The organism is Amycolatopsis thailandensis (genome assembly GCF_002234405.1).
In the GTDB taxonomy this organism is placed as follows: Bacteria; Actinomycetota; Actinomycetes; order Mycobacteriales; family Pseudonocardiaceae; genus Amycolatopsis; species Amycolatopsis thailandensis.
Genome location: NZ_NMQT01000123.1, coordinates 1 through 90,887 on the forward strand (window position 1 = coordinate 1; position 90,887 = coordinate 90,887).

Consider the following 90,887-nt stretch of genomic DNA (forward strand, 5'->3'; position numbering starts at 1 on the left):
GCACGGGTCAGGAGCAGTAGTGACGAAAGCCGATCTCGTCACCCTGCCCAGTCAGTTACCGATAGTACGCTTGGAAAGGTCCGCTTTTGTACGCTGAATGTACTCCAGCCACCTCTCGTACATTGACTCCGTACCGGCAGGCCTGTCATCGTCGACTGGCGTAAATCGGAGGAGTGCGCGACCACCCTCCGGGTATCCGAAATCAGCGGAGATCATCTCGACTGTTTCAAGCGGGTCCGCATAGGAGTCCTTGTGGTCATACACCCAGGCTAGAGCGAGAAAGAACCAGACGCGAGCCTCTTCTTTTTCTTCGCGAAGAGGCAGCGCGCTCAGCAAGTCGGGAACACGGTAATAGTCATCGGACAGGAGTAACGCGAGTTCCTCGAATGTGTCAGGGATAGCAGCAAAAGCTTCGTACGCCGCGAGAGCCACCTTGACTACATCGTCCGGAGTGAGCCACCCGTGCTCGAACCCATATGCCGCCTCGGCCGGGGTTAGCGCCACCTTATCAGTCACAAACGAGGCTGGAATGCGAAACTTGACTAGGTCACTATCACTCATGGCTTGATCGCTATCCCATTAATTGTTCCACCGCGAATGAACATCAGATGGCTCATGATACCATCTCGAACTATCCACTCGTATCTGCCCGGCTTACCATTGAGTTCTCCTGGCATCTGGATCAGAGTGGCATCTCCTCTGCCATCCTTGCTGCCGATCTTGAACACGGTACCCTTCTTGCTGATGTCGTCTACGACAAACGAGCCGGCCCTGTGCCAAGGCTCAGCCTTGAGAGCCGATCCGGTGGGGGTTGCTTTCTTGACCAATTCGGCCGCTTCGGCCGCCGTGGGGATGCCGCACGGCCCCGTATTGTGCACCAGCACAGCAGTCGTATTGGCCAGCACATAGTAGGCATGAATGCCATCAATGGACAGGTTGTAGGCCGTGCGGCTCTCCGTGCGAGGAGTCACGGAAACCACCGTCACCGGATTTCCGCTGACGGCGTGCAACTGATTGCCCGGTTTGAGTTTCCCGGCAGCGAGCCAACGACCTTGATCTTCCATCCAGAACGGATGACCGTCGGTCGCCTCGATGAGCCCCGTGGCGCTTCCAGCATCGCCGTCGAGATCGACAATGATCGATACGAGATGTTTCTGTCCGTCACCTACGATCACATCCGCGACGGCGCGGGGTTCGACGCCGCGGAGAGCCCGGAAAGTGTGCTGCCGTTCTTCCCGCGCAACCGCGGCTGGATCGTTTTCAGCCGCGGTTACGTTCGTGTGCCTTGGTCAGCACGCTCGACAGTCTCGAGGCCTCATCGTCGGAGCGGCTCAGGTTCGGAGCGACGACCTGGACGGACGTAAATCTCCCTCCACTACAGGCTTGTCCGTTGATGGCTTTGGGGTTCTCCCGAGTGGGAATCAGATTCACGGTGCGGGAACTGCCGGCAGGTTGCCCCTGAACCTCCAGCAGCGTAGAGAACAGCTCACAGGCACGATCCGGCGCGATCTCCTTGCCTGAGGCGATCAGGTCGCGAGCCGTTTCCAGTTTGCGAACCGTCTCCGGATCGTCGAGCAGTCCCGACCTCTTCACCTGCTCTATTGCTGCGGGCAACTGCCTTGCCCACGTTCCTGCTGACGTACAGATCACCTGGACACGACCCCCGGCAGACATCTCCCAATGACACGCGGGCAATCCGCCGACAGCCAAAGTCTTCGGCTCGGACACCTCTCCGGCAAGCATCGACAGCTCAGCCGGTGTGAGAAGTTCACACGAAGCGTCCGGAGCGGACGTCTTCGTAGCCGGGTCAGCGGACGACGGGGCCACACCCTCGGCGACCTTGCCTTGCGGCGCCGAACCAGACTTGTCCGACGAACACCCAACCAGCCACAGCATTGCCGACGCGACGACAAACACTGCGATTCGACCGGCTCTCAGACAGCCGAGGCACTCCACGTTTGGCATCTTGCGCTCATCTCCCCCATCCAAAGGAGCAGAGGCTACCAGGACTGCAGTTGCGAACAGGCCGAGAGCGTGTCGACGACAAACGAAGAGGATGATCGCGTGTCCGACGACCACCTGAGAGTGATGTGACGCCAACAAGGGGCGGAGTTGCCCGCCGCCGCGAACAAGAACTTGCCCAGACTCGACGACAGCCTAAAATCGTTCTTCATCAACGGAAAACCTTCTCCGGCGAGGTCGAAGCCTCGGCGCCGTCTTCGCCCCGCTGGCCGGTTCCACACTCCTGGAACACACCGACAGAATCCAGCTGGGAGTGAGCGTCACAGCAGCCGGGCTCATGCTCTTCTTGGCACAGCGAACTGTTGCCGGAGCGCTGCGCAATCGGCGAACCAGCCGACCTGCGGCCACACCAGCTTGTCCAGCCGTGGAAGCAAAGAACTCCGGACCTACTGAAGCCCCCACCGCAGCGGTTGCCACGAGAAACATAAAGGCTGCTAAGCCACCAACCGGCCCCGCAGAGCACACCGGAGAAAACGGAGACATAACCGAGCCCAGCCACGATCAACGCCAAAGCGAAATTGCCGCCGAAGGGCCAATATTCCCGCAGGTCGGCGGCGATGTCGATATTGTGGGCCGGGTCGGGCTCGAACCGACGGCCAAGGGATTATGAGTCCCCTGCTCTAACCAACTGAGCTACCGGCCCCAAGGGTGCCCTGACACCTCCGCGGGAGCCGTCCCAGCCCGAACAGCGGGTTTGCGAACGCACAGAAGTCCCAGTTCGCTCCAAGTTATCACAGCGCTCACCTGCCACGATCGCCTAGGCCAAACAGCTGGTTTCCGGCACGGAACAAAGGCCGCTCGTCTAGGTTTCAGAGACCAACGCCGAGCGGCGCCCGCTCGGGGCACGCTGACCATCGGGATGGACCTGGGTAGCACGTCCATCGGGCAGGGAGGCGCTCGTGGCGAGTTCGATCGCCATCGGGCTCGGTCTCGTGGCCGTCCTCGGCGCCGCGTTGTCACTGAGGGCGAGCGTCCGGGCACTGCGGCGGGCCGGCCTCCGTGTCGACACGATCCTCGCCGAAGAACTGGACGACCGGCCGCCGCCGAACCCCTAGCCGCTCACTGGTCCTCTTTGGACAGTCAGTTACCCAGGCCCGATCCGCCGCCCGGCGGGGTACTCGGCGGCTCCGAAGACGCCGGCGGAGTCGGCGCCGGCGTCGTAGTAGTCGGCCGTGGCGGCGCGCTCGTCGTCAACGGCGGCGTGAGCGACGTCTGCGTTGTCGTCGGCGGTGAAACCTGCCCGCCGTAAGCCGCGTAACTGAACCAGATCGCCCCTCCCACCTTCGGCGTGGTCTGGTTGAACATCGCCCGCACCTGGAACGTGGTCGCCGTGTACGAACCCTGCACCGTGTTCAGCATGTACGCGTTGAACTGCCCCGGCGTGTTCGCCGACACGACCACCACCACCGGGACCGCCCCCAGCGCGTGCTGCACGGTGCACATCCCGGCCCCGTCGGTCACGCACGACGCTTCCGCTGCCTGCACGCTCGGCGCCGGTGACGGGCCGACGGCGTCCGACGTCCCGGCGAACACCGTGCCCCCGGCTGCGGCGACGGCCAACCCGGCGACGGCGAGCGCGGCCTTCTCCCTCGTTCTCATGTTCGTCCTCCCTCAGTCCGGGCCCGATGGCCCAACAGCAGGGGTCGGCCGCCGCGAAGCGATCGTTACGTCACCCCGAGCCGCCGCAGCGCCGGTCGCCACCGGTTACCGCCGGTCGCCAGCCCCAGCGCCACCAGACCCGCGCAGTACTTGCTCACCGACTGCTCCCGGATCCGCAGTTTCGCCAGCGCCTCGGTGACGCTATTGCGTTCGGACGCCGACTTCACTTCGAGCAGTACCAGGTCGCTCCCGGCGGCGAGGCTCCGCGAGCCCGAACGCCAGACCAGCGACGTGTCGCAGGTGATCCGGGCGTCGGCGGTGACGAGGGTGGTCCGCCGGTAGTCGGTGACCAGCGCGGGAGCCAGTGGCCGGGGCGCGGGGCGGCCGTAGGCGGCGGTGAGGGCGTCGTCGAGGAACGCCAGCGCGGGCGCGGTCAGGCCGTGTGCCGCCTCGGCCGGATGCGGGCGGCGGACCTTGACGGTTTCGTCGCGCCGTCCGCTGACCTTGAGCTCGCAGTAGGTGTCGGCCGAGTCGGTGTAGGTGCGCGTGCGGATCTTGAACCGGCGCCGCCGGTCCTGCCGGTGTGCCCGGAAGATCGCCAGATCCGGCGTGTCGAAATAGGTCGACGAGTAGCCGAACGTCCGCTGCCCGCCGATCTCCAGACAGCGCGACGAGACCGCCTCGGCGACAGCCAGGAAATCGCCGGGCGCCAGGACGTACTTGCGGTCCGTCCGGCTCATCAGCCCGCTCGTGGCGACGACTTCGGCCAGCGAAAGCGAAGGGAGCCCTTTCGCCACGGCCGCGACGGTGGCCGTTCCGCGCCCGCTCATCGGTGCGCCGCCGGCGCGCCGTGGACGACCGGGGCGGCGTCCGGCCGGAACCGGACGTCGACGACGGTGACCTCGCGGACATAGTCCACTTCGGACACACTGTGCCGCACGACCGTTCCGCCGAGCCGTGCCCGCAGTTCCATCAGCATCGTCTGTTCGTCGGGATACACGGTGTCGAGCACGACCGTCCGCCGCTGCGGTCCACGAGTGCGCGAGGGGTGGTCGGCCACGTACATGACCGCGAGCAGCAGCACGTCGAAGACGGCGACGATCCGCCAGTCCGCGGACGGCAGCCCGTTGACCAGCCCCAGCACCAGCGCGACGAAGTAGTACGCGACCTCCTGCTGGCTGATCGAATCGGACCGCAGGCGGATGATCGACAGCACGCCGAACAGGCCGAGCCCCAGGGCGCTCGCGCTCGACACGGACAGCAGGACCGCGACCGAAACGCAGACACCCACGTTCAGCGCGAGGTACGCGCAGGCGAGATCACCGCGGTGGTGTCGACGGGCGTAGATGCCATAGGCGAGGATGATGGCGGCGACGAGGTCGACGGCCAGGTGAAGCAGTGTCGTGGTCATGGAAACCACTGTGCCGCCCGAAAAAGAGACCGTCGTGAGAGCCGGATGAGAACCGCCTCATCCGGACTCACCGAGCCGGTAACCCATCCCGCGCACGGTTTCGATCCGCTCCGCGCCGATCTTCCCGCGCAGGTAACGGATGTAGACGTCCACCACGTTCGAGCCGGGGTCGAAGTCGAAACCCCAGACCCCGCTGAGCAACTGCTCACGGGACAGCACCTGGCCGCGGTTGCGCAGCAAGGTCTCCAGCAGCGCGAACTCGCGGGCGGTGAGGTCTTTCTCCTCCCCCGCCACCGAAACCTTCCGTGTGCGCAGATCGAGTGAGAGCTCACCGGCCCGGAGCACCGCCGGTTCGGAATCGGGATTTCCCCGTAGCCGCAACCGGATCCGAGCCAAGAGTTCCTCGAAGGCGAACGGTTTGGCCAGGTAGTCGTCGGCGCCGCCGGACAGCCCGGCGACCCGGTCGACGACGCTGTCCCGCGCGGTCAGGATGATCACCGGTACCGTCCGGCCCGCCGCGCGCAGGGCACGCAACAGATCCGAGCCGTCGAGGTCCGGGAGCCCGAGGTCGAGGACGACCAGGTCGTGCGCGCCGGTCAGCGCCTCGGTCAGTCCTTCGGAGCCGGTCCGGACCCAGCGGGTCGCGAAACCCTGCGCCCGCAGGCCCTTCTCGACGAACGCGCCGATCCGGGCCGAGTCCTCCACCACCAGCACACTGGTCATCGGCCCGCACCTCCGGCGACAGGGATCTCCATGGTGAACCGTGCGCCTTCGCCGGGCACGGTGTCGAGCAGGACGCGGCCGCCGTGCGCCTCGGCGATCGCGGCGACGATCGCCAGGCCGAGTCCGGCGCCGTCGTCGCCGCTCGAATTACTGCCGCGTTTGAACCGCTCGAAGATCCGGCTCCGCGAATCGGCGGGAACGCCCTCCCCGGTGTCCCGGACCCACAGCCGCGCGGTCGTCGCGGTGACCTCCGAGCCGAGGGCGATCTCCTGACCAGGCGAAGTGTGCCGGACGGCGTTGGAGACCAGTTGCAGCAAGGCCTGCGTGAGCCGCTGTCCGTCGGCGCGAACGGTCGCCTCGGCCACGGCGTCCAGCCGCCAGACACGGTCGGCCAGCGGACGGGATTTGGCGAGGGTCTCGACGGTGAGATCGGCGAGGTCGGCGTCGCCGGATGAAAGGAAGTCGGGGCTGCCGGATTTCGCGAGTACCAGGAGGTCGTCCACGATCCGTTGCATCCGCCCGAGTTCGTCGAGGACCAGATGCCGGGTGGCCGCGTTCTCCTCGGGGTCCTCCCCCATCAGCTCGAGATGGCCTCGGACGATCGTGATCGGCGTGCGCAGCTCGTGCCCGGCGTCGTCGATGAAGTCACGTTGACCGGCGAAGGCGCTTTCGAGCCTGTCCAGCATCGTGTTGAAGGTGCGTCCGAGCGCGGCGACGTCGTCCGAGCCCCGGACCTCGATGCGGCGGGAAAGATCGGTCTCGCCGATCTGCTCGGCGGCGAGGCGGACTTCCCGTACCGGCGCGAGGATGCGGCCGGCGACCAGCCAGCCGATCAGCCCGGCCAGCACCAGCGCGGCGCCCGACATCGCGGCCATCACTCCGACGACGTCGTTGATCTCGCCCGCGGCGTGGTCGACGAACTCGACGATCACCAGGGCACCACGGCCCGGCGAACCCTCGATGGTCACCGGGACGACTCCGTATCGCGCGGAGCCGACCGCGGTGGTGACCGTGCCGTACGCCGGGCTCGTGGCCCGGGAGAGTTCGGCGGCGAACTTCGGGTCGGCGTCGAGCCGGACCGGCGGCTCGATGGCGCTCCGCCTCGACGCGGCGCCGTCGACGATCGAGAAGAACGTCTCGTACTTTTCGGGCAGATTCCGTTCCAGGTGGCGGCCGAGGATCGCCTCGACGGTCACTGGCTGCCCCGCGGGCCGGGCGTCCGGCGACGCCAGGAAGGCCCGGAGCTTGCCGGTCTCGTGCGCGATCTCGTTGTCGAGCCGCTGATCCAGCTGGTTGTGCAGGACGGTACGAGTGGCCAGCAGCGACCCGGCGAGCGCGAGCAGCACGACCAGCAGGACCCAGGCGAGGATCCGGGCGCGGGCGCTCATCGGCCCGGCTCAGTCGTCGAGATCGAAGTCGAAACGGTCGTCGTCATGGTCACTGTCATCATCGGGGTCGTCGTCGTGCCCGGCCAGCCGGGGCGGGACGACGGCGGGCGGGGCACCTGCCTCCCCCGGCCCGGTGGCGGCCTGCCCCGCCGGGGCGACGACGGCCGGGCCGAGGTCGGGTGGCGAGGCGGCGGTGGCCGCGATGACGGCGAACGTGCCGGTGGCCGCCACCAAGACGGCGGCGACCCCGGTCAGGACGATGATTCGGACTCGCATGCCCTCCAGGCTGCCCGGCGCGGGTGAGCCGCCGATGAGGACTCGATGAGAACTTTCTCATCGACGACCGACGGGGCACCGAACTCGCGTGCTCGGACACGGATCTCGCGTGCTTGGAGGCGGATCTCGCGTGCTCGGAAGCCGCACACGAGGCCTGGTCACTTGAAGGCGGCCGCGTTCCGGGCCGCCCACTCGGCGAAGGTCCGCCCCGGGCGTCCCAGCAGCCGTTCGACGTCGGGGCTGACCCGCCGTTCGTCCTCCGTCGGCCTGCCGAGGATGGCGAGCGTGGCCTCCACGACCACCGGCGGCATGAACTCCGACATCGCCGCCCGCGCCTCGTCTTCGCTCAGTTCGGCGAACCGCACGGGCTCTCCCAGCGCGTCGCCGAGGGCCGCCGCCTGCTGCCGGGGCGAAACGGGCTCGGGCCCGGTCAGCACGTAGGTCCGGCCGTGGTGGCCGGATCCCCGCAGTACGGCCGCGGCGACATCGGCGATGTCGGCCGGGTCGATGACGGGCAGCGCGACGTCGCCGAACGGCGCGGCGACGACACGATCGTCCCGGATCGCGGGCGCCCACTGGAAGGCGTTCGACGCGAAGCCTCCCGGCCGCAGCACTGTCCACTCCGGACTCGACGCCTTGACCGCCTCCTCGAAAACCGATGCGTGCCGCCCGCTTCCGACGCCCTGGGAGGACAACAACACGATCGCGGCTTCGCCCGCCGCCGCGACGACTTCCGCGACGTCACCGCCTGCCGCCATGAACTCTCCCGACGTCAGAAGGAAAACGCGGTCCGCTCCGGCGAAGACCTCCTTCAGTCCGTCGGCCTTGGCGAGGTCGGCCTGGACGGTCCACACTCCCGCGGGCACGTCCGCGGGTGAGATCCGGCGCGACACCGCCGTCACCTCTTCCCCTTCGGCGGCAAGGGTTTCCACCAGCCGGCGGCCGACATTCCCGGTTGCTCCGGTCACCACGATCATGGTCGCTCCTCGATGTGCTTTTTCGTTGATGCGACCGAAGCTACCTTCCCTGGGATAGTAGGTACCTAGAGGAAAGTATTGGGAAAACCGGCCTTTCGTGAGCGTGATCACAACTTCGAAGCCGTCCACGGCCACCTAGGGTCAGGCCCATGCCCGAAACCGCACTCGGCCCGCTGCGCGTCCTCGACTTCTCGCGGGTGCTCGCCGGCCCGTTCGCCACCATGCTGCTGGCCGACCTCGGCGCGACGGTGATCAAGGTCGAGCGGCCGGGCACCGGCGACGACACCCGCAGCTGGGGGCCGCCCTACGACGCGGCGGGCCAGGCGACGTACTTCCAGTCGGTGAACCGGAACAAGACGAGCGTGGCGCTGGACCTCGGCGATCCGGACGACCTCGCCCAGGCCCGCGCGCTCGCGCTGGAGGCCGACGTCGTGGTCGAGAACTTCCGGCCCGGCGTGATGGACCGTCTCGGTCTCGGTCCGGAGCCCCTGCTGGCGGCGAATCCCGGTCTGGTCTATTGCTCCGTCACGGGTTTCGGCTCCGGCGGCGGCGCCGCGCTGCCCGGCTACGACCTGCTCATCCAGGCCGTCGGCGGCCTGATGAGCATCACCGGCGACCCCTCGGGCGAGCCGCAGAAGGTCGGCGTCGCGCTCGTCGACGTGCTGGCCGGGCTGTTCGCGAGCGTCGGCATCCTCGCCGCGCTGCGGCACCGCGACCGCACCGGCGAGGGACAGCGCGTCGAGATCGACCTGCTTTCCAGCCTGCTCGCCGCGCTGGTCAACCAGGGCAGCGCGTACACCTCGGGCGGGACGGTCCCGGCACGGATGGGGAACCGGCACCCCAGCATCGCTCCGTACGAACTCGTCCCCTGCGCCGACCACGAGCTCGCGCTCGCGGTCGGCAACGACCGGCAGTTCGCGGCGTTGTGCCAGGTCATCGGCTTGCCGGAGCTCGCGGGCGACACGCGGTTCGCGACCAACCCGGCCCGGGTCGAGCATCGCGCCGAACTCCGCACGCTGCTCGAAGACCACTTCGGCCGACGGCCGGCCGCCGAGTGGGCGGCGGAATTGAGCGCGGCCGGAGTGCCCGCCGGGCAGGTCAACGACGTCGCGGGCGCGTTCGCCTTGGCGGACCGGCTCGGCCTGAACCCGACGGTCGACCTTCCCCGGCCCGACGGCACCTCCGTGCGGCTCACCCGTAACCCGATCGGGTTGTCGGCGACGCCGCCGCGCTACGAGACCGCGCCGCCGGACGCCCCCGGTCAGCTCGCCCTCCCGCTGCCCGGCTGGAGCTGACGGACGACCGTCAGCGGACTGTCAGCGCTTCGTCAACGCCGGTCGCGAAGCTCCTGCCATGACGAACAGGACAGTCCTCATCTCCGGTGCCAGCATCGCCGGCCCCGCCCTCGCCTTCTGGCTCTCCCGCCAGGGCTACGCGGTCACCGTCGTGGAACGGTCGCCGGAGCTGCGCACCGGTGGCCAGGCGGTCGACTTCAAGGGCGCCACCCACCGCACCGTGCTGGAGCGGATGGGCCTCCTCGACGAGATCCACCGACACCAGACCGGTGGCCTGGACCAGACCTTCATCGACGCGGAGGGGCGGCCGCTGGCCGTCATGCCCGGCGAGTTCACCGGCGGCGACGTCGAAATCCGGCGTGGCGACCTGGCCCGGATCATGTACGAACGGACCGCTCACGACTGCGAGTACGTCTTCGGCGACTCCATCACTTCACTGGCCGAGACCGCCGACGGCGTCGACGTCACCTTCGAACGCGGTGCCCCGAGGCGCTTCGACCTCGTCTTCGGCGCCGACGGCATCCACTCCACCGTGCGGCGGCTGGCGTTCGGCCCGGAAGCCGACTACGTGAAGCATCTCGGCCACTACTACGCCCTGGTCGAGACCGACGAGGCCGGCGACTTCGGCGACGCCGCGGTGCTCTACAACGAACCCGGCCGCCTGGCCGCCGCCGGTGGCCCGAAGGCGCCCGCGTTCTTCGTGTTCGCCTCCCCCGAACTCAGCTACGACCGGTACGACATCGAGCGGCAGAAGGAGATCCTGGCCGCCGCGTACGCCGGCGGCGGCTGGCGGGTGCCCGAACTGATGGCGGCGGTGAAGCGCTCCGACGACGTCTATCTGGACTCGATCAGCCGAGTCGCGATGGACAGTTACTCCACCGGACGCGTCGCGCTCCTCGGTGACGCGGCGTACGGCAACACCTTGGGCGGCTTCGGCACCGGGCTGGCCGTCGTGGCCGCGTATGTCATCGCGGGCGAGCTCGCCGCGGCGGACGGGGACCACGAACCGGCCTTCCGGCGCTACGACGAGAAGTTCCGCGGCTACGCCAAGATCGCCCGCAGCGCCAACGCGGGCCCGTTCCTCGCGCCGCCCACGAAGCTGCGAATCAAGCTGCGCAACCAGATGTTCAAGCGGCCGCTCATGCTGCGCGGGATGCTGTGGGTGACCGACAAGTTCGCCACCGACATCGCCCTCGACGACTACCCCGCGCTCGTCCCGCGGGCCTGAATCACAGGGGTGGCGCGGCGCCCGCTCCGTGCTCGTCTCCGGCGTCGTGCTCGGCGACCTGGAGTAGCAGCCCCGCCGCCACCCGCACGATCTCCTGTTCGGCGGGGGTCAGCACCTCGCCCATGGCCCGGGCCAGCCACCGGTTGCCGTCGCGCACATGTCCGCGCAAGGCCGCGTGACCGGCTTCGGTGAGCACGATCCGCTGAGCCCGCCGGTCGTGCTCGTCGGGACGCCGCGCGACCCGGCCTTCGGCTTCGAGCGCGTTGATCACCCTGGTCAGGGACTGCGGCTGGAGTCCCTCGATCGCGGCGAGCGCGCTGACGGTCAGGGGCCCGCCGTGACGCAGGTTCGCCAGCACGGACGCGGCCAGCCTGCTCAGGCTCCGGTCTTCGCCGGGTTGTTCCGCGCGGAGGCGGGACGACAACCGCGAAACGGCCCAGCGCACCGACTCCGCGGCCTGCGTTGCTTCAGTCACACTACAACGCTAACACTTGCCAATCACGCATCTCAACGTCGCATTGTCTTCAAAAATAAATGCGTAAGCTTCGTATATGACCCCAAGTCCGTGGCGAGTGTTCTGGGGCCTGCTGGAGCACGACCTGCTCATCACGCGGAAGCAGCTCGGCGGGGTGCTGGCGCAGGTCCTCATGCAGCCCCTGCTGATGCTGCTGGTGTTCGGGAAGGTCCTCGGCGCGCTCGGCTACACCCCACCCGGCTACGCGCGGCTGCTCCTGCCCGGACTCGTCGCGCTGAACGCGTTCTTCGCGGCCGTCCAGAACGCGTCCTTCCCACTGGCCATGGGGTTCGCCACCCGCACCATCGAGAACCGGTTGCGGGCGCCTGTGCCGCTCGCCTGGATCGTCGTCGAGCGGATCTTCGCGGCGGCGTCGCGCGGTCTCGTCACCGCCGTCCTCATGGTCCCGGTCGGCGCGCTCGTGCTCGGCGATTTGTCCTGGCGGGCGGCGGGCCTCCCGGCGGCGTTCGGGTACACCGTGCTCGGGGCGCTGGCGGGCGGCGCGGTGGGGACGACGATCGGCTCGCTCGTCGCGCCCGCCCGGATCGGGATCACCTTCTCGCTGGTGATGCCCCCACTGCTGTTCACCGGTTCCGCGCAGTTCCCCTTCCCCGAGCTCGCCGCCGTGCCCTGGTTCCGGGCGCTGTGCGCGCTGAACCCGATGACCTACGTCAGCGAAGGCCTGCGCGGGGCGCTGACCCCGCAAGTCGCCCACCTGCCCGCCTGGCTCTGCGCCGCTGGACTGGCCCTCGCGCTGCTGGTCTACACCCCGGCGAGCCTCTGGGCGTTCCGCCGCCGGGCGATCACCTGACCTCCGGGTGCGCGATCCGCCCGGCCGTGGTCGGCTGGTTCCGGTTTGCCTCGTGACGTTTCCGGGGAAGTCGTGTCTTACGTGTTGTCACCCGAGACAGGTGACAGGAGGGAGCTTCGGCATGGCGGCACTGCACAGGTGCGCTCGATGACGACGTCGGCGAGAGAAAACGCACCGGCCGCCGGCGAAACGGTGCTGGACGACGCCACGCTGGTGGCGCGCGCCCGCGACGGCGAGATCCGCGCGTACGAGCAGCTCGTCCTGCGGTTCCAGGGGCCGATGTACCGGCTGGCGCTACGGATGCTGGGGAACAAGGGGGACGCCGAGGACGTCGTCCAGGAGGTGTTCCTCGGTGCATGGCGGCGGCTCGACCAGTTGCAGGAGGACGCGGCGTTCGTCGGCTGGCTCTACCGGACGACGACCAACCGGTGCCTGAACGTGATCCGCGCCAGGAAACCGGTCGCCGACGTCGAGCTGGACCAGCGGGAGTCGGCGGGTTCGGCCGGACGGCCGGATCGCGAGGCCGAGACGAACGCCCAGCTGACGGCGCTCACCGGCGCGCTGGACCAGCTGACCGCCGAGCAACGGGCCTGCTGGCTGTTGCGCGAGGTCCACGGCCGCTCCTATGACGAGATCGCCGACGCGATCGGGGCGACCACCACCGCGGTGCGCGGACGCATCGCGCGAGCACGAGCACAGTTGGCGGAGGTGATGGCGCCATGGCGATGAACCACGCGACCCAGGACTACCTGCTGCCGTGCGGCCGTGATGTGGAACAGGTCTGGGAACGGCTCGACGAGGTCGACGCCGGCCGGGCGGACGCGCACGAACTCGACTGCCCGCACTGCCGGGCGACCCGCGAAAGCCTCTTGGTGCTGCGCGGACTGACCCAGGAACTGGCCGACGACGACACCGAACCGTCTCCGGATCTCACGAGCCGGATCATGTCCGCCGTCCGTGCCGAGGTGCGGCGCCGGGACCTGGTGCCGCTGGCCAGCCCCGAACCGGGCGAGGTGCGGGTGAGCGATCAGGCGGTCGCGGCAGTACTGCGGTTCGCCGCGGATTCGGTGGCGGGCGTCCGCGCGCGAGGGTGCCGTGTCCTCCGTTCGCCTGACATGACCGACGCGCTGGCCGTGGACGTGGAACTCAGCATCGCGATCGCGCATGATTTCGACCATGACTCGCTGGACGTGGTCCGCGAGCGGGTCACGGCGGCGGCGGGCGCCAGGGTGGGGCTCCGGCTGACCCGGCTCGACCTGACGGTGGAGGACATCTATGACGCGTGAGCAGGCCCCGGCCAGACAACTGGTCGAGACGGTGATCTCCCCGCCGGTGATCGCGGCGGTCGCCGCGCACGCCGCGGCGCGGGTCCCCGGCGTGGTACGCCTGGAACCCGGGCTGCGCGGGCTGGCGGGCTCGCTGACCCGCATCGCGCGGCAGCGGATCAAAGGCCTCGAACCGGCGCCGACCGAAGGGGTCCGCGCGTTCGTCGAGCACGATCCGCCCGATGTCCGGGTGGAGATCGACCTTTCGCTTTCCGGGCTGGACCAGGCCGCCGCGACGGCACAGGCGGTGCAGCGTGCCGTCGGCAAGGCCGTCGCCGAGGCGACCGGGCTCACCCCGTCGGCCGTCTCGGTGTCCATTTTAGACATCGAAATCCGTGGAGGACTGTTGTGACCGCACGTTCCGAACTGACCGCGTCGCTGCTGAGCACGCTCCGCGACATACCGGGGCTGCGCGCGGCGACGCCGTCCACCACGGCCGCCGCCTCGGCGGTGCCGTGGGACCTCGACGTGATGGCCGTCGACATCTCCGAGAACGTCGTGGAGATCCGCGTCGTCGCGCTGGAGGTGCCGATCCCGCCGTTGACGGAGGTCGCCGGGGCAGCCTTGCGCGCGGTGCTGACCGGAACCCCTTGGGAGGACGCGGACCTGCGGCTCGTGGTGACCGATGTGGACGCCGCCGCGCTGACACCCTGAACCACGACGATCGCGGTGGCCGCGTCCGAGGACACGGCCACCGCGATCGTGTTGTGGGGACCTAGTTCTTGTTGGTACCCGGGGTCAGCACCTTGTCGATGACGAAGACGGTGGCGTTCTTGGTGGGGATGTTGCCGCACAGGATCTTCGCGCCGTTGACGGTCATGTTCTCGCCGGAACCCTCGATCTTGAGCGGGCCGCCCGCGGTGTTCAGGCTTTCCAGCGACTTGGCCGCTTCCAGGCCCTTGGCGTCGAGACGCTTGTTGACGACGTGGTACTGCAGGATCGGGGCCAGCTGGTCCGGCTTGCCGGCCAGCTCGTTGAACTTGGCGTCGCCCAGTGCCTGGAAGGCCGGGTCCGCCGGGGCGAACACGGTGATGGCCTGCTGGCTGTTGAGCGTGTCCACCAGGTCGGTGGCCTTGACCGCGGCTACCAGCTTGGTCAGCAGCGGGTTGGTCGAGGCGGCGCTGGCGACCGGCTGCGGGCCCATCGAGTCCAGCGAACCGGGCGCACTGCCCTGCGGCAGCTGCGAACAGGCCGGGCCGAACACGTCGGCGTTGGTGGTGACGCCGTCACCGGAGGCGGCGCTGGACATCGGAGCCGACATCGACGAGGACGGGGCGGGCGCGGAGGCGCTGTTGGAGCTGCCGGACGAAGCGCTGTCGTTGCTGCTGCAGGCGGTCAGGGCCAGCGCGGCGACCGCGGTGAAACCGATTCCTGCGACGCGAAGCTTGCTCACGGAAAATCACTCCATTTGTTTTTCGGACTCTTACCGGGTATTCGGAACTACCGCGAAACCGGATTGCCACTCTTTCGGGTGACGCCGATCACCGCGCGGTGAAACTGATGACATGCCAGCCCGTCGCACCGTCCGGAACGGTTCCGGCACGGGCGTCGGTCTGGGTGTAGCCGGATTTGTCGACAGCCCGGACGGTGACCTGGTGGCTGCCGGCCGGAACGTCGAACTCGGTCCACCACATCCGCCAGGTGTTGATCCCCACCTCGCGGGAAAGCGTTGCGGGCTGCCAATTCCCGCGTGCGCCGAGCCGGACCTCGACCCGCTCGACGCCGGTGTGCTGCGCCCACGCCACGCCCGAGATCCGGACCTTGCCCGCGGGTACTGTTTCGAATCCTTTCGGACTGTCGATCCTGGACTGCGTTTTGATCGGGGCTTGTTCTCCCCAGCCACGGTCGAGCCAGTAGGCGCGGCGCGCTTTCCAGGTGGTGATCTCCAGATCTTTGACCCATTTCGTCGCCGAAACATAGCCGTAGAGTCCGGGGATCACCATTCGGGCGGGAAATCCGTGCTCGACCGGCAGCGGTTCCCCGTTCATCCCGATCGCCAGCATCGCGCCCCGCCCAGGATCGAGAGCGGCGACGACCGGGCTGCCGGCGGTCCAGCCGTCGACACTGGTGGAGAAGATCTGCTCGGCACCGGGGAGGACTTCGGCCTCCCGCAACAGATCTCCGAGGTCCACGCCGATGAAGTTCGCCGTGGACACGTAGGTCCCGCCGACCTCGTTGGACACGCAGGTCATGGTGATCGTGCGCTCGATCAGCGGACGGTTGCGGATGTCGTCGTAGCTGAACCGCTTTTCGTTGCGCACCATGCCGTGCAGCCTCAGGCTCCAATCCTCGACCCGGACCTGCGGCACCGACAACGCGGTGTCGACGCGGTAGAAGTCGCGGTTCGAGGTGAGGAACGTCGGCGTGCCCAGCTTGGCGAAGTCCGCGTCGGCGGGGATCGGCGGCGCGGGCGTGACGGGGACCAGCCGTCCGATGGCTTCACGAGAAGATTCCGCGTCCCTCGTCCCGGCGAGAAGCTGGCCGACCGCGCCAGCGGCCCCCGCAGCGACGACGGCGCCCGCGCCCGCCAGCAGCACCGACCGGCGTGACGGAGCCGCCCCGGAGGTCTCCTCGACGGCTTGCGACCTGGCCGTGGCCAGGCGATGCAGCCAGAAGAAGACGCCGACCCCGGCGATCAGGCTGGCCAGCGGTGCCAGCAACGCGACCGTGGAGAGGTCGGGACGCTGCGAGACGGCGAACCCGCCCAGCAGCCCGAACGCGGCGATCAGCACGATCCCCGGAACGGGTGAACGTCGAGAGGCGATCCCGGCCACCGCGGCGGCAAGCACCATCACCACGGCCATCCCGCCGAGCAGCACGAGTTTGTCGTAGACCCCGAACGTCCGGACCGCGAAATCCTTCAGTTCCACCGGGGTCAGGTCGATCGCGCCGTTGCCGACCGCCAGGTACGGCGAGGCGTTGGCACTGATGAACCCGGCCACCAGGTGGCCCGCCGCCAGGGCGGCGGCGAGGGCGACGACACCGATCAGCGCCGCCCCGAACAGCGGGAGACGTGGCCCCTGAGCGGCTCGCGAAGTCTTCATGCCAGGTATTCGCGGCCGACGGACGAGCAGACTGGTTTCCTTTTCCCGCAAGGGAAATCGCCGATTTCCACACAAGGCCTCGCCAAGTATTCGTGACGGAAGGCTTCGCGGACAGGTAACGAAACGGATACGGCCCCGACCCGGTCCGGAGGGCCACGATTAGCGCGCCTGCGGCACCTGCGGCTCAAGTACATGAAGGCCCCCTTCCTTGCGCTAGACGCAAGGAAGGGGGCCTTCATGTACTTCGACGAGCCAGTCGACCCTGCTCGCGCACCTGGCGGCCCCGGGTGTCGAGTCCTGCCGGAGCGCCTCAGCGGCTCGGCGGTGTTGCGAAAGCCACTTCCGCAACGTTGAAGGTTGCGAAAGCCACTTTCACAACATCCCAAATAGACGCGCCGGCAAGCGAACAGGACACCTACGCCCTTCCCCCTCGATACCCCAAGTCGCCACGCCCGACCATCCCCGGCACCATCCGCCTCACCTGTACCGCGTCGAACGCCAGGGCAGTGTGCCCCGTGCGCCACGCTCGAGACGGTGAGCGTCCCAAGCATGGCGCACGGGACACACTCACCCGCCTGCCACGCCACCTTCTGACAAATCCCCGGCTACCCAGACCGGCCACCCGCCCGGGTTGCCCTGCTCACCCCGGCTTGCATGGTCATACACTCTTATGCATATACTTCCATCATGTCCAAGGTACTCACCTCTCTGCCTGTCGGCGAACGCGTCGGGATCGCCTTCTCCGGCGGCCTCGACACCTCCGTAGCGGTCGCGTGGATGCGCGAGAAGGGTGCAGTGCCGTGCACCTACACCGCTGACATCGGCCAGTACGACGAACCCGACATCGAGTCGGTCCCGGGCCGGGCGAAGGCCTACGGCGCCGAGATCGCGCGGGCCGTCGACTGCAAGGCCGCGCTGGTCGAGGAAGGGCTCGCGGCGCTGGCCTGCGGCGCCTTCCACATCCGCAACGGCGGCCGCACCTACTTCAACACGACCCCGCTCGGCCGCGCGGTCACCGGCACGCTGCTGGTGCGCGCGATGCTCGAGGACGACGTCCAGATCTGGGGCGACGGCTCCACCTTCAAGGGCAACGACATCGAGCGGTTCTACCGCTACGGCCTGCTCGCGAACCCGTCCCTGCGGATCTACAAGCCGTGGCTGGACGCCGCGTTCGTCAGCGAGCTCGGTGGCCGCAAGGAGATGTCCGAGTGGCTGCAGGCCCACGGCCTGCCGTATCGGGACAGCACCGAGAAGGCCTACTCCACGGACGCGAACATCTGGGGCGCGACCCACGAGGCCAAGTCGCTCGAACACCTCGACACCGGGATCGAGATCGTCAACCCGATCATGGGCGTCCGGTTCTGGGACCCCGAGGTCGAGATCGCGCCGGAAGACGTCACGATCGGCTTCGAGCAGGGCCGCCCGGTGACGATCAACGGCAAGGAGTTCGCCACCGCGGTCGACCTGGTCCTGGAGGCCAACGCCATCGGCGGGCGGCACGGGCTCGGCATGTCCGACCAGATCGAGAACCGGATCATCGAGGCCAAGAGCCGCGGGATCTACGAGGCGCCGGGCATGGCGCTGCTGCACGCGGCGTACGAGCGGCTCGTCAACGCGATCCACAACGAGGACACCCTCGCCAGCTACCACAACGAGGGCCGCCGTCTCGGCAGGCTCATGTACGAAGGCCGCTGGCTGGACCCGCAGGCGATGATGCTGCGCGAGTCGCTGCAGCGGTGGGTCGGCGCGGCCGTCACCGGCGAGGTCACGCTGCGGCTGCGGCGCGGCGAGGACTACTCGATCATCGACACCTCCGGCCCGTTCTTCAGCTACCACCCGGACAAGCTGTCGATGGAGCGCACCGAGGACTCGGCGTTCGGCCCGGTGGACCGGATCGGCCAGCTCACCATGCGCAACCTCGACATCGCCGACTCGCGCGCCAAGCTCGAGCAGTACGCCGGGCTGGGCATGGTCGGCGGCGGGCACCCGACGCTGATCGGCGCCGCGCAGGCCGCGTCGACCGGGCTGATCGGGGCGATGGACGCGGGCGGCGCGCAGGTGATCGCCTCACGCGGCAAGGCTTCGGGCGACGACGAACTGCTCGACCACGCCGCGATCGAATACGGCACGGACTGAATCACCACGGCCCGAATCACCACGGACTGACCCGAACAAGCGGGACGCGAAAGCGCCGGGCGCGCGGCATCGAAGCCGTTCGCCCGGCGCTGTTTCCTTTGTCCGGCCGGATCACTTGCCGCCGAGCTTCGACCGCCGCTCCGAAAGTTCGTCGACCAGCCGGGTGATCTCGACCTGCCCGATCGCTTCGGCCAGGACCGAAACCGACGCGATGCTCTCGATCCGGTACTGGACCGGGATCCCGCCCGAGGCCCGCGACCGGGCTTCGGCGTCGGCCTTCTTCTCCGCCTCGACCGCCGAGAACACGCCACCGGCCTCGTTGTTGACGCAACTGATCGAGCCCGCGCCGTTCAGGGGCAGCGTCGCCGTGTTCCGGCAACTGCCCGCCGGGCGGCCGCCGATGGTCACGTTCGCGGTCATCGTGGCATTGACCTGGCCGGTGATCTTCCCGCCGCTGTTCGCCGACGCGGTGTTCGACACGTTCGCGGTCACCGTGCAGCCCGCGGCGCCGCAGGCGACCGTGGCAGCGCCGTCCAGGTCGAACCGCACACCGGTGTCGACGGCGCCGGACAGCTTCTTGGTGTTCGACATCAGGTCTTCGTAGACGGCGACGGTCTCTTCCGGTGACAAAGCGTCCACATCGGACTCGCCGAGGCTCGCGCCCGACGGCATCGGCGGCCGCGAGCCCGCGTCGGGGATCGTCGGAACCCGTGGGATGGAAGGCATCCCGCCGGGCATCTTCACGGAGTAGCGGAGGAGCCGGTGCGGCGCCTCCTTCGAGACATACAGGTCACCGGCGGGCGTGCTCGCCTTGAGCGCCGGGACGTCCCGGACGGTCTCGTTCTGGTCGCCGGGGATGTCGTCCGCCCGCTCCAGCGCCTCGCGAAGGCGGGCGGCGAGTTTCTCCGGGGACTCGAACTGCTGCAGCACCGGGCCGAACAGCGCGTCCTCGCCGGTGATCCAGCGGTCCTTGAGCCCCTCGGTCTCGGACGAATCCCCTCGCGCGCCGGGCAGCAGACCGTCGGGCGCCTTGAAGTAGACCTTGGCGCCGACGACCAGTATCTCGATCTTCTTGCCCTGGAAGGACATCGTCCCGGACGTCTCGCCGTACGCGGTGGTCTTGACGTCCGTCGTGATCATCCCGCCGACCGAAGAGGTGCTGTTCCGCACCGCCGGCGCCGAGGAAAGCCCGGCCAGCGCCTGTTCGAAGGGCTCGCGATCCCCTTTCGACGGCCACAGCAGCCACGTCGTCAGTCCCGCGAGGAGTACCACCGCGAGTCCGGCGATACCGCCGAACAGCAGCCACCGGGGTTTCCGGGCGGGCGGAGCCGGTACCGGTTGCCGGACCCAGCCCTGCGGCGGCGGCCACTGCGCGCCTCCGGGTGGGAATTCTTGCTCCACGTCGCCCTCCATAGCCGTATCCACCTGAGGGACATCACGCTAAGGAGGGATGATGAAAACTTGATGAAACGCGATCAGGTGAAGCGGTAGGGCGCGGGCGCCGGCGCGCTCAGCGCGTACCGGACGGCTTCGGCGCGGGAATGGAAACCCGCCTTCGCGAACAAGTTGTTGATGTGGGTCTTGACGGTAGCTTCGCTGATCACCAGCCGCTCCGCGATCTCCGGGTTCCGCAGGCCTTCGCCGATCAGGCCGAGGATCTCCTTCTCCCGTGAGGTGAACCCGAATCGGTCCGCCTCCTCCACCGCACGCGACCGGCGCGACGCGAGGGTGAGGAGCCTCCGCTGGACGTCCGGGGCGAGGACGACCTGTCCGTCGGCGGCGGTGCGCACGGCCTGCTCGATCTTCGCCCGGTCGGCTTCCTTCGTCAGGTAGCCGCTCGCGCCGGCTTCGAGCGCGGCGAGGATCGACTCGTCGTCGTCGAGGCTGGTCAGCACGACCACCTGGACCTCCGGTGCCGCGGTCTTGATCCGGCCGGTCGCTTCGACGCCGTTCAGCACCGGCATGTGGAGGTCCATCAGCACGACGTCCGGCGTGTGCCGGGAGACCGCGTCGACGGCCTCCGCGCCGTTGGTGGCCGTCGCGACGACGGTGATGCCGTCGGCGATGTCGAGCATCACCGCGAGGGCTTCCCGCACGGACGCCTGATCGTCGACCACCACGAGCGAGACGGTCACCTGGTACCTCCGGTCATCGGCGGGACAGCTTGGCCTGCAGATCGTCGAGGAACGGCGAGGTGGTGTGCGCCTTGCCGTCCTCGCCCTTCTTCCAGACGATACGGCTGTCGGTGCGCACCGCCCTGGCGAGCACCACGACCCCCTCGACGAGCATCCCGACGCCGATGGTCAGCATGACACTGTTCCCGCCGGAGGCGACTCCGGTGATCAGGCCGAGCAGCAGGTTCGCACCGACCTTGGCGGCCACGTTCAGGACCCACAGCGCGATCGTGAGCCAGGTGTAGCGCATGTGCGCGACGCCGTCCTGCTGGTAGATCCGGATGCTCGCGCCCCGCAGGACTCCGAACAGGACACTCACCGCGAGCGTGCCCGCCAGGAACGCCACCGCGGTCGCGGACTTCACGCTTTCATCCACATTGGACAGGCCGATCACGGTGAGGATCGCGGGCAGCAGCAGCATCCGCTTGGCTTCGGCGACGTCCCCGGCCATGCGGCGGATGAGGACGTATCCGACCACGGCGACGATCAGGACTATTTCGACAGGAGTGCTCATCGTTTCCCCCTCGGGCAGGTTTTCGAAGACACTCCGACGTTATGGCGGTGAGCGCGGGCCGTCGTGCGGCGGCGGCCGTATCTTCGGGTGGAGAACCCTCTCCACCCTCAGGAGCCCCGATGACCGGAAACGCGACGGTGCTCCGCCGCGAATGGGTCGCCGACAGGCTGATCCGGCCCGCCCTGATCACGGCGGCGATCGTCGTGACCGGGGTCGGGATCTTCACCCAGCACGTCCACGCCCGGCCTCTGACCACCGTGCTCTTCGTCCTCGTCACGCTCTTCGCCCCGGCGTCGTTCCTGCCGTGGGACCGGATCCCGGAGCGGGCGCGGCTCCTCTTCGCGAGCGGATACGCCGTGTCCGCCGCCGTGCTCCTCCCACTGGCCCCGAAGACCTTCGCGCCGATGTTCGCCTACCTCGCCGCCGCGGTCGCCGGGATCAAGCTCGCCTCGCGCACGCTGGCGGTCGCGGTGGCCGTCCTCGACGCCGTCTGCTGCGCGGTGGCGGTCGCGGTGGTCGGCGCGGTGACACCGGACACGGACGTGTGGCCGTGGTGGCTCGCGCTTTCGGTGGGCCTGCCGGTGCTGCTCGGCATCGCGCGCCGCGACCGGCGCGACGCGCTCTTCAACGCCGAACGCGCCGCCGCCGAAGCCCGGCGCGCGGCCGCGTCCGAGTCGCGGGAGGCCGCGCTGCTGGAGCGGACGAGGATCGCGCGGGAACTGCACGACGTGCTCGGACATTCGCTGACCGGGATCGCCCTGCAACTCGACCTGGCCGACGCCCTCGGCACGAAAGGCAGGGACGCGGAAGCCGGCGACGCCGTACGCCGCGCGCGGTCGCTGGCGGTGGACGGCATCGGGCGGATGCGGCAGGCGGTGCACGAACTGCGCGAGGACGCCTTGCCGCTGGAAAAGACCCTGGCCGCAATGTGCGCGAGCGAGACGGTGTCCTTCGAGGTGGACGGCACCGCGGGCCCGCTCGGCGGCGGTGTCGCGCACACCCTCGTCCGCGCGGCGCAGGAGGCGCTGACGAACGCGGCCAAATACGCCCCCGGCGCCGCACGCGCGGTGCGACTCGGGTTCTCGCCGGAGACGGTCACGCTCGTCGTCACGAACGGTCCCGCCGAGCGGCCTCAGACGGCGGACAGCGGCGGCGGGATGGGGCTGGTCGGGATGCGGGAACGGGCGGGCGCGCTGGGCGGGTCGGCACAGGCTGGTCCCGCTCCTGGTGGCGGCTGGAGGGTCGAGGTCCGGCTGCCCAGGACGGGCTGAGACCCCGGCCGCGCCGGGCGGACGCGGCCGGGGAGTCTTCTCCTCAGCCCTTGCGCGCGAACGAGATCCGGTGCAGTCCGCCGGGCGTTTCGTCGGCGAGATAGAGCTCGCCGTTCTGGTCGGTGCCGAGGGTGGTGGCGTCGAGCGGGAACTCGCCGATCCGGGCGCTTTCGTAGGTGCCGTCGGTCTTCTTGCGGACGGCCCAGGCCGTTCCCTGGCAGAAGTCGGTGGCGAGGTAGGTCCCGCTCGCCAGCGAGGCGTACTTCTTGCCGCGGTAGACGTGCCCGCCGATAACCGCGCAGCCCTCCGCGCCGGAGATGTAGTGGAAGACCGGATCGGTGTAGGTCACGCCGTCCTTGCAGCGCGTCTCGTCGAACACGACGGGGCCCTCCTTGCAGGACCAGCCGAAGTTCGCGCCGCCCTTGCCCTTGGCGAGATGGTCGACCTCCTCGAACCGGCCCTGGCCGACGTCGCCGATCCACAGCGAGCCGTCGGCCGGGTCGAAGGAGAACCGCCACGGGTTGCGCAGCCCGTACGCCCAGATCTCCGGCCGCGCGTTCGCGACGCCGGCGAACGGATTGCCCGGCGGGACGCAGTACCGCAGCGGACGGCACGCGCGGTTGACGTCGACGCGCAGGATCTTGCCCAGCAGCGTGTCCAGCCGCTGGCCGCTGGCCAGCGGGTCACCCCCGCCGCCACCGTCGCCGATCCCCCAATACAGGTAGCCGTCCGGACCGAACGCCAGCTGGCCGCCGTTGTGGTTGGGATACTCGGAATGCGGCTGGGTGATCAGCTCGGTGAGTTCACCGGTGTCCAGCCGGACCCGCGACAGCGTCACCGCGCTGTCGGACTTGCGGGTGTAGGCGACGTAGACCCGCCTGTCCTTGGCGACCGCCAGCCCGAGCAGCCCGCGTTCGACGTCCGCGCCGTTCACCTTGTCGCTGATGTCCAGGATCGGTTTGGCGGCGAGCCCGGTCTGGGGATGGTAGGCCCGGACGACGCCTCTCTTCTCGACGACGAGGATCCGGCCGCTCCCGTCGTTGAGCGCCGTGATCGCGGTGGGATTGACCAGCCCGGACGCGACCTTGGTCGCCGTGGCGGTCAGCTCGCCGAGCGGAACACCCCGTCCTGCCTGGGGTTCCGCGCTGCTCGCTGTCGGAAGCAGTGCTCCCGCCAAGGCGAGCCCGGCCACCAGGGACAACCCCCGGCGGAGGTGCCGTCGCGTCATGGGGACTCCAATCACCGTTGAATGGTCTGGTCCAATTCAGCTGGCCCAATTCAACAGTGAGCGGAGCAGTGGCGGTACCTCCATCCGCGAGCTTTTCGTCGGTTTCTTTCCGCCGGGATGCCGTCATCTACCCATCCGACATCCTTCTCCTGGCGTTCACTCTTCTTACGGGGCAATTCGGACATGAGCCATACCCCGGAGTAGCCACGTGTATGACTTCTGTATGCTCCGCTCTCGCTCGATGGGATTACTGATCCCCCATGTGGGCGAGCCGTTGCGGTCGGGGCCTGTGGTCGCACGCGGCACTGGCATTCGTGGTCCGTATTCGGATGGGAGACACATGCACGGCAGGTCAGTTCTGGTTCGCGGCGGGATCGCGGTCGCCACCGCGGCCGTCGCGATGACGATGGCCGCTCCGGCCGCCCTCGCCGAGGACGGCGCGGCACGTGGCCGGGTCGTCGACAAGGCCGGAGAGCGCGGCTACAGCGTCAACTTCGGGGACCCCAAGCACTACGTCCCGGAGCTGTTCGAGCTGAAGCTCTCCGACGGCAGCAAGCTCAAGATGTACTGCGTCCAGATCGAGGTCGACATGCGGACCGATCAGGACATGATCGAGCGCCCGTGGAACAAGTACCCGGACGCCTCGTCGCCGTTCAACAAGAACAACGCGAAGATCAACTGGGTGCTGCACCACGGCTACCCGGCGGTCGGCCTGAAGGCCATCGAAGGCGCGCTCGGCAAGAACGGTGTCAAGTTCAACGAGGGCCTGTCCGCCGGTGAGGCCGTCACCGCGACGCAGGCGGCCGTCTGGCACTTCAGCGACGGCAAGGACTTCGACCGCAAGAAGCCGCTGATGGAGGACAACGTCGAGGCGGCGGCCGCCGACGTGCTGGCCCTCTACGACTACCTCGTCGGCAAGGAGAACGTCGGCATCAGCGCGCAGCCGAAGCCGACCCTCGACATCGGCCCGGCCAAGGCTTCCGGGGCGACCGGCAGCAAGATCGGCCCGTTCAGCGTGGCCACCACCGGTGACATCACCGAGCTGACCAGCAAGCTGCCCGAGGGTGTCAAGGTCGTCGACGCCGACGGCAAGGAGATCAAGGCCTCCGCCATCAAGGACGGCACCAAGGTCTTCGTCGACGTTCCCAAGGACACCAAGGACGGCGAGGGCTCGTTCTCGCTGAAGGTGAGCGGCCACCTCGACACCGGCCGCCTGTTCGTGGGCGAGAACTACGCCAAGGTCCCCGCCCAGTCGCTGATCGTCGCGGACTCCGAGAAGACCTCGGTCTCCGCGAACGCGACCGCGAGCTGGAAGCAGGGCGGCGCGCCCGTCACCGAGACCCCGGCCCCCACCACGCCCGGTGGCGCCGAGTCGGGTGGCGGCAACGAGCTGGCCAACACCGGTGCCTCCGCCACCATGCCGCTGGTCATCGGCGGCGCGCTCCTCGGCGCGGGTGTGCTGATGGTGCTGCTGGTGCGCCGTCGCCGTAGCGAGGCGTAAGAAAGAACCGAACACGAAGCGGGGCCGGTCCATTGTGGACCGGCCCCGCTTTCGTGTTCACCGGTCCCGGGAGGCGAAGTGAGGTGTCGGCTGGGTTGGTCATGAGTGGCGAGGACTGTTCTCCTGAGGGGTAGGGCGGCCTCGCGTCTGATCACAAGGTGAGCGAAGGCGTCACCCGCGTGATCAGGTACGGAACTCACGTGATCAGGCCCGGGACTCGCGTGCTTGGAGACGGAACTCGCGTGTGCGGCATCCGATCACACGAGCCACGCCTCCAAGCACACGAGATCCGGGTTTGAGCACGTGAAATGATCGATGCCGCGTCGACCAGTGCGGTTCACCGGTCGAAGTGCGTGCCCGGGGTGTGGCCGAAGGCGCGCCGGAAGGCGTCGATGAACGCACTGGTGGACGCCCAGCCGCAGGCGTGCGCCACCGCGGTCACCGGGGCGTGCTCGGCCAGGAGCGCCAAAGCGCGATAGAGCCGCAGTTGCGTGCGCCATTGTGGGAACGTCATGCCGAGGTCGGCCTTGAAGAGGCGGGCCAGGGTGCGATCGCTCGCCCCGACCCGCGCGCCGAGAGCGGCCAGCGTCCGGTTGTCGGCCGGATCGGCGCTCAGGATCTCGCACAGGGCACGCAGCCGCGGGTCCTGTGGCGTCGGCAGATGCAAAGCCTGCTGCGGCGAGGCGCGCAGCTGATCGAGCAGGACCGCGCGCAGCCGCCGCCGTTCCCGGGTGTCGTCGTGCGGCGGATCGGTATACGCGCGGATCAGCTCGCGCAGGAGCGGGCCGACGGCCAGTACGGTCGGTTCGTTCAGGCGCAACGGGTTCACGGTGGCGGGCAGGCCGACCAGACGGAGTTCGAGATCGCCGTGTGCCTGATGGGCGTGCACGGTCCCTTTGGGCACCCAGATGGCCCTGGTGGCGGGCGCGACCCAGGAGCCCCTGTCGGTGGTGATGGCGAGGACGCCACGGGCGGCGTAGACGACCTGGTGGTCATCGTGGCGGTGTGCGTCGATCGTCGTGCCGGACGCCAGGGACCGGATCTGCGTCGGCGCTTCGGGCATGTGGCGGATTTCCGTCATTGTCTGTCATTTTATCGGAAGCGCGACACCCTGACCCGGGACGAGCATGACGGGGTGTCGAGGAACAAAGCGATCTTCCTGTTGTCGGCGGGGCACGCGTGCGTGGACGTGTACCAGGGTTCGGTGGCCGCGCTGGTGCCGTTCTTCGCCGCCGAGCGCGCCTACGGGTACGCGGCGGTGTCGGGCATCGTGCTCGCCGCGTCGCTGCTGTCGTCGGTGGCGCAGCCGCTGTTCGGCGCCCTGACCGACCGATGGGCGATGCCGTGGCTGCTGCCGTCGGCCACCCTCCTCGGGGGCCTCGGCATCGGCCTGGGCGGGCTCGTCGACTCCTACGCGCTGACGCTCGCTTTCGTCGCCGTGTCGGGGATCGGGGTGGCCGCCTACCATCCCGAGGCGGCCCGGGTCGCGAGAATCGCCGGTGGCGGCAGGCATACGGCCATGGGCTGGTTCTCCCTCGGCGGGAACATCGGCTTCGCCGCCGCCCCCGTGCTCGTCGCCGCGGTCATGGCCCTAGGCGGGCTCCGGATGTCGCCGCTGCTCGTCGTGCCCGCGCTGGCCGGCTCCGTGCTCTGCCTGCCGGTGCTGCGCGCGCTCGCCAGGACAGCCCGCGCCGGCGCCTCATCCGGGGACGTCGCGGGCGTCGACGACTGGAGGTCGTTCACGAGGCTGTCGTTGGCCGTCGTCTTCCGTTCGATCGTGTTCGTCGGGCTGAGCACGTTCGTGTCGCTCTACGCCCAGCAACGGGTCGGCGGCGGCACGGCGACGGGCAGTGCGGCGCTGTTCCTGCTCTACCTCGGCGGCGCCGCGGGCACGCTGCTGGGCAGCAGGCTGGCCGGACGCCGGGACCGGGTCACCGTGGTGCGCCGGTCGTACCTGGCCACCGTCTGCGCGGTCGCGGGGGTCGTGTTCGTGCCGGGTCCGGCGTTCTTCCCGTTCGTCCTCCTGGCCGCGGTGGGCTTGTACGTCCCGTTCTCCCTCCAGATCACGCTCTCCCAGGACTACCTGCCGACGCGCGTCGGCACGGCCAGCGGCGTCACCCTCGGACTGACGGTCAGCATCGGCGGACTCGCGAGTCCCGTCATCGGCGCCATCGCGGACCACACGTCCTTGCGGACGGCCCTGATCCCGTTGATCGCCCTGCCGTTTTTGTGCTGGATCACAACCCGCACCCTGTCCGAGCCGTGCTCCGTCCAAACCGGAACACCCCGTGAAGAAATATTGACGGATTCGCGGCGATAAGTGATGTACGGGGCTGTACACCATCGGTTACCGGCTGGTAGGTTCCGGACATCCAAACGTGATCCACTTCATGATTCAAAGGGGAGTCATGACCCGAAAGCCCGCTCGCCTGCTGGCCGTCGCGATCGCCCTCATCGTCGGTTTCGCCGCCGCACCCGCCGCTTCCGCCGCCCCCGCGACCGATTCGTTCTACAGCTACAGCGGCAGTGAACCGCTGTCGTCGTACAGCCCCGGAACCGTGTTGAAAACCCGGACGCTGAATTACCACGTCATCGGCATTTCCACGCCGCTGAAGGTGACCCAGCTGCTCTACCGGAGCACCGACGCGCAAGGGAAACCGTCCGCCAACGTCACTTCGGTGGTGCGCAGCCTCACCGGTGACAGCACCAAAGCCGTTTCGTACCAATCGTTCTACGACTCGCTCGACCCCGAGCACGGCCCGTCGAGGGCGATCGCCGGTGACGTCTCGCTCGGCGGCCTGATCGCCAACGCGGAGGCACTGTTCATCGCGCCCGCGTTGCTGCTGGGCTACAACGTCGTCATTCCCGACACCGAAGGCCAGAAGGCGAACTTCGCGGCCGGGCCGGAATACGGCACGAACACCCTGGATTCGATCCGTGCCGCGACCCGGTCGCCGGGAACGGGCATGAACGACAAGACCCGGTTCGGCCTCATCGGATATTCGGGCGGCGCCATCGCGACCGGGTGGGCCGCCGCGCTCGCGCCGGATTACGCCCCCGACGTCAACAAGAATCTGGTCGGCTTCGCCGAAGGCGGGCTGCTCGTCAAACCGTCGCACAATCTCAAGTACGTCAACGGCAGTGTCGCGTGGACCGGTGTCATTCCGATGGCGCTCATCGGGGTCTCGCGATCCTTCGGCATCGATCTCAAGCCGTACGCGAATTCTTACGGCCTTCAGGTGCTCAAGGACATGGAAAAGGCGTCGATCGTCGACGCGCTCGGCCGGTACCCCGGGCTGACGTGGGAGAAGTTCGTCAAGCCCGAGTACACCAACCCGAACAAGGTGCTGCCGTACGTCGAGGCCGTGAACAAGATCAACCTCGGCTCCGCGGCGACACCGACCGTGCCCGGGTACATCGCACAGGGCAACAACGGTGTCCTGGAAGGCACTTTCGGCAATCCGCCGGGGATCGGGACCGGTGACGGCGTCATGGTGGCCGGCGACGTGCGGTCGCTCGCTCGGCAGTACTGCGACACCGGCAACAAGTCGATCAAATACGACCAGTACAACCTGTTGAGCCACGTCGGGGCGGCCGTCGCCTGGGCGCCGCAGGCCGTCGGCTGGCTCAACGACCGGTTCGCGGGCAAGACCGCGCCGTCCACCTGCGGGAAGATCGCGCCCGGCAACTCCCTTGCCCCGGAGGTGCCGGTCAGCTGACCGCGATGGTCCGTGAAGGCCTCCTTCCCTACTCTCAAGGTAGGGAAGGAGGCCTTCACGGGTTTCCGGACCGGTACGGTGCCGCACGTGACCGAGCACCGCAGGCTGCCGAAGGGCCCGCACAACCTCAGCCGCGACGAGGTCGCCGGGACCCAGCGGGCCCGGTTGATCGACGCCGTGCTGGAGAACGCCGGCAAACGCGGCTACGTCGCCACCACCGTCGGCCACATCACCGCCACCGCGGGCGTGTCACGGACCTCGTTCTACGAACAGTTCACCGGCAAACAGGACGCGTTCCTCGCCGCCTATCGCGAGATCACCACCGAGTTCATCACCCAGGGCGTCGCCGCGGGCGCCGAAGCCGCGACTCCGCTGGATGCCGTCGCTGCCTGCTGTGACTTCCTCGTCGACTACGTGCACCGGCGCCCTGTCGCCGTCCGCGCGGTACTGCTGGAGATCTACGCGCTCGGCGACGCGGGACTCGAAGCGCGGGAGAAAACCTTGCGCGCCGGGGAAGCCGTTTTCGACCGGACGGCGAAATGGCTGCGTACCACCGACCCCGCGTTGCCGGCACCGCCGCCGTTCACCGCGCGGACGGTCGTCGCCGCCACCATCGAACTGATCACGCAGGCCATCTGGATCGGCACCGAAGACGCCTACGGGCAAGCGCGCGAAGCCGTCCGCTACACGTGGCTGCTCGGCCTGTTCGGGCATCGGAGCGTCGACGCCTGATCACCGGTCGCTTGTCAGGACACTCCTGACGGGTCTAACTTGTCAGGTACACCCTGACGAGAGGATTCGTCGTGAACCGTTGCTCGTTCTGCAAACGTTCGGCCGACGACGTCGGCACCTTGGTCGCCGGAGCCGGTGTCTACATCTGCGACGACTGCGTGGTGTTGTGCGCCGAGGCGGTCAAGAACAAGCCCGCCGGGCTGAAGCGCGCCACTCCGGTTTGGGAAGGCGTCGACGATGCCGCCCTTATCGCGCATCTGCCGCGTATCGAAGCGATTCGCCATCTGGTGGACGACGACCTGCGGTCCTGGGTCGGCGAAGCCCGTCGCCGTGGCATCTCGTGGGACCGCGTCGGCGAAGCGCTGGGCATGCGACGCCAGTCGGCATGGGAACGGTTCGCCTGAGCTAGCGGGCGAGACGACGGCGTTCGAAGTCCACGATCAGCTTCGGGTAGAGGCGCGGAAGCAGCCGGACGAGCCTGTCGACCAGTTTCGCATCGTTTCCGACGAGCACGCGCGGTTTCCCGGCTTCGACCCCGTCGACGATGATGCGGGCGGCCTGATCGGCGGGCATCTTCAGCAGCTTCTCGTTGTACACGCGGACGCGTTCCCGCTGCTCGGCCGTGGGCTCGATACCGCGGGCCTCGGCTTCCTTCAACGCCGCCGAGGCGATGCCGGTCTTGCCCCCGCCCGGGTGGACGACCGTCACCCGCACCGGATGCCTGCCCGCGATCATCTCGGTGCGCAGCGCCTCGGTGAACCCGCGGACGCCGAACTTGCTGGCGCAGTAGGCGCTGAGCGTCGGCTGGGCCATGAAACCGTTGAGACTGGACACGTTGACGACCTGGCCGTCGCCGGAGTCGATCAAATGCGGCAGGAATGCCTTGGTGCCGTTGATGACGCCGAAGAGGTTGACCGCGAGCGTGCGGTCGTAGAGCTCCCATTCGGCGTCGAGAACGGTCTGCCCGCCACCGGCGATGCCAGCGTTGTTGTAGATCTGGTGCACCACACCGAACTGCGCGGCGACCGTGTCCGCGTAGTCCAGGACGGCCGCCCGGTCGCCGACGTCCAGCGCGGCACCCTGCACTTCGGCGCCGAGCGCCTTGACCTGGGCGACGGTCTCGGCCAGCCCGGTTTCGTCCACATCGGACACCGCGAGACGCGCTCCGCGCCGGGCGAGTTCGAGGGCCAGCTGACGGCCGATGCCGGAACCGGCACCGGTGACGACGGCGACCTTGCCGCGAACACTGCTCATCGGGATTCTCCTGCCGGATCGAGGGCCAGTTCCGCGGTGAGCTCGACGAGCCTCTCGACGAGATCCGGGGCGATGTGGTGGCCCATACCGGGGATTTCGACGTAGCGGGCGCCGTTGACGGCCTTCGCGGTCGCCCGGCCGCCGCTGTGGTGGACCATGCGGTCGGTGTCCCCGTGGACGACGACGGTCGGGCAGGTGATCCGGCCGAGTTCGGCGGTGCGGTCGCCGCTGGCCTGGATCGCGCCGATCTGGCGGGCGATGCCGCTGCGGGCCCGCCGTCCACCGGCCCGTTCCCACAGCTCGATGGCCCACGCCGTCTCGACGTCCTTGTCCAGCGGGAACCTCGACGAGCCGAGGTGACCCATCATCGCCAGGTGACCGGCCACCGATTCCTCGACCGTCGTGGCCGGCCGCCGCGCCATGCGCAGCAGCGTCGACCGCGCCGGCTGCCCGACCCGGCGGTGCCCGGTGGTGGAGAAGATCGACGTCAGCGTCAGGACACGGCCGGGATTCCGGGCGGCGACGGTCTGGGCGATCATGCCGCCCATCGACATGCCGACCAGATGCGTCTTCTCGATGCCCAGGTGGTCCAGCAGGCCGACGGTGTCCGCCGCCATGTCCCCCAGGTCGTACGCCCCCGGCAGAGGCCGGGCCAGCAACTGCCGGACCTTGCCGGGATTCGGCGCCTTGATGCGGTCCGAGCGGCCCGCGTCCCGGTTGTCGAAGCTGATGACCCGGAAGCCGCGGCCGGTGAACCCCTCGATCATCGGCCGCGGCCACGACGTGAGATCCAGGCCGAGCCCGGCGATCAGCACCAGCGGCACACCATCGGCCGGGCCGTCCTCGCGATAGCAGATCCGCGGGCCGCCGGGCAGGTCGGCGAAGCTGTCGGTCACGAGCTCACCGCTTCCCGGACCTGCGCGCGGGAGAAGTGCAGCTCGGGATCGGTGATGTCGTCCGCGCGCAGCAGCTTGATGTCCGAGTGGTAGCTCATCGACGTCAGCCACGGCAGGCGGTCACCCTGGCGCGGAAGCTGATCGAGGGCACGCTGGACGTATCCGGCGGCGAAGTCCAGGAACGGCCGCGTCGGCATGTCCGGATCGGCGAGGACGGGACGGCAGACGTCGTAGCCGTGAGTGTCCATATGCGACAGCAGGCGGCAGAAGTGCTCGCACAGCAGGCCGATCTTGAGCGTCCACGACGAGTTCGTGTAGCCGATCGCGAACGCGGCGTTCGGCACGTCCGAAAGCATCATTCCCTTGTAGGCGACCGTTTCCGGCAGGATCACCGGCTTGCCGTCGACGCTGAGCTTCGCCCCGCCGAACACCTGGAGGTTCAGGCCGGTGGCGGTGACGATGATGTCCGCCTCCAGCTCGCGCCCGGATTCGAGCAGGACACCCTTCTCGGTGAAGGTCTTGATCTTGTCGGTGACGACGTCGGCCTGCCCCTTGCGGATCGCGGCGAACAGGTCACCGCCGGGCACGGCGCACAACCGCTGGTCCCACGGGTCGTACGGCGGGTTGAAATGCTCGTCGACCGGATAGTCCTTGGGCAGCTGCTTCTTGTTGACGTAGCGGATGAGCCCGCGGGCGGTCTTCGGGAACTTCTGGCAGAACTGCCAGACCGCGAGTCCCTTGCGGATGTTCTTGCGCCGGGTGAGCGCGTACGCCCGCTCGTCGCCGAGGATCTTGCGCAGGCCGTTGGCGAGCTTGTCCTCGCGCGGCACCGGCATGACGTAGGTCGGGGTGCGTTGCAGCATCGTCACGTGCGCCGCGGTCCCCGCCATCGCCGGGATCAGGGTGACCGCGGTGGCGCCGCTGCCGATCACGACGACGCGCTTGCCCGCGTAGTCGAGGTCCTCCGGCCAGTGCTGCGGGTGCACGATCGTGCCGGTGAACCGGTCGCGGCCCTCGAAACGCGGGGTGAAGCCCTCGTCGTAGCGGTAGTAGCCGCCCGCGTTGAACAGCCAGCCCGCGCTGAGCCGGGTGCGCTCGCCGGTGTCGGTCCGCTCGATCTCCAGCAGCCAGTGGGACTCGTCACTCGACCAGGCGGCCGAGAGCAGCTTGTGGTGGTAGCGGATGCTGGGTTCGAGGCCGTTCTCGGCGACCGTCTCGCGCAGGTACGACAGGATCCGGGGCGCGTCGGCGATGGACTGCTTGTCACGCCACGGCTTGAACTCGTAGCCGAAGGTGTGGAGGTCGGAGTCCGACCGGATGCCGGGGTACCGGAACAGGTCCCAGGTGCCGCCGGACGTGCCGCGGGCCTCCAGGATGGCGAACGTCTTGCCCGGGTTCTCGGTCTTCAGGTAGCGCGCTGCCCCGATCCCGGAAATCCCGGCCCCGATGATGACCACGTCGAGGTGCTCGACGGGTGTGCTCGTCGTCATGCGGTACTCCAGCCTCGTCTCGGTTCTCCCCACCATGCGGGTGCGCGGGGGAATTGCGCTAGCACTATCTGCACCATCATGATGGGTCCATGGTGCAAAGTGCCGCATCCCCGTGGCCGACGCTGTCCGCCGAGGCGCGTGAGCTCTTCCGGCGAGGGGCGGAGATCGTCCTGCATCCGCGCGCCGAATGGATCGAGGAGCTGCACGAGGCCTCGCTCGGCGGGGGCAGCATGCGCGCGGTCGCCGAGGACCCCGTGCTCACCGAGGGCACCAAGCGCGCGAACCTGGCGAATCTGCTGCACTGGGCGGCCGCCAACGTGCAGCATCCGGGCAAACGAGTCACCGCCAACCTGAACCAGGAGGTGCTCGAAGGCGCCCGCGACATGGTGCGCCGCGGCTTCGACTCCGGCGGCCTCGACGCCTACCGGCGGGCACAGGGCGTGGCCTGGCGGCGCTGGATCGAGATCTGCTTCGACCTCACGTCGGACCCGGTCCTGCTCCGCGAACTGCTGGACGTCTCGTCACTGTCGATCACCACGTTCATCGAGGACACCGTCGCCGCGGTGTCCGAACGGATGGCCGCCGAACGCAGCGAACTCACCCGCGGCGCGCACGCCGAACGGCGGGCCACCGTCACGCTGCTGCTGGAGGGCGCGCCGATCGGCCGTTCGCGGGCCGAAGCCCAGCTGGGCTATCCGCTCGCCGGACCGCATACGGCCGCGATCGTCTGGAGCGGTTCGGCCACCCCGTCGTCCCAGCAGCTCGAAACCGCCGCCGAGACGCTCATGCGGGCCAGCGACGCTTCGCACCGGCTGACCGTCGTCGCCAGCGCGGCCGCCCTGTGGGTCTGGCTCCCCGGCCGGACCCCGCCCCGGATGGACCGGCTCGCCGAAGACCTCGCACCGCACCCCGACGTCCGGGTGGCGCTGGGACGGCCCGGCAGCGGCATCGACGGTTTCCGCCGCAGCCATCTGGACGCCGCCGCCACCCAGCGGATGCTCGCCCGGCTCACCTCACCGCAGCAGATCGCGCGCTACCAGGACATCCAGTTGCTCGCTCTGCTCACCGGCGACCCGGCGCAGGCGGGCGAATTCATCGCCGACACGCTCGGCGACTTCCGGCACGCCGACGCCGAAACCCGCGAGACCGTCCGGACCTATGTGCACGAACTGGGCAACACGACGCGGACCGCGGAACGGCTCTACACCCATCGGAACACCGTCGTCCGGCGGTTGGCGCGGGCCGACGAACTGCTTCCGCGGCCGTTGGCGGAGAACGCGGTGGATGTGGCGGTGGCGCTGGAAACGTTGCGATGGCTGGGAAGCGGCGCCTGAAACTGTCGGGGGTGTCGGGCAGGATGGTTTCGTCGATCAACACTGTGGAGGGGTAGTGACGGGACATCCGGCAGACCAGGCGGTACAAGCGTTCTGGGAGGAAACAGCCGATCTCTTCTCCTTTGAACCTGGTCGGGTCAACCTTCGCGCTCCCCGATCACGTCTCGTCCTGACCGTTGCAGAGGCATTGATTCAAGGTGGCATGGAACAGTCATCCATTCACATCAACGCGCGCCTTCATTTGCCTGGTTCCTACGACGGATTATCACAGCGATGGGACATCCTCGTCATCGATGACGGATTCCCGGTAGCGGCCATCGATCTCCGGGCGCTGACTGGCTCCGGTTCCACGAACAACCGGGCAAACCGGATGAAAGAAATCGTAGGGCAGAGCATCAACGTCGCCCGCGCGTACGCTCACCCGTCGGTTGAAGCTTTCAGACCAGCACTAGGGCAGGCACTCCTGCTCGAAGAAACAGACCAGTCGACAACCCCACGAAAGCGGCAGAGCGACCTGGCGAATTTCCAGCCGATGTCCGTCCTCGACGAACTGGGAGCCTTCTTCCGCCGCCTGCGCAGCGATGGCCAGTACGACGCCGTTTGGTATCTGACAGCACGAAACTCACCGGACGCGGAGGTCCGCGAGCCCGATCCGGAGATGGGGCTCACCGCTTTCGTAAGCATCATGATCGAACGCATCGCGGCGGTCCGTGAAGCCAGAGACGGCCAAGGCCTCAGCGCAGCCGACCTCGGTGAACTCCTTACCCAGCGCGACGACTTGAAGCTGGGCAGGACGATCGCCGAGCGGGAGGACGTCGCTGGCGTCGTCGCAGGCATTAGCTCCGTTGATTCCGGCCGGGTGGCCGTGGATTTCGACGTCATCCAACGGCGACGGCAGATCGTCGCGGAGCTGCGCCAGCTTATTCTCAACTCGAACACCACCGAAACCGAAATCCAGAAGATGATCGGCAAACGCTATTGGATCTTCGGCGGACAATACGTCGGCGTGCTCGAAAGACGTCAGATCATCACCCTAGACGAATACGACGTACCACTGATCTGCGCGGACCGCAGCATCCATATCATCGAACTTAAACGACCAAAGCACAAACTCGTCCGAGAGCACCGCAATCACCAGATCGTCTCGAACGAAGTCCACGAAGCAGTCGCCCAGTGCATGAACTACGTTCGCGGCTTCGACGAACTGGGGGCAGCGCATCAGACCTACTACCACAACGAACTCGGTCTCGATCTGGACTTTCGCCGAGCGAGGGGAACGGTCATCATCGGACATCCGGAGCTGTCCGCTTCCGACGAGGTCAGCAGGGAACAGATCGAGCAGACGATCCGCTCTTACAACGCTCACCTGAGCCGGGTTCAGGTGATCACATTCGCCGACCTGGTGGACAGCGCCGAACGAGCGCTGGCCTTCGAAGCCGAAGAACACTCCTAGCCTTGAAATTATGTCCCCCGACGGGGTTACTCGAGAGTGCTGACCGCCCAGGGCGGTGAGATGCGTCCGTCGGGTGTCAAACCGTACTTGCGCAACCGCTGACGACCTCCCCGGTCCTTCATTTTCGCGAAGAGGGTTTCGATACTGGTTCTCGCCTCAGTGTACCCGTGCACTAGCGCGATGAGGTAATGGTCCAACGCATCGGTGTAACGGACCTCGCGCCGCAGATGATCGGCGAGGCACACGCGCGACTTCATGTCACCCGCGCTGATGCCTCGTTCGAGCAGGGCGATCCCTTGCTCCTTGCTGTTTTTCTTCGCCAGAAGCGACAACGCGATCGACGCGACGGCCGAGGTGTCCGAGTTCGCCAGTTGTTTCTCGAGTTCGACCATCGCTTTTCCGAACTCACCTTCGCCGGCCAAGGCGAGAACCCGGTTCGTGGCATAACGTGGATCCGTAGGATCGCACGTCTTGAGAAGACGCGCCGCGTCGTGGTATCGCCCGATCTGCAACTGCACCTCGACGGCTCGCATCCGGGCGGGTGCGTACTTTTCCGTCGCCGCGGTGGTGAAGACGTCCACGGCGGCGGGCAACTTCTTGCTGCGCACCACGACCGGCCCGAGGCTTCTCTCGAACAAGCGGGTATCTGTGTCTGCTTCCGCCTGGCCTGCCGCGACCAATCCCTCCGCGACCCAGTGCAGCGCTTGCCCTTTGCCGACGTTGGCATGCCGCATGTAGCTGCTCGCCGCGTGAGCCACAACCCCTTCGTAGAGCAAGAAATCACTGAGCGGAACGAGAATGTCCGGTGGTGCGATCTCGACGGTCTTGATGTACCACTCGAAGGCCTCCTTGTGGCATCCCGCCCGGCAGAGTGCTTTGGCCAGCTCTTCTGGTTGGGGCGGTTGCTGATACCGCTGGGCACCGCGGAAGAAACCGATGGCTTCGGTCACCCACCCCGCTTCCGCCGCTACCCGCGCGGCCGTCGCCGGAGCGGACTCGTCACCCTCATCGATGGCTTGCTGATAGCACTCGAGCGCTCGCCTGATCAGGCCCCTGGTGGCCAAGACATCACCGACCGCGGTGAACGCTTCGGGGTTTCCCTGCGCAGCCGCCGTCGCGGCGTGCGTCAACGCCACGTCGAAGAAGCCGGCCATGGCGTTGATCCGTGCGGCCGAAGCCAACCCGGAAGGGACCTCGTACTCGACCGCCGTCTCACTCCAGTCCAACGCGTCCTCGAGAAGGTTGTGCGCGACCAGGATCTCTGCGCCGAGTAGGTAGGCATGGTGATTTCCAGCCGAGGCCAGGTTGTGCAGTGTCCCCAGTGCGAACTTGATCTCCTCGTGATCCGTCAGCATATCCGCTGCGGCTTGAAGGATCTCCGGGCTGTTGTGATTCGGGAGGGACATCAGCCACTCCACGGCCGACCGGACGCCGGTGGTGGCGGCCAGCATGTCGGCGGCCACGGCGGCGGCCTGGCCGTCTCCGCGCTGCGCGAGGTCGCGGTAGAGGCGCAAAGCGTCCTCACGTTGCCCTAAGTCGTTGTAAGCCATGGCAGTCAGGGCGGTAGCCCGCCTGTCCCGCTGCTCGACCAGTCGCTCCAAGAAGCGAATGACTTCCTTCGGCCGTGCCGACGAAAGCAGCATTTCGGCGGCGGTAGTGTTCGCCTCGTGACCTGCCCCAAAGCAGGCGTGCTGTTCGAGCGCTTCATCGATGCGACCGGCGCGGTGAAGCAAGCCAGCCAGATCGAGCCGTGCTTCCTCCTGACCTTCCTTCGCTGACCGAAGGTAGAAACGAGCCCCATATTCGAGAAGGCCACGTCTTTCGCATTCCTGCGCCATGGCAGGCAGGCTCCCTTGGTCCGCGTATCGGATCAAGACGTCCCAAAGGCCCGGGTCCGGCAGACGTGGCCTGGCGATGTCGCGCACATGGCGGCGCTCCAGATAGTCGTCGAACCGGTAAGAAGGGCCCTCACCGTCCGCAACAGGAGCTCGCTCGATCAGCACGCTCCTCCCGCCGTTCCCTCGGCGAGTCAGCTCGGTGAGCGCATCAGAGATCCACTGGTCACCGAGGCCGCCGATCGCACCCTGCGAAAGATACAAGGGCGCACCCTTTTCGAGCAGTTCGCGTCGCAGCCAGCTGCCGTGACCCGCGCTGAGAGCGTCAACGACACACTCGAGGATCGCTCGCTCCCCCGCGCGAGCCGTATCATGCCGCTCTTGCAGTTCAGGAACGTCGACCAAATCCTGGATCACGTGTCCAGCCTCGGCACGCGAGACCGCATCCGCGAGCCGCGGGTCGGTGGACGACAGCGCCCTGTCCATCTCCGCGCCGCTGAACGCGTCCGGCACGAGAACGCCATTGCCGGCGAAAAGCAGGCGAACGTGTGGAAAGAGATCTTCGCCCTCGGCTGGATGAGCTGTCAGCTGCCTCCAGTACTTCGTGCGCAACGTGGCGATGATCAGCACCGGACCGCGTCGGACATCGTGAAGGAGTTCCCTCAGGGCCTTCGCGATCTTGTTGCCCACACCGGCGCCGGGTTCTTTGAAGTAGCGCTCGGCCCTCGGGAGCCAGATGACTGTCCGAGGCCCGATCTTCCCAAGCGAGTCCAGCAACTCGAGCGGGTCACTGGGGCTGATACTGGGCCACAGCCGCCAGTCGGCCATCCAGGAATTCCACTCCCCGGGTCTCACCCATCGGATCGCCTCCCAGGCTGAGCGCTTTTTGCCCGCCGTTGACTCGCTGATGAGCGTCACGATCCCACTCGTACCTCCGACGACCGGAGCTATCTTCGCCCGGAGGTCGCCGTCGAGGTCACGTGGAACGTACGCGGTGTCGCCCGGCAGGCCGCGCGCGCTCCGGGTCGCACCCCGCACCGGAAGGATCTCCAGCCGGCTCGACACGCACTCTGGCAAGGCAACGCCCAAGGTGGCCTCAGGCCCGCATTCCAGCCGCCCACCCTGGTTGAGCACGTCCACCAGCTCATCCGCCTTTTCGCCGATCGGTTCATCATGGATGCACGGCGGCAAGTCATCACCTGTCGGTGTGACCTACTCCCGTCTCTTCGACCGTGGCGGATTTTTTCTGAACCGGCCAGGCGTTCCAGCGATCTTTCGCCCAACGGTCGATGAGGCCGAGCAGCGGCCAAGGAGACTTCGTTAGCGCTTTAAGTCCACTTTCACCCGATCGAGTCGCAGGCGCACTGATCGTATGGTCCGTCCTTTCCCGCGACGAAGGAGGTCAGACCAACGGTCATTCGTCGGCACCCGGGTCCAGCGGGAGATCCAGGTTCCGGAGCATGGCGCGTTGTTCGGTGGTCAGCTCCCCCTCGATCGTGATCGTGAACGGCGGTGTTTCCTTGCGGGAGCGCAGAAAGTTGCCCCACGCGATGCCCAGGTTCGCCAGTCCGGTCAGGGAGCCGATGGACATGCAGATGACCTCGAAGACCCCCATCTCCCCCGCGCCCCGGGACCCCGCCGTGCTGATCGTCGCGGACCGGGCGACGTCGGCGTCGTCGCGGAGCCAGCCGTAGAACTCCTTCAGCGCCTGTTCGTCGCCGGCGGCGTTGATCGTCAGCTCCACGAGACCTCCCACGAAAGTGATATCCCTACAGATCGCGGCCTGGGCTTGAGGCGTAACAGAAATCCTGTCCCGAGACCTGACCGGTGGTTCCCGTTGACCGGCCGGTGACGAAACCCGGATCATGAAAGGCATCCAGATCCGGTGCGCGGCCGACCCCGAGGGCGGACAACGATGTCATCGCTGATACATCTCGTGCTTTGCCTGATTCTGACGGCGATTCCCGTACCGGCGGGGAAACCGGTTACCGCCGCGGCGGTGGTCTGTGTGCTGTCCTGCGACACTCTAGACCCCTCGAAGGCCCAGCAGGACACCTTTCCGGTTCCGGACAAGGAGTTCGGCGGACGGGTGCTCCGGCTGCATGTGTCGGACGCCGACGGGATGGCCTGGGGCAGCATCGATCGCGGGGCGACCGGGGATTCGGTCTGGCTCGACCGCTCCTGGGACGGCGGCGCGACCTGGGAAGGACTACTGGGCAAAGCGAGCGTTCCCGGCACCTGGACCGGCACGAGAACCTTGATGTACAACGTGACCGATCCCGGAAAGCACCGGCGCGGCGTGATCCGCGCGTGCGGCGACGCCGCCGGGGTCACCTGTACGGAATGGATCCACCCGAAGGTCTGCGACGTCGTCTGCGACGGCGCGACCCAGCCGGACGGGGATGTCCAGCCGGTTCCGCCGGCAACGTTGTTCGGGCGCACGATCCGCCTGCACGTCGACGGGAACGCGATGGCCTGGGGCACCATCGAATCCGGCGCGCGGGGCGACGAGATCTGGCTGGATCGTTCCTGGGACGCGGGGGTGAGCTGGGCCGGTGGTTCGTCACTGGGCCGGACGCCGGTCGCCGCGGGCGCGAACGCCGGCCGGACGGCGTTGTTCGCGACGCGAGATCCCCGGGGCCGCCACTACGGCGGTGCCGTCCGCGCCTGCGGCCGTGAAGCCGCGCACCAGGAGGGATCCTGTACGGCGTGGGCCCGTCCGGCACCGGCCCGCGCGCAAGCGGCGGCCGACGCGCTCTTGTACTCCTACGATCCGTATCCGGGCTGGTGGCCGAGCAGCTGGTGGAACTCGGCGGCGACGTTGACGGCGGTCATCGACCACGCCAGGACGACCGGGGATCGGCGCCACGACTGGATCATCGCGCGCACCTTCGAGCGGAACCGCGGCGTCTTTCCCGCCGGTGAGCGCGGTTCCGATGCCATCGAAGGGAATTTCGCCAGCCGGGCCATCGACGACAGTGCCTGGTGGGGCCTCGCGTGGGTGGCCGCCTACGACCACACCGGCGACCCGCGCTACCTCGCCATGGCGACCACGATCGCCGCCTACGTGCACCAGTACTGGGATCCGGGAACCTGCGGCGGCGGGGTCTGGTGGGACCGGGAACGGACCTACAAGAACGCCGTCACCAGTGGTCTGTACCTGCGGCTCGCGGCCTCCGTCCACCGCCGGACACCGGGTGACTCGGTGTGGCTGCGACGATCCCGGACCGCGGCGGACTGGTACCTGACCAGCGGGATGATCAACGCGTCCGGACTGGTCAACGACGGCCTCACCCGCGACTGCCGCAACAACGGGCAGACGGTCTGGACCTACAACCAGGGCCTGGGCATCGGCGGTCTCGTCGAGCTCTGGCGTGCCACCGGCGAGACCCGCTGGCTCGACGCGGCCCGGCGCCTGGGCGACGCGGCGGTCGGTGGCACGGTGCTGACCGAGAAAGGCGTCCTCACCGAATCCTGCGACGTCGGCCAGAACTCCTGTGACGACAATCAAAAACAGTTCAAGGGCATCTTCATGCGCTTTCTCGCCGACCTGGCCGCCGCGACGAACTCTCCCGCTTACCGCGACTACGCCAAGCGGCAGGCCGACTCGCTGTGGACGTCGGACCGCGATCCGCTGAACCGGATCGGGCAGCGCTGGGCGGGTGGTGCGCCGAATCAGGCCGACTGGCGGACCCAGGCGAGTGGACTCGGCGCTCTCACGGCCGCGTCCTGAGCCCCCTCGCCTTGCGGCGGCCTCTAGATTGAAGGCATGGTTTCCACCGCCGAGAAGGCCACCCGGCTGCAAGAGCTGCACGCCGCCCCCGAACTGCTGCTCGTCGTCAACGTCTGGGACGCGATCACCGCGAAGGTCGTCGCCGAGACCCCCGGCACGCAGGCGCTCGCCACCCCGAGCCACGGCATCGCCGCCTCCCGCGGCTATCCCGACGGAGAGAAGATCCCCCGCGACGAGATGATCTCCGAGGTCGCGCTGATCGTCCGGACGGCGGGCGACCTGCCGGTCACCGCGGACCTGGAAGCGGGCTACGGCGACCCGGGCGGCACGGTCGCCCGCGCGATCGAGGTCGGCGCGGTCGGCTGCAACCTCGAAGACCAGATGAAGCCGCTGGACGAATCCGTCAAGGCCGTCGAGGCCGCGGTCGCCGCCGCCCAGTCCGCCGGTATCGACTTCGTGCTCAACGCCCGCACGGACGCGTTCCTCAGGGCGGGCGACCGCGACCCCGAGGAGGTGCTGGCCGAGGCGATCACCCGGGGCCGCGCGTACCTGGACGCCGGCGCGTCGAACTTCTTCGTGCCCGGCAAACTCGACGAGACCCAGGTCGGCAGGCTGGTCGAGGCGCTGGGCGAGCGCAAGGTGAACCTGATCGGCGTGCCGGGCTCGATCCCGCTGGCCACCGCGCAGGAGCTCGGCGTCTCCCGGGTGTCGTACGGGCCGTTCAGCCAGAACGTCGCGCTCACCGCGCTGGCGAAGCTCGCCGAGGACGTCTACGCCGGCGGCGGCCTGCCCGCCGACATGCGCAAGCTGAACTGACCACCGTGGTTCGCGGAGTCGGCCGGGTCGAAGGGGCCCTGCTGACCGTCGTGGTGCTCACCGCACTCGTGGTGACCGGGATCCAGGCGAAGTCGCCAGGCACGTGGCTGCTGGAAGTCGTCTGGGTCCTGATCGGGTTACCGCTGGTGGTGGCGCTGCGCGGACGCTTCCCCTTGACCCGGCTGCTCTGCTGGCTGCTGGTGCTGCACGCGATCGTGCTGTGTTACGGCGGGCAGTACACCTACGCGGAAACCCCCATCGGTGAGTGGGTCCAGGGCTGGCTGGGCACCCAACGGAACAACTACGACCGGTTCGCCCACTTCGTTCAGGGCTTCGTCCCCGCGATCGCCGTCCGTGAGGTGCTTCTTCGCCGGACGCCGTTGCGGCCCGGTGGCTGGACCTCGTTCCTGACCGTCTGCGTCTGCCTGGCGATCGCGGCCTGTTTCGAATTCGTGGAATGGATCAGCGCGCTGCTCGCGGGGTCGGGCGCGGACGATTTCCTGGCCACCCAAGGGGATGTCTGGGACACCCAGTGGGACATGTTCCTGTGCCTGTGCGGCGCGGTGGTCTCCTTGCTGATCTGGCGACGGGTACACGACCGGCAACTGGCCGGGCGGTGAGGGGCAGGTTCGGACTGGCCGGCGGGCTGGTCGCGGCCTGAGTGTCCACATGGGACACCTAGCGACGATTTAGCGTCCGATTCATGCCCGTATGGGCTGTTCCGCGTGGGGTCGTGAGCGATAAAGAGGGTTCTAACCATCTTTATCACTCACGACCCCTTCACAAAGCCACGCAAAGTGCCCAAAACGGGCGTTCCGGCTGGAAGGGGTGCCTCATGTGGACGGCCGAAGTCGCGACCCGCTCCCGCAGGCCAGTTCAGGCCGGGCCGCGGAAGCCCCGCTCGGCAGGAGACTCGATCACGCCACGCACGACCACGGTGACCAAGCTCGGTACTTTCGCGTGACCGAGTGGACGACACGCGTGATCAGACGGACGACACGCGTGTCCAGATGGACGGCACTCGGCGACGGCCGAGTCCGCCGTCCGCCCAGTCACGCGTGCCGTCCCACCGGTCACGCGAAACCCCCCGACCAGAGGTACCTGAGACACGGTTGGCCCTGACGCGATAACGCCACTCACGGCCCACTCGACCACCCTGCGAAGCGCGCGCGAGGCGGCAGATACGGTCGTCGGCATGAATCTGCGAGCCGCGGCGATGCGGCGGAAACCGGTCGCCGACCTGATCGCCGAGAGTGATCACGGCACGCTGAAGCGCTCCCTCGGCCTCGGCCAGCTGACCATGCTCAGCATCGGCGCGACGCTGGGCAGCGGGATCTTCGTCGTGCTCGGCGAAGCGGTCCCCGTGGCAGGCCCCGCGGTCGTGCTGTCCTTTGTGCTCGCCGGCGTCACCGCGCTGTTCTCGGCGCTCTCGTACGCCGAGCTCGCCGGAATGATCCCGGTGTCCGGTTCGTCCTACTCCTACGCGTACGCCACGCTCGGCGAGCTGGTCGCCTGGGTCTGCGGTTGGTGCCTGGTGCTCGAATACGGCGTCTCGGTGGCGTCGGTCGCGGTCGGGTGGGGGCAGTATCTCAACGAGCTGCTGCGGCTGACGTTCGGTTTCGCCATCCCGGACGCGTTGAGCCAGCCACCGGGTTCGGGCGGGATCGTCAACGTCCCGGCCATTCTCGTCGTGCTGCTCGCCATGTTCCTGCTGCTGTCCGGCGCGAAGGAGAGCGCGCGGGCCAACGCGATCATGGTCGTGATCAAGATCGGCACGCTGGTGCTGTTCTGCGCGATCGCGTTCACCGCGGTCCGGGCGGCGAACTTCACGCCGTTCCTGCCGCTCGGCCTGGCCGGACTGAGCGCCGGTGGCGCGAAACTGTTCTTCTCCTACATCGGTTTCGACGCGGCCTCCACGGCGGGCGAGGAAGCGAAGAACCCGCAGCGGGACCTGCCGCGCGCGATCCTGCTCTCGCTCGCCATCGTCACCGTGCTGTACTGCCTGGTCGCCGTGGCCGCCGTCGGCGCGCTGCCGTGGCAGGAGTTCGACGGCCAGGAAGCCGCGCTCTCGCACGTGCTCGGCGCCGTGTCCGACAACCCGCTCTGGGCCGGGCTGCTCGCGGTCGGCGCGATCGTGGCGATCTCCAGCGTCGTGCTGACCGTCCTCTACGGGCAGACACGCATCCTGTTCTCGATGTCCCGTGACGGCATGGTCCCGGCGGCGTTGTCCAAAGTGGATCCCAAGACCGGCACCCCGCGGATCAACACTCTGGTGGTCTCCGGGTTCGTCGCGGCGCTGGCCGCGTTCATCCCGCTCGGCAAGCTGGCCGACGCCACGAGTATCGGCACCCTCTTCGCGTTCGGGCTGGTGGACATCGCCGTCCTGCTGCTGCGACGCCGTCAGCCGGAGGCTCCCCGCTCGTTCCGTGTGCCGTTCTCGCCCGTCACCCCGATCCTCGGCGTGCTGTGCTGCGGCTACATGATGCTCAGCCTCGACGGCGCCACCTGGATCGTCTTCGGCGGCTGGATGGCGCTCGGCCTGCTGATCTACTTCGGTTACAGCGTGCGCCGATCCAGGCTGGCCGCGGAATAGCCCGTTCGCCGCCATAATTCCTAGCCTGTACAGCCGCAGTCTGACCTAGATCATTGAACAAACGGTGACGAGTAGGGGACACTGCGTTCCGCCCCACGGAAACCCTACCGTGAACCGAGGTCCCAATGCGCAATCGTATTACCGTACTGACCGCATGCCTCGCCCTTTCCCTCACTCAATTGACCGCCCCCGCGGCCGCCCAGGACACGACGAAAGTACGGGCGCCCATATGTTATGAAGAGCCTTCGCAGCCGAAAGCGGATGTCAGTGACATAAAGGCCGCTTTCACGTCTTCGAAGTGGTTGCAGACGATCCAAGGTGTGTACAAACGGCGATGGCCGAGCGGCGAAGGCCTCGCGATCGCCCAGGCCAAGGACAAGTACTTCAGCCAGTTCGTCACCAAGACCAGCTTCAACGGGCTCGCCGAGTCCCTCATGGTCGCGATCCACGAAGAGACCCACATGTGGGACCTGGATCCTTCGCGAACCTCGTGGGACGTCTACGTCTCCGCGTGGATCAACGCTTCCCGCAAGGCGATGAAGGTCCCGATCCACGGCGGCTTCGCCCGCCGCGAGATCCTGCCGCTGATCACGGACAATCTCACCAAGTCGATGGACGACATCTATCTGCGTGACCAGCAGCAGGGTTCGTACAAAATCCAGGGTGTCATCGCCGAACTCAACGCCGGGCTCATGGGATTGCCCGCGGCGTCCGTCGTCGCCGAGTTCATCCAGGGAATCGGCGCGAGCAACGCCAGGGACATCGTCGCCACCAACATTCGCTACCTTCAGCTCTACCTGCGCGTCGCCAAGGCGAAGTATCCCGATTACTGGGCCAAGATCAAGGGCCAGCCGGAACTGCGCGAATTCGTGCTCACCGAATTCCTCCGCGCGGCGTATTGGCTGGATCAGTCCGAGCCCTACGCGGCCAAACTCGGCAGTGCGGACGTGGCCAAGATCGTCGCCAAGAACTACGCCCCGGAGAACGTCGCCATCATCGAGGAATTCACCGGAGCCAAGGTGAACACCGGTACGGCCAGGAACTGCACGGTCTGACGCCGTTCGCCGGTGACGGGTACGGCCCCGTCACCGGCGGACCGCCCCCTTACGGCACGAACACCGGCTGGTCCAGCACCCAGAGCCAGGAGCCGTCCGGCTGACGGCGGGCGACCTCGACGGTCACCTCGCCGGTGGTCAGCGTGGACGCCGTGAGTGCCAGGTCCTCGCCCGTCAGCGCCGGATGCTGCCTGCCCGGCAGGAGTTCCGGCGCGGCCGCGACGAACTCCTCGTACACCTTGCGGATCTCCGCGTGCCCGGTCGCGAGGTTGCCCGGCGGGAACGCCAGCACGGCGTCCGGTTCGTACAACGCCACGAGCCCCTCGACATCACCCGCGTTGCCGCGCTCGATGAAGAATTTGCCCAGATCGTTCGGCTCGGTGGCCACAGTCCTGCTTGTCATGCGGAGCAGCTTCGCAGCGAATACACGACATCCTGTGTCGTGTATTCCGTTAGAGTTTTCGCATGCGCGCCGACCGGCTGGTCTCCCTGGTGTTGCTGCTGCGCCACCGCGGCCGGCTTTCCGCCGCCACGCTGGCGCGCGAGCTGGAGGTGTCCACCCGCACCGTGCTGCGTGACATCGAGGCGTTGTCCGCGGCGGGCGTCCCGGTCTACGCCGAACGCGGCAGGCACGGCGGTTTCGCGTTGCTGCCCGGTTTCCAGACCGAGCTCACCGGGCTGAACCACGACGAGGCGCTCGCCCTGCTGATCGCCGGGTCCCGGCGCGGCGCGCAGGCGTTCGGGCTCGGCTCGGCGCTCGCCTCCGCGATGCTGAAGGTGGTCGACGCCCTGCCCGAAACCCAGCGTGACACCGCGGCGGGCGCGGCCCGGCGGCTGCTCGTCGACCCGGAGACCGACCTCCTCTCGCGCCGGGTAGCCGCCGAGGAGGTGCCCGACGCGATCGTGGCCGAGGTCCGGCGCGCGGTGTTCGCCGGGCACAAGCTGCGCATCCACTACGCGGCCGCGGGCCGGAAGCCGCAGTGGCGCACGGTGGACCCGATCGGCCTGGTCACCGTCCGCGATCAGGGCTATCTGCTGGCCACGAGGGCGGGCGAGGACCGCACCTACCGGCTGTCCCGGCTGCGGGCCGCCGAGGAGCTCCCCGAACCCGCGCAGCGGGCGGACCGGGTCGACCTGGACCGGGCCTGGCAGGAGCGCGGCACCCGGTTCCGGACCGGCGGCGACCAGGTCACCGTGCTGGCGCGGGTGCGACCGCCGCGCCGGGAGGGACTGGTGGGCACCGCGCTGGCCGTCCTCGCCGAAGAATCCGACGCGGACGGCTGGCTGCGGCTGGAGGTGACCTTCCAGGACGACCGGCACGCCGAATGGGCGTTGTGGCAGCTCGGCACGGACGCGGAGGCGCTGTCCCCGCGGCGGTTGCGCACCGCCCTGCGCGATCGCGCCGCCGCGATCACCAGCCGTTACGACGCCCCAACAGGTCTGACCACTGTGGACAGTCGACGCACTCCGTGACGATCGTTACACAGGACTACGCTCGGTCACGACGGACCGTCCCGGTCACCGCGCCACGCGACCGCCGGCAACGTCGTGTTCTCACAACGGTCATCTTCGTCCCGCGTTCGTCCTGATCACGGTCGCGGGGGCCCGCCGACCGGTCTCCCCGGACCGTCGCCGAGGCCGCGACACAGTGTGGTGAAAGGCCGCTTCCCGAGGCCGAGGGCGAGTTGGGCGGGCAGGGTGGGGATGCATAATTCGGCCATGACGAACGCCGCCTCGGGAAGGGCAGCCACCACTTTCAAGGCGCTGCTGAAGGGGTATCGCGTTCGCGCAAACCTCACTCAGGAGGAGCTCGCCGAGGGATCCGGGGTGAGTGTCCGGGCCATCAGCGACATGGAACGGGGAATCGCCAAGAGCCCGCAGCGGCGGACGATCGAGGCGCTCGCCGCCTCGCTGTCGTTGACCGACGAAGAGCTGACGTCGTTGCAGAAGGTCGCGCGGCAGGGTCGTGCCCAGCCGGTCGCCGCGCCCGCTCCGTCCGGGCTCTACGAGTCGCCGCTGATCGGCGTCCTGCCGACGGACGTCGACGACCTCACCGGCCGCGAAGGCGACCTCGACGCGTTGCGCGACCTCGCCGCCGGCCTGTGCGACGGGCGTCGCCGGGCGGGCCGGGTCGCGATCCTGAGCGGTCCCCCCGGCACCGGCAAGACCACCCTCGCGGTCCGCGCGGCGCACAACCTCGCCGCAGACTTCCCCGACGGCAGGCTGTTCCTGAAGCTGCGCGGGATGTCCGCCGAACCGACGAACCCGGCGGACGTGCTGCATCTGATCCTGCGCTCGCTGGGCATCGACGCCGTCCGTATCCCGGCCGATCCCGAGGACCGGGCGAGCCTGTGCCGCTCCCTCCTCCAGGATCGCGCCACCCTGATCGTGCTGGACGACGCGGCCGACGAAGCCCAGGTCCGCCCGCTGCTGGTCGGCGGTCCCCGCTGTCTCACCCTGATCACCAGCCGTCAGATGCTGGTCGGGCTCGAAGGCGCCAACCGGCTCCCTCTCGACGTCTTCGGCGAGGACGACGCTGTCGCCCTTCTGGCGTCCATCGTCGGGACGAGCCGGGTCACGCGGGAGCGGCAGGCGGCGCTCGAATTGGTCGGGCTGTGCGGACGGCTGCCGCTGGCGCTGCGGATCGCGGGCAACCGGCTGGCGAGCCGCCCCACCTGGCCGCTGACCCGGCTGGTGGATCAGCTCCGTGACCGCAGCAGGCGGCTGACCACGCTGACCGCCGGCGACCTCGACGTGCGCAGCGTGTTCGAGCTCTCGTACCGCCAGCTCAGCCCGAACGCCGCCGCCGTGTTCCGGCGGCTTTCGCTCGTCCCGGCCGCGGACTTCTCCGTCGGGGCCGCGATGACCCTGATCGAAGCCTCCGACGAGGACGACGCGGCCGTCTTCCTGGAGGAGCTGGCCGACGCGAGCCTGCTCCAGACGTCGCCGGAGAACGGGCGGTACCAGTTCCACGACCTCCTGCGCGTCTTCGCGACCGAACGGCTCGCGCGGGAGGAAGACCCCGAAGCCGTGGAGGCCGCCGAGAACCGGCTGGCCGGGTGGCTGGTGCGCACCGCGACGGCGGCGGGCCGCTACTTCCATCCGACCGACGGCGTGAGCCCGCTTCCGGTCGCGACGCCGTCGTTCGACGATCACTCCCGAGCGGGCAGATGGCTGGAGGCCGAGCTGAAGAACTGGCTCGCCGCGGTCAAGAGCCTCGCCGCCCGGGGCGAGCACCGGCAGGTCCTCGACCTGGCCGAGTCGATGCACTGGTACTCGGAGATCGGCGGGACGGCGAGCACCTGGCGCGACGTGTTCGCCCTCGCGGTGGACTCGGCCGTCGCGATCGGCAGCAAACGGGACGAAGCCGTCCATCTGAACTATCTGGCCTGGGTGCAGGCTTCGCTGTGCGATCAGGCGGAAGAGTCCGTCAAGATGGCCCGCCGGGCCTGGGACGCCGCCGAGGAGGCGGGTGATCGCCGTGAACAGGGCTGGGCCCGGGTGTACCTGACCAGCGCCCACGCGCGCGACACCAGCCTCACCACGTCGCCCAAGCTGTTCGACGAGGCGGCGAGCCTGTTCGAAGAAGCGGGCTATCCGCTCGGGGTCCACGTGGCGCGGGCGATGCGGGCGTCCTACTGGTACCGGAACGGCCGGTTCGACGACGCCGCCGAGGAGTTCGACACGTGTGTCCGCTATTTCGCGCAGGAACACGGCGGCTCGCGCACGCCGGTGGACGACACCAACTACGCGTATGTCCTGCTGCGGTCGGCTCAGAACCTGGCCGCGCTCAACTCGCTCGACAGGGCACTCGCCCAGTGTGAGCGGGCACTCGGCCTGTTCCGCCGCCACGGCGCGGGGATGGGCCAGGCCCGGGCGCTCCAGGAATCCGGGAAGTTCCTCCGCCGCCGGGGCGACCACGCGGACGCGCGCCGCCGGTTGACCGAGGCCGAGGAAGTCTACGAACGCATCGGGCTGACGCAGGCCCAGATCGACACGCTCTGCGACAGGGCCGCCCTGTCCGAGGAGATGGGCGATCCGGCGTCGGCACGCGACGACCGGGAGCGCGCGCTGGGCCTCTGCGACCGGCTCGGTCGGTCCGAAGGCGGCAAGCTCCGGGAGAAACTGGCCGACCGCCTCAACGCCTCGTAGCGCGCCGTCACGCCGAGGTGCGGGTGAGTTCCTCCCAGGTGATGTGCCCGAGCAGGACGTCCTGGATGGTGTAGCGGGGCCCGGGTTCGAACTCGGCGATGGCCGTGGCCGCCTTCGACATTCCGGCGGCCGCGGCGATCCGGCCGCCGAGCTCACCCGCGTCCAGGTCACGGATGTCGTCGCGGGAGACGTAGACGGCCACCATGTCCTCTTCGGACCGGGCGGAACGACCGGGGAAGCCTTGGATTCGTAGCGACACGTCAACTCCTTGGTGTCGGGCGGTTCTGCGACTCTGCATTCAGTAAACGGCACGCGTGGCCCGGTCACCATGAACAACCACCAGCAGAAGAACCGGAAGGAATCACCCCGCGCGCCACACCGCCGTCCGCTCGGCGGGCGGCGCCAGGACGAACCCGGCGGCGCGCTGGACGACGTCCGCCGGCACCGGCCCGGGTGTCGTCCCCCGCGCCCGGATGTGGCCGAGCAGCCCCGGTTCCGGGGCCATTCCGTGGTTTTCCAGGTAGTAGGTGACGGTGTCGGTCCAGATCCACGTGCCGTCGGTGAGGAAGTTCGTCGGCACGACCGCGGTCCGGGCCGGGTCGACGACGTCGTCCAGCAAGGACGGCGTGACCAGGATCGGGGTGCCGCCGGTCAGGTACGCGACGACGGCGCGCAGTTCCGCCGGGTCCTCGATCCGCGGACGGTCCGGCGAGAATCCCGGTCCCGTCGCGGGGTCGACGACGTCGAACACCCTGGCCAGGGTGAACTCTTCCGCTGTGGTCACCGGGATACCTCCTGTCGGCGGGCATGGTTTCGCCACCCCAGCACATCGCATCGGACCGCGGCGCACCACGCAGGAGAGGCGGCAGAACCGCCGGTGGTTCCCGCGTCCCGGAAGTCACGGGGTGGCCTGGGCGACAGCGTCGTCGAACAGCTTCGCGAGCTCGTTGAACTTCTGCTCGTATGAAGGCTTCTTGCCGTCGCTCCGGTTCGAGTACGCGAGCCGGTGATCGCCGGGGACCGGCACGTGCCCGCCGTCCTCGTCCTCCGCCATCCCGATCAGGGTGTCGAAGCCGTCGCGCACGTCTCCGGTCTGGTCGTCGACGAACTTCGCCTGGTTGCTGTAGGAGGAGAAATCCGCCTGGTAGTACTGGTGGAACTCACGGAACAGGTTCCGGACGTCGGAGGCGCTCGGCGCCGTGTCGTCCGGCCGTTTCGCCTGGAAGGCCACGCCGCGGATGAAGTCGTACACCCTCTTCGCGTCCAGGTCCTTGTCGCGGAAGTAGTAGCCGAACGGGTCCGAGTCGACGATCCGGCAGGCCAGCTCGAAGTCCCGGCGGCTCGTCCACAGTCCTTCGTGCCGCCGCATCTGCTGGATGGCGCCGCGGTGCTCGGGTTCGCGGTCATGGCTGAGCTGGGCGTCGCCGAACTGCCTCTTGGAGTTCACCTTCTCCATGTCGTGGAACAGGATCGCCTTCGCGATCGCCTCCCTCGACACGAACCGGGCGGCGTCCTCGTGGCCTTCGGTGATCTTCAGGTACTGGTTGAGCACCATCTGGGCGTGCTCGCCGAACGTGTTCCGGGTCGAATCGCCCGGCGCCCGGTCGGCGCGTCCGTCCTGCTTCTTGACCGTCTCGGCGAACTTGCGTGCCAGCAGCTCGTGCGGATCGGTCACCCCTTCGTCCACTCTGGACACCAGCTCGTCGACGATCACCTTCCCCGAACGCGCGTTCGGGGCCGCGAGCTGGGTCTTGATCGTCTGCGCCAAGGCCTTACCCGCTGCCTGGTGTTTCGCGAGAACGGCCGCGTCATGGTTCTGCGTGTAGCCGAACTCGGCGTTCTCCCGCCAGAGGCCGAACTCGTTCGAGAACGGCGCGCCCTCGATGTGGTTCTCGACGAGCACCGAAAGCCGGGTGTTGAAGTCCACCTTGATCCGGCGTTCGTCGATCGCGACGGTCGACCCGATTTCGGCCTGCGTCGCGTATTCCGGCACGAGGTCCATGAACTCGTCGACCTGGGTCTCGGTCACCTTGGTGAACGTCGCTCCCACGAGCAGCTCCGGCCTCCGCGCGGCCACGACGACATCCGCCGCGAAACTGTCCCGGAAGGCCGGTGCGACGAGTTTGCCCACGTTCTTGCGGGCGAGTTCGGTCTTCAGCGCGTCCGCGACGGCTTCCTGCCGTCCGACGAAGATCTCACGCAGGGCGTCTTCGTCCTTGTCGATGAGTTTGTCCTTCGTGACCACGCGCAGGGCCTTGGGCACGACCGTGGACTTGATCTGCGCGGCGTAGGTCTCCGGCGCGATCCGCACCCCCGACTCGGCGAACAGTTTCTTGAGCCCTGGATCGGCTTCGAGGCCTTTGGTGATCCCGCGGACGAAGGCGTCACCGCGCGCCCCGCTGAGGTAGCCGCGCTTCGCCTTGCCCAGCGCCTCCAGCTCGTCTCCCCACTCACGGTGCAGGGCGTCGATCCGCTCGCGGACGACGTCGTGGACGACCGGGAGGATCCTTTCCCCGAGCCCTTCGTCCACCACGTCGGCGCCGAGCTGGTCCACCAGGCCGGCGCGCACCGCCCCGGCCACCACCTCCGCCGTCTTCTCCGCGATCTCCGGGTGCTCTTTCAGAGCGGCGCGAAGGTTCTCGATGGTGTCGTACCGCAAGGTGTTCCCCGGGTCGACCTCCTTGATCACCGCGGTCAGGATCACCTGCGGCGGGTTCAGCAGGTTCTTGACGGGCCCGAGCACCGCGGCCTTGAACTCCTTCTGACTGACCGGGATCCCCTCGGCGCCGTAGGTCCGGGTGGCGAGGTCGATCGCGGTCCCGATCCCGCCGGCGAGCTGCTCGACCGGCCCCTTCCCGGGGCCGAAGGTGTTGACGAACTCGTGCATGTCCTCCACCCGGCGCTGGGGACTGTCGGTCACCACGGCGTCCGATTCCCCGGGGATGCTGTCGGTGGCCGGGGTGAAGTAGATGTCCGGCGAGCCCTTCCAGGTGTGGTAGTGATTGCCGAGTTTCCTCGCCATGTTCCGCAGTGCGACCGGGTTGTTGCGGAAGTTCTTGCGCCCCTCGGAAGACCACGTGAACCACGGGTCGTTCTCGCGGCCCAGCCGCGCGGAATCGAAGTCCGGGCGCAGGCCGAGCCGGGAGTACAGATCGCCGATGGCCTCCTGGCGGCCCGCGATCCCCGGCATCGTGTCTTCGTGCCCGGCCTTGGTGTAGGTGACCAATGAGCCCTTGAGGGCCTTCTTCTGCAAGGCTTCGTAGTCGATCCCCCGCACGCCGAACTGGTTCGTGTCCCCGTTCTGGTCGACGTTCATCGACAGTCTGTTGCCCTCGGCCTCCGTCTCGACGGTGGCTTGCGTACTCGTTTCGAGGAACGTCGGGAGCGGGACCAGGAACGACCGCAGCACCGGCGGGATCCCGGGCTTGAGGTGCACGTCGGTCTCGTACTTCGAGAGCCACTGCACCGCGCGCAGGGGGCGTCCGCCACCCGCCCAGAAGACCTTCGGTCCTTCACGGCCCACGCCGCTGAACGGCAGGACGGTGCCGTCGGATGCCTGGTGCACGTCCTTGTGTTCCTTGCCCTGCTCGGCGGGCGACAGGACCGCGGTGTAGATCCGGACGTAGTGCTCCCCCTTGACCGTCTCGACCTCGAACTCGCCGCGGTGCACCACTTTGAGGTCCTTGCCGCTCCGCAACACGGTGGGGCCGGGGTAGCTGACCTTCGGTCGTCCGATGTGGACGTTCTCCTTGGTGCCGAGGTAGGCGTCCGTACCGTCGACGTCGGCGCGCAGGATGTGCACGGGACGCCCGGTCTCGTCGCCGTGGCTGGTCCACGAGCCGTCCGGGCCGAGTACGTGGACCTGGACGTCGGCGGCCCTGGCGAGCGCGTCGAGCTCGAACCCGTCCGGATGTTCTTTCGCGAACCCGGCGATCTTCCCGGTGATCCGAGCGTGTTCACGCGGCGCGCGATCGGGGAGGCTCGCCAGCACCGCCTCTCGGAAGGAGTCGTGCGGCGTGACTCCTTCGACCAGAACAGGTTCGGAGCCGTGCTTGGTCAAGAGCTCCTGCTGCGCCTCCGTCACGACGCCGCGGTCGAGTACCTTGCCCGGGTACGGGTCGGTGACCGCGACCGAGTTGACCGTGACCGCCGACTTCGCCGACGTCCCCGACGTCCCCGACGGGTTCCGTTCGACCGGTGCCGGTCGCACGTCCACGCCGACAGGCCGGGGGCCGTGGGCCACGGGATCGGTGACGACCGTGATCACGGCACGACGGCGGGCTTGCCGAGAGGTCGTCCCGTCCGGCGAGGAAGCGGAAACGACCCTGACGGCGGCCGGCGACAGCACGTCCGCGTCGCTCCCCTGCCTCTCCAGTTCGCTCGCGACGGCGGCGCGCAACGCGTTCACGGTCGCTTCGGCTCGCGCGTTCCCCGTCCGGACGGCCTGCCCGATGCCGAACAGGGCCCCGTTGCCGAAGCCGGTCACTTCCACCACCGGGGACGGCAGCCCTTGCTCGCGCCGCGCCACCGCCGTCGCCACCACTTGCCTCGCGACTTGCCCGACCTTCGCCAAAGCTGCCTGGTCGAGGTCCTTGCTGCCTTCCCGGAAGGAGATCTCCTCCGTCGTGCGGCCGGAGTCTTCGGCCAGCCGCACCGCACCGTCCAGCTCTTCGACCGGTTTCCCGACGACGTAGCCGGGCACCGGACCCGTGCGCCAGGTCTCCCTGTCCTCGACCACGATGTGCGCGCCGATCGGGAGCGTCTCGCCCCGGGAGCCGGTGAGGTGCACCCAGTTCCCGTTCGGCGCGACCACGGGCAGGCCGGCCGCGTCGATCCCGACCTTGCCGGTCACCACCAGATGACCCGGTCCGTTCGTTCCGCCGGCGCCGGGCACGAAGTACACCGGGCCGTCGGGGGCGACGGCCTCCGCGTCGATCCCCCGGGCGCGAAGTTCGGCCAGTACCCGGGCCGCGAACGATTTGCCGCCGCCGCTGCCCGCGCCGCACGACGCGAACATCACCGGCTTCTCGCCGTCCCACAGTCCATCGTCCTTGGCGCTTGCCAGCAGGGTCGCCACGTCGGACGGGCTCAGCGGGGTGCTCCCGGCGCCGCGCACCGGGGCGCCGTTCGTGTCACCGTGCGCGAGGAAGGTGAAGAACCTGTCGTCGGCCGGGTAACCGCCGACGACGCCTTCCAGGCTCGCGTCGTCGAGCCTGATCCCGCGGTTCCCTTCGAGCGGGACGGCCTCGATCCGGTGTGACGTCGGCACCAGCACGTCGAAGACGGCCTTGGTGACCGAGGCCTGCTCGGCGGGTTTACGCAGCGTCTCGGCCGTGACGGGCCGCTCGGCGCTCTCGATGTGCGCCAGCACTTCCGTGAGGTCGCCGGGCCGGCCGAGGCGTTCGGCGGCGAGCTCCAGATGGTCCAGGGTGATCGTGGCCTGCTCGGAGAGCCGCAGCTCGGCGCGTGCCACGTCGGCCAGCACGCGCATCGAGGCAAGCCTCGCCACCGTGAACTCGCCGCCCGACTCGGCGAGCAACGCGGCAGCGTGCCAGACCGAGCCCGTTTCCTGGTCGCCTGCCGCTTCCTCCACCGCGGAGTCCGCCCGGGTCGCACTGGCCAGCCGGGACAGGTCCGACGGTGTGTCGAACGGGCCGTAGCCCAGCGAGGCCAGCAGATCCAGCGCGCGTGCTTCACGGGGACTAGGCGTACCGGAGACCCAGAACCCGTCCGGTGGATCGTCCACGGGCCGAGGTCCGTTGGCGGTGGTCATGGTCGCCCGCACCTCCCGGCGGGCGGCCCTCGCGTCGGGCGCCCCCGGTGGCTTCGCGCCACCGTGTGAGACCACGTTGACGGGGATACGGTCCGCGGACAGCCGTTCCTCGCCCTGGGGAAGGTCTTTCTGCTTCTCGCGGATCAGTTCGTCGAGCTTGCTCCGGAAGAAGGTCTCCGCGAGCTGAGCACGCCGAAGTCCTGTCCTGGTGCCGTGGAGGCGCGAGTTCCCGTACCCCTCCAGCAGGACTTCCGGCATGGGCAACTTGTTGCGGTGACGCCACAACGCGGTCTTGGTGACCTCTTTCGCCAGCGTGGTGAGACGGCCGATCGCGGTGGGCTCCAGCCGCTGCCTGCCCTGGGTCGCGAGCTCGACCGGATTCCACGTCTTGCCCATCGGGGCCTGATAGGACGCGCTGGAGACCACCGAGGTGGTGACCATGACCAGCGGATTCGCGAGCGTCTGGACGTACCCGAAGTCCTCGACCTGGGCGCTCTGTTCGAAGAACGTCCTGCCCTTCTTCTGCTGGTACAGGCGAAGGAGCCAGGACCTGCCGAGCGACGGCAGCCGATCGCCGGCGAGCCCGGAAAGGGCTTGGCGCGCCTCGGCTCTGGCGTTGCGCCAGCCCCAGTCCTCGTCGACGTCTTCGATGTCCGGGCGGGCTTCGATCTCACGCATGGTCGACAACGCCTCGACGAAGCGCCGCTCCAGCGTTCCGGGCGGATGCCGGTCGATCTCGGCTTTCAGCCCGTCACCGAGCCGGTCGATGTTCTTCCGGATCGCGTCGTCGAGGAGTTCGGCCCGCATCTTCGATTGGCGGGAGATCTCGACGGACACCTGCGCGCCGTCGTTCTCCGAGTTGAGGACGACGGCACCGAAGTGGTAGCCGAAGAACTGTTCGAGCTGTTCCGCGTCGGCACGGGAGTAGTTCAGCCCGTAGTCGGGTCCGTCCGCGCCCGGCACGGCGACCGACTGCGCGACGTAGGCCTCACCCGGCTCGGCCCACGCGTACTGGTTCACCCCGAGTGCCGCGGCGGCCCGGTCCAGTTTGGCCCGTGCGCCGGTACCGGCTCGCAACGAGGTCCCGTACTCCTTACCGCTCAGCGGGCTGTTCACCCCGGCGGACCGCATGGCGAGCGCGACCTTCGCCGGATCGATCGCGGCGTCCTCGTCCGTTCCCGCGGCGAACTTCGCCAGCGCGTCCGCCACCTCGTACGTGCCGTGGAACCGGAACGCCCCGCCGTCCCGCACCGGGGCGAGGACGGGCGGCCCGTCGCCGGATCGCAGCACCGCTTGCCGGGGCGGGGCGCCCATGATCGCGCCGGCGAACTCGCTGCACACCGCCGACGGCGGTTCCTTGAAGAAGGGCTTCACCATCACGAGCGTCCGACCGCCGGCCAGGACCTTGTTCCCCGGGTTCACGACCAGCGAAACCTTGCTGCCGAGTTCGGAAAGGCGCGCGTTCACGGAGGCGACCCGCGACTCGGTCGCGTAGAACTCCCGGAAATGCCCGCCCTCCATCACCGGCAGTGCGAGCGTCTTGTCCGAGGAGAAGGAGATCAGCGGGTGATCGACGGCTTCGCGTGCGATCACAGGCACGGAGAAGGGGAACTCGTCGCTGTCCACCACGGTGCCGTAATAGTCGAAGCGCGTGAACGGCGCTTCGGAGCCGTCCGATTCGACTTCGTAGTCGAGCGTGGCTTCCGCCAGCACCGAGTCCAGGGAGGAAGCGCTGACCTCCGAGCGCTGGTCGTCTTCGACGGAATTCCCGAGGTCGTCCAACCCGGCCCAGAACCCGTCGTCGGCCTGTTCCGCGTCGTCGTACAACACCGGACGGGCCGGTTCCCGGGGCGCGAACCGGATCAGCGTTTCGGTGGCGTTGTCGACGTCGAAACCGTCAGGCACGCCGTCGCGGCCCAGCGGTGTCGTGAGGGTGACGGATCCGAGCAGCGGCAAGTCCTGTCCGACGTCGTCGGTCAGCATCGAACCGGTGGCGTCCGGGTGGCGGACATGGGTCGCGTCGGTGCCGATCAACGACACCCAGCCGTCCGGGGTCTCCCGCTGGACGACACCGTCGAGAACGCGGTGCCGCGGCGGAAGGGTTTCCGCCGGGTCGTGATACTCGGCCCGGCGCCGGTAGTAGCGCTCGGAGACCCTCGGGCGGATGGCCGGTGGCAGCGCGTCCAGGTCCGGGGACACCGGCTCGAACCGCGCGACCAGCCCGATGCAGTGCTCCGGCATGCCGAGGTAGACGTCCCACGCGGTGACCGTGTGCGCGGTCAGCCCGGCGGGCGCGGGCTGGGCGCCGTCGAGCGCGTGGCGAAGCGCGTCCGGGTTGACCGGTCGCACGTCGAACACGGTTCCGGTGGTGTCCGCCAGGTGCTGGAAGTGCCGTTGCGACGCGCGGTCGAGCCCGTACTCCCGCTCGATCCCGGAGTCGTATCCGTCGGATTCGCCGGTCTCGGACCGGTTCGGAGCGGGCCTCGAAGCCGTCCTCGTGTCGACGTCGCGGGTCGCGAGGTACTCCCCGCCCGACGTCCGCACGATCCGGACGGGCCGCGGTCCGGCGGGGCCGTACGCGAGGTCGTCCCCGTTCTCGGTCACGACGTGCAGCCGGACCCCGAAGGCTTCGGCGATCTTCGCCGCGGTCGTGTTCCGCAGGGTCGCGCCCAGTTCCCGCAGTTCCGCCTGGCGTGACGCCGACTCGGGAGCGACGGCGGCGGCGATCGCGGCGATCAGGTTCCCGGTGACCGGCTCCCCGCCGGCGGGCACCGCTGTCTTGCCGAGCCGGAAGAGGGTGTCCTGCTGGGCGCCGGTGAGCCCCGGGGGCACCGGAACCCGCGCCGTGGCGAGGAAATCGGCCGACGACGTCAACGCGACCCGCACCGGCTCGCCGTCGTCGGGACCGAGCCGGACCGTCCCCCCGTCCTCGGTCAGCAGCTCCAGGCGGACGTCGAGCGCGACCGCGACCTCCTCCGGGGTGGCCTGCCGCAGAGCGGCGGCGCGGTTCCGCAGTTCCGCTTGGCGCGCCGGGGAATCCGGCGCCAGCGTCCGGGCGATCGCCTCGACGAGGTTCGCTCCCACGGTGTCGCCACCGACCTGGACGACCTCCCTGCGCTCGTGGCCGAGGGCCGCCCGCTGCGCGTCGGTCAGTCCGGCGTCGGCGGCGGGCCGGACGCCCGGCAGCGCGTCCTGGCCGGGGTCGGTGAGGCGGTGACCCGGGCCCAGCTGGCTGTGCAGGACGTGCTGGATCATCCAGGTGTGGCGGGGCATCAGCTTCGGCGTCACGCCGGGCTTGACGACGTCCTTGCCCATGATGCTTTCGTCGCCGGTGACGACACCGGTCGTGCCGTCGTCCTCCCGGCTGAGGAACACCCGGTCCTTGTCGTGTTCTTCGTCGGCCGCGCCGAGGTAGTGCAGCAGCTCGTGGGCCAGTTCCTCCGGGGTGGCGTCGGAGCGCCAGGTGGTCTGGGTGGTGCGTTCGTCGTCACCGGCGACGACGTCGTACGCGCGGTACCGGGGGTTGCCGTCCCGGTCGGTGAGCCGGTCGCTGGTGAACTCGATCCGGACGTGCAGCTGATCGCCGTTCGGCAGGCCGTGGCGTTTGTTGATCAGCCTCTCGACACCGGCCGTGGCGCGCTCCCGCAGCTGAGCGAGCTGCTCGTCGGTGGTGCCGCGGCCGGGCACGAGGTTGATCGGCACGGTGAACTCGGTGACCCCCCGGTCGCCGACCTTGAAGCGGCTGACGCCGTACCGGATCACGCCGTCGTAGCGTTTGTCCTTCCCCGTCCGGAAGGTGGTGAGCACGTCGGCGGTCTCGGTGGCCACGGACCGGCTCGGCGTCATCGCCCGCAGCGGCTCCCACTGGGCCGGGTCGAGGGGGTTCGCCACCGAGAACCAGGGCGCGTCGGTTTCCCTGCTGTGCCGCCACTTCTCGTCCTCGGGGGTGGCGGGCCGTGCCGTGATCCGCGCGAATTCGGCGTCCAGCGCGCCTTTCGCCAGCCACCAGGCGTCCTGTTTGGTGTCCACGAAATCGAGCCACGCCGCTTGGAGCCCGGCCTGGGTGCGGACCAGCTGCTCCGCCGCCGCGACCCGCTGCTCCCGCGCTTCGGCCGCCGAGGCTTCGGCGGCGGCCAGCGTTTCCCGTTCCTCCGCGAGGACTTCGCGGAACAGGTCGCGCCGCTCCTTCGCCTCGGACCGCGCGGCGGCCAGCCGCCGGACGTCGTCCAGCGCCGTGGCGAGGTCCTGGTTCGTCTCGGCGAGGTCCACCCGCCCGCGTGCCGCCGCCAGTTCGGACGACAGCACCCGGAAGGCGCGGTCCGCGTCGGCGGTGCCACGGGCGAGGTCGTCGAGGTCGGTGGTCCTGGCCGTCAGCCCCGCCAGCACCTCGTCGGTCGCCGCGGCCACCCGGTCATGGTGCAGCCGCGCGGCCTCGGCGAGGTTTTCGGCTTCCCGTAAGGCTTTCTCGGTCTCGCGGGCGTACCGGTGGTGCCGGTCCTCCAGCGTGCCGGGACGGCGGACCCTGGCCGCGTCGACAGTGGCGTTCCAGTCGACGGCGGCACCGAGCTTCTTCACCAGGTCTTCGGCACGGCGGCGCTGACCTTCCGCGCCGACCTCGGCGTCCCGCCACGCTTTCGCTGTCCTGGCGACCCTTCCCTGCCGTGCCTTCAGGATGCGCGACGTCTTCTCCCCGGTGACGTCCGTCAGCCCCTCGATCGGCATCCGCACGTCCGCCGAGCCGGGCATCGACACATCGACGACCTCGGTACGGCCGTCGACCTCGACCACGATCCGGTAGTCCACGTCGAACCGCACGAGCGCCGTCCGCCCGACCGGTTTGAGGTTCGCGACGGCGGACACGGTGGTGCCGTCGACCGTGGCGTCGGCGGGCTCGCTGGTCCATCGCGCGTCGGCGCCGGTGACCAGGCCGCCGACGTTGTCCTTCTCGTTGACCGGCGTGACCGTCGGTCCGGTGACGCCCAGCTCGCCGACCTCGGCGACCTTCCGCTCGGTCGAGCGGGCCGTGGTCGAGTTCTTCGGGTTCTCCAGGTTGACGCCGTCGCTCAGCGCGATCGTCCGCGGTTTGCCGAGCCGCGCGTGCACCTCGACGTTCGCCCGCTTGCCCCGCAGGACGGCCGCCTCGCGCAACGCGGGCACGGGCAGGCTTTTCGTCGTCATGGCGGGCAGGAACGCCTGGAGCACCTGAGGGCTCAGGCTCGACCAGAGGGCGTTGACCGGTGCGGTGCCGTAGCCGGTGATCCCGTTGTCCGCCCCGGCCTTGGTGAGGGTGTCCCGGACGACTTCGCGCAGCCGGGCGGCGGCACGCACGGATTCCACCGACGCCATGTCGGGCAGCGTGGTGACGGTCCCCCGCCGCCAGTCCTCCAGCGCGGCGGGCGTGGCGTCCGCCGCGGACAGCGGATCCGGTTCCGTGTCCCCACCGGTGTCCGGCTCCCGATCGGTGCCGGCGGTCAGGTTGTCGGCCAGCAGCCGGACGCCGAGCGACTGCTTCCCCGTGCCCGCCGCCGCGACGGTCTTCCCGTCACGCCGTACCTCGAGGGTGAACTCGATCGGCACGTCGAACAGCGCGGCGGGCCCGGTCCCGGTCCGCAGCCGCGTTTCCTGTTCGGTGCGGACCTCCGTGGTGCCGGTGACCTTGACCGCGCCGATCCCCTTGGTGACCGCGCCGCCGACCGACGTCGCCGTGGCGTCGCCGTCGTCCTGGTACTTCTTCTGCCCGCCCGCTCGCACCGAGGCCGACCACGCCGTGGACGTACTGTCCGTGTGGACGGTCCGGACAGCGCGGACGGTGCTGTGTTCGACCGCCCTGCCGTCGTTGACGACTTCGCGGAAAGCCGGATCCCCCAGCGTTTTCGCCGTCAGCAGGACCTGATACCCGCTGTCGGTGAACAGTTTCGGCAGATGCGCGTGCAGCGGGATCCCGCCGTCCAGCGCGCTGTCCACCAGTCCGCGCACGCCGTCCGGCGAGACGAGACCGGTCAGCCGCGCCCAGTTGTGCATCGCGTCGTTCAAGGACACACCGGGCAGCAACGAGATCTTGGCCTCGGCCAGCTTCGCGGACAGCTTCGGCACGAGACCGGACAGGTCGGGCAGCCGCTCGACGGCGCCCAGCCCCAGCGTTCCCGGCTTCCCCTTCGGCAGCGTCGCGGGCGCCGTGAGCCGCTCGTCCCGTTCGCGCGGACCGGCGGGCTTCGCGGGCAGGAGACCGTGTTCCCGTGCCTGGCCTTCGGTGAGCCACACCTGCACCGCGCCGGGCAGGTGGACCGTGCGGGCGGCGACCCTGGCGTCCGGGCGGATCAACGCGGTCTGCTGCCGCGCCTCGGCGAGCACGGTGAAGTCGACGTCGAACCGGGCCAGCACCCGCGGGGTACCGGCCGCCGTGGTCACGTTGCGGTCCACGACCGCGGAGATGTCGAGGCCGTCGGCCTTCGTGGTCGTCTTCGCCCACGGTTTGCCGGACAGGCCGCCGGTCGCCGTGCCGGTGGGATCGCCGGTCGCCGAACCGGTGACCGTCACGCCCGCGGTGATGGCCGGGCCGGTGCTCTTGCTCGCGCCGCCGTCGAACCGGAACCCGCCCGAGGTGGACCGTTCCGAGCCCGCGTCGTCCGACATCCGGACCAGGGTGGGTTCGCTCAGCTTCGCGTGGACGCCGATCCTGCCGACGCGGTCCGCCAGACGGCGGGAGTGGACGAGGTCGGTGCTCACCACGCCGCGGGTGAACGACCTCAGCGCCGCCTTGATGTTGTCGGTACCCAGCATCGCCTGCACGCTGGTCCAAGCGTCGCTGCCGGGCAGCGCGAGCGCCCGGTCGCCGTCCGACGCCTCCACCAGCGCCGCCAGCGCGGCCTTGCCGACGTGCCCGGTGTGGGCGATGCTCTCCACCCCGATCCAGTCGTCGACGGCGGGCGGTTCGAGTTCCTGGAAGTGCCCGGTGATCGACCGCGGCGGGTCGAGTTCGCGGATCTCCGGGGCACCGGGGGCGACCTGATCGGCCTTCGCGGGCAGCGTCAGGCTGTCCGACATCCACACCGTGAAGTTCGCCGGGAGCGAGTCGGCTCCGTCCGCCGTCTCGGTGGACCAGATCCGCCGGACGTCCGGCACCTGGGTGCCCGGCAGTCCCGGCAGCATCTGCCGGACCGTCGCGTTCAGCCGCGAGAATCCGGTGATCGTGACGACGAACCGGCCTTCGTGCTCGAACCCCTCGGAGTCGGCGCTGCCGATGTCGAGGTCCGTCGATTCGGTGACCGGCCCCGCCCCGGTCCGGGTGCCGCTGCTGCTGCCGTACTTCGCCGAGGCCGTTCCCGTCGCCCCGAAGGTCACCTTGCCCTCGGGTCCGGCCGTCCAGCCCTTGCTCGTCGCGGAGGACGAGCCGAGCGCCGGGCCGGTGGTCGTGGCGTTGCGGATCACCCGGCCGGTCGCCCGCCCGATGTGCTTGGGGGGCTTCGCTTCCAGCCGCACCGTGATGGTGATGTTGTCCTGCCGGAGGACGCCTTGGCGTTTGAGCGTCACGGACACCCCGGCGCCCAGCAGCGCGTCCATCCGGTTGCGCAGCGCCGACGGCGACAACATCGCCTGCAGCCGGTGTTCGTTGGCCAGCGTCTCCAGTGCCCGCGCCGGACCCGGGGGTTTCGCCCCGGGGCCCTTCTCGTCCCAGTCCGGCAGCAGATCCTTGTACTCACCCGCCTTCCGGAGCCGGTCGCGGATCTCCGTCAGCACGGCGTCGGCGCCGGTGAACTCGCCGACCCGCACGTTGCCCGCCGCGAGCCCCGCGGCCAGATGCGCGGGCGGGAACTTCTCCGTCGACGGCGGCGTGATCCCGTCCCCGGTGCCGTCCGGGACCGGCAACCCCTGTTCGGCGGCTTCGGCCAGGCCCACCCGGGCGTAGACGGTCGCCGTGGTGGTGGTCTCCCTGCCGTCCAAGGCCTGCACGACGATCCCGGCTTCGAACCGGTAGAGACCGATGTCGCCCTTGAGCTGGATGCCGGCTTTCGCCGTCGACGTCCGGCCGGCCACCACGGTGTCCACCGTCCGCGCCGAGTAGCCGCCGCCGAGTCCGGCGGCGATCTTCACCCCGTTGACACCGCCACCGCCGCCGAACGAGACGGAGGCGTCGAACCCGCGTTTGGTGAAGGCGGAAACGGTCGAGCCGGTGGTCGCGGATTCGTGCAGCCGGAGCTGGGTCGCGGTGGTGGGGCCGACGAACTCGGCCTTGGTCAGCACGGCCTTCATCCGCACCGCCGCCACCTTGCCGCCGTCCGCGCTGAGCAGGGCGGGCGAGCTGACCCAGCCTTCGAGCATGGCGCCGAAGTTCTCCCGGATCCCGGCGGTGCCGAGGAACGCGCGCAACGCGTCCCGGCCGGGGGCGCCGAACGCGGTGACGGACCGGTGCAGCAGTCCCGCCGTACCGGTGAACACCTCGGCGAGGTCGGTGACCGCCTCGGGCACCGGATTCCGCAGTTTGCGCCCGACGTCGGCGGTCAGCTCCTTCGCGGTCAGCCCGGCGGGCGGCGTGACGCGGACCAGGTCGTCGGGCAGCCGCACGGTGACCTTGCCGTGAACCGGTTTCGCGCGTTCTTCACCGGCGGGCGGGCCGACTTCGGCGCCGTTTTCGTCGTGGACGCCGACGGTGAACCCGACGTTCAGGCCCACCCGCCGGGATCCCTCGCCGGACCGGATCGCCCGTTGGTCCGAAGTGGACACCGAAACGGTCTGCGTCGCGCCGGGGGTCGCCAGCGCGACCTTGCCGCCGACGGTGAGATACGGGCCGGTCGGCGCCTGCACGGTCGCCGCCGTCCCGAGGTCTCCGGCGCGGAGGACGGCGAGGTTCTCCGCGTTCGCGATCCCGCCCTGGACGGTGAGGTCCGCCTTGGTCTTCTCCCTCGGCTCGCTCACCACGTCGCCGCCGAGGGTCGCCCGGATCCGGACCTCCCGCCAGCCCTTGTCGGTGCGGATCGGGAAATGCAGGCCGTCGAGCGCGGATTCGAAATCGTCGTGGACGGCGTTCTTGATCGCGTCGAGCTGCCGCGGTCCGGCACCGGGCAGCAAACGGGCCAGCTCGTCGCGCAGTTCGCCGGTCCCGTCGACGGTCAGCACCGGCGCCGAGCCCAGGGCCTGGCCGGCGGCGAGGAACGGCGGGAGATCTTCGCGCGTCAGGTCCTGCTCGTCCTTGGGGGTTTCGGTGGTCTTCGCGGTTGTTTCCGTGGTTTCCGTGGTGGCCGGGACGTGCTCGGACAGCGCCCCCGGTTCCGGACCGTCGAAAAGGTCTTCCGCGAACGGCTTGCCGAGGTCCAGTTCGATGGCGGGAGCCGGTTCTTCCCCGATCCCGGTCACGGTCTGCTCGGCCTGGACCGGCGCGGCGGCCGAGGTCGAGGCGACAGGCTGGTCTTCCGAAGTGGTGCGCAGCGGCGCGGGACGGGTACGCGGCCGTTCCTCTTCTTCCGGCTGCTCGCCGGAGGTGGTCCGCACCGCGGTGGGCGCGGTCTCCTGCTTCGGAGCTTTGACGTCCGTCTTGCCGGGTGAGCTCGTCTTGACCTCCGACGGCGCCTTGGTGTCCGAAGTGGACTTGGGCGCGGGCTTGGCGTCCGAGACGGTCTTCGTGTCAGTGCCCGGCTTGGTGTCCGAAGCAGCACGAGTGTCCGAAGTGGACTTGACGTCCGAAGCCGGTGCGGCGGCCGGGCCGGTGCTCGTCGTGTTCGGCGGCGGGCTCGTGGTGTTCGGCACGGTGACCGGACCCGTGTCGGTCACGTCCGATCCGCGCCCGGTGTCGAGCGAGAGCTCCGTCGGCGGTTTGCCGAGCGAACCGAGGTCGCCGAACTTCTCCTTGATCGAGGTGACCATCGAGTCGAGGGCCTTCTCCCCGATGCCTTCGAGTTTGTGGCTGACGGCGCCGCCGACCACGCCGCCGACGAAGCCCATCCCGTATTCCTCGGGAGAGACCTCCTCGCCGTTGATGGACGCCATCGCCGCTTGGCTCATCACCCCGGAGACGCCCTCGAACAGGAAGGTCGTGCTGAACTCGGCGGCCCTGGCGGCGAGGTTCCCGCCGAGCTTGTCGGTCACGTTGCGGGACAGCACGTCCGGCACGTGGTCGGTGAGCAGGTCCGTGGCGTCCTTGCCCAGCTTGTCGCTGTACGGGTCGAGGACGTCCCGCAGGCTGTCGTTGAACGCCCGGCTGCCGTCGAGACCGTGCTTGCTCCAGTTGTCGACGAACGTGCGGGCGTAGTCGCGGCCGAGCTGCCGGGCCGTGTCGTCGCCGAGTGTCTTGCCGAAGGCGGTGCCGAACCGGTCGGCCACCTGGTCGCTGAAGGTGTCGACGGCGTTCTTCGTGAACGCGGTGGCCGGATCGGCGAGCTGCCTGCCCGCCCGGTCGGTCAGCGTCCGGCCCATGTCGCGGACGAAGGTGTCGGCCAGGGCGTCGCCGCCCGGCAGTTTGAAGTCCTTGAACCGCTTCACCAGGTCGTCGGTGGCGATCTTGCCGAAGTCCTTGCCCAGCAGGTTGCCGACCTTGCGTCCCAGCCGTTCGCCGAGTTCACCGACGGCGCCGCCGAGCACGCCGCCGATCGCCCCCGAGATCAGCGTCTGGTCGGTGGCCTCGGTGTCCCACTGCTTGCGTTCGGTTTGCAGCCGCTGGACGGCGTAGTCGATGAGCAGCCCGCCGGTGATCCCGATGAACAACTCGAACGCGATCGCGCGCACGAGCATCTTGAACAGCGTGAGCAGATAGCTGCGGGTGAGCGCGTAGTGCCAGGTCAGATTCGCGAGTGACGCGCCGCCGGTGAAGGCGGCCAGGGCGTACTCCATCGCGATCTCGTAGGCGAGCATGAACAGCTGGCCGATCGCGGAGTACTTGGCGTACTGGATCTTCAGCGCGATCTCGCGGCAGTTCTCGGCGACCTTGCCCGTGCCGTCGGCCAGTTCCTCCAGCGCGTTCGGCGTGCCGTGGGTCAGCGGCGCCATGCTCTTGTCGAACGATTCCCCCGCCTGCGGCATCGACAACGTCTGGTCGATCCCGCGTTTGACCCTGGCGATCTCGTCCGGGATCTGCCGCAGCTGGTTCGTGACGGTGTCGTACTCCTGGGCCGCCCGCGAGAACTTGTTGTGGTTGGCGGCGGGCCAATCGACGCCGAGGACTTCGAGAAGGGTCCGTGCCCACGCCGGGACCTCGCTGAATTCGTTGCGAACGTCCTTGATGGGCACGGACTACCTCCTGAGCGGTTCACCGGGGACAACGCGGCCCGAGGGCCGGACGGTTCACCGCGCCGCCGGGCTCACGCCTGGCAGTTGGCCTTCACCGTCGCCGCCGCGTGGTGCGCGTAGGTCTTGCTCGAGCCGGACCAGTCGCGGCCGCGGTTGAGCAGCTGGACGGCCAGCTTGGCGCCGTTGATCCGGAAGGTGCCGACGTTCACCCAGCGGCCGCGGTTGCCGACCTGGTCGATCTGGAACGTCCCGACCGGGGTTCCCTTGTCGACGGCGAACCGGTCGAACACGCGGTAGACCGACGGGCTGCCACCCACCTCGGTCACGTCGCCGTTCGGGACGAACACCGACACCGCGCACGAACCGGTGGTCACCGGGCCGGTGTTGAACGTCCACAGCCCATACGCGCTCGTGTCGTCCTTGTTCGCGTCGCCGGACATGGGGATGGAGACGAACGACGTGCCGCAGCCGCCGTTCCCGTGGTTCACCCAGCCCGCCTTGCCGTCGCTGTAGGCCCCGTAACCGGTGAATCCGGTGCCGCCACCGCATCCCCGGCCCGCCGTCCCCTCGTAGGTCACCGTCCTGGCGGCAGGCGGAGCGGGCGGGCCCTGGGGCTGCTGGGCGGGAGGCTGTCCCTGGTGCTGCTGCGGAGCCTGCGCCGGTCCACCACCCGCGGCCGGGGGCGGGCCGCCGGGGAGACCCGCGGTCCCGGGTTCGGCGGGGGCACCCGCCTGGCCGGCCGGAACGCCGTCGGCCGCCTGACCGGGCAGCTGGTTGCCGGGCTGCCCGGCGGGGACACCGCCCTTGTCGGCGGGCGGAGCGGCCAGCCCCGGCACGAAACCGCCGCCCGGCGGGAGATCCTTCGCGTACCCCGCGGCCTCGGGCCCCTCACCGGACTGGTCTCCGCCGAGCAGACCGCTGAACGCCAGCGGGAGGGCGACCAGGACGACACCGGCGACCGCCGCCGCCACGATCACCGGTTTGGACATCCGGCCCGGCGGCGACGCTTCGACGTCCGTGCCCGCGTCCACGACCGGTGGTACGGCACCGGCCGCGGCGGCCTCGGTGGCCGGGGCCGCCGAGGTTTCGTTGTCCGCCTTCGGTTCGGGGACGGCAGGCGCAGCCGGTTCCGTCGCGGCGACCGCGACGGCGGTGGCCTGTTCTGCGTCCGAGGACATGGTGTTCCCGCTTCCTTTGCTGGCTCAGGTCTGGCCGGCGGCACCCGAGCGGCCGCCGGAGGATCGCTAGCGCGTGTTTCACAAGTCGGTTCGCGGTCTTCGCGCCCAGGCGACTCCTGACGGCACGGGCGGATGCGCCCGAGTACGACCCGGTACGAGGCCGATCCGCCCGCACCGCCAGAAGCCACCTGGATCACGAAGCCCATCGAACCGACTTGTGAAACACGCGCTAGCGCTTGAGTCCTCTGTGGACATTCGCGATGTTGTCGTTCTCGGCCATGGCGAGTTTCGCCGCCATCCCCTTGGTGACGTTGGTCTGGTTCTCCACGACCGTGGTGATCGAGGTGAGGGCCTCCTCGATCTTCTTCACCGGGTCACCGAGTTTGGTCTTGAGCTCCTCGCCCATGTCGTCGTCACCACAGGCCTCGATGAGCAGGGCCAGCCGGTCCTTGCCCGGCCCGCTGATCTCGTCCATGGCGCCCGCGACCGTCCGGTACCCCTCGGAGATCTTCCGCATGGCCCTCGGATCCGCCCTGAAATCACTCATGGTCCCGTCCTCATCCGCTGCTGGTGCCTGCTCGACCGGTGGTGGAATCGCCCTGGCCGAACCCGAACGTGAAGTCACGGCTCGGATTCGCGCTCGACCGGGTGCCGCCGGAGCGACGGGTCCGGCGCTCGCGCCTGCCGAGCACACCGGGCGCGACCGTCGGGTCGGTGCCCCAGGTCTCCTCGTCCTCGGCGAGCCAGGTCGACCGGTCGCGTTCCTTGCTCCCGCCGCCCGCGCCCGCGCCACCGCCGACCGAAGGCGGATGGAACGGCACCCCGTTCCCCGTCCCCGTTCCTTTGGGGCCACCGAGGGTCGGCGGTCCGGTGCTCGCCGACGGCTTCCCGCCCGGCGGGGTGAGCGACGACGACGCGTCCGGTGCCACCCCGACCCGGCCGGCGCCGAGCGAGCCGGGTCCACTGTGGAAGTTCGACTGCGGATCGAACTTCGACATCGTCATGGGCAGCGTGTCGGGCGCGCGAAGAGGCGGGAGCTGCGCGGGCGGGGTCCGGCGCAACGACTTGAGATACCGCTCCATCGCCGATTCGCCGCCCGCCCCGGAGGTGACCTTGTCCGGGTACGCCTTGCGCAGCCTGTCCTTCTGGTCGAGGTTGCCGGTGCCCCTCGGGCCGACGATCTCGCCGTTCCCGTTCACCCGGGAGCCCGGCGGCACGATGATCGGCCTGCCGTCCGGCCCCAGTACGGGCTTCCCGTCGGGGCCGATGACGGTGCCGTCGCCACCCACGTGGGACCCGCTCGGCACCTTGAGAGAGGTGTCCGAGCCGCCGCCGACCCGCGTGATCGGCGGCGGGACGGCCCCGCCCGAACCGTTGGTGCCGGTCCGGACGATCGGCGGCGGTGGTGGCGGCACCGAGGACGTGCCGGTGTGGTTCGTGCCGTCGTCCCCGGTCGAACCGTCTCCTCCGCCGGGACCGGCGCCATCGCCGCCGCCGCCCGTGCCGCCGTCACCCGTTCCGGGGCCGCCGGCGCCGTTGCCGCCGGAAAAGTCGAGCACGACCGGTGTCCGGAGCTCCGGCAGGTATCGCATGGCCACCCGGTAGTTCGCGTCGAGCAGGCCCACCGCGCTGGCTCCCCAGCTGTCGGCAACGCCGAGGTGGTCGCGCCAGACCTTCTTCGCCGCCGTTTCGAGCTTTTCGCGCGGTCCGGTCTCGCTGAACCTGCCGCCGAGGATCTTGCTGGCCGGGGTGTTGTCCCCGACGTTGTCCGCGAAGTAGCTGTCGGCCTTGTGGCTGCCGATGTCCGCGGCCAGCGCGGGCGCCTGCCAGATCGCCTGCACCACACCGGTCGGCGTGGACAGCTGCTTACCGGTCCCGGTCACCGCGAACCCGAGTCCGGTGTCGTAGGTGAAGCTTTCGCCTCCCTGCCATCGCGCGCGCCCGTCGACGAACATGCCCGCGGCGTGCTTCAGCAAGTCACCCGCGTCGCGAAGCCCGTCCCACGACGTGCGTTCCCGGCTCATCTGGGCCACGAGGTCCCGGCACGAGTGCGCGAAGCCGTCGAGCAGGGTCCAGAACGCGCCCGCGCCGGTCCCCTGGAAGGCGTCACCGCGGTGGCCGGTCTTGTCCCGCCAGCTCTCCAGCGGGGTGACCTGCGCCGTCAGCCAGGCCGCCGTCCCGCTGAGCGCGTTCGACGCCCGCACGAAGTCGGACTGCCGGGCGACCGTGTTCGAGTCGTCCCGCAGCGAGTCCACGATCTTGTCGCCGTTGGCGAAGAAGGTCGTCGACCACGTGTTCAGTTCCTCGGTCGCGTCGGCGACCGCGTAGTACGACGTGTAGGCCGTCATGATCTCGGCGTGGATCAGGTTACCCGGCACCTTGTTGCTCGGCCCGCGGATGTGCTTGGGCGTACCCCACGTCAGCCACGTGGTGCGGATGGCGTCCTCACGCGACGGCACGATCGGGAAGTCGGGGGCGAGCGCGAAGATGTTGAGCGCCTGCTCCCACACCCACGTCCTGGTGTCCGGTCCACCGAGATCCACCGGGGATCAGTCCCTTCCCCTGCCGAAGACGTCGGACGGCGCGTCCTTCCACAGCTCCGAGAAGATCTTGTCGACCTCGGTGGTGCCGGTCATGGCCGCGCGCAGGTCACCGCGCTGGTCCATCAGCGGGCCGAAGACCTCGGCCACGGTGTCCGCCACGCCCTGCCGGGCCTGCCCGAGCACTTCGAGCAGGACCCGCGCCAGCTGCTCCGGCGGCATGGAGCGGTACCGCGTGGTGTTGAACTTGAGCCCCACCACGGAGTTCTGCGCGTCCATGGTCACCGTGACCATGCGGTCGGCCGAGGTCGCCGAAGAGGTCCGGGAAGCGAGATCCGCTTTCGCCGCCTCGATCCGGTCATGCTGTTCCCTCAACGTGACCATGGTTTGGTGAAGTTGATCCTCCAGCCAGTCGGCCATCCTGTCCTCCGTGTCCGTAGTTGCGTGAGCCGCCGGCACCCCGTCCCGCGGCCCGGCCGCCGCGCCTGCGGCCGCCCAGTACCGAAGGCGGGAGCTTCGGGTCGGTGCCCCAGGTCTCTTCGTCCTCGGTCAGCCAGGTGGTCCGGTCGCGTTCGCCCTTGTTCTCCCCGCCCGCGCCCGCACCCGCGCCACCGCCCGCGGTCGGCGGATAGAACGGGACGCCGCCCATCCCGTTCTGCTGGTTCCCGGTCCCCTGCTGGTTCTTGACCAGCGAGGGACCGCCTTCGGTCGTCACCGGTTTCTCCGGCGGCGCGGGCAGGTCGTGCCCTCCGGCCGAACCGAGACCACCCGGCGAGCCGATCGAGCCCATGTGCGCCTTTGAACCGCCGGGCCCGCCGACGCCCAGACCACTGTGGACACTCGACGCGGAGCCTTGCGACAGCGGCGAAGGCGAGGACGAGCCGTTGAGCAGCGTCGGCATCGACGGCGTGCTGCCGCCGCGCAACGACTTCAGGTACCGGTCGAGTTCCGACTCCCGGCTTTCGTCCTTTTTGGTCTCCGCGGGCCTGCCCAGCCGGTCCTTTTCGGCGAGTTTGTCGCCCTTCGGCCCGATGATGTCGCCGTTGGGGCCGATCCGGGAGCCGGGCGGGACGACGATCTGCCTGCCGAGGGAGTCGAGCAGCGGCTTCTTGTCCGGCCCGAGCACGACGCCGTCCGGGCCGATGGTCGAACCCTTCGGCGCGGTCAGCCGGTCTTCCGGCTTCGGCGGGGCCGGTGGCGGCTTGGGGCCGCCCGTCCCCGGTCCCGGCGGCGGAGGGATCGTCGGCGGGGGTGTGCCGCCGGGGCCCTTCTTGTCCTTGCCGTCCCCGGTGGAACCGTCGGGATTCGTCTTGTCCTTGGAAGGATCCGGGATCTTCGGCGGCCCGTCCTTCGATCCGGGCGGCGGGGGTCCACCCGTCTGTGAGCCCGGAGGCGGCGTCGGCGGGGGCGGCCCCTGGGAACCCGGTGGAGGTGTCGGCGGTTTCTGGTTGAAGTTCAGCCGATGCGGCGCCCGGATCTGCGGGAGCGCCATCCTCGCGACCTCGTAGGCCTTGGGGAGTTCCGTGAGCACGGCCGTGCCCGCCGGGTCCAGGGTGTTCTCGATGTGGTCGGTCCACAGCCCCCTGGCCGCGGCCATGATCGCTTCCCAGAACGCCGGACTCCGGGCGTCGGCGCCGATCAGGCTGCTCTTCGGATAGTGCTCGCCGCCCGCGAAGTTCCCCGAGCCCGACCGGTTGTTCTCCAGATCGTTCTTGAACGCGTCGCAGGTCCAGATCGCCGTCAGGCAGCCTCCCGGCCAGATCAGCCGGCTGCGCGGCACCTTCAGATCGCCGAAGATCCCGGCGTTGTAGGTGATGTCTTCACCGTGCTGCCAGTTGTTGTAGCCCTCCTGGAGCTTGGTGAAAGCCCACTGGAGACCGTTCGCGGCCTCGTCGGCCGCCGTGGTGGGATCGTCGGCCGAGGTCCTGGCACCGTTCAGCGAATTCGACCGCGTTCCCAGCTGCGTCACCAGGTCCTTGCAGCTGAAGATCAACCCGTCCAGGAGATCGGCGAACGCCCCCGCGCCGGTGCCCTGGAAGTCGTCGCCCTTCTTCCCGACCTTGTCCCGCCAGATCTTCAGGTCGTCGGCCTGGCCGGTGAGCAGGCTCTTCGTCCCGTTCAGCGCGTCGAAAGCCCTCGTGAACGTCCATGGTTGCGCCACCGGGTTGGTGTTGTAGGCGCCTTCCATCGAACCGAGGATGTCCCGCATGTTGTCGTAGAACGGGGTCATCACCGGGGTGAACGCCTCGTAGTTCGCGCTGGCCGCCGCCCAGTACTGGCCCCAGAAGGTGGAGCTCACCGCGTAGAAGTCCCAGCCCGGGGGCGGGCCGGAGGGAGTGGCGGCGGGCTTGCCCCAGACGTCCCATTTGAGCCACTGGACCCCGGTGATGCTGTCGCGCAGCGGCATCTTCTTGGATTTACCCGAATCCGTCGTGCAGTCGAAGATGTTGAGGGCGTCTTCCCACGGCGTCTTCGAGGCGGGGCCAGGCGAAGTCATCGCGGATCAGGCCCCCGGACCGGGAGGCGGCGGGGTGGGGCTCGTCTGGAAGACCTGACCGAGCACGCTCATGTCGAGTTCGTTGGCCAGCTGGATGTTCTCGTGCTCGCCCTTTTCCGCGACCTCCACCACGGTCGTGATGTTCCGGTTCAGCTGGATGAGCCGTTCCTTGATCACCTCGACCTGAGCCCACAGCGTGGGTGCCGTGCCTTTGCCCGCGAGTTCGTACTTGTCCATCAGCAACTTGGCGGGTTCCCAAGCCTCGGACCCGGCCAGCAGCCGCCGCTTTCCCGTGGTGTTGTTCGCGGTCAGCCTCAGTTCCTCGTAGTCCTTGTTCGACTCCAGCTCGGTGACCATGTTCTGCAGGACACCGGACTGGAACTCCTTGAGAAAACTGACCGTGATCTTGATGTCGCCGCTGTCCGGCTTGTCCGCCACGCCCCTACTCCCTTTCCCGAAAGCAGCCCGGAATCAGAGCTGGAACTTCGCCCCGATGTTCTTGTCGGTGCGCTGGTAGTTCTCGAAGGACATGGCCAGGGTCTGGTGGCCCTTCGTGAACCGGTTCTCCATCGCCGTGGTCGTGGCGTGCCAGCGGCGCTGCAGATCGATGTAGGCTTCGGCGCCCTGACCGATCCAAGTGCTGGTCATCGGCTTGATATCCCGCTCCAGGTTGAGCAGGGCACCGTCGATCTGCTTGCTCAGCGCGACCATCCGCTCGGCGAGATGCGGGATGTTGCCGCTGACCGCGAAACCGTCATAGGGGGCACTCATGAGCTTTTCCTCTCTGCTTCAGGGTGGGAGTGATCAGGTCAGGGCGTCGTAGACGCGGTTGCCTTCGTTGCCGCCGAACGCGTTCAGGGCGGTCAGGTTGATGTCCTCTTCGGCGGTGTTCATGGTCCTGTCGCCCTCGCCGACCAGGTTCTTGATCTCCGTGAGCATGTTGAGCACCTGGATGTAGTCCTGCTCCCACAGTTCGAGCTGGTTGAGGAAGGTCTGGGACGCCGCGCCCTGCCAGTCGGCCTTCAGGTCGCTGCGGACCGACGTCACCCCCGAGTGGATGGTCTTGCACGAGGATTCGCACTCCTCGATGGCGGAGATGCCGCCCTTCATCCCCGTGTCGGTCTTCTGGAACTGCATGGTCATCGGTCGCTCGTCCTTCCTCAGGGTGTCGCGGACTTTCACCGGTCCACGGCAAGGACACCAACTCCGGGCCCGGCAGACCATGCGGAACCACCGGCAGAAGTTGCCGTCGCGGATTCCTCCGGTCAGGAACCGCAGGTCGTGGCCGCGGGCAGCACCGTTCCGCCGTCGCGCAGGACCGAAGGATCCAGCGCGGCCCCGGTCGGCAGCAGGTTCAGCAGGGTGGTGGGCATCCCGTTCGAGGCGGCGGGCTCGAAGCCGAGCGCCTTCGCGCCTTCAGGAGGGACGGGGTACTTCACCCCGGTGTCGGTCACCAGGAAGAGGGCGTCGCCCGCCCGCCCCGACGCGGCCGAGGCCCGGACGAGGGCACCCGCGCCGGGGCGCACCACGATCCGGTCGATCCGGGAGCAGGGCGCCGCGATACCGGGCCGGCTCGCCGGCACCTGCCCGGACCGGGCGGTCCCGTCGGACACCGCCACCTGCGTACGCGGCGCGTCGCCGTCCGGGGTGACGAGCGCGCACAGACTCTGTCCACTGTGGAGTGTCGCGGCCTTCGGCGGCTTCGCGGGCGGCGGCTGCTCGACCGACGCGAGCCGCTCACTGACCACCCGGCCGGGCAGGGGGGCCACCACGGCGTCCCCGCCGCCGTACGCGGCCCGCCGGACTTCCGGGTCGGCGGTCAGCAACCGGGTGTCCAGTTCGGACACCGGCGTGAGACCGGCCTTCGTCAGCACGTAACGCTGCGCGGGTTCGCCCGCGACGGTGTAGAGCCTGCCGATCCGCGATTCCGTCCCGCCGAGGGAGGGTCCGGCCTCGCCGAGTCCGTCGATGGCGGGCGGCGCGAAATCCGGGCCCGCGGGCAGCGCGTCCAGCAGCGCCGACGGCACCTTGGCGGGCTGGAGCACCCCGTCCACCGCGTCGAGCGCGCCGCGGTCGGCGGCCACCCGGTGCCGTTTGCCCTTCCACAGCAGGAAGGTCGCCCCGTCCGGGGTGACCGCGACGACCGCGGCGTCGTCACCGAGGGGCTTCGCCGTCACGTCCCCGACGCGCAACGCGGTCGGCCCGGCCTGGTCGCGATCCACGGTGGTGCACACTTCCCACGGGTCGACGGCGAGGGCGGGCAGCGAGTCGGGCGCGCCGATGATCCCCAGCGGTTCGCCGCGCGGCACGTCCTTCAGCGAGGCCTCGGAGACGTGTTTCACCGCGAGCTGGCTCCCGGCGACCAGTTTGGCCGAGGCGAAGTTCAGCACCGGCAGCAGTTTTCCGCCGGCGTAGAGGAAGCGCGCCCCGGACGAGTCGGCGACGACCAGCGCGCCTTCCACCCGCCAGGACTTGTTCCCGCCCGGGGAGACCAGCCCGAACACCAGCAGGCCAAGACAGGCGAGAACGGCGACAGCCACGCCGATCAGACTGCCCCGGTAGGTCCGCTGCAACGGGCTTTCCGGCGCGTCGGGATCCACCCGCAGCAACGCCGAGGTCAACCGGCCCAGCATGAACCGGTGTGCCTGGACCTGATCGGTTTTGGCGTTCATCGTCTCAGCCCCCGAATCCGCGCACGAAGCCGAAGACGCCGATCAGCCACAGGGCGAGCGGCAGCAGCGCGATCGCGGCGAGGGTCTCCGCGAGATCCGCGAGCCTGCCCCACTGCGGCAGCATCCGGCGTCCGGGCAGCGTCCACCGCGCCACCAGCACCAGGGCGGCCAGCGCGAACACCCCCGCCACCATCGGCAGCGGACTGTGCGAATCCGACTGCGAGGCCAGCAGCAGCCTGAGCACGCCGTAGACACCCGGGACGATCACCGAGAGCCGCTGCCACACACTGCCCAGCGCGCGGCCGTGCACCAGCAGCAGGACGCTCAGCACGGCCGCGAACGTGACGGCCTGCCACGACCGGTCGCGGACCACGAATTCGAGGGTGACCAGGCAGGCCGTGCCGATCGCGGCGAACAACGCGGTCACGAAGGCGTCCGCGATCAGTCCCTTGCCGACGACCTCGTCACCGGGATGCGGATCGAGTTCCTCCTGCAGTTCCCGGGCCGTGGTCGGCAGACCGGGCAGCCGCAGCCCGGACAGCCGGAAGGCGATCCTCGGCACGAAGGCGCCGAGCAGGACGGCGATCACCGCGATGATCGTCGCCGAGGCGGACGCGGACTCCCCGCCCAGCATCAGCACCAGGCCACCGGTCGCGCACAGCAGCGCGAACGTCGCGACCGAGACGAACACCGCCGCGGATCCCGCCACCGCCGCCATCCCGAGCGCGGCGGCGCCCGCGCCCGCGACACAGGCGGCCAGCAGCCGTGCACCGGTCAGCACCGGACCTTCGGGGCCGTGCGGGACGAGCGAACCGGCCAGCCCGACGAACGGGACGGCGGCCAGCGCCAGCGCCAAGGCCGCGGCACCGTCACCGAGCGCGCGGGCCGCGGTGGCGGCGCACACCAGCAGGAAGAAGGCCGCCACCCCGGCGGACAACAGCGTCGGCCAGCCGGCGGGCGCGGTCACCAGCAGGAAGAACCCGAGCGCCACCGCGGCCAGCACGCCGCCGAGCATCGTCCACCGGGTGGCCTGCGCGCTCCACGAATCGGGCCGGGCGCGGGCCTCGGTGGACAGCCCATCGATGATGTCGTCGAAATGAACGGCGGGCAACTGTTCCCGCCGCGGCCGCAGGTGCAGGGTCTCGCCGTCGCGCAGGTCGAGAACGTCGACAGTGGACTCCTGGTCCAGCGGCGGATCGCCGAGCCGTTGCAGGATCCAGCCGTCGTGGTCCACCCCCTCCTCCGCCAGCTCGTGGCCGGCGTGGCCGAGGATCGTCGGCATCAGGTCGATCAACGGGATGTCCACCGGGACGGCCAGTTCGAAACTGGTCGCCGGTGCGCGGACTCGGAGTTTGCACAGTCCTGAAGTGGTCGCCATGGCACACGCCTTCGCTCGGGCGACCGACGCGCGGAATCGTGAATGAACCGTCGCGTGGTCGGATTTCGTCTCCTCTGGTGGAGCTGCCACCACAGCGCGTCCGAGAGGGAAGGAATCCGGGCTTGAGTGTAATCACATTCCGCAAGGGGCCGCGACGGCCAGGACCGGAAATGCCCGAGGGCGAGCTGAGTATCCAGGAACCGCCCACGCTGCCCGAGGTCCAGCGCAGCGCCGGCGCGGTCATGATGTACCTGCCGATGGCGCTGTCGTCGACGGCGACCGTGCTGCTGTTCGTCCGGCCGGGCGAGAACGGCGCGTTCAGCTACCTGGCCGCCGGGCTGATGACGGTGTCGTCGATGGCCATGCTGATCGGGCAACTCGGCCGCAGCGCGGGCGAACGCAAGCAGAAACTCAACGACGCCAGGCGGGACTATCTCCGTTACCTGGCCCAGTCGCGGCGCAAGGTCCGGGAGGTGGTCCTCAGCCAGCGGCAGGCGCTGGCCTGGCGGCATCCCGACCCGACGTCGCTGTGGTCGCTGCCCGGCACCACCCGCATGTGGGAACGGGAGGCCCACGACGACGACTTCGGCGAGATCCGCGTCGCGCGGGGGCCGCAACGTCTCGCGTGGCGGCTGAACCCCTTGTCCACCAAGCCAGTCGACGATCTCGAACCGCTGTCCGCGCACGCGCTCCGGCGGTTCATCCACGCCTACGGCACGGTGACCGATCAGCCGGTCGCGGTGTTCCTGCCGTCGTTCGCCCGGATCCTGGTGGAGGCCAAGACCGAGGAAGGCGAACGGATCCGGGCGCTGGCGCGGTCGATGATCGCGCATATCGCGGTCTTCCACTCCCCCGCCGAACTGCGGATCGTCGTGCTCGCCGCGCCGGAACGCCGCGCGGCCTGGGAATGGGTGAAATGGCTGCCGCACAACCTCCACCCCAGTGAGACCGACGGCGCCGGGGAGGCCCGGCTGGTGGTGGAGTCCATCGCCGAGCTGGAGACCGCGATGGGTGACGAGTTCGCCGTCCGGCCCGGTTTCGATCCGGACGCCCTGCCCGACGCCCACGAACCCTGCGTGATGCTGTTCGTGGACGGCGTCACCCTTCCGCCCACCTCCCGGCTCGCCGGTGAGGGCTATCGCAACACGACCCTCGTCGACCTGTCGTCCGCACTGTCCATTCAGGACGATCCGCTGACCCTGCGGCTGCGGCTCGAAGACCGGATGCTGAAACTGATCACGGTCGATCAGCACAACAAGGAGGTCGCGGGCGACCTCGGCCGCCCGGACGGGATCGGCCTCAACACGGCGACGGCGCTGGCGATGCGGCTGGCGCCCTACCGGGTCGGCGCGCGGCGGAAATCGGCCGAACCGATGGCCGTGAACTTCGACCTGACGGCCATGCTCGGCATCAACGACATCCAGACCTACGACGTGGCCGCCGGCTGGGCGGCGAAACGGCCCGGCGGCAGGCTCCGCGTCCCGCTCGGCATCGGACCCGGCGGCCACAAGGTCGACCTCGACATCAAGGAATCGGCCCAGTCGGGCATGGGCCCGCACGGCATGCTGATCGGGGCGACCGGTTCCGGGAAGTCGGAGCTGCTGCGCACCCTCGTCCTGGCGCTCGCGCTGACGCATTCGTCGGAGATCCTCAACTTCGTCCTGGTGGACTTCAAGGGTGGCGCGACGTTCCTCGGCCTGGACGGGCTGCCGCACACCTCGGCGGTGATCACGAACCTCGCCGACGAGGCCGCGCTGGTCGGCCGGATGCGCGAGGCGCTCAACGGGGAACTGGTGCGGCGCCAGGAACTTCTGCGCAAAGCGGGCAATTACAGCTCCGCGCTCGACTACGAACGGGCGCGGGCGAACGGGACCCCGCTCGACCCGCTGCCGACGTTGTTCCTGGTGGTGGACGAGTTCAGCGAGCTGCTTTCGGCGCATCGCGACTTCATGGACCTGTTCATCATGATCGGACGGCTCGGCCGCTCGCTGGGCGTCCATCTGCTGCTCGCTTCGCAACGGCTCGACGAAAGCCGGATCCACCAGCTGGAATCCCATCTGTCCTACCGGATCGGCCTGCGCACCTTCTCGGCGATGGAAAGCCGCGGCGTGCTCGGGGTGCCGGACGCCTACCAGCTGCCGTCCGATCCGGGGAACGGGTTCCTCAAGAGCGGCACCGCCGCGCTGGACCGGTTCAAGGCGGCCTACGTCTCCGGTCCGCACCGGGTGACCCGCCGGAACGTCGAGCAGGCGGTGGTAGCGCGGCAGATCGTGCCGTTCACCTCCAAGTTCGCCGCTCGCGAGGAACCGGTGCCCGAGCCCGAGCCGGTGCTCGACGAACCCGAGGGTTCGGTGCCGAGCCTGCTGGAACTGGCCGTCGACCGGCTTCGTGACGCCGGTCCGCCCGCGCACCAGGTCTGGCTGCCGCCGCTGGACGCGCCCAGTTCCCTCGACGAACTCCTGCCGCCTTTGGTGGAGACCGCCGAATACGGCCTCACCGCACGGGATTGGCCCGGCCGGGGCGCGCTGACCGTCCCGATCGGACTGATCGACCGGCCGTTCGAGCAGGCCAGGGATCCGCTGCTCGTCGACCTGGCGGGCAGTGACGGACACGTCGCGATCGTCGGCGGGCCGCAGAGCGGCAAGAGCACGGCCCTGCGGGCCCTCATCACCGCGCTGGCGCTGACCCACACCCCGGCCGAGGTCCAGTTCTACTGCCTCGACTTCGGCGGCGGAACGCTGACCAGCCTGCGGAAACTCCCGCATGTCGGCGGGGTGACCGGACGGCTGGACGTCGAACGCATCCACCGGACCATCGGCGAGGTCACCGCGCTGCTGACCCGCCGGGAGCGGTTCTTCACCGACAACGACATCGACTCGATGGCCACCTACCGGCGCAAACGGGCGGCGGGCGAGTTCGCCGACCAGCGGCACGGCGACGTCTTCCTGGTGGTGGATGGCTGGTCCACGATCCGGCAGGACTTCATGGACCTGCTGCCGACGTTCGTCGAGCTGGCCTCGCGCGGCCTCAACTACGGCATCCACCTGATGCTGGCGTCGAGCCGGTGGAGCGAGATCATCAGCGCGGTGCGGGATCTCGTCGGGACGCAGCTCGAACTGCGGCTCGGCGACCCGGTCGATTCGGTGATCAACATGCGCGCGGCGGCGACCGTGCCGAAGATCCCCGGCCGCGGCCTGACCGACAAGGAACTGCACTTCCTCACCGCGCTGCCGTCCATCGACGGGGTGGACCGCGACGTCGCCGAACACGTCGAGGTCCTGGTGGACCGGATCGTCGCGGCGTGGCCCGGCGCGTCCGCTCCGCCGGTCCGGATGCTGCCGCCGGTCCTGGACCGGGCCGAACTCCCCGAGCCGGACGCGGACGTGCGCGTCGCGCTCGGCCTGGACGACCAGCGGCTCGAACCGCTGTGGCACGACTTCGAGGACAACCCGCACCTGATGGTCGTCGGCGACGTGGAATCCGGGAAGACGAACCTGCTGCGGCTGGTGATCGACGGCATCACGCGGCGGTACACCCCGCAGGAGGCGCGGATCATCACCGTCGACTACCGCCGTGGCCTGTACGACGCCGTCCCCAAGGACTACCAGCTGGGCTACGCGGTGTCGGGGGATTCGGTGCACGACATGATCGACGGTGTCGCGCGGGCGGTGCGGACCCGGATGCCCGGCCCGGACATCACGCCGGCGCGCCTGCGGCTGCGCGACTGGTGGACCGGACCGCAGGTGTTCGTGCTCATCGACGACTACGACATGGTGGCGTCGTCGTCGAACTCCCTGTTCCAGCAACTGTTCGACCCGCTGGCGCAGGGCAACGCGCTGGGCCTGCACCTGATCGTGGCCCGCGGCGCCAACGGCATCGGCCGCGGCGCGAACGACCCGCTGCTGCGACGTCTCGTCGAGGTCAACACGCCGATGATGCTGCTTTCGTGCCCGCTCTCGGAAGGCATCGTGTTCGGCGAGGTGCGGCCGCGCGTCCTGACCCCCGGGCGGGCGCAGTACGCCACGCGGCGCGGCACGACCGTCGTGCAGACGGCGCTTTCGGCCCACGAGGCGGCGCTCGTCGCGAAGTGACCCGCCCTTCCGCCGCTGCTCCCCCCATCGGCGGCGGAAGGGCTTTCCCGGCGGCTTGGTCCTGCCGCCGCGGAGCCCCGGACCCGCTGCGGGGTCCGGGGCTCCGTCCTTTTCGTTCCGGGATGTCCGTGATCGGGCGCGCCCCGACGGCCGTTCGGTGTCCCCAATGTGGCATTGGGGACGCTGGGTGTCCCCAATGCCACATTGGGGACACCGAAACGCCACTCACGAACCGGCTCGCCACCCCCGCCGCCGCCCCCGCGGTACCACCACGGCCGCCGCGCCCAGCAAAGCGACAGCGACCACGACACCCACGACCACCGACCAAGCCGCCTGCCGCGCGGGCGCCACGTCCGGGCCGGACGCGACCACCACCGGTTCACGGCGCGCGACCGCCGCGCCCTCCCCTGCCCCGGCGACCGAAGTCAGCGCCGCGAGCGGATCGAGCACGGTGACCCCGGCGTGCGGGTACGCGGTGTCCCGCAGTCTCCTGGCGAGGTCGGCGGCCGTCGTCTCGGGCCGGTAGGAGCGGATCAACGCCGCCGCGGCCGCCACGTGCGCGGCGGCGAACGCGGGGCCCGCGCCGACCGCGGCACCACCGCCCGGTCCCAGGCCTGCCACAAGATTCCCCGGTGCGGCAAGGGATCCGGGAACGGCCTTGGCGTCCGGTTTCCCGTCCGGGCCGAGCGCGGACACCGCGAGCACGCCGGGGAACGACGCCGGGTAGTACGGTCCCGGCGGGACGTCCCGGGAAGCGTCCCGGCCCGCCGCGGCCACGATCAGCGCGCCCGCCGCGATGGCCCGGTCGACGGCCTGATTCAGCTCCGGATCCGCGTCGGTGACGGCCGCCGCGACACAGATGATCCGCGCGCCGCCCGCCAGTGCGGCGTCGAGGGCGCCGGCGATGCCCGCCGCGCTCGCCGTGCCGTTCTTCTCCGTTCCGCGCACCGCGAGCACCCGCGCCGAGGGCGCGAGCCCGGACACCTTGGCACCGTCCACGACGGGCGCCGCGATCAGGCTCGCGACGACGGTGCCGTGCCCGACACAGTCCGTCCCGCCGTCACCGACCGGCTGCACCGGCAAGACCGACTTGTCGACTCCGGTGTCCACCACCGCGACGGTGACCCCGTCCCCTTTCGACAGCGCCCAAAGGCGGTCCACCCCGAGATAGGGCAGCTGCCAAGGTACCGAAGGAACCGTCTTGCCCGACGCGGAAGTGCACGCCTGCCCGGCCTTCAACGTCTGCGGGATCTGCGGGAGCTCGGTGTCCTGCGCGGCCGCGAGACCGCCGTTCGCCAACAGGGTGAGCGTCACGCACGCCACGGCCAGGGGTCGCCTCATCGTCCCAGTCCAGCACGCCCCGCGCGGCCCGCCCAGGAAGAACCACCGGCAGGATCGCCCGCGCCGGTGAACCCGATCGGACCTCCCCCGCGTTGTCCTCGGTGGAGCCGAGGGCAGGTTCCGATCGGAGAACGACGAGGGGAGCGCTCGTGTCACGGCACGTGCTCACGGTGGACCGCGATCAGGGATATCGCACCATTTCGGCCGCGTTGCAGGACGCGCGCAACGGCACGGTGATCTCCGTGCTGCCCGGCCGCTACGACGAATCCCTGGTGGTGACCAAGGTCGTCACCATCGCGGCGAGCGACGCGCGTGGAACCGTGGAGGTGGTGGCGCGCCAGGGCAGCGCGGTCCAGCTCGCCGCCGAGGCCGTCAAGCTCACCGGTCTGGTGCTGCGGGGACAACACGAGGAACTCCCCGCCGTCGACATCGCCCGCGGACAGGCCGCGGTGGAGGACTGCGAGATCATCGGCGCCGCCTGGACCGCGGTGCTGGCCCGCAATTCGGGTTCGCTGGCGATGCGGGGCTGCCGGGTGACCAACCCCGGCGGCGCGGGGATCGTGGTCACCTCGCCCGCCCCCAGCACGATCGAGGACTGCGTCGTCGAACACGTGGGGACCTCCGCCGTCGTGATCGCCGAACGCGGGAACCCGATGGTGCGCGACTGCACCCTGCGGCACGCCAAGGGAAACGGCGTCTGCGCCAACGGACAGGCTCAGGGCACGATCCAGCATTGCGACATCTCCTCGACCGACCGGCCCGGGATCGCGCTCGAAGAGGACAGCGCCACGAAGGTGCTCGACACGACAGTGCGCGACACCGCGAGCGGCGTCTTCATCAGCACGCACTCCTCCCCCGTGCTCGAAGAATGCCGCACCACCAACACCACCGGCGACGGGATCACCGTGGCCGACGGCGCCGACCCGGTGCTGCGCCGCTGCCGGACGGCCAAGACCGGCGGCGCGGGGGTCCGGGTCACCGGGCGCTCGCGCGGCACTTTCGAGGACTGCGAGGTCTCCGACGCGACCGGGCCGGGCATCCACGTCGACGAGGCGAGCGGCCCGACGTTCAGCCGGACGACGGTGCGCGGCGGCGCGGCGGAAGGCCTGGTGGTCACCGACGGCGCGACGGCCGAGTTCGACCGGCTGGAGATCCGGGACGTGGCCGGCGACGGCGTCCTGGTGCGGGCGGCCGCCAATCCGCTGCTGCGCCGGGCGACGCTCAACGCCTGCCGCGGCAACGGGATCGAGGTCACCGGCAACGGCCGTGGCCGGGTCGAAGACTGCGAAGTCCGCGACGCCGGGAAAGCAGGGCTCAGTGTCTCCGAAGGCGGAAGTCCTTACGTCAGCACACTTCGGGTGCATCAGTCGAAGCGGTCCGCCGTCCTCATCGGACCCGGCGGCGTCGGTTCCTTGCGTGACTGCGAAATCGGCGAGGCGGGCGAAGACGGCGTGCTGGTGAGGGACGGCGGCGAACTGATGCTGTCGCGGTCCTCCGTGCGGCGGTCCCGCGGTCACGGCGTGCTGGTGGAAGCGGGCGCGCGGGCGAAACTCACCGCCGACGAGGTCAGCGGGAACCGCCGGGACGGCGTCCGGATCGAGTCGGCCGAGCCGGTGAGCCTGGTGGACTGCGCCGTTTCCGACAACACCGGCGGCGGACTCCGCACGGCCGTGCCCACCACCCGGCTGTCGGTGGAGAACCTGATCAGCAAGGCCAACGGCGCCCCGGACACCGACGGCACCACCGCGGCCACCGCCGAGGTCACGGCGGTCACCGAACCCGGCGAAGTACCCCAGAGCGCCGAAAGCGAGAGCGGACCGCTGGCCAGGCTGGAGGAGCTCGTCGGCCTCGGCGGCGTCAAGCACCAGGTGAAGACGCTGGTGAACTTGAACAAGATGGCGCGCCGCCGGGAGCAGGCGGGGATGGTCGCGCCGCCGACCAGCAGGCATCTGATCTTCGCCGGTCCGCCCGGCACCGGCAAGACGACCGTCGCCCGCCTCTACGGCAGCATCCTCGCCGAACTCGGGGTGCTGCGCGAAGGTCATCTGGTCGAGGTCGCCAGGGCCGATCTGGTCGCGCAGATCGTCGGTGGCACCGCGATCAAGACCACCGAGACCTTCACCAAAGCCCTCGGTGGCGTGCTGTTCATCGACGAGGCGTACACCCTGAGCGCGCAGAACAAGGGCAGCGGCCCGGACTTCGGCCGCGAGGCCATCGACACGCTGGTCAAGCTGATGGAAGACCATCGTAACGAGCTCGTGGTGGTCGCCGCCGGGTATTCGCAGGAGATGTCCTCGTTCCTGCAGTCCAATCCCGGGCTGGCGTCCCGGTTCACCCGGACCATCGAATTCGAGAACTACAGCACCGACGAGCTGGTGACCATCGTCGAGAAGATGTGCACCGCCCACCAGTACCAGGTGCCCGAGGACACCAGGAACGCCCTGTCCGTCCACTTCGGACAGATGGAACGCGGCGAGGACTTCGGCAACGGCCGCACCGCGCGCAAGGTGTTCGAGGAGATGGTGGACAGGCAGGCTTTCCGGCTCGCGAGCGACGCGGACGCCGACGACCAGAGCCTGTCGCTCCTGCTCGCCGCCGACGTCCCCGGGGACGCGGGCAAGGCCGTTCAGGGCGGCGACGACGGCGAGCTCACGGTGCTGCGGACGAAACTCGACTCGATGATCGGCCTCACCGGCGTGAAGGACGCGATCAACGATCTGGTGAACCTGATCTCCACCGCGCGGCAGCGACGGCAAGCCGGGCTGCCGGTCCCCGCGATCAGCAACCATCTCGTCTTCGCCGGCGCGCCCGGTACCGGCAAGACCACGGTGGCCCGGCTCTACGGCGAGCTGCTCGCCGCGCTGGGCGTGCTGCGCAAGGGGCATCTGGTCGAGGTCGCGCGCGCCGACCTGGTCGGCCGCTACGTCGGGCACACCGCGCATCTGACCAGGGAGGCGTTCGAGTCCGCCCGCGGCGGCGTGCTGTTCATCGACGAGGCGTACGCGCTGACCCCGGAGGGCGCCACGGGCGGCGACTTCGGCCAGGAAGCCGTCGACACGCTGGTCAAACTGATGGAGGACCACCGTGACGACACCGTGGTGATCGTCGCGGGTTACTCGGCGGCGATGCGGTCGTTCCTCGCCTCGAACGCCGGTCTCGCCTCGCGGTTCTCCCGGCACATCGAGTTCGAGAACTACTCCACCGACGACCTCGTCACCATCGTGCACCGGATGGCCTCGTCGAACGGCTACGAGTGCGCGCCGGAGACGGTCATCGCGCTCCGCCGTCACTTCGCGGGCGTGGAACGGGACGAAACCTTCGGCAACGCCCGCTACGCGCGCCAAGTCCTGGAGATCATGATGACCCGCCAGGCGGGCAGGCTCAGCACGACCGGCGCTCCCACCATCGCGGACCTGCGGCTCCTCTCACCGGCCGACCTTCCCTGAGCTTCACCTCGCGACGCCATGGCAGGATTGGCCCGCCCTGCCTGGCGTCGTCGAGAGGAGTCCACGCAGCGTGGACAAGACCGCGTTCGGAGACTTCCTCCGCTTCTACCGGCTGCGCGTCCCGATGACGCAGGAGGAACTGGCCGAGCGGACCGGGATCAGCGTGCGCAGCATCAGCGACATGGAGCGCGGGCGGGTCCGCAGCCCACAGCGGCGCACCGCGGAACTGCTGGTCGAGGGCCTGGGCCTGGCAGGCAAGGAGGCGGACGACTTCACCGGCCTCGCCCGCTCCGGCCGGCGCGGCGCGGTCGTCCCGGACGAATCCGCCCCCGCCGAGGCACCCCGGCCCGTCGTCGTCGCCGCTCTGCCGCCCCACCTGACCGAACTGACCGGCCGGACGGCCGAACGACGGCTGCTGGACGAGGTCGCGGAGTCCGCCGCGTCGTCATCCCACCTTCAGGTCGCGGTGCTGCACGGACTCCCGGGCGCCGGGAAGACCGCGCTGGCCGTGGACGCCGGGCATCGGCACGCCCACCGGTTCGCCCACGGCTGCCTGTTCCTCGACCTGCGCGGCATGGACCCCGAACCACTCACGCCCGACCGGGCCGTGCACCGCCTGCTGCGCGGGCTGGGACTCGACGAACGCCAGTTCCCCAACGATCCCGAGGACCGGCTCGCCCTCTACCGGTCCCTGGTCCACGATCGCGAGATCCTGCTGATCCTCGACAACGCCGCCAACGAGGCCCAGGTGCGCCCGCTGCTCGCCACCAGCCCCGGCTCGATGGTGCTGGTGACCAGCCGGAGCACGCTGACGGGGCTCAACGCGAGGCACCGGCTCGCCCTCGACGTGCTGTCCGGCGAAGACGCGGTGGTCCTGCTCGGCGCCGCTGCCGGGGAACGGCGATTGAAGGCGGAACCGGACGCCGCGCGGCGCGTGGCGGAACTCTGCGGCGGCGTGCCGCTCGCCCTGCTCATCGCGGGCAACCGGCTGGCCAGCCGTCCACAGTGGACGATCGCGCATCTCGCCGACCAGCTCGAGAACGAACGGCGGCGGTTGTCCGTGCTCACCGCGGGCGACCTCCAGATCCGCACCGCTTTCGCTCTCTCGTACCACCATCTGGCGCCCGAAACCGCCCGGGTGTTCCGGCGGCTGGCGCTGCTGGACGGTCCGGACGTGTCCGTCGAGCTCGCCGCGGTCGCCGCCGGCAGCCCGGCGGACGACGTCGAAGCCGCGCTGGAGAAGCTGGCCGACGCCAGCCTGCTCGGCCTGAGCGGAACGCCGGGGCGATACACCACGCTCGATCTGCTGCGCGTGTTCGCCAAGGAGAGGCTCGAAACCACCGAGAACGCCGAGGACGTCCGGGAGGCCGCCGCGCGGGTCCGGAACTGGCTGCTCGCGGTCGCGACGAAGGCCGCGCAGTACTTCGATCACGACCGGACCGAGGTGACCGTCGTGATCGACGGGCCCGATCCGGTGCCCGACCGGGAATCCTCGGCCCGGTGGCTGGCCGAGGAGCAGCACCATTGGCGCGGGGCGCTGCGGTCGGCGGCGGCGCTCGGCGCGCACGGTCAGGTGCTCGAACTGGCCGAGGCCATGCACTGGTACTCGGATCTGCGGGGCACCGGCCCGCTCTGGCGCGAGGTGTTCGGCGCGGGCGCGGCGGCGGCCGGGGCACTGGGCGACGTCCGGTCCGCGGCTGAACAGCTGAACTACGTGTCGTGGGCGCTCTACGCGCTCTGCGGGGATCCGCACGCCGCGCGCGAGGCGCACGAACGGGCGGTGGCGGCGGCGACCGAAGCGGGCGACCTGCTGGTCCAGGCCTGGGCCTGGTACTACGGGGCCGCCATCACCCGGCGGCTCGGCTCCCCGCGCGAGGCCGCGCTGATGACCAGGCGGTCCGTGGAGTTGTTCGAGCGGGCGGGATATCCGAACGGCCGTCATCTGGCGCTGTCCCTGCTCGGCAGCATGCTGCACACCCTCGGCGAGTACGGCGAGGCCGTCACCGCGCAACGCGAGAGCGAGGCCTACTACCGGGGTTCGGCCACCGCGCCGGGCAACGACGAACTGCTGTCGATGGTCCTGACCCGGCTCGCCGACAGTGTCGCGGCGACCGGCGACGTCGCGACGGCGCTGGCTCTGCTGGACGAGGCCGAGTCGCTGTTCCGCAGGCATGGCGCGACCTTCGCGGTGGCGAAGGCGCAGCACCTGCGCGGCCAGGTCCTGTTCAAGGCGAACCGGCTGGCCGAGGCCGAGGAGCAGCTGGTTTCCGCCCTCGCCGAAGCGCGCTGGTCCGAAACCAAGATCGAGATCCTGATCCAGCTGGCGAAACTGACCGAAACCGCCGGGAAACCCGCCGAGGCCAAGGCGCACCGGGTGCGCGCTCTCGCCGAATGCGCCCGGTACGAAACGCCGTTCGCCCGGCAGACGGGGCACGAGCTGGCCGCCGAACTCGGTGTCGCGGTGTCCGAATCGGCCTGATCACCACCCCGCGGCGGTGACCCCGCTGCCGGCCAGCACCTCGGTCATCGCGATGGTCGCGTGGTGCACGCGGGACTTGACCGTCCCCACCGGGACGCCGATGCTCGCGGCGGCCCGCTGCCGGGTGCGGTCGAGCCGGTAGACCTCGTCCAGCGCTTCCCGCTGGATCGGGGTCAGCTGAGCCAACCCCTCCTCGACGACGCAGCGTTCGAGGACCTCGTCGGCGAAGTCGGTGTCGCCCGGCAGCAGGTCGAAGTCGTCGTCCCCGAACACCACGGGGCGGGCCTTGTCGCGGCGCGCCCAGTCGACGACGAGGTTGCGGGCGACCCGGAACAGCCACGGCCGCGGCGGGATGCGCTTCTCGATCAGGGTCTCGCTGTTGCGCCACGCCCGGAACAGGCATTCCTGCACGACGTCCTCGGCCCGGTGCGGGTCGGTGGGGAGCAGCCCGCGGGTGAAGCGCAGCAGATGGACCCGGTGCTCGGCGTGCAGCGCCGCGAGGAAAGCGTTCCCCTCGGCCGACGGCGCCCTGTCCGCCAGCGAAGTCACCTGCGTACCGCGGTGGCCTGTCACGCCGACCTCCCTGACTAGTTGGCGTCCTTGACCTCATTCCACCGGTCGGAGTAGCCCGCGACCATGCGGAAGGACCGGCAGAACTCCGCGTCGGCGGGTTCTTCCGGTCCTTCCGCCGTCCCGCCTCGCTAGGGTTCGGACCATGGCCTCGACGTCCTCCCGGTCGCTCGTCGGCAGGCGAGACGAAATCGACCGTCTTCTCGCCCTCGTCCGCGCCGCGGGCCGGGGTGAAGGCGGCGTGCTCGTACTCCGCGGCGAGCCGGGCATCGGCAAGAGCGCGCTGCTGGACCACGTCGAACGCACGGCACCGGAGGGCTTCCAGCTCATCCACGCGTCCGGGTCGGAATTCGAGGGCGAGCTGCCGTTCGCGGCGCTGCACCAGCTCTGTGTTCCGGCGCTGGCGCATCTCGACTCGCTGTCGGCTCCCTACCGCGACTCCCTCCTCGTCGCCTTCGGGCTGGCCGACGGCGCGCCGGACCCGTTCCGCGTCGGCCTCGCCGCGCTGGAACTGCTGACGGCGGCCGCGGGGAAGCGTCCGCTGCTGTGCGTGGTCGACGACGCGCATTGGCTGGACACCGCCTCGGCGCGGGCGCTGACGTTCCTGGCGAGGCGGATCGCGGCCGAGCCGATCGCGATGGTGTTCGCCGCCCGTGACCAGGACCCGATCCGCGGGCTGGACGAGCTGCCCGGACTGACGGTCACGGGCCTGAGCGACGCGCACGCGCGTGCCCTGCTGGCCGAGGAGAAGACCGTGACGCTGGACGAGCGGGTGCGCGACCGCCTGCTCGCCGAGGCACGCGGGAACCCGCTGGCCCTGATCGAGCTGCCCAAAGCGGGCGGCTTCGCGCCGCCCGCGCCGTCGCCGATCGCGAGCCGGATCGAGCGGAGCTTCCGGGCGAGGATGGCGGAACTGCCCCCGGACGCCCGGCGGCTGCTGATCCTCGCGAGCGCCGATCCCACCGGCGACCCGGGGCTGCTGTGGGCGGCCGCGCGGCGGCTGGACATCGACGTGTCCGCCGCGAGCGCCGCCGCCGAGGCGTCCGGACTGATCCTGTTCGGCACGCGTGCGCGCTTCTGTCATCCGCTGGCCCGCTCGGCCGCCTACCTCGCGGCGGAACCGGAGCGTCGGCAGGCGGCGCATCGGGCACTGGCCGAGGCCACCGATCCGGGCACCGCCCGAGACCGGCAGGCCTGGCACCGGGC

67 protein-coding genes and 1 tRNA gene are annotated in these 90,887 nt (G+C 69.4%); 28 read left to right on the forward strand and 40 right to left on the reverse strand.

What is annotated here, in order from left to right:
• Positions 1–51: 51 nt before the first annotated feature.
• The 4 genes from CFP71_RS32165 to CFP71_RS32180 all read right to left on the reverse strand — a co-directional run bounded on the left by CFP71_RS32165 (position 52) and on the right by CFP71_RS32180 (position 2,665).
• Entirely contained in the window at positions 52–561 is a 510-nt protein-coding gene (locus CFP71_RS32165) for a DUF2247 family protein (RefSeq protein ID WP_093937706.1), read from the reverse strand.
• A complete protein-coding gene (locus tag CFP71_RS32170; protein WP_093937707.1) occupies positions 558–1,175 on the reverse strand; it encodes a polymorphic toxin-type HINT domain-containing protein in 618 nt (205 codons plus the stop codon). The genes CFP71_RS32165 and CFP71_RS32170 overlap by 4 nt, the downstream gene beginning before the upstream one ends.
• An 85-nt stretch (positions 1,176–1,260) precedes the next feature.
• Positions 1,261–1,965 carry a hypothetical protein gene (locus CFP71_RS45160; RefSeq protein ID WP_244199921.1) on the reverse strand — a complete coding sequence of 235 codons (705 nt, stop codon included), beginning with the start codon at positions 1,963–1,965 and terminating at the stop codon, positions 1,261–1,263.
• Positions 1,966–2,591: 626 nt separating this feature from the next.
• Positions 2,592–2,665: transfer RNA gene (locus tag CFP71_RS32180), tRNA-Ile, on the reverse strand.
• Positions 2,666–2,921: 256 nt separating this feature from the next.
• Here CFP71_RS32180 and CFP71_RS44385 point away from each other — a divergent pair.
• On the forward strand, positions 2,922–3,077 hold the full coding sequence (locus CFP71_RS44385) for a hypothetical protein (RefSeq protein ID WP_167406349.1): 156 nt from the start codon (positions 2,922–2,924) through the stop codon (positions 3,075–3,077).
• 25 nt (positions 3,078–3,102) lie between these two features.
• On the opposite strand, the gene CFP71_RS32185 is transcribed toward CFP71_RS44385, so the two are convergent.
• The 7 genes from CFP71_RS32185 to CFP71_RS32215 all read right to left on the reverse strand — a co-directional run bounded on the left by CFP71_RS32185 (position 3,103) and on the right by CFP71_RS32215 (position 8,396).
• Positions 3,103–3,621 (reverse strand): hypothetical protein, encoded by a 519-nt coding sequence (locus CFP71_RS32185; protein ID WP_093937709.1) that lies wholly within the window; start codon positions 3,619–3,621, stop codon positions 3,103–3,105.
• 65 nt (positions 3,622–3,686) lie between these two features.
• The gene (locus CFP71_RS32190; protein ID WP_093937710.1) at positions 3,687–4,451 is read right to left on the reverse strand and encodes a polyphosphate polymerase domain-containing protein; all 765 of its coding nucleotides are present in this window, start codon (positions 4,449–4,451) and stop codon (positions 3,687–3,689) included.
• Positions 4,448–5,032, reverse strand: a complete 585-nt coding sequence (locus CFP71_RS32195) for a DUF4956 domain-containing protein (RefSeq protein WP_093937711.1) — start codon at positions 5,030–5,032, stop codon at positions 4,448–4,450. Before CFP71_RS32195 ends, CFP71_RS32190 begins: the two co-directional genes overlap by 4 nt.
• A 57-nt stretch (positions 5,033–5,089) precedes the next feature.
• Positions 5,090–5,755: a response regulator transcription factor gene (locus CFP71_RS32200; RefSeq protein ID WP_093937712.1), complete on the reverse strand. Its 666-nt coding sequence runs from the start codon at positions 5,753–5,755 to the stop codon at positions 5,090–5,092.
• Positions 5,752–7,143 carry a sensor histidine kinase gene (locus CFP71_RS32205; RefSeq protein WP_093937713.1) on the reverse strand — a complete coding sequence of 464 codons (1,392 nt, stop codon included), beginning with the start codon at positions 7,141–7,143 and terminating at the stop codon, positions 5,752–5,754. The genes CFP71_RS32200 and CFP71_RS32205 overlap by 4 nt, the downstream gene beginning before the upstream one ends.
• A 9-nt stretch (positions 7,144–7,152) precedes the next feature.
• Positions 7,153–7,419 carry a hypothetical protein gene (locus CFP71_RS32210; protein ID WP_093937714.1) on the reverse strand — a complete coding sequence of 89 codons (267 nt, stop codon included), beginning with the start codon at positions 7,417–7,419 and terminating at the stop codon, positions 7,153–7,155.
• Between the two features lie 158 nt (positions 7,420–7,577).
• Positions 7,578–8,396, reverse strand: a complete 819-nt coding sequence (locus CFP71_RS32215) for an NAD(P)H-binding protein (protein WP_093937715.1) — start codon at positions 8,394–8,396, stop codon at positions 7,578–7,580.
• Between the two features lie 149 nt (positions 8,397–8,545).
• Here CFP71_RS32215 and CFP71_RS32220 point away from each other — a divergent pair, with 149 nt between their 5' ends.
• Both CFP71_RS32220 and CFP71_RS32225 read left to right on the forward strand, forming a co-directional pair.
• The gene (locus CFP71_RS32220; RefSeq protein ID WP_093937716.1) at positions 8,546–9,691 is read left to right on the forward strand and encodes a CaiB/BaiF CoA transferase family protein; all 1,146 of its coding nucleotides are present in this window, start codon (positions 8,546–8,548) and stop codon (positions 9,689–9,691) included.
• 58 nt (positions 9,692–9,749) lie between these two features.
• On the forward strand, positions 9,750–10,919 hold the full coding sequence (locus tag CFP71_RS32225) for an FAD-dependent monooxygenase (RefSeq protein ID WP_093937717.1): 1,170 nt from the start codon (positions 9,750–9,752) through the stop codon (positions 10,917–10,919).
• 1 nt (position 10,920) lies between these two features.
• Here the strand turns inward: CFP71_RS32225 and CFP71_RS32230 are convergent, their stop codons facing one another.
• Positions 10,921–11,394, reverse strand: a complete 474-nt coding sequence (locus tag CFP71_RS32230) for a MarR family winged helix-turn-helix transcriptional regulator (protein WP_244199922.1) — start codon at positions 11,392–11,394, stop codon at positions 10,921–10,923.
• A gap of 76 nt (positions 11,395–11,470) precedes the next feature.
• Here CFP71_RS32230 and CFP71_RS32235 point away from each other — a divergent pair, with 76 nt between their 5' ends.
• From CFP71_RS32235 to CFP71_RS32255, 5 genes are all read left to right on the forward strand, one after another.
• Positions 11,471–12,244, forward strand: coding sequence for an ABC transporter permease (locus CFP71_RS32235; protein WP_093937719.1), 774 nt, complete (start codon positions 11,471–11,473; stop codon positions 12,242–12,244).
• 147 nt (positions 12,245–12,391) lie between these two features.
• Positions 12,392–12,973 (forward strand): RNA polymerase sigma factor, encoded by a 582-nt coding sequence (locus CFP71_RS32240; RefSeq protein WP_093937767.1) that lies wholly within the window; start codon positions 12,392–12,394, stop codon positions 12,971–12,973.
• On the forward strand, positions 12,964–13,530 hold the full coding sequence (locus CFP71_RS32245) for an anti-sigma factor (protein WP_093937720.1): 567 nt from the start codon (positions 12,964–12,966) through the stop codon (positions 13,528–13,530). The genes CFP71_RS32240 and CFP71_RS32245 overlap by 10 nt, the downstream gene beginning before the upstream one ends.
• Positions 13,520–13,921: an Asp23/Gls24 family envelope stress response protein gene (locus tag CFP71_RS32250; RefSeq protein WP_093937721.1), complete on the forward strand. Its 402-nt coding sequence runs from the start codon at positions 13,520–13,522 to the stop codon at positions 13,919–13,921. Before CFP71_RS32245 ends, CFP71_RS32250 begins: the two co-directional genes overlap by 11 nt.
• Positions 13,918–14,223, forward strand: coding sequence for a hypothetical protein (locus CFP71_RS32255; protein ID WP_093937722.1), 306 nt, complete (start codon positions 13,918–13,920; stop codon positions 14,221–14,223). The genes CFP71_RS32250 and CFP71_RS32255 overlap by 4 nt, the downstream gene beginning before the upstream one ends.
• A 61-nt stretch (positions 14,224–14,284) precedes the next feature.
• Here CFP71_RS32255 and CFP71_RS32260 read toward each other — a convergent pair whose 3' ends face one another.
• Positions 14,285–14,962, reverse strand: a complete 678-nt coding sequence (locus tag CFP71_RS32260) for a fasciclin domain-containing protein (RefSeq protein ID WP_093937723.1) — start codon at positions 14,960–14,962, stop codon at positions 14,285–14,287.
• An 88-nt stretch (positions 14,963–15,050) separates the two neighbouring features.
• Positions 15,051–16,613, reverse strand: coding sequence for a molybdopterin-dependent oxidoreductase (locus CFP71_RS32265; protein WP_167406350.1), 1,563 nt, complete (start codon positions 16,611–16,613; stop codon positions 15,051–15,053).
• Positions 16,614–17,300: 687 nt separating this feature from the next.
• On the opposite strand from CFP71_RS32265, the gene argG reads away from it, so the two are divergent.
• Positions 17,301–18,749, forward strand: a complete 1,449-nt coding sequence (argG, locus tag CFP71_RS32270; protein ID WP_093937724.1) for an argininosuccinate synthase — start codon at positions 17,301–17,303, stop codon at positions 18,747–18,749.
• Positions 18,750–18,860: 111 nt separating this feature from the next.
• Here the strand turns inward: argG and CFP71_RS32275 are convergent, their stop codons facing one another.
• From CFP71_RS32275 to CFP71_RS32285, 3 genes are all read right to left on the reverse strand, one after another.
• Entirely contained in the window at positions 18,861–20,150 is a 1,290-nt protein-coding gene (locus CFP71_RS32275) for an SON protein (RefSeq protein ID WP_244199923.1), read from the reverse strand.
• Between the two features lie 74 nt (positions 20,151–20,224).
• Positions 20,225–20,884, reverse strand: a complete 660-nt coding sequence (locus CFP71_RS32280; protein WP_093937726.1) for a response regulator — start codon at positions 20,882–20,884, stop codon at positions 20,225–20,227.
• A gap of 13 nt (positions 20,885–20,897) precedes the next feature.
• Positions 20,898–21,437, reverse strand: a complete 540-nt coding sequence (locus tag CFP71_RS32285) for a DUF1453 domain-containing protein (RefSeq protein ID WP_093937727.1) — start codon at positions 21,435–21,437, stop codon at positions 20,898–20,900.
• A gap of 119 nt (positions 21,438–21,556) precedes the next feature.
• On the opposite strand from CFP71_RS32285, the gene CFP71_RS32290 reads away from it, so the two are divergent.
• A complete protein-coding gene (locus tag CFP71_RS32290; protein WP_093937728.1) occupies positions 21,557–22,708 on the forward strand; it encodes a sensor histidine kinase in 1,152 nt (383 codons plus the stop codon).
• Positions 22,709–22,751: 43 nt separating this feature from the next.
• Here CFP71_RS32290 and CFP71_RS32295 read toward each other — a convergent pair whose 3' ends face one another.
• Positions 22,752–23,936, reverse strand: a complete 1,185-nt coding sequence (locus tag CFP71_RS32295; RefSeq protein WP_093937729.1) for a PQQ-dependent sugar dehydrogenase — start codon at positions 23,934–23,936, stop codon at positions 22,752–22,754.
• 340 nt (positions 23,937–24,276) lie between these two features.
• Between CFP71_RS32295 and CFP71_RS32300 the strand changes: the two genes are divergently transcribed.
• Positions 24,277–25,437 carry a thioester domain-containing protein gene (locus tag CFP71_RS32300; protein WP_093937730.1) on the forward strand — a complete coding sequence of 387 codons (1,161 nt, stop codon included), beginning with the start codon at positions 24,277–24,279 and terminating at the stop codon, positions 25,435–25,437.
• A gap of 337 nt (positions 25,438–25,774) precedes the next feature.
• On the opposite strand, the gene CFP71_RS32305 is transcribed toward CFP71_RS32300, so the two are convergent.
• On the reverse strand, positions 25,775–26,518 hold the full coding sequence (locus tag CFP71_RS32305) for an AraC family transcriptional regulator (protein ID WP_093937731.1): 744 nt from the start codon (positions 26,516–26,518) through the stop codon (positions 25,775–25,777).
• Between the two features lie 54 nt (positions 26,519–26,572).
• Here CFP71_RS32305 and CFP71_RS32310 point away from each other — a divergent pair, with 54 nt between their 5' ends.
• The 4 genes from CFP71_RS32310 (at position 26,573) to CFP71_RS32325 (ending at position 30,292) form a co-directional block, all read left to right on the forward strand.
• Entirely contained in the window at positions 26,573–27,757 is a 1,185-nt protein-coding gene (locus tag CFP71_RS32310) for an MFS transporter (protein ID WP_093937732.1), read from the forward strand.
• Between the two features lie 88 nt (positions 27,758–27,845).
• The gene (locus tag CFP71_RS32315) at positions 27,846–29,156 is read left to right on the forward strand and encodes a lipase family protein (protein ID WP_093937733.1); all 1,311 of its coding nucleotides are present in this window, start codon (positions 27,846–27,848) and stop codon (positions 29,154–29,156) included.
• A gap of 87 nt (positions 29,157–29,243) precedes the next feature.
• Positions 29,244–29,888, forward strand: coding sequence for a TetR/AcrR family transcriptional regulator (locus tag CFP71_RS32320; RefSeq protein WP_244199924.1), 645 nt, complete (start codon positions 29,244–29,246; stop codon positions 29,886–29,888).
• 71 nt (positions 29,889–29,959) lie between these two features.
• The gene (locus CFP71_RS32325; protein ID WP_093937734.1) at positions 29,960–30,292 is read left to right on the forward strand and encodes a ClpX C4-type zinc finger protein; all 333 of its coding nucleotides are present in this window, start codon (positions 29,960–29,962) and stop codon (positions 30,290–30,292) included.
• 1 nt (position 30,293) lies between these two features.
• Here CFP71_RS32325 and CFP71_RS32330 read toward each other — a convergent pair whose 3' ends face one another.
• From CFP71_RS32330 to CFP71_RS32340, 3 genes are read right to left on the reverse strand one after another with little or no spacing between them, the layout of a single operon-like run.
• Positions 30,294–31,142 (reverse strand): SDR family NAD(P)-dependent oxidoreductase, encoded by an 849-nt coding sequence (locus CFP71_RS32330; protein ID WP_093937735.1) that lies wholly within the window; start codon positions 31,140–31,142, stop codon positions 30,294–30,296.
• Positions 31,139–32,038: an alpha/beta fold hydrolase gene (locus CFP71_RS32335; protein ID WP_093937736.1), complete on the reverse strand. Its 900-nt coding sequence runs from the start codon at positions 32,036–32,038 to the stop codon at positions 31,139–31,141. The genes CFP71_RS32330 and CFP71_RS32335 overlap by 4 nt, the downstream gene beginning before the upstream one ends.
• Positions 32,035–33,528, reverse strand: a complete 1,494-nt coding sequence (locus CFP71_RS32340; RefSeq protein ID WP_093937737.1) for a flavin-containing monooxygenase — start codon at positions 33,526–33,528, stop codon at positions 32,035–32,037. Before CFP71_RS32340 ends, CFP71_RS32335 begins: the two co-directional genes overlap by 4 nt.
• An 89-nt stretch (positions 33,529–33,617) precedes the next feature.
• Here CFP71_RS32340 and CFP71_RS32345 point away from each other — a divergent pair, with 89 nt between their 5' ends.
• Both CFP71_RS32345 and CFP71_RS32350 read left to right on the forward strand, forming a co-directional pair.
• On the forward strand, positions 33,618–34,862 hold the full coding sequence (locus CFP71_RS32345) for a PucR family transcriptional regulator (protein WP_093937738.1): 1,245 nt from the start codon (positions 33,618–33,620) through the stop codon (positions 34,860–34,862).
• Between the two features lie 55 nt (positions 34,863–34,917).
• Positions 34,918–36,315 (forward strand): Shedu anti-phage system protein SduA domain-containing protein, encoded by a 1,398-nt coding sequence (locus CFP71_RS32350; RefSeq protein ID WP_167406351.1) that lies wholly within the window; start codon positions 34,918–34,920, stop codon positions 36,313–36,315.
• A gap of 26 nt (positions 36,316–36,341) precedes the next feature.
• On the opposite strand, the gene CFP71_RS32355 is transcribed toward CFP71_RS32350, so the two are convergent.
• Complete coding sequence (locus CFP71_RS32355; RefSeq protein WP_093937740.1) at positions 36,342–39,341, reverse strand: tetratricopeptide repeat protein; 3,000 nt, start codon at positions 39,339–39,341, stop codon at positions 36,342–36,344.
• Positions 39,342–39,564: 223 nt separating this feature from the next.
• Positions 39,565–39,894 (reverse strand): effector-associated constant component EACC1, encoded by a 330-nt coding sequence (locus CFP71_RS32360; RefSeq protein WP_093937741.1) that lies wholly within the window; start codon positions 39,892–39,894, stop codon positions 39,565–39,567.
• A 192-nt stretch (positions 39,895–40,086) separates the two neighbouring features.
• Between CFP71_RS32360 and CFP71_RS32365 the strand changes: the two genes are divergently transcribed.
• The 5 genes from CFP71_RS32365 to CFP71_RS32385 all read left to right on the forward strand — a co-directional run bounded on the left by CFP71_RS32365 (position 40,087) and on the right by CFP71_RS32385 (position 46,347).
• Positions 40,087–41,883, forward strand: a complete 1,797-nt coding sequence (locus CFP71_RS32365) for a glycoside hydrolase family 76 protein (RefSeq protein ID WP_244199925.1) — start codon at positions 40,087–40,089, stop codon at positions 41,881–41,883.
• 36 nt (positions 41,884–41,919) lie between these two features.
• A complete protein-coding gene (locus tag CFP71_RS32370; RefSeq protein ID WP_093937743.1) occupies positions 41,920–42,699 on the forward strand; it encodes an isocitrate lyase/PEP mutase family protein in 780 nt (259 codons plus the stop codon).
• A 5-nt stretch (positions 42,700–42,704) separates the two neighbouring features.
• Positions 42,705–43,319, forward strand: coding sequence for a DUF2238 domain-containing protein (locus CFP71_RS32375; protein WP_093937744.1), 615 nt, complete (start codon positions 42,705–42,707; stop codon positions 43,317–43,319).
• Between the two features lie 575 nt (positions 43,320–43,894).
• Positions 43,895–45,292 (forward strand): amino acid permease, encoded by a 1,398-nt coding sequence (locus CFP71_RS32380; protein ID WP_093937745.1) that lies wholly within the window; start codon positions 43,895–43,897, stop codon positions 45,290–45,292.
• Between the two features lie 320 nt (positions 45,293–45,612).
• A complete protein-coding gene (locus CFP71_RS32385; RefSeq protein ID WP_093937746.1) occupies positions 45,613–46,347 on the forward strand; it encodes a hypothetical protein in 735 nt (244 codons plus the stop codon).
• A gap of 49 nt (positions 46,348–46,396) precedes the next feature.
• Here the strand turns inward: CFP71_RS32385 and CFP71_RS32390 are convergent, their stop codons facing one another.
• Entirely contained in the window at positions 46,397–46,735 is a 339-nt protein-coding gene (locus CFP71_RS32390; protein ID WP_093937747.1) for a YybH family protein, read from the reverse strand.
• A 77-nt stretch (positions 46,736–46,812) separates the two neighbouring features.
• On the opposite strand from CFP71_RS32390, the gene CFP71_RS32395 reads away from it, so the two are divergent.
• On the forward strand, positions 46,813–47,820 hold the full coding sequence (locus CFP71_RS32395) for a helix-turn-helix transcriptional regulator (protein WP_093937748.1): 1,008 nt from the start codon (positions 46,813–46,815) through the stop codon (positions 47,818–47,820).
• A 246-nt stretch (positions 47,821–48,066) separates the two neighbouring features.
• Positions 48,067–50,499, forward strand: a complete 2,433-nt coding sequence (locus CFP71_RS32400; protein ID WP_093937749.1) for an ATP-binding protein — start codon at positions 48,067–48,069, stop codon at positions 50,497–50,499.
• A gap of 7 nt (positions 50,500–50,506) precedes the next feature.
• Here CFP71_RS32400 and CFP71_RS32405 read toward each other — a convergent pair whose 3' ends face one another.
• The 13 genes from CFP71_RS32405 to eccD form a co-directional block, all read right to left on the reverse strand.
• Positions 50,507–50,758 (reverse strand): hypothetical protein, encoded by a 252-nt coding sequence (locus tag CFP71_RS32405; RefSeq protein WP_244199927.1) that lies wholly within the window; start codon positions 50,756–50,758, stop codon positions 50,507–50,509.
• A 102-nt stretch (positions 50,759–50,860) separates the two neighbouring features.
• Entirely contained in the window at positions 50,861–51,283 is a 423-nt protein-coding gene (locus CFP71_RS32410; protein WP_093937751.1) for a hypothetical protein, read from the reverse strand.
• A 114-nt stretch (positions 51,284–51,397) separates the two neighbouring features.
• The gene (locus tag CFP71_RS32415; RefSeq protein ID WP_093937752.1) at positions 51,398–67,489 is read right to left on the reverse strand and encodes a WXG100-like domain-containing protein; all 16,092 of its coding nucleotides are present in this window, start codon (positions 67,487–67,489) and stop codon (positions 51,398–51,400) included.
• 71 nt (positions 67,490–67,560) lie between these two features.
• Complete coding sequence (locus CFP71_RS32420; RefSeq protein ID WP_093937753.1) at positions 67,561–68,667, reverse strand: hypothetical protein; 1,107 nt, start codon at positions 68,665–68,667, stop codon at positions 67,561–67,563.
• A 229-nt stretch (positions 68,668–68,896) separates the two neighbouring features.
• Positions 68,897–69,214 (reverse strand): hypothetical protein, encoded by a 318-nt coding sequence (locus CFP71_RS32425; RefSeq protein ID WP_093937754.1) that lies wholly within the window; start codon positions 69,212–69,214, stop codon positions 68,897–68,899.
• A gap of 10 nt (positions 69,215–69,224) precedes the next feature.
• The gene (locus tag CFP71_RS32430; RefSeq protein WP_093937755.1) at positions 69,225–71,210 is read right to left on the reverse strand and encodes a hypothetical protein; all 1,986 of its coding nucleotides are present in this window, start codon (positions 71,208–71,210) and stop codon (positions 69,225–69,227) included.
• 6 nt (positions 71,211–71,216) lie between these two features.
• Positions 71,217–71,591: a YbaB/EbfC family nucleoid-associated protein gene (locus tag CFP71_RS32435; protein ID WP_093937756.1), complete on the reverse strand. Its 375-nt coding sequence runs from the start codon at positions 71,589–71,591 to the stop codon at positions 71,217–71,219.
• Positions 71,566–73,704: a hypothetical protein gene (locus tag CFP71_RS32440; RefSeq protein WP_093937757.1), complete on the reverse strand. Its 2,139-nt coding sequence runs from the start codon at positions 73,702–73,704 to the stop codon at positions 71,566–71,568. The genes CFP71_RS32435 and CFP71_RS32440 overlap by 26 nt, the downstream gene beginning before the upstream one ends.
• A 6-nt stretch (positions 73,705–73,710) precedes the next feature.
• Positions 73,711–74,142 (reverse strand): hypothetical protein, encoded by a 432-nt coding sequence (locus tag CFP71_RS32445; RefSeq protein WP_093937758.1) that lies wholly within the window; start codon positions 74,140–74,142, stop codon positions 73,711–73,713.
• Between the two features lie 33 nt (positions 74,143–74,175).
• Positions 74,176–74,475, reverse strand: a complete 300-nt coding sequence (locus tag CFP71_RS32450) for a WXG100 family type VII secretion target (protein WP_093937759.1) — start codon at positions 74,473–74,475, stop codon at positions 74,176–74,178.
• Between the two features lie 33 nt (positions 74,476–74,508).
• Positions 74,509–74,847 carry a WXG100 family type VII secretion target gene (locus CFP71_RS32455; protein ID WP_093937770.1) on the reverse strand — a complete coding sequence of 113 codons (339 nt, stop codon included), beginning with the start codon at positions 74,845–74,847 and terminating at the stop codon, positions 74,509–74,511.
• 122 nt (positions 74,848–74,969) lie between these two features.
• Positions 74,970–76,376 (reverse strand): type VII secretion protein EccB, encoded by a 1,407-nt coding sequence (gene eccB / locus CFP71_RS32460; protein ID WP_093937760.1) that lies wholly within the window; start codon positions 76,374–76,376, stop codon positions 74,970–74,972.
• Between the two features lie 4 nt (positions 76,377–76,380).
• Complete coding sequence (gene eccD / locus CFP71_RS32465) at positions 76,381–77,754, reverse strand: type VII secretion integral membrane protein EccD (protein WP_093937761.1); 1,374 nt, start codon at positions 77,752–77,754, stop codon at positions 76,381–76,383.
• 170 nt (positions 77,755–77,924) lie between these two features.
• On the opposite strand from eccD, the gene eccCa reads away from it, so the two are divergent.
• Entirely contained in the window at positions 77,925–81,845 is a 3,921-nt protein-coding gene (gene eccCa / locus CFP71_RS32470; RefSeq protein ID WP_093937762.1) for a type VII secretion protein EccCa, read from the forward strand.
• 225 nt (positions 81,846–82,070) lie between these two features.
• On the opposite strand, the gene CFP71_RS32475 is transcribed toward eccCa, so the two are convergent.
• Complete coding sequence (locus tag CFP71_RS32475) at positions 82,071–83,186, reverse strand: S8 family serine peptidase (RefSeq protein WP_244199928.1); 1,116 nt, start codon at positions 83,184–83,186, stop codon at positions 82,071–82,073.
• A gap of 149 nt (positions 83,187–83,335) precedes the next feature.
• Between CFP71_RS32475 and CFP71_RS32480 the strand changes: the two genes are divergently transcribed.
• Both CFP71_RS32480 and CFP71_RS32485 read left to right on the forward strand, forming a co-directional pair.
• Positions 83,336–86,632 carry a right-handed parallel beta-helix repeat-containing protein gene (locus CFP71_RS32480; RefSeq protein WP_093937764.1) on the forward strand — a complete coding sequence of 1,099 codons (3,297 nt, stop codon included), beginning with the start codon at positions 83,336–83,338 and terminating at the stop codon, positions 86,630–86,632.
• Positions 86,633–86,702: 70 nt separating this feature from the next.
• The gene (locus tag CFP71_RS32485) at positions 86,703–89,111 is read left to right on the forward strand and encodes an ATP-binding protein (protein ID WP_093937765.1); all 2,409 of its coding nucleotides are present in this window, start codon (positions 86,703–86,705) and stop codon (positions 89,109–89,111) included.
• Here the strand turns inward: CFP71_RS32485 and CFP71_RS32490 are convergent, their stop codons facing one another.
• On the reverse strand, positions 89,112–89,684 hold the full coding sequence (locus CFP71_RS32490) for a sigma-70 family RNA polymerase sigma factor (RefSeq protein WP_244199929.1): 573 nt from the start codon (positions 89,682–89,684) through the stop codon (positions 89,112–89,114). It abuts the gene before it with no gap.
• Positions 89,685–89,826: 142 nt separating this feature from the next.
• On the opposite strand from CFP71_RS32490, the gene CFP71_RS32495 reads away from it, so the two are divergent.
• Positions 89,827–90,887: AAA family ATPase (locus CFP71_RS32495; RefSeq protein ID WP_167406352.1), on the forward strand; the 1,061-nt coding region annotated here is incomplete at its 3' end.

Coding starts and splice junctions, on each gene's coding strand:
- CFP71_RS32165 (WP_093937706.1), bottom strand. CDS start 561: ATGAGTGATAGTGACCTAGTCAAGTTTCGCATTCCAGCCTCGTTTGTG.
- CFP71_RS45160 (WP_244199921.1), bottom strand. CDS start 1,965: ATGCCAAACGTGGAGTGCCTCGGCTGTCTGAGAGCCGGTCGAATCGCA.
- CFP71_RS32185 (WP_093937709.1), bottom strand. CDS start 3,621: ATGAGAACGAGGGAGAAGGCCGCGCTCGCCGTCGCCGGGTTGGCCGTC.
- CFP71_RS32190 (WP_093937710.1), bottom strand. CDS start 4,451: ATGAGCGGGCGCGGAACGGCCACCGTCGCGGCCGTGGCGAAAGGGCTC.
- CFP71_RS32195 (WP_093937711.1), bottom strand. CDS start 5,032: ATGACCACGACACTGCTTCACCTGGCCGTCGACCTCGTCGCCGCCATC.
- CFP71_RS32200 (WP_093937712.1), bottom strand. CDS start 5,755: ATGACCAGTGTGCTGGTGGTGGAGGACTCGGCCCGGATCGGCGCGTTC.
- CFP71_RS32205 (WP_093937713.1), bottom strand. CDS start 7,143: ATGAGCGCCCGCGCCCGGATCCTCGCCTGGGTCCTGCTGGTCGTGCTG.
- CFP71_RS32210 (WP_093937714.1), bottom strand. CDS start 7,419: ATGCGAGTCCGAATCATCGTCCTGACCGGGGTCGCCGCCGTCTTGGTG.
- CFP71_RS32215 (WP_093937715.1), bottom strand. CDS start 8,396: ATGATCGTGGTGACCGGAGCAACCGGGAATGTCGGCCGCCGGCTGGTG.
- CFP71_RS32220 (WP_093937716.1), top strand. CDS start 8,546: ATGCCCGAAACCGCACTCGGCCCGCTGCGCGTCCTCGACTTCTCGCGG.
- CFP71_RS32225 (WP_093937717.1), top strand. CDS start 9,750: ATGACGAACAGGACAGTCCTCATCTCCGGTGCCAGCATCGCCGGCCCC.
- CFP71_RS32235 (WP_093937719.1), top strand. CDS start 11,471: ATGACCCCAAGTCCGTGGCGAGTGTTCTGGGGCCTGCTGGAGCACGAC.
- CFP71_RS32240 (WP_093937767.1), top strand. CDS start 12,392: ATGACGACGTCGGCGAGAGAAAACGCACCGGCCGCCGGCGAAACGGTG.
- CFP71_RS32245 (WP_093937720.1), top strand. CDS start 12,964: ATGGCGATGAACCACGCGACCCAGGACTACCTGCTGCCGTGCGGCCGT.
- CFP71_RS32250 (WP_093937721.1), top strand. CDS start 13,520: ATGACGCGTGAGCAGGCCCCGGCCAGACAACTGGTCGAGACGGTGATC.
- CFP71_RS32265 (WP_167406350.1), bottom strand. CDS start 16,613: ATGAAGACTTCGCGAGCCGCTCAGGGGCCACGTCTCCCGCTGTTCGGG.
- argG (WP_093937724.1), top strand. CDS start 17,301: ATGTCCAAGGTACTCACCTCTCTGCCTGTCGGCGAACGCGTCGGGATC.
- CFP71_RS32285 (WP_093937727.1), bottom strand. CDS start 21,437: ATGAGCACTCCTGTCGAAATAGTCCTGATCGTCGCCGTGGTCGGATAC.
- CFP71_RS32290 (WP_093937728.1), top strand. CDS start 21,557: ATGACCGGAAACGCGACGGTGCTCCGCCGCGAATGGGTCGCCGACAGG.
- CFP71_RS32295 (WP_093937729.1), bottom strand. CDS start 23,936: ATGACGCGACGGCACCTCCGCCGGGGGTTGTCCCTGGTGGCCGGGCTC.
- CFP71_RS32300 (WP_093937730.1), top strand. CDS start 24,277: ATGCACGGCAGGTCAGTTCTGGTTCGCGGCGGGATCGCGGTCGCCACC.
- CFP71_RS32305 (WP_093937731.1), bottom strand. CDS start 26,518: ATGACGGAAATCCGCCACATGCCCGAAGCGCCGACGCAGATCCGGTCC.
- CFP71_RS32315 (WP_093937733.1), top strand. CDS start 27,846: ATGACCCGAAAGCCCGCTCGCCTGCTGGCCGTCGCGATCGCCCTCATC.
- CFP71_RS32330 (WP_093937735.1), bottom strand. CDS start 31,142: ATGAGCAGTGTTCGCGGCAAGGTCGCCGTCGTCACCGGTGCCGGTTCC.
- CFP71_RS32340 (WP_093937737.1), bottom strand. CDS start 33,528: ATGACGACGAGCACACCCGTCGAGCACCTCGACGTGGTCATCATCGGG.
- CFP71_RS32345 (WP_093937738.1), top strand. CDS start 33,618: ATGGTGCAAAGTGCCGCATCCCCGTGGCCGACGCTGTCCGCCGAGGCG.
- CFP71_RS32370 (WP_093937743.1), top strand. CDS start 41,920: ATGGTTTCCACCGCCGAGAAGGCCACCCGGCTGCAAGAGCTGCACGCC.
- CFP71_RS32380 (WP_093937745.1), top strand. CDS start 43,895: ATGAATCTGCGAGCCGCGGCGATGCGGCGGAAACCGGTCGCCGACCTG.
- CFP71_RS32395 (WP_093937748.1), top strand. CDS start 46,813: ATGCGCGCCGACCGGCTGGTCTCCCTGGTGTTGCTGCTGCGCCACCGC.
- CFP71_RS32400 (WP_093937749.1), top strand. CDS start 48,067: ATGACGAACGCCGCCTCGGGAAGGGCAGCCACCACTTTCAAGGCGCTG.
- CFP71_RS32420 (WP_093937753.1), bottom strand. CDS start 68,667: ATGTCCTCGGACGCAGAACAGGCCACCGCCGTCGCGGTCGCCGCGACG.
- CFP71_RS32425 (WP_093937754.1), bottom strand. CDS start 69,214: ATGAGTGATTTCAGGGCGGATCCGAGGGCCATGCGGAAGATCTCCGAG.
- CFP71_RS32435 (WP_093937756.1), bottom strand. CDS start 71,591: ATGGTCACGTTGAGGGAACAGCATGACCGGATCGAGGCGGCGAAAGCG.
- CFP71_RS32440 (WP_093937757.1), bottom strand. CDS start 73,704: ATGACTTCGCCTGGCCCCGCCTCGAAGACGCCGTGGGAAGACGCCCTC.
- CFP71_RS32450 (WP_093937759.1), bottom strand. CDS start 74,475: ATGAGTGCCCCCTATGACGGTTTCGCGGTCAGCGGCAACATCCCGCAT.
- CFP71_RS32455 (WP_093937770.1), bottom strand. CDS start 74,847: ATGACCATGCAGTTCCAGAAGACCGACACGGGGATGAAGGGCGGCATC.
- eccB (WP_093937760.1), bottom strand. CDS start 76,376: ATGAACGCCAAAACCGATCAGGTCCAGGCACACCGGTTCATGCTGGGC.
- eccD (WP_093937761.1), bottom strand. CDS start 77,754: ATGGCGACCACTTCAGGACTGTGCAAACTCCGAGTCCGCGCACCGGCG.
- eccCa (WP_093937762.1), top strand. CDS start 77,925: ATGCCCGAGGGCGAGCTGAGTATCCAGGAACCGCCCACGCTGCCCGAG.
- CFP71_RS32475 (WP_244199928.1), bottom strand. CDS start 83,186: ATGAGGCGACCCCTGGCCGTGGCGTGCGTGACGCTCACCCTGTTGGCG.